The sequence below is a fragment of the Isoptericola sp. Y581 genome (assembly GCF_059445475.1).
In genome coordinates, this window is record NZ_JCAIUK010000004.1 from 103,717 (window position 1) to 213,543 (window position 109,827).

The 109,827-nt window shown below is 72.1% G+C and carries 116 protein-coding genes, 1 tRNA gene and 5 pseudogenes (2 of these 122 cut by a window edge); 32 read left to right on the forward strand and 90 right to left on the reverse strand.

From position 1 onward, the window contains the following. Both AC1C2W_RS09000 and AC1C2W_RS09005 read left to right on the forward strand, forming a co-directional pair. Positions 1–275, forward strand: a pseudogene (locus tag AC1C2W_RS09000) (DUF222 domain-containing protein); its annotated part reaches 610 nt to the left of the window's first position; the annotation flags it as partial. Positions 276–330: 55 nt separating this feature from the next. Then, positions 331–1,068, forward strand: coding sequence for an HNH endonuclease signature motif containing protein (locus tag AC1C2W_RS09005; protein WP_495412922.1), 738 nt, complete (start codon positions 331–333; stop codon positions 1,066–1,068). A 110-nt stretch (positions 1,069–1,178) separates the two neighbouring features. On the opposite strand, the gene AC1C2W_RS09010 is transcribed toward AC1C2W_RS09005, so the two are convergent. Beyond that, a complete protein-coding gene (locus AC1C2W_RS09010; RefSeq protein ID WP_495412923.1) occupies positions 1,179–1,661 on the reverse strand; it encodes a DUF456 domain-containing protein in 483 nt (160 codons plus the stop codon). Between the two features lie 28 nt (positions 1,662–1,689). Continuing rightward, positions 1,690–2,058: a hypothetical protein gene (locus AC1C2W_RS09015; RefSeq protein WP_495388540.1), complete on the reverse strand. Its 369-nt coding sequence runs from the start codon at positions 2,056–2,058 to the stop codon at positions 1,690–1,692. Between the two features lie 402 nt (positions 2,059–2,460). Here AC1C2W_RS09015 and AC1C2W_RS09020 point away from each other — a divergent pair, with 402 nt between their 5' ends. From AC1C2W_RS09020 to AC1C2W_RS09035, 4 genes are read left to right on the forward strand one after another with little or no spacing between them, the layout of a single operon-like run. Next, positions 2,461–4,188 carry a nitrite/sulfite reductase gene (locus AC1C2W_RS09020; protein WP_495412924.1) on the forward strand — a complete coding sequence of 576 codons (1,728 nt, stop codon included), beginning with the start codon at positions 2,461–2,463 and terminating at the stop codon, positions 4,186–4,188. Continuing rightward, the gene (locus AC1C2W_RS09025) at positions 4,185–5,039 is read left to right on the forward strand and encodes a phosphoadenylyl-sulfate reductase (RefSeq protein WP_495412925.1); all 855 of its coding nucleotides are present in this window, start codon (positions 4,185–4,187) and stop codon (positions 5,037–5,039) included. The genes AC1C2W_RS09020 and AC1C2W_RS09025 overlap by 4 nt, the downstream gene beginning before the upstream one ends. Further along, positions 5,036–6,388: a uroporphyrinogen-III C-methyltransferase gene (gene cobA, locus AC1C2W_RS09030; protein WP_495412926.1), complete on the forward strand. Its 1,353-nt coding sequence runs from the start codon at positions 5,036–5,038 to the stop codon at positions 6,386–6,388. Before AC1C2W_RS09025 ends, cobA begins: the two co-directional genes overlap by 4 nt. Positions 6,389–6,444: 56 nt before the next feature. Continuing rightward, positions 6,445–7,218: a sirohydrochlorin chelatase gene (locus AC1C2W_RS09035; RefSeq protein WP_495412927.1), complete on the forward strand. Its 774-nt coding sequence runs from the start codon at positions 6,445–6,447 to the stop codon at positions 7,216–7,218. On the opposite strand, the gene AC1C2W_RS09040 is transcribed toward AC1C2W_RS09035, so the two are convergent. Together AC1C2W_RS09040 and AC1C2W_RS09045 are read right to left on the reverse strand one after the other, a co-directional pair. Then, positions 7,184–7,867: a LuxR C-terminal-related transcriptional regulator gene (locus tag AC1C2W_RS09040; protein ID WP_495412928.1), complete on the reverse strand. Its 684-nt coding sequence runs from the start codon at positions 7,865–7,867 to the stop codon at positions 7,184–7,186. The two genes, AC1C2W_RS09035 and AC1C2W_RS09040, sit on opposite strands and share 35 nt — an antisense overlap. Continuing rightward, positions 7,864–9,180, reverse strand: a complete 1,317-nt coding sequence (locus AC1C2W_RS09045) for an ATP-binding protein (protein WP_495388546.1) — start codon at positions 9,178–9,180, stop codon at positions 7,864–7,866. Before AC1C2W_RS09045 ends, AC1C2W_RS09040 begins: the two co-directional genes overlap by 4 nt. Before the next feature lie 137 nt (positions 9,181–9,317). Here AC1C2W_RS09045 and AC1C2W_RS09050 point away from each other — a divergent pair, with 137 nt between their 5' ends. Both AC1C2W_RS09050 and AC1C2W_RS09055 read left to right on the forward strand, forming a co-directional pair. Beyond that, positions 9,318–10,808, forward strand: a complete 1,491-nt coding sequence (locus AC1C2W_RS09050; RefSeq protein WP_495412929.1) for a PspC domain-containing protein — start codon at positions 9,318–9,320, stop codon at positions 10,806–10,808. Next, positions 10,805–11,332, forward strand: coding sequence for a hypothetical protein (locus AC1C2W_RS09055; RefSeq protein ID WP_495412930.1), 528 nt, complete (start codon positions 10,805–10,807; stop codon positions 11,330–11,332). The genes AC1C2W_RS09050 and AC1C2W_RS09055 overlap by 4 nt, the downstream gene beginning before the upstream one ends. Here the strand turns inward: AC1C2W_RS09055 and AC1C2W_RS09060 are convergent. After that, positions 11,318–12,040, reverse strand: a complete 723-nt coding sequence (locus AC1C2W_RS09060; RefSeq protein ID WP_495412931.1) for a hypothetical protein — start codon at positions 12,038–12,040, stop codon at positions 11,318–11,320. The genes AC1C2W_RS09055 and AC1C2W_RS09060 overlap by 15 nt on opposite strands. 127 nt (positions 12,041–12,167) lie before the next feature. Between AC1C2W_RS09060 and AC1C2W_RS09065 the strand changes: the two genes are divergently transcribed. Both AC1C2W_RS09065 and AC1C2W_RS09070 read left to right on the forward strand, forming a co-directional pair. Next, entirely contained in the window at positions 12,168–13,364 is a 1,197-nt protein-coding gene (locus tag AC1C2W_RS09065) for a glycosyltransferase family 4 protein (protein ID WP_495412932.1), read from the forward strand. A 52-nt stretch (positions 13,365–13,416) separates the two neighbouring features. Beyond that, positions 13,417–13,683, forward strand: coding sequence for a hypothetical protein (locus AC1C2W_RS09070; RefSeq protein WP_495412933.1), 267 nt, complete (start codon positions 13,417–13,419; stop codon positions 13,681–13,683). Between the two features lie 22 nt (positions 13,684–13,705). Here the strand turns inward: AC1C2W_RS09070 and guaA are convergent, their stop codons facing one another. Genes guaA through AC1C2W_RS09085 form a run of 3 tightly spaced genes read right to left on the reverse strand, consistent with a single transcriptional unit; the run spans position 13,706 to position 16,685 of the window. Then, entirely contained in the window at positions 13,706–15,301 is a 1,596-nt protein-coding gene (gene guaA / locus AC1C2W_RS09075) for a glutamine-hydrolyzing GMP synthase (protein WP_495388551.1), read from the reverse strand. Positions 15,302–15,342: 41 nt separating this feature from the next. Continuing rightward, complete coding sequence (locus tag AC1C2W_RS09080; protein ID WP_495388552.1) at positions 15,343–16,008, reverse strand: OmpA family protein; 666 nt, start codon at positions 16,006–16,008, stop codon at positions 15,343–15,345. Then, positions 16,005–16,685, reverse strand: coding sequence for a hypothetical protein (locus tag AC1C2W_RS09085; RefSeq protein ID WP_495388553.1), 681 nt, complete (start codon positions 16,683–16,685; stop codon positions 16,005–16,007). Before AC1C2W_RS09085 ends, AC1C2W_RS09080 begins: the two co-directional genes overlap by 4 nt. Before the next feature lie 91 nt (positions 16,686–16,776). Between AC1C2W_RS09085 and AC1C2W_RS09090 the strand changes: the two are divergent. Then, positions 16,777–17,498 (forward strand): annotated as a pseudogene (locus AC1C2W_RS09090) (thiazole synthase). A 35-nt stretch (positions 17,499–17,533) separates the two neighbouring features. Here AC1C2W_RS09090 and AC1C2W_RS09095 read toward each other — a convergent pair. Together AC1C2W_RS09095 and AC1C2W_RS09100 are read right to left on the reverse strand one after the other, a co-directional pair. Then, the gene (locus AC1C2W_RS09095) at positions 17,534–18,778 is read right to left on the reverse strand and encodes a ThiF family adenylyltransferase (RefSeq protein WP_495412934.1); all 1,245 of its coding nucleotides are present in this window, start codon (positions 18,776–18,778) and stop codon (positions 17,534–17,536) included. Next, positions 18,775–19,170, reverse strand: a complete 396-nt coding sequence (locus tag AC1C2W_RS09100) for a DUF3817 domain-containing protein (RefSeq protein WP_495412935.1) — start codon at positions 19,168–19,170, stop codon at positions 18,775–18,777. Before AC1C2W_RS09100 ends, AC1C2W_RS09095 begins: the two co-directional genes overlap by 4 nt. A 75-nt stretch (positions 19,171–19,245) precedes the next feature. On the opposite strand from AC1C2W_RS09100, the gene AC1C2W_RS09105 reads away from it, so the two are divergent. Together AC1C2W_RS09105 and AC1C2W_RS09110 are read left to right on the forward strand one after the other, a co-directional pair. Next, on the forward strand, positions 19,246–21,009 hold the full coding sequence (locus AC1C2W_RS09105; RefSeq protein ID WP_495412936.1) for an ABC transporter ATP-binding protein: 1,764 nt from the start codon (positions 19,246–19,248) through the stop codon (positions 21,007–21,009). Next, the gene (locus AC1C2W_RS09110; RefSeq protein ID WP_495388557.1) at positions 21,006–22,760 is read left to right on the forward strand and encodes an ABC transporter ATP-binding protein; all 1,755 of its coding nucleotides are present in this window, start codon (positions 21,006–21,008) and stop codon (positions 22,758–22,760) included. The genes AC1C2W_RS09105 and AC1C2W_RS09110 overlap by 4 nt, the downstream gene beginning before the upstream one ends. A 77-nt stretch (positions 22,761–22,837) precedes the next feature. Here the strand turns inward: AC1C2W_RS09110 and AC1C2W_RS09115 are convergent, their stop codons facing one another. Together AC1C2W_RS09115 and AC1C2W_RS09120 are read right to left on the reverse strand one after the other, a co-directional pair. Next, on the reverse strand, positions 22,838–23,452 hold the full coding sequence (locus tag AC1C2W_RS09115; RefSeq protein WP_495388558.1) for a GyrI-like domain-containing protein: 615 nt from the start codon (positions 23,450–23,452) through the stop codon (positions 22,838–22,840). A gap of 55 nt (positions 23,453–23,507) precedes the next feature. Then, entirely contained in the window at positions 23,508–24,404 is an 897-nt protein-coding gene (locus AC1C2W_RS09120) for an SURF1 family protein (protein ID WP_495412937.1), read from the reverse strand. 188 nt (positions 24,405–24,592) lie between these two features. On the opposite strand from AC1C2W_RS09120, the gene AC1C2W_RS09125 reads away from it, so the two are divergent. The 3 genes from AC1C2W_RS09125 to AC1C2W_RS09135 are packed head-to-tail and all read left to right on the forward strand — an operon-like array spanning position 24,593 to position 30,525. Further along, complete coding sequence (locus AC1C2W_RS09125) at positions 24,593–27,085, forward strand: phosphoketolase family protein (protein WP_495412938.1); 2,493 nt, start codon at positions 24,593–24,595, stop codon at positions 27,083–27,085. A 30-nt stretch (positions 27,086–27,115) separates the two neighbouring features. Then, positions 27,116–29,242 carry a phosphate acetyltransferase gene (pta, locus tag AC1C2W_RS09130; RefSeq protein ID WP_495412939.1) on the forward strand — a complete coding sequence of 709 codons (2,127 nt, stop codon included), beginning with the start codon at positions 27,116–27,118 and terminating at the stop codon, positions 29,240–29,242. Then, a complete protein-coding gene (locus AC1C2W_RS09135; protein WP_495388562.1) occupies positions 29,239–30,525 on the forward strand; it encodes an acetate/propionate family kinase in 1,287 nt (428 codons plus the stop codon). The genes pta and AC1C2W_RS09135 overlap by 4 nt, the downstream gene beginning before the upstream one ends. A gap of 94 nt (positions 30,526–30,619) precedes the next feature. Here AC1C2W_RS09135 and AC1C2W_RS09140 read toward each other — a convergent pair whose 3' ends face one another. After that, complete coding sequence (locus tag AC1C2W_RS09140) at positions 30,620–31,192, reverse strand: gluconokinase (RefSeq protein ID WP_495412940.1); 573 nt, start codon at positions 31,190–31,192, stop codon at positions 30,620–30,622. A 144-nt stretch (positions 31,193–31,336) separates the two neighbouring features. Here AC1C2W_RS09140 and AC1C2W_RS09145 point away from each other — a divergent pair, with 144 nt between their 5' ends. From AC1C2W_RS09145 to AC1C2W_RS09155, 3 genes are read left to right on the forward strand one after another with little or no spacing between them, the layout of a single operon-like run. After that, positions 31,337–32,059, forward strand: a complete 723-nt coding sequence (locus tag AC1C2W_RS09145; RefSeq protein ID WP_495412941.1) for a FadR/GntR family transcriptional regulator — start codon at positions 31,337–31,339, stop codon at positions 32,057–32,059. Next, positions 32,056–32,991, forward strand: a complete 936-nt coding sequence (locus AC1C2W_RS09150) for a DUF4031 domain-containing protein (RefSeq protein WP_495412942.1) — start codon at positions 32,056–32,058, stop codon at positions 32,989–32,991. The genes AC1C2W_RS09145 and AC1C2W_RS09150 overlap by 4 nt, the downstream gene beginning before the upstream one ends. Before the next feature lie 19 nt (positions 32,992–33,010). After that, positions 33,011–33,757, forward strand: coding sequence for an enoyl-CoA hydratase (locus tag AC1C2W_RS09155; RefSeq protein WP_495412943.1), 747 nt, complete (start codon positions 33,011–33,013; stop codon positions 33,755–33,757). Here AC1C2W_RS09155 and AC1C2W_RS09160 read toward each other — a convergent pair. From AC1C2W_RS09160 to AC1C2W_RS09170, 3 genes are all read right to left on the reverse strand, one after another. Beyond that, positions 33,754–35,376, reverse strand: coding sequence for a succinic semialdehyde dehydrogenase (locus tag AC1C2W_RS09160; protein WP_495412944.1), 1,623 nt, complete (start codon positions 35,374–35,376; stop codon positions 33,754–33,756). The genes AC1C2W_RS09155 and AC1C2W_RS09160 overlap by 4 nt on opposite strands. Before the next feature lie 121 nt (positions 35,377–35,497). Next, positions 35,498–35,941 (reverse strand): GNAT family acetyltransferase, encoded by a 444-nt coding sequence (locus AC1C2W_RS09165; protein WP_495388568.1) that lies wholly within the window; start codon positions 35,939–35,941, stop codon positions 35,498–35,500. After that, a complete protein-coding gene (locus AC1C2W_RS09170) occupies positions 35,938–37,062 on the reverse strand; it encodes a GuaB3 family IMP dehydrogenase-related protein (RefSeq protein WP_495388569.1) in 1,125 nt (374 codons plus the stop codon). The genes AC1C2W_RS09165 and AC1C2W_RS09170 overlap by 4 nt, the downstream gene beginning before the upstream one ends. Before the next feature lie 129 nt (positions 37,063–37,191). Between AC1C2W_RS09170 and AC1C2W_RS09175 the strand changes: the two genes are divergently transcribed. Continuing rightward, complete coding sequence (locus tag AC1C2W_RS09175; RefSeq protein ID WP_495388570.1) at positions 37,192–37,965, forward strand: exonuclease domain-containing protein; 774 nt, start codon at positions 37,192–37,194, stop codon at positions 37,963–37,965. Here the strand turns inward: AC1C2W_RS09175 and AC1C2W_RS09180 are convergent. From AC1C2W_RS09180 to AC1C2W_RS09190, 3 genes are all read right to left on the reverse strand, one after another. Beyond that, positions 37,940–38,077: a hypothetical protein gene (locus AC1C2W_RS09180; RefSeq protein WP_495388571.1), complete on the reverse strand. Its 138-nt coding sequence runs from the start codon at positions 38,075–38,077 to the stop codon at positions 37,940–37,942. The two genes, AC1C2W_RS09175 and AC1C2W_RS09180, sit on opposite strands and share 26 nt — an antisense overlap. Before the next feature lie 122 nt (positions 38,078–38,199). After that, positions 38,200–39,717 carry an IMP dehydrogenase gene (gene guaB / locus AC1C2W_RS09185; RefSeq protein ID WP_495388572.1) on the reverse strand — a complete coding sequence of 506 codons (1,518 nt, stop codon included), beginning with the start codon at positions 39,715–39,717 and terminating at the stop codon, positions 38,200–38,202. A gap of 72 nt (positions 39,718–39,789) precedes the next feature. After that, on the reverse strand, positions 39,790–40,914 hold the full coding sequence (locus AC1C2W_RS09190) for a MerR family transcriptional regulator (RefSeq protein WP_495388573.1): 1,125 nt from the start codon (positions 40,912–40,914) through the stop codon (positions 39,790–39,792). A 202-nt stretch (positions 40,915–41,116) separates the two neighbouring features. On the opposite strand from AC1C2W_RS09190, the gene AC1C2W_RS09195 reads away from it, so the two are divergent. Beyond that, a complete protein-coding gene (locus AC1C2W_RS09195) occupies positions 41,117–41,407 on the forward strand; it encodes a WhiB family transcriptional regulator (protein ID WP_495388574.1) in 291 nt (96 codons plus the stop codon). Between the two features lie 76 nt (positions 41,408–41,483). Here AC1C2W_RS09195 and groES read toward each other — a convergent pair whose 3' ends face one another. After that, the gene (gene groES, locus AC1C2W_RS09200) at positions 41,484–41,780 is read right to left on the reverse strand and encodes a co-chaperone GroES (protein ID WP_495388575.1); all 297 of its coding nucleotides are present in this window, start codon (positions 41,778–41,780) and stop codon (positions 41,484–41,486) included. A gap of 211 nt (positions 41,781–41,991) precedes the next feature. On the opposite strand from groES, the gene AC1C2W_RS09205 reads away from it, so the two are divergent. Together AC1C2W_RS09205 and AC1C2W_RS09210 are read left to right on the forward strand one after the other, a co-directional pair. Further along, complete coding sequence (locus AC1C2W_RS09205; protein WP_495412945.1) at positions 41,992–43,218, forward strand: class I SAM-dependent methyltransferase; 1,227 nt, start codon at positions 41,992–41,994, stop codon at positions 43,216–43,218. A gap of 200 nt (positions 43,219–43,418) precedes the next feature. Beyond that, positions 43,419–44,570 (forward strand): glutamate--cysteine ligase, encoded by a 1,152-nt coding sequence (locus AC1C2W_RS09210; RefSeq protein WP_495412946.1) that lies wholly within the window; start codon positions 43,419–43,421, stop codon positions 44,568–44,570. A 292-nt stretch (positions 44,571–44,862) separates the two neighbouring features. Here the strand turns inward: AC1C2W_RS09210 and AC1C2W_RS09215 are convergent. The 3 genes and pseudogenes from AC1C2W_RS09215 to tsaD all read right to left on the reverse strand — a co-directional run. Further along, positions 44,863–45,180, reverse strand: a pseudogene (locus AC1C2W_RS09215) (class I SAM-dependent methyltransferase); the annotation flags it as partial. After that, on the reverse strand, positions 45,126–45,431 hold the full coding sequence (locus tag AC1C2W_RS09220) for a hypothetical protein (RefSeq protein ID WP_495388578.1): 306 nt from the start codon (positions 45,429–45,431) through the stop codon (positions 45,126–45,128). The pseudogene AC1C2W_RS09215 and the gene AC1C2W_RS09220, both read right to left, overlap by 55 nt. 45 nt (positions 45,432–45,476) lie before the next feature. After that, positions 45,477–46,538 carry a tRNA (adenosine(37)-N6)-threonylcarbamoyltransferase complex transferase subunit TsaD gene (gene tsaD / locus AC1C2W_RS09225; protein WP_495412947.1) on the reverse strand — a complete coding sequence of 354 codons (1,062 nt, stop codon included), beginning with the start codon at positions 46,536–46,538 and terminating at the stop codon, positions 45,477–45,479. 113 nt (positions 46,539–46,651) lie between these two features. Here tsaD and AC1C2W_RS09230 point away from each other — a divergent pair, with 113 nt between their 5' ends. Beyond that, positions 46,652–47,275, forward strand: coding sequence for a malonic semialdehyde reductase (locus tag AC1C2W_RS09230; RefSeq protein ID WP_495412948.1), 624 nt, complete (start codon positions 46,652–46,654; stop codon positions 47,273–47,275). 13 nt (positions 47,276–47,288) lie between these two features. On the opposite strand, the gene AC1C2W_RS09235 is transcribed toward AC1C2W_RS09230, so the two are convergent. From AC1C2W_RS09235 to AC1C2W_RS09260, 6 genes are all read right to left on the reverse strand, one after another. Further along, on the reverse strand, positions 47,289–48,206 hold the full coding sequence (locus AC1C2W_RS09235) for a sulfurtransferase (RefSeq protein ID WP_495412949.1): 918 nt from the start codon (positions 48,204–48,206) through the stop codon (positions 47,289–47,291). Further along, on the reverse strand, positions 48,203–48,844 hold the full coding sequence (rimI, locus tag AC1C2W_RS09240; RefSeq protein WP_495412950.1) for a ribosomal protein S18-alanine N-acetyltransferase: 642 nt from the start codon (positions 48,842–48,844) through the stop codon (positions 48,203–48,205). Before rimI ends, AC1C2W_RS09235 begins: the two co-directional genes overlap by 4 nt. Further along, the gene (tsaB, locus tag AC1C2W_RS09245) at positions 48,841–49,572 is read right to left on the reverse strand and encodes a tRNA (adenosine(37)-N6)-threonylcarbamoyltransferase complex dimerization subunit type 1 TsaB (RefSeq protein ID WP_495388583.1); all 732 of its coding nucleotides are present in this window, start codon (positions 49,570–49,572) and stop codon (positions 48,841–48,843) included. The genes rimI and tsaB overlap by 4 nt, the downstream gene beginning before the upstream one ends. 73 nt (positions 49,573–49,645) lie before the next feature. Further along, positions 49,646–50,212 (reverse strand): tRNA (adenosine(37)-N6)-threonylcarbamoyltransferase complex ATPase subunit type 1 TsaE, encoded by a 567-nt coding sequence (gene tsaE, locus AC1C2W_RS09250; RefSeq protein WP_495389122.1) that lies wholly within the window; start codon positions 50,210–50,212, stop codon positions 49,646–49,648. Between the two features lie 8 nt (positions 50,213–50,220). After that, positions 50,221–51,504: an alanine racemase gene (alr, locus tag AC1C2W_RS09255; protein WP_495412951.1), complete on the reverse strand. Its 1,284-nt coding sequence runs from the start codon at positions 51,502–51,504 to the stop codon at positions 50,221–50,223. A 14-nt stretch (positions 51,505–51,518) separates the two neighbouring features. Beyond that, positions 51,519–52,511, reverse strand: coding sequence for a pseudouridine synthase (locus tag AC1C2W_RS09260; RefSeq protein ID WP_495412952.1), 993 nt, complete (start codon positions 52,509–52,511; stop codon positions 51,519–51,521). A gap of 46 nt (positions 52,512–52,557) precedes the next feature. Between AC1C2W_RS09260 and AC1C2W_RS09265 the strand changes: the two genes are divergently transcribed. Next, on the forward strand, positions 52,558–53,040 hold the full coding sequence (locus AC1C2W_RS09265; RefSeq protein WP_495388586.1) for a glutathione peroxidase: 483 nt from the start codon (positions 52,558–52,560) through the stop codon (positions 53,038–53,040). Between the two features lie 12 nt (positions 53,041–53,052). On the opposite strand, the gene AC1C2W_RS09270 is transcribed toward AC1C2W_RS09265, so the two are convergent. Both AC1C2W_RS09270 and AC1C2W_RS09275 read right to left on the reverse strand, forming a co-directional pair. Next, positions 53,053–53,841 (reverse strand): class I SAM-dependent methyltransferase, encoded by a 789-nt coding sequence (locus AC1C2W_RS09270; protein WP_495412953.1) that lies wholly within the window; start codon positions 53,839–53,841, stop codon positions 53,053–53,055. A gap of 49 nt (positions 53,842–53,890) precedes the next feature. Continuing rightward, entirely contained in the window at positions 53,891–55,492 is a 1,602-nt protein-coding gene (locus AC1C2W_RS09275; RefSeq protein WP_495412954.1) for a bifunctional ADP-dependent NAD(P)H-hydrate dehydratase/NAD(P)H-hydrate epimerase, read from the reverse strand. A gap of 69 nt (positions 55,493–55,561) precedes the next feature. On the opposite strand from AC1C2W_RS09275, the gene AC1C2W_RS09280 reads away from it, so the two are divergent. After that, entirely contained in the window at positions 55,562–56,617 is a 1,056-nt protein-coding gene (locus AC1C2W_RS09280; RefSeq protein WP_495388590.1) for an LLM class F420-dependent oxidoreductase, read from the forward strand. Here the strand turns inward: AC1C2W_RS09280 and AC1C2W_RS09285 are convergent. Both AC1C2W_RS09285 and AC1C2W_RS09290 read right to left on the reverse strand, forming a co-directional pair. After that, positions 56,595–56,873 (reverse strand): hypothetical protein, encoded by a 279-nt coding sequence (locus AC1C2W_RS09285; protein WP_495412955.1) that lies wholly within the window; start codon positions 56,871–56,873, stop codon positions 56,595–56,597. The two genes, AC1C2W_RS09280 and AC1C2W_RS09285, sit on opposite strands and share 23 nt — an antisense overlap. An 11-nt stretch (positions 56,874–56,884) precedes the next feature. Beyond that, entirely contained in the window at positions 56,885–57,235 is a 351-nt protein-coding gene (locus tag AC1C2W_RS09290) for a holo-ACP synthase (protein WP_495388591.1), read from the reverse strand. Between the two features lie 59 nt (positions 57,236–57,294). Here AC1C2W_RS09290 and AC1C2W_RS09295 point away from each other — a divergent pair, with 59 nt between their 5' ends. After that, on the forward strand, positions 57,295–58,125 hold the full coding sequence (locus tag AC1C2W_RS09295) for an alpha/beta fold hydrolase (protein WP_495388592.1): 831 nt from the start codon (positions 57,295–57,297) through the stop codon (positions 58,123–58,125). Between the two features lie 10 nt (positions 58,126–58,135). On the opposite strand, the gene AC1C2W_RS09300 is transcribed toward AC1C2W_RS09295, so the two are convergent. Next, entirely contained in the window at positions 58,136–58,480 is a 345-nt protein-coding gene (locus tag AC1C2W_RS09300; protein WP_495388593.1) for a pyrophosphatase, read from the reverse strand. Between the two features lie 54 nt (positions 58,481–58,534). After that, positions 58,535–58,771: pseudogene (locus tag AC1C2W_RS09305) on the reverse strand (glutamine--fructose-6-phosphate transaminase (isomerizing)); the annotation flags it as partial. A gap of 59 nt (positions 58,772–58,830) precedes the next feature. Between AC1C2W_RS09305 and coaA the strand changes: the two are divergent. Next, the gene (gene coaA, locus AC1C2W_RS09310; RefSeq protein ID WP_495389123.1) at positions 58,831–59,799 is read left to right on the forward strand and encodes a type I pantothenate kinase; all 969 of its coding nucleotides are present in this window, start codon (positions 58,831–58,833) and stop codon (positions 59,797–59,799) included. 6 nt (positions 59,800–59,805) lie between these two features. On the opposite strand, the gene AC1C2W_RS09315 is transcribed toward coaA, so the two are convergent. The 5 genes from AC1C2W_RS09315 to rplM form a co-directional block, all read right to left on the reverse strand. Then, the gene (locus AC1C2W_RS09315) at positions 59,806–60,555 is read right to left on the reverse strand and encodes a DedA family protein (RefSeq protein WP_495388594.1); all 750 of its coding nucleotides are present in this window, start codon (positions 60,553–60,555) and stop codon (positions 59,806–59,808) included. Between the two features lie 74 nt (positions 60,556–60,629). Beyond that, positions 60,630–61,307, reverse strand: a complete 678-nt coding sequence (locus AC1C2W_RS09320; RefSeq protein ID WP_495412956.1) for a peptide deformylase — start codon at positions 61,305–61,307, stop codon at positions 60,630–60,632. Then, positions 61,304–62,668: a phosphoglucosamine mutase gene (gene glmM / locus AC1C2W_RS09325; RefSeq protein WP_495389124.1), complete on the reverse strand. Its 1,365-nt coding sequence runs from the start codon at positions 62,666–62,668 to the stop codon at positions 61,304–61,306. The genes AC1C2W_RS09320 and glmM overlap by 4 nt, the downstream gene beginning before the upstream one ends. A 172-nt stretch (positions 62,669–62,840) precedes the next feature. Then, positions 62,841–63,329: a 30S ribosomal protein S9 gene (gene rpsI, locus AC1C2W_RS09330; RefSeq protein WP_495388596.1), complete on the reverse strand. Its 489-nt coding sequence runs from the start codon at positions 63,327–63,329 to the stop codon at positions 62,841–62,843. Between the two features lie 32 nt (positions 63,330–63,361). Further along, complete coding sequence (gene rplM / locus AC1C2W_RS09335) at positions 63,362–63,811, reverse strand: 50S ribosomal protein L13 (RefSeq protein ID WP_495388597.1); 450 nt, start codon at positions 63,809–63,811, stop codon at positions 63,362–63,364. A 286-nt stretch (positions 63,812–64,097) separates the two neighbouring features. Here rplM and AC1C2W_RS09340 point away from each other — a divergent pair, with 286 nt between their 5' ends. Further along, the gene (locus tag AC1C2W_RS09340; RefSeq protein WP_495388598.1) at positions 64,098–64,508 is read left to right on the forward strand and encodes a DUF5709 domain-containing protein; all 411 of its coding nucleotides are present in this window, start codon (positions 64,098–64,100) and stop codon (positions 64,506–64,508) included. A 24-nt stretch (positions 64,509–64,532) separates the two neighbouring features. On the opposite strand, the gene truA is transcribed toward AC1C2W_RS09340, so the two are convergent. Beyond that, positions 64,533–65,456, reverse strand: a complete 924-nt coding sequence (gene truA, locus AC1C2W_RS09345; protein WP_495412957.1) for a tRNA pseudouridine(38-40) synthase TruA — start codon at positions 65,454–65,456, stop codon at positions 64,533–64,535. Between the two features lie 30 nt (positions 65,457–65,486). On the opposite strand from truA, the gene AC1C2W_RS09350 reads away from it, so the two are divergent. Next, positions 65,487–66,320 carry an ROK family protein gene (locus AC1C2W_RS09350; protein WP_495388600.1) on the forward strand — a complete coding sequence of 278 codons (834 nt, stop codon included), beginning with the start codon at positions 65,487–65,489 and terminating at the stop codon, positions 66,318–66,320. 126 nt (positions 66,321–66,446) lie between these two features. Here AC1C2W_RS09350 and AC1C2W_RS09355 read toward each other — a convergent pair. The 49 genes and pseudogenes from AC1C2W_RS09355 to AC1C2W_RS09595 form a co-directional block, all read right to left on the reverse strand. Beyond that, positions 66,447–67,121 (reverse strand): annotated as a pseudogene (locus AC1C2W_RS09355) (alpha/beta fold hydrolase); the annotation flags it as partial. 107 nt (positions 67,122–67,228) lie between these two features. Further along, entirely contained in the window at positions 67,229–67,762 is a 534-nt protein-coding gene (gene rplQ, locus AC1C2W_RS09360) for a 50S ribosomal protein L17 (protein WP_495412958.1), read from the reverse strand. Between the two features lie 76 nt (positions 67,763–67,838). Further along, positions 67,839–68,855 (reverse strand): DNA-directed RNA polymerase subunit alpha, encoded by a 1,017-nt coding sequence (locus AC1C2W_RS09365; protein WP_495388602.1) that lies wholly within the window; start codon positions 68,853–68,855, stop codon positions 67,839–67,841. Positions 68,856–69,016: 161 nt separating this feature from the next. Then, complete coding sequence (gene rpsK / locus AC1C2W_RS09370) at positions 69,017–69,424, reverse strand: 30S ribosomal protein S11 (protein WP_495388603.1); 408 nt, start codon at positions 69,422–69,424, stop codon at positions 69,017–69,019. A gap of 82 nt (positions 69,425–69,506) precedes the next feature. Continuing rightward, complete coding sequence (rpsM, locus tag AC1C2W_RS09375) at positions 69,507–69,881, reverse strand: 30S ribosomal protein S13 (protein WP_495388604.1); 375 nt, start codon at positions 69,879–69,881, stop codon at positions 69,507–69,509. A 172-nt stretch (positions 69,882–70,053) separates the two neighbouring features. Continuing rightward, entirely contained in the window at positions 70,054–70,167 is a 114-nt protein-coding gene (gene rpmJ, locus AC1C2W_RS09380) for a 50S ribosomal protein L36 (protein ID WP_009740505.1), read from the reverse strand. A gap of 70 nt (positions 70,168–70,237) precedes the next feature. Next, on the reverse strand, positions 70,238–70,459 hold the full coding sequence (gene infA / locus AC1C2W_RS09385; RefSeq protein ID WP_135973020.1) for a translation initiation factor IF-1: 222 nt from the start codon (positions 70,457–70,459) through the stop codon (positions 70,238–70,240). Positions 70,460–70,683: 224 nt separating this feature from the next. Continuing rightward, entirely contained in the window at positions 70,684–71,568 is an 885-nt protein-coding gene (map, locus tag AC1C2W_RS09390) for a type I methionyl aminopeptidase (protein WP_495388605.1), read from the reverse strand. Between the two features lie 13 nt (positions 71,569–71,581). Continuing rightward, the gene (locus tag AC1C2W_RS09395) at positions 71,582–72,139 is read right to left on the reverse strand and encodes an adenylate kinase (RefSeq protein WP_495413053.1); all 558 of its coding nucleotides are present in this window, start codon (positions 72,137–72,139) and stop codon (positions 71,582–71,584) included. Positions 72,140–72,231: 92 nt separating this feature from the next. Then, positions 72,232–73,530: a preprotein translocase subunit SecY gene (gene secY, locus AC1C2W_RS09400; RefSeq protein WP_495412959.1), complete on the reverse strand. Its 1,299-nt coding sequence runs from the start codon at positions 73,528–73,530 to the stop codon at positions 72,232–72,234. Positions 73,531–73,833: 303 nt separating this feature from the next. Next, positions 73,834–74,301: a 50S ribosomal protein L15 gene (gene rplO, locus AC1C2W_RS09405; protein ID WP_495388607.1), complete on the reverse strand. Its 468-nt coding sequence runs from the start codon at positions 74,299–74,301 to the stop codon at positions 73,834–73,836. Positions 74,302–74,303: 2 nt separating this feature from the next. Beyond that, a complete protein-coding gene (gene rpmD, locus AC1C2W_RS09410) occupies positions 74,304–74,486 on the reverse strand; it encodes a 50S ribosomal protein L30 (RefSeq protein WP_079573239.1) in 183 nt (60 codons plus the stop codon). Next, entirely contained in the window at positions 74,486–75,166 is a 681-nt protein-coding gene (gene rpsE / locus AC1C2W_RS09415) for a 30S ribosomal protein S5 (protein ID WP_495388608.1), read from the reverse strand. Before rpsE ends, rpmD begins: the two co-directional genes overlap by 1 nt. Positions 75,167–75,209: 43 nt before the next feature. Then, positions 75,210–75,581 (reverse strand): 50S ribosomal protein L18, encoded by a 372-nt coding sequence (gene rplR / locus AC1C2W_RS09420; RefSeq protein ID WP_495388609.1) that lies wholly within the window; start codon positions 75,579–75,581, stop codon positions 75,210–75,212. Then, complete coding sequence (gene rplF / locus AC1C2W_RS09425) at positions 75,581–76,117, reverse strand: 50S ribosomal protein L6 (protein WP_495388610.1); 537 nt, start codon at positions 76,115–76,117, stop codon at positions 75,581–75,583. Before rplF ends, rplR begins: the two co-directional genes overlap by 1 nt. A 19-nt stretch (positions 76,118–76,136) precedes the next feature. Further along, on the reverse strand, positions 76,137–76,535 hold the full coding sequence (rpsH, locus tag AC1C2W_RS09430) for a 30S ribosomal protein S8 (RefSeq protein WP_495388611.1): 399 nt from the start codon (positions 76,533–76,535) through the stop codon (positions 76,137–76,139). Between the two features lie 73 nt (positions 76,536–76,608). Next, positions 76,609–76,794 carry a type Z 30S ribosomal protein S14 gene (locus tag AC1C2W_RS09435; protein WP_079572442.1) on the reverse strand — a complete coding sequence of 62 codons (186 nt, stop codon included), beginning with the start codon at positions 76,792–76,794 and terminating at the stop codon, positions 76,609–76,611. A 1-nt stretch (position 76,795) separates the two neighbouring features. Then, a complete protein-coding gene (gene rplE / locus AC1C2W_RS09440; RefSeq protein ID WP_495388612.1) occupies positions 76,796–77,368 on the reverse strand; it encodes a 50S ribosomal protein L5 in 573 nt (190 codons plus the stop codon). Beyond that, positions 77,368–77,709, reverse strand: a complete 342-nt coding sequence (gene rplX / locus AC1C2W_RS09445) for a 50S ribosomal protein L24 (protein ID WP_495388613.1) — start codon at positions 77,707–77,709, stop codon at positions 77,368–77,370. Before rplX ends, rplE begins: the two co-directional genes overlap by 1 nt. Positions 77,710–77,711: 2 nt before the next feature. Beyond that, complete coding sequence (gene rplN / locus AC1C2W_RS09450) at positions 77,712–78,080, reverse strand: 50S ribosomal protein L14 (protein ID WP_495388614.1); 369 nt, start codon at positions 78,078–78,080, stop codon at positions 77,712–77,714. A 145-nt stretch (positions 78,081–78,225) separates the two neighbouring features. Further along, on the reverse strand, positions 78,226–78,516 hold the full coding sequence (gene rpsQ, locus AC1C2W_RS09455) for a 30S ribosomal protein S17 (protein ID WP_495388615.1): 291 nt from the start codon (positions 78,514–78,516) through the stop codon (positions 78,226–78,228). Positions 78,517–78,523: 7 nt separating this feature from the next. Next, positions 78,524–78,763: a 50S ribosomal protein L29 gene (rpmC, locus tag AC1C2W_RS09460; protein ID WP_495388616.1), complete on the reverse strand. Its 240-nt coding sequence runs from the start codon at positions 78,761–78,763 to the stop codon at positions 78,524–78,526. Next, positions 78,763–79,182: a 50S ribosomal protein L16 gene (rplP, locus tag AC1C2W_RS09465; protein WP_495388617.1), complete on the reverse strand. Its 420-nt coding sequence runs from the start codon at positions 79,180–79,182 to the stop codon at positions 78,763–78,765. Before rplP ends, rpmC begins: the two co-directional genes overlap by 1 nt. Before the next feature lie 3 nt (positions 79,183–79,185). Then, entirely contained in the window at positions 79,186–80,049 is an 864-nt protein-coding gene (rpsC, locus tag AC1C2W_RS09470) for a 30S ribosomal protein S3 (protein ID WP_495412960.1), read from the reverse strand. Further along, positions 80,049–80,417 (reverse strand): 50S ribosomal protein L22, encoded by a 369-nt coding sequence (rplV, locus tag AC1C2W_RS09475; protein WP_495388619.1) that lies wholly within the window; start codon positions 80,415–80,417, stop codon positions 80,049–80,051. Before rplV ends, rpsC begins: the two co-directional genes overlap by 1 nt. 55 nt (positions 80,418–80,472) lie before the next feature. After that, a complete protein-coding gene (rpsS, locus tag AC1C2W_RS09480) occupies positions 80,473–80,754 on the reverse strand; it encodes a 30S ribosomal protein S19 (RefSeq protein ID WP_495388620.1) in 282 nt (93 codons plus the stop codon). A 14-nt stretch (positions 80,755–80,768) separates the two neighbouring features. Further along, positions 80,769–81,605: a 50S ribosomal protein L2 gene (gene rplB, locus AC1C2W_RS09485; RefSeq protein ID WP_495388621.1), complete on the reverse strand. Its 837-nt coding sequence runs from the start codon at positions 81,603–81,605 to the stop codon at positions 80,769–80,771. 31 nt (positions 81,606–81,636) lie between these two features. Beyond that, positions 81,637–81,939 carry a 50S ribosomal protein L23 gene (rplW, locus tag AC1C2W_RS09490; protein WP_495388622.1) on the reverse strand — a complete coding sequence of 101 codons (303 nt, stop codon included), beginning with the start codon at positions 81,937–81,939 and terminating at the stop codon, positions 81,637–81,639. Then, positions 81,936–82,643, reverse strand: coding sequence for a 50S ribosomal protein L4 (gene rplD, locus AC1C2W_RS09495; protein WP_495388623.1), 708 nt, complete (start codon positions 82,641–82,643; stop codon positions 81,936–81,938). The genes rplW and rplD overlap by 4 nt, the downstream gene beginning before the upstream one ends. A 5-nt stretch (positions 82,644–82,648) precedes the next feature. Next, on the reverse strand, positions 82,649–83,302 hold the full coding sequence (rplC, locus tag AC1C2W_RS09500; RefSeq protein WP_495388624.1) for a 50S ribosomal protein L3: 654 nt from the start codon (positions 83,300–83,302) through the stop codon (positions 82,649–82,651). A gap of 14 nt (positions 83,303–83,316) precedes the next feature. Next, complete coding sequence (gene rpsJ / locus AC1C2W_RS09505) at positions 83,317–83,625, reverse strand: 30S ribosomal protein S10 (protein WP_013837837.1); 309 nt, start codon at positions 83,623–83,625, stop codon at positions 83,317–83,319. Between the two features lie 477 nt (positions 83,626–84,102). Next, entirely contained in the window at positions 84,103–85,299 is a 1,197-nt protein-coding gene (tuf, locus tag AC1C2W_RS09510) for an elongation factor Tu (protein WP_495388625.1), read from the reverse strand. A 128-nt stretch (positions 85,300–85,427) separates the two neighbouring features. After that, positions 85,428–87,530, reverse strand: a complete 2,103-nt coding sequence (gene fusA / locus AC1C2W_RS09515; protein WP_495388626.1) for an elongation factor G — start codon at positions 87,528–87,530, stop codon at positions 85,428–85,430. A gap of 112 nt (positions 87,531–87,642) precedes the next feature. After that, positions 87,643–88,113, reverse strand: coding sequence for a 30S ribosomal protein S7 (rpsG, locus tag AC1C2W_RS09520; protein WP_495388627.1), 471 nt, complete (start codon positions 88,111–88,113; stop codon positions 87,643–87,645). After that, positions 88,113–88,487: a 30S ribosomal protein S12 gene (rpsL, locus tag AC1C2W_RS09525; RefSeq protein ID WP_495388628.1), complete on the reverse strand. Its 375-nt coding sequence runs from the start codon at positions 88,485–88,487 to the stop codon at positions 88,113–88,115. Before rpsL ends, rpsG begins: the two co-directional genes overlap by 1 nt. 452 nt (positions 88,488–88,939) lie before the next feature. After that, on the reverse strand, positions 88,940–92,821 hold the full coding sequence (locus AC1C2W_RS09530) for a DNA-directed RNA polymerase subunit beta' (protein WP_495412961.1): 3,882 nt from the start codon (positions 92,819–92,821) through the stop codon (positions 88,940–88,942). 56 nt (positions 92,822–92,877) lie between these two features. Further along, a complete protein-coding gene (gene rpoB / locus AC1C2W_RS09535; RefSeq protein WP_495388630.1) occupies positions 92,878–96,390 on the reverse strand; it encodes a DNA-directed RNA polymerase subunit beta in 3,513 nt (1,170 codons plus the stop codon). Positions 96,391–96,920: 530 nt separating this feature from the next. Next, a complete protein-coding gene (gene rplL / locus AC1C2W_RS09540) occupies positions 96,921–97,310 on the reverse strand; it encodes a 50S ribosomal protein L7/L12 (protein ID WP_495388631.1) in 390 nt (129 codons plus the stop codon). 123 nt (positions 97,311–97,433) lie between these two features. Continuing rightward, positions 97,434–97,964, reverse strand: coding sequence for a 50S ribosomal protein L10 (gene rplJ, locus AC1C2W_RS09545; RefSeq protein WP_495388632.1), 531 nt, complete (start codon positions 97,962–97,964; stop codon positions 97,434–97,436). A gap of 525 nt (positions 97,965–98,489) precedes the next feature. After that, the gene (locus tag AC1C2W_RS09550) at positions 98,490–101,033 is read right to left on the reverse strand and encodes a CHAT domain-containing protein (protein ID WP_495412962.1); all 2,544 of its coding nucleotides are present in this window, start codon (positions 101,031–101,033) and stop codon (positions 98,490–98,492) included. A 3-nt stretch (positions 101,034–101,036) separates the two neighbouring features. Further along, positions 101,037–102,896, reverse strand: coding sequence for a S8 family peptidase (locus AC1C2W_RS09555; RefSeq protein WP_495412963.1), 1,860 nt, complete (start codon positions 102,894–102,896; stop codon positions 101,037–101,039). A gap of 71 nt (positions 102,897–102,967) precedes the next feature. Next, complete coding sequence (locus AC1C2W_RS09560) at positions 102,968–103,489, reverse strand: hypothetical protein (RefSeq protein WP_495388635.1); 522 nt, start codon at positions 103,487–103,489, stop codon at positions 102,968–102,970. Beyond that, the gene (locus AC1C2W_RS09565) at positions 103,486–104,118 is read right to left on the reverse strand and encodes an RNA polymerase sigma factor (protein ID WP_495388636.1); all 633 of its coding nucleotides are present in this window, start codon (positions 104,116–104,118) and stop codon (positions 103,486–103,488) included. The genes AC1C2W_RS09560 and AC1C2W_RS09565 overlap by 4 nt, the downstream gene beginning before the upstream one ends. Before the next feature lie 247 nt (positions 104,119–104,365). Beyond that, a complete protein-coding gene (locus AC1C2W_RS09570; RefSeq protein WP_495412964.1) occupies positions 104,366–105,436 on the reverse strand; it encodes a chitinase in 1,071 nt (356 codons plus the stop codon). Positions 105,437–105,667: 231 nt separating this feature from the next. Then, on the reverse strand, positions 105,668–106,378 hold the full coding sequence (rplA, locus tag AC1C2W_RS09575) for a 50S ribosomal protein L1 (RefSeq protein ID WP_495388638.1): 711 nt from the start codon (positions 106,376–106,378) through the stop codon (positions 105,668–105,670). 131 nt (positions 106,379–106,509) lie between these two features. Then, positions 106,510–106,944, reverse strand: a complete 435-nt coding sequence (rplK, locus tag AC1C2W_RS09580) for a 50S ribosomal protein L11 (RefSeq protein WP_495388639.1) — start codon at positions 106,942–106,944, stop codon at positions 106,510–106,512. 116 nt (positions 106,945–107,060) lie between these two features. Further along, positions 107,061–107,981, reverse strand: coding sequence for a transcription termination/antitermination protein NusG (gene nusG / locus AC1C2W_RS09585; RefSeq protein ID WP_495412965.1), 921 nt, complete (start codon positions 107,979–107,981; stop codon positions 107,061–107,063). A 63-nt stretch (positions 107,982–108,044) separates the two neighbouring features. After that, a complete protein-coding gene (gene secE, locus AC1C2W_RS09590; protein ID WP_495388641.1) occupies positions 108,045–108,305 on the reverse strand; it encodes a preprotein translocase subunit SecE in 261 nt (86 codons plus the stop codon). Positions 108,306–108,438: 133 nt separating this feature from the next. Beyond that, positions 108,439–108,514 (reverse strand) — tRNA-Trp (locus AC1C2W_RS09595). Positions 108,515–108,781: 267 nt separating this feature from the next. On the opposite strand from AC1C2W_RS09595, the gene AC1C2W_RS09600 reads away from it, so the two are divergent. Both AC1C2W_RS09600 and AC1C2W_RS09605 read left to right on the forward strand, forming a co-directional pair. Further along, positions 108,782–109,729: an ABC transporter ATP-binding protein gene (locus AC1C2W_RS09600; RefSeq protein ID WP_495412966.1), complete on the forward strand. Its 948-nt coding sequence runs from the start codon at positions 108,782–108,784 to the stop codon at positions 109,727–109,729. Further along, positions 109,726–109,827: the 5' end (the start) of an ABC transporter permease gene (locus tag AC1C2W_RS09605; RefSeq protein WP_495412967.1), read on the forward strand. 822 nt of this gene lie beyond the right edge of the window; only the first 102 of its 924 coding nucleotides appear in the window; it begins with the start codon at positions 109,726–109,728; its stop codon lies beyond the right edge, outside the window. The genes AC1C2W_RS09600 and AC1C2W_RS09605 overlap by 4 nt, the downstream gene beginning before the upstream one ends.

The following is a 109,827-nucleotide window of genomic DNA, read 5'->3' on the forward strand; positions in this document are numbered from 1 at the left end:
CGGCCGAGGCCCGGCACGCCGAGGCCGCCACCCATCGCGCCGTATGGCTCGACGACGGCCAGGACGGCATGGCCTGGCTCACCGCCCACCTGCCCGCACCCCTCGCCCACGCCGCCTACGACCGCCTCACCCGCACCGCCGCACACCTCACGAGCCCCACCACGAACGTGCACGGCACGAGTGGGCATCCGACCGACACGCGCACGCCGAACCAGGCCCGCGCCGACGTCCTCGCCGCCCTCCTCCTGGAGGACGGCACCCTCGACCTCGCCTCGGCCGGCATCCCAGGAGCCGGCGCCCCACGAGCCGGCGCCCCGGACGAAGCATCGCGTGCGTCCGCCGATCACCCGCAGACCCCGCGCCCCGCACCGGACCTCGCGCACGATCAGGTGCAGCAACAGCTGCTCGAGCAAGACCTGGCTCGCGATCCTGGCCCGCTCGATCCGCCCACAGATCCAGGTCACGGTCCCGGTCCTGACGCTCCTCGGCATCACCGACGCCCCCGCCACGATGAACGGGCACGTCCCCATCGCCCCCGACACCGCGCGTCAGCTCGCCGCCCTCGCCCCCTCGTTCCGACGGCTCCTGACACACCCCGAGACCGGCACCGTGCTCTCCGTCGGCCGCACCACCTACACCGTGCCCGCCGACCTCAAAGCCCTCGTCACCGCCCGCGACACCACCTGCCGCTTCCCCGGCTGCACCCGCCCCGCCAGCAGCGCCGACCTCGACCACACCACCGCCTGGGCCCACGGCGGCACCACCTCGGCCGAGAACCTGGCCGTGCTGTGCCGCAAACATCACGTCACCAAACATCAGACGCGATGGGCTGTCCGCCAAGTCCCCGAGCGAAGCGAGCCGCCCACCGGCGGGCGGCTCGGTCCACCAGGCAGCGCCTCGTCAGCAACCCTCGGCTGGGGCGGCATCCTCGAATGGACCTCACCGACCGGCCGCACCTACCGCACCGAACCCGCCCCACCGGAGTCCACGCGTCACCTGACGATGCCGCGCGGCCACGAACCGCCGTCTCGCCACGAGCCACCCGGCGATGCCGCACCCCCGTACTGAAGCGGGACGGTCCGGGTCGGACGGACCTGGTGAGGACAGTAGGGACAGTAGGGACAGACCTGGGCGCGCAAACATCGCGGGTGAGCCCGCGTCGGGTCGGTGTGCCCGCGTCAGGTCACGCCCAGCCCGACGACCCACACCACGGTCGCCACCAGGCCGCCGGAGAGCTGCACGCCGATGGTGATGAGCGTGGCCTTGAGCGCCGCGCGCGTGGCCGCCCAGGCAATGGCCGCGTCGCGCCGTCGGGCCAGCTCGACCAGGAAGATCGCGCCGGCGAAGAAGAGGAAGAGCCCCACCACGGGCACCACGAAGAAGCCCACGATTCCCGCCAGGCCGGCGATCGCGAGCGTGCCCCAGGGCACCTCCGCTCGGCGCATGTGCCGGCCGGCGAGCAGCCACTGCCCGGTCTCGGCGAACACGACGACCACCGCGGCGATCGCGAAGCAGACCCACGCGGCGGTGCCGCCGGTGACCCACGCCCACACGAGGATGCTGCCCAGCACGAGCACGTTGCCGGGCAGCACCTGCACGACGATGCCGACCAGGCCGACGGCGATCGTGAGGCCGACCAGGACCTCCCCCAGCGCGCTCATCCCGGCCGCCCCGAGAAGCCCTGCGGGCTCAGTTCCAGAAGACCGCGACCAGGATGTTGACCAGCGTCAGCGCGCCGATCGAGTGCTTGAGCGCGGGGGTCACGGCACCCGTGCCGTTGTCGCCCTTCGAGCCCTGGCGCTTGGCGACGAACGCAAGGATCGCGATGATCAGCGCGATGACGAGCTTGACCGTGAGCTTCATGCGATCGACATCCGGGCCCGCGGTGCCCGACTCGATCAGTCCCATCATCACGATTCCCGACACCAGCGCCGTCGCCGCGCCGTGGAACACCCCGCGGTACAGGCCGGGGCTCTTCAGGGACGCGACGTAACCGCCGATGACGATCGCCCAGCCAACGAAGTGCAGAGCGACGAAGACGTTATAGAGGAACTCCATGCGGTCAGCCTATCCGCGCGCGGTCAGGGATCTGACACAGGTGTCCGCAACCGGCCGCACATCACATCGCGGCACCGTTCGGCAAGCCGCCCACGGCGCGTCCCAACATGTGGTCCCAGCATGTGGACCCGGTATCGCGCGATGCCACCCCCAGCGGTTACCGTCGTCGCCATGACCACGGCCTCGCACCGCCTCCTCGTGACGACTCGTCACGGGATGCCGGCGTGCGCCGACCGCGGCATGCGCAGCTGTCTGTGCTGCTGTCGCTGATCGCGCCCTACCTCAGCCCCGCCGCGGACTCGCGGCCCTGAGCACCGGCGCGCGCCGTCGGTCCTCAGCCCACCCCAGCTGAGTCGCTCGTCGTCGCGCGTCCCGCCCTCCGAGGACCCGAGGATCCCCCTGATGACGACGCAGGCCACCGCACCCTCAGCCGCCTCCGGCCCCGCCCGCCCGGGCCGCCCCCCGCGCACCTCCCGCCCCCACGGACAGTGGAAGGTGGACGGCACCGCCCCCCTCAACCACAACGAGGAGTTCAAGCTGGAGGCCGCGCCGCTCGGGGTGCGCGAGCGCATCGAGACGATCTACGCCCACGAGGGCTTCGACTCCATCGCCGACGACGACCTGCACGGACGATTCCGCTGGTGGGGCCTGTACACGCAGCGCAAGCCCGGGATCGACGGCGGGCGCACGGCGACGCTCGAGCCGCACGAGCTCGAGGACCAGTACTTCATGCTGCGGGTCCGCTCCGACGGCCTGGCCCTCGACCCGGCCGCCCTGCGGGTGCTGGGCGGCATCTCGGCGGACTTCGGCCGCGGCTCCGCCGACATCACGGACCGGCAGAACATCCAGTACCACTGGATCGAGATCGAGAGCATGCCGGAGATCTGGCGCCGCCTCGACACCGTCGGTCTGGAGACGACCACGGCCTGCGGCGACTCGCCCCGCGGCTTCCTCGGAAGCCCGGTCGCGGGCGTCGCGGCGGACGAGATCATCGACCCCACCCCCGTGATCCTCGAGATCAAGCGCCGCTACATCGGCGACCCGGAGCTGGCGAACCTGCCCCGCAAGTTCAAGACCGCGATCACGGGCCACCCGAGCCTCGACGTGGTGCACGAGATCAACGACATCTCGCTGGTCGGCGTCGTGCACCCGGAGATCGGGCCCGGCTACGACCTCTGGGTGGGCGGCGCACTGTCGACCACGCCGCGCCTCGGCGAGCGGCTCGGGGTGTTTGTCACCGAGGACCAGGCCCCCGACGTGTGGCACGGCGTCATCCGGATCTTCCGCGACTACGGGTACCGGCGCCTGCGCAACAAGGCCCGCCTGAAGTTCCTCCTCGCGGACTGGGGCACCGAGAAGTTCCGCGAGGTGTTGGAGACCGAGTACCTCGGCTACGCGCTGCCGGACGGCCCGCCGCCCGCGCCGGCCACCCGCCCCGGCGACCACGTGGGCGTGCACGAGCAGAAGGACGGTCGGTTCTACGTCGGAGCGGCGCCCGTCGTAGGCCGCGTCGGGGGCGACACGCTCTCCGGGCTGGCCGACCTCATCGAGCAGGTCGGCGCGGACTCCGCCCGGCTCACCGCGCACCAGAAGGTCGTGGTCCTCGGCGTTCCCGGTGACCGCGTCGACGAGCTGCTGGGCGGCCTCGAGCCGCTCGGCCTCACCGCCCGCCCCAGCCTGTTCCGCCGCTCGACGATCGCCTGCACGGGCATCGAGTACTGCAAGCTCGCGATCGTCGACACCAAGGACACGGCCGCGCGGGTGATCGGCGAGCTGGAGGAGCGACTCGGGGACGTCACCTCCCGGATCGACCGCCCAATCGACCTCAACGTCAACGGCTGCCCCAACTCCTGCGCCCGCATCCAGACGGCGGACATCGGGCTCAAGGGCCAGATCATCACCGTGGACGGCGAGCAGATGCCGGGCTTCCAGGTGCACCTGGGCGGCGGCCTCGTCGGCGCGGGGCGCGACGCCGGGGAGCTCGGGCGCACGGTGCGCGGCCTCAAGGTGCCGGCCGCAGACGTCGGCGGATACGTCGAGCGCGTGGTGCGCCGGTACGACGCCGAGCACGAGGGCGACGAGACGTTCGCGCAGTGGGCGCACCGGGCTGACGAGGAGGCGCTGCGATGACGGCCGTCGAGCTGTCCACCCCGCTGACGTTGCAGCCCGCCTCCCTCACCGGCAACGACCGGGTCGCCCAGGTGCGCGCGCGGGCGGCCGCGCGCGAGGAGTCCCGCGCAGCCCGACGGCAGGCCCGCTCCGCCCGGGGTCGCCGTTCCGCCGAGGAGCTGCGCCACGTGGTGGAACGCGGCCAGGCCCAGCTGCACGCCGACGGCGACCGGCCGGAGGCCACGGCCGAGGAGGTCGTGGCGTGGGCGGTCCCCGAGTTCGGCCCGTTCCTCGCGGTCGCGTCGTCGATGCAGGACCTGGTGCTCGCGCACCTGGTCTCCCGGCAGCTCCCGTTCGTGGACGTGCTCTTCGGCGACACCGGCTACCACTTCGCCGAGACGCTCGGCACGCACGGCGCCGTCGAGATCGAGATGGACGTGGACGTCGTGGACGTGCGGCCCGAGCTCACGGTGGCCGAACAGGACGCCGCGCACGGCCCGCGCCTGCACGACCGCGACCCGGAGGCCTGCTGCGCGATGCGGAAGGTCGCGCCCATGCGCAGGACGCTCGAGGGCTACGAGGCGTGGTCCACGGGCGTCCGGCGCAGCGAGACCGTGGCCCGCGCCAACGCGCCGCTGGTGTCCTGGGACGGGCGCAACGGCGTCGTCAAGATCAACCCCCTCGCGGCGTGGACCGACGAGGAGGTCGAGGAGTATGCGCGCCGGCACGGCGTCGTCGTCAACCCCCTGCTCGGCGACGGGTACCCGTCGGTGGGCTGCGAGCCCTGCACGCAGCGCGTCGCGCACGGCGAGGACTCCCGGGCAGGCCGCTGGGCGGGCCGGGACAAGACCGAGTGCGGCCTGCACGGATGAGCGTCCGCAGAGCGTCGGCGGCAGCGCACGACACGTATCCCCTGGGCCTGCGGGTCGCCGGCCGCCTGGTGATCGTGGTGGGCGGGGGCCAGGTCGCACTGCGCCGGGCGCGCAGCCTGCTCGCGGCCGGGGCGCGCGTGCGGATCATCGCGCCCGACGTCGTGCCCGAGCTCGCCGCGCTCGGTTCCGCGGGCACGATCGAGCGCGTCACGCGCGGCTACTGCGACAACGACCTCGACGGCGCCTGGCTGGTGCACACCGCCACCGGCGACGCCCAGGTGGACGCCCGTGTGGCAGCCGACGCCGAGCTGCTGCGCACCTTCTGCATCACCGCCGGAGACGCGGCGCTCGGCACCGCGTGGGTGCCCGCCGTGGCGCGCACCCCCGTCACCGACGCCGCCGGACGACCGGGCGGGCAGGTCACCGTGGCCGTCACCGCCGGCCGCGACCCGCGCCGCGCGGTCCGCGTGCGCGACGCCGTCGCGGCCGGGCTCGACGACGGCAGCCTGCCGCTGCGCGCGGTGCGTCCCGGCCCGGCCCACTCCACCGAGGCGCCCACCGGCGGCGTGGCGCCCCGGCCGGGCCGGGTGGCCCTCGTCGGCGGCGGGCCGGGGGCGGCAGGGCTGATCACCGTGCGGGGCCGCCGCCTGCTCGCCGCAGCGCACGTCGTCGTCGTGGACCACCTCGCCCCCCGGGGCCTGCTGGCCACGCTCGGCGACGACATCGAGGTGGTCGACGTCGGCAAGACGGCCGGCCACCATCCCGTGCCGCAGGAGGAGATCTCGGCGCTGCTGGTGGAGCGCGCGCTCGCCGGGCGGGACGTGGTGCGCCTCAAGGGCGGCGACCCGTACGTCTTCGGGCGCGGCGGCGAGGAGCTCGACGCCTGCCGCGCCCACGGCATCGAGGTCGAGGTCGTCCCGGGGGTGACGTCCGCCGTGTCGGTGCCCGCCGCCGCCGGGATCCCCGTGACCCACCGCGGGCTCGCCCGCGGGTTCAGCGTGCTCACCGGGCACGACGACGTGGGTCATGTGCCGGGCGGTACCGACCACACGCTGGTGCTGCTGATGGGCGTCACCCGCCTGGCGGACACCGCCCGCGCGCTCGTCGAGGCGGGACGGCCGGCTTCCACGCCCGTCGCCGTCGTCGAGGACGGGTTCCGCGCACGGCAGCGCACCACGGTGGGTACGCTCGCGGACATCGCCGAGCGGGCGCGCGCGGTCGGCGTGCGGGCCCCCGCCGTGACCGTGGTGGGCGACGTGGTACGCCGCAGCCCGGCCTGGGCGGGGCCCGCGACCGCTGACGTTGCCGCCGCTCACGCGGTCGTCACACCCTCCGTGAGGTCGTCGTGACGACGGTTCGCACACGCGAAACCGGGCCGGTCGACGCGCGCCCGAGGGTCGCGGGCATGATCTCGCCCGCGCTGCTCGCCATCTCGCACGGCACCGCGTCGGCCACCGGCGCGGGGGCCGTCGCGGCGCTCGTCGACGCCGTCGCGCACCGGCTCGACGGCGAGGCCGCCGTGCACGGCGGCTTCGTCGACGTGCAGCAGCCCGACGTGCCCACCTGCCTGTCCGGTCTCGCCGGCGATCCCGCGGTCGGCACGGTCGTCGTCGTGCCGCTGCTGCTCTCGGCGGGCTACCACGTGCACGTGGACCTGCGCGAGGACGTCGATGCCGCCGTCGCGCGGGGCGAGGACGTGACGCTCGGCGGCGCGCTCGGGCCGGACGAGCGGCTCGTGGACGTGCTCGAGCAGCGCCTCGTCGGGGGCGGGCTCCGGGAGGACGACGTCGTGGTGCTGGCGGCCGCCGGGTCGAGCGACGCCCGTGCCGTCGCCGAATGCGAGGCCACCGCGGCCCGCCTCGCCGGGCGCATCCGGCGCCCGGTGCCCGTCGGGTACATCGCCAACGCCACGCCGCGGGTGCACGAGGTCGTCGACGCCGCGCGCGCGGGGCGCCCCGGGCGACGGGTGGTGGTCGCGTCGTACCTGCTGGCCCCCGGGTCCTTCGCCGACCTGGCGGCGAAGGCCGGCGGTGACGTCACGACGCCGCCACTGCTGGTCGCCCATGACGAGGCGCCTTCGGGGCTGGTCGACGTCGTCGTCGACCGCTACCGCACCGCTGGTTGGGCTTGCACCGGCGAAGTCGTCAGAGCAGCCGGCGCGCCGCCGCCCAGCGCGTGAGCTCGTAGCGGCTGGAGAGCTGCAGCTTCCGCAGCACGGCCGACACGTGGGTCTCCACCGTCTTGATGGAGATGAACAGCTCGCTTGCCACCTCGCGGTAGGAGTAGCCGCGCGCGATCAGCCGCATCACCTCCTGCTCGCGCTTGGACAGGCGATCCAGCTCGTCGTCCGCGACGGCGACGTCGCCCGCCGCGGTGCCGAACGCGTCCAGCACGAAGCCCGCGAGCCGCGGCGAGAAGACCGCGTCTCCCCCGGCCACGCGTACCACGGCGCCGGACAGATCGGACGCGGAGATGTTCTTCGTGACGTACCCCCGCGCGCCCGCGCGGATCACGGCGACCACGTCCTCCGCGGCGTCCGACACGGACAGCGCGAGGAACTTCGTCTCGCCCAACAGGTCCGCGCACCGGCGGACTACCTCGGCCCCGCCGCCGCCGTTGCCGCCGGGCAGGTGCACGTCGAGCAGCACCACGGGCGGGCGGTGCTCGTGCACGACGGCGACGGCCTGGTCGACGTCTGCCGCCTCGCCCACCACGTCCACGCGGCCGTCCAGGCTGGCCCGCACCCCGGTGCGGAACATGTGATGGTCGTCGACGAGGACGACCGGCACCGGCCCGGTGGGCGGCGTCGCGGCGGTGGGAGTGGTCACGTGCGTGCTCCTTCATCGATGTCGGTGTCAGTGCCGGAGGCGGTGGGCTCGACCGGCGGGGTGGGCTCGGTGGCCTCGTCGCCGTCGCGCGGCATGCGCAGCCGCACCTCGGTGCCCCAGCCGGCGCGGCTGGAGACGTCGGCGGTGCCCCCGCGGCGGTGTACCCGCCCCAGGATGGACTCGCGCACGCCGAACCGGTCGGGCGCGATGTCGTCCATCTCGAAGCCGTCGCCGCGGTCGCGGACGAACACCTCGACCGCGGCGTCCGTCACCTCGACGTAGATGGTCACGGGCGGGCGGCCGTGCACGACGGCGTTGACGAGCGCCTCGCGCGCCGCCTGCAGCAGCGCCGACGTCGCCTCGGTGGGGACGCAGTCGCCCACCACGACCGTCTCGACCTCGACGGCGCGCCCGTCCTCGACCTCGCCCACGAGGGTGCGCAGCTCGGCGGCGAGGGACGTGCCCGGCTCGGTGCGATCCGTGTACAGCCACTCGCGCAGCTCGCGCTCCTGGGCACGCGCCATGCGCGCCACCGCCTCGGGGTCGTCGGCGCGCGAGCGGATGAGCGCCAGGGTCTGCAGCACGGAGTCGTGCAGGTGCGCGGCGATGTCGGCCCGCTCGGCCTCGCGCGCGCGGGCGGCGCGCTCGTCGCCGAGCTCGCGCACCAGGCGCAGCCACCAGGGCGCCAGCATGAGCGCCGCCCCGGCGAGCACCGCCAGCGACGCGGCGGCGGCCTGCAGCAGCACCGGCACCGGGGCGTCCTGGCCGATGAGCATGAGGATGCCGGCCATCACGAGGATCACGCCGCCGACCAGGCGCAGCACGAGCGTCGAGCGCCCGGTCCCCGGCGCCCCACCGAGGCGGCCGCGCTGCGCGGCGTCGAGCTGGCTCCAGGCGAGCGCCAGGCCGCCGAGGGCGACGAGGACCGGGAGCACCCACGAGGCACCCACGTCCCAGCCCGCCCGCATGGCCACCAGGATGAACGCGCCCGCGATGAGCGCGGCCCCGATCATGACGTCCCGCACGGGCAGCGCCGCCACCGGCCCGCGCATCCGCAGCCGCGGCGCGAGCCGCTGCAGCGACGTCGGCGTCGTGTCCGCCGCCAGCCGCGGGTCGCCGGACGGCACCGTCACCCACCAGAAGACGTACGCCACCGCGCCCGCCCCGCCCGCGAACGTGAACAGCAGGAAGGCGAGACGCACGACCACCACGGGCAGGCCCAGGTGCGCGGAGAGGCCCGCCGCGACGCCACCGAGCAACCGGCCCTGCGGGGGCCGGCGCAGCGGGAGGCGCGGAGGTCGGTCGGTGGTCACCCTCCCGATCCTGGCACGTCGGGGACACCCCCGGACGCCGTTTCCCGAGGTTTCAGGGTCCCGGGGCGGGGCGATTCAGGGTCCTGTCAGGGCAGCACCCGATGCCGTGGCGCCCGCAGGCTTGCCACGATGGAGCCATGAGCACCGACGACCTCCCCCAGACGCCAGGGCCGCAGCCCGGCGCCGGTGAAGCACCTCCCCGCCGCAACGGCGACGGCTTCTTCGACTCCATCCGCCGCCTGGGCATCAGCCGGTCCGACGACCGCTGGCTCGGCGGCGTGGCGGGCGGCGTGGCCGACCGGTTCGGCCTCGACCCCCTGCTGGTGCGGGGGCTGCTGGTCCTCAGCTTCTTCCTCACCGGCGCCGGCATCGTCATCTACGCGATCGCGTGGGCGCTGCTGCCGGAGCGCAAGGACGGGCGGATCCACCTGCAGCAGGCGTTCCGCGGCGACTTCGACGTCGCCCTCGTCGGGGCGGTCGTCGCCATGGTCGTGGGCTTCGCCTGGGACGACGGCTTCTGGTCGTGGGGCGCCGGCGGCTTCTTCAACTGGGTCGGCGGCGTCGTCTGGGTGGGCGTCTGGGTCGCGATCGTCTGGCTGGTGGTCAAGCTGATCCGCGACCGCAAGCCGCGGTCCGGTGCGCCCGGCGTGCCGCCGACCCCGCCCTATCCCGCCGCGCCCGCTCCCGGCGCCCCCACCGCGACCAGCGGCACGGGACCGGCCGAGCCCTTCGCCCCGGCGCCCCCGCCGCCGTACCTGGCGGCGCCGGCCACGCCCGCCACCGACCCCTCCGCGTCGTCCTCGTACGAGGCCGCCGCGCCCTCCACCGCTCCTTACACCGCTCCCTACACGGCGGCTTCCGCCCCTGTGCCGCCGCCCACTCCCCCGGCAGCGCCCGTGCAGCCGCCGCGTCCCCCGCGTCCCGCCCGCCCGGTACGCCGCGGCCCGGGTGCGGGCGCCATCGGCATCGTGCTCGGGCTCGTGCTGCTCGCCGGTGCGCTGCTCCTCGTCGCCGACCGCGTGGGCGAGCTCCCCTTCCCCCTCGGTCCCACGTGGCTGGGCGCGTCGATCGTCATCCTGGGCGTCGGGCTCGTCGTCACCGGCCTCCGCGGACGCCGCGGCGGAACCCTCACCTTCGTCGCGACCCTCGCCCTGATCGCGGGCATCTTCACCTGGCCGTTCGCCGGCGGCAGGGACTCGTGGGACTTCTGGGACGACAACTCGCCGGGCATGGGCGCCGCCGCCGTCGTCAGCGACGGCACCCTCACGCCCCGGTCGATCACCGAGGCGGAGGACGGCGTGCGGGTGCGCTTCGGCTCCGCCGTGGTGGACCTCACCGAGCTGGACCTCACCTCCGTGACTCCCGGCGACCCCGTCGTCGTGCCGATCTCCATGACCGCGGGCAGCACCCTGGTGGTCATCCCCGCCGACCAGGCCGTGGAGGCCGCGGTCGAGGTGATCGCCGGCAACGCCACCTGGCGTGCCGACGGCGAGAACCGGTCCGTCAACACGTACACCAACGGCCCGGCGCGGTTCACCACCGACGAGGTGAGCGACTCCGACGGCGCACGCCTGCTGCTCGACGTCGACGTGCGCGCCGGCGACCTGACCATCGAGGAGTCCCGATGAGCGACGACAAGCCCACCCCCCAGGTGCCCGACGACCGGCCGGACGAGACCCAGGCGCTGCCCCCGGCGGACGAGACCCAGGCGCTGCCCCCGGCGGACGAGACCCAGGCGCTACCCCCGGCGGACGAGACGCAGGCGCTACCCCCGGCGGACGAGACCCGCGCGTTCCCCGCCGCCCGTCCGGACGACCCGCTGTCCGTCTTCGACCGGCCCGACCTGCCCGCCGAGCCGCTGCCGGAGCCGGTCCTGGCGCCGCTCCCCTCGCCGGACGCCGCCGCGCCGGCACCGGTCCCGACGCCGAGCGTGCCCGAGCAGGAACCGGTCAGCGCCGGGCCGCGCGCGAGCACGATCGTGTGGGGCTTCCTCGTGGCCGCGTTCGGCATCGGCCTGGTGGCCAACGGTGCGGGCGCGCACATCGACGTCGAGCTCGGCGCCATCCTGCTGCTCGCCGCGGCGGGCGCGCTGCTCGTCATCGGCTCGATGGTCAGCGCGGTGCGACGCCGTCGGCGGTCATCGGTCGGCTGACGGCGGGGTTCCTCCCGCCGGCGGCGCCTCGCGGGGCGGCGTCGGCGGGAGCTGCGTCGTCCCACCGTCGGCTCCGCCCCCGCCCTCCGAGGGCGTCGACGGTGGCGCGCTCGGCGGCGGCGCGGTCCGCGTGCTCGGCCGCTCGGGCGGCGGGGCCGGGGTGGTCGGAGACGCCGGACGCACCGGCTCCACCGGCTCCGCGCGGTGCGCGGCGTGCGACAGGTCGCCGGACGACGAGTACGCGGGCGTGTCGACCACGACCTGCGGCCCGCCGGCCAGCTTGCGCAGGGCGCCCCCGATGAGGATGGCGAGGATCCCCAGCCCGATCACCAGCGCGGACACGCCGAACGCGACGACCGAGGTGAACAGCGAGGCCCGCAAGAAGGACGCGTTCATCACGGTGTCGCGGGTCGGGTCGTCCTGGTCGAGCTCGGCGTAGGTCTGCCCGTCCGCCATCGCAGTGGCGTGCATGTCGATGACGTCGGCCTGCGCGTAGGCGGTGAACGGGCCGGAGACGTGCTGACCGGCGAACCTCCCGCCCAGCAGCGTGGAGTCGTCGGACACGGTGATCTGCTCGTCGGAGAGGGTCTGGGACACCACGACCCACACACCGAGCCCGGCCAGGATCATGATGATCCCGGCGATGATGGTGACCAGGCCGATCCCGCGGACGCCCTTGGCCGGATGGACCGTGACCGTGCTCGACATGTCGCACCTCTCTGGAGTCGGCGGCGCTGCGTGCGCTCGGGTGCCGCTTCTCGAACGGTAGCGCCGGGTCTCGGGGTCGGCGCGGTGAACCCGCAGGTCGTCGCGCCGGCGATGGCAGGATGGCCGGGTGCGCATCACCCACGTCTCCGACTCCTACCTGCCCCTGCTCGGGGGCATCGAGACGCAGGTCGCCCGGCTGGCCCGCCGGCAGGCCGCCGCCGGGCACCAGGTCGAGGTCGTCACGACCACCCCGGCCGCTCCCGGCGCCCACGGCATCACGACCACCACCGACACCGACCTCTCCACCCACGGCGACGGCGCCGGCGTCGTCGTGCACCGCATCGCCGCCCGTGTGCCGGGCGGCTACCCGATCCACCCCCGCTCCTCGCGGCACGTCGTCGCCCGGCTGCGCGCGTTGGAGGCCGAGGGACGCCGCCCCGACGTCGTGCACCTGCACATGGGTGTGCTCGCCCCCACCGTCGAGGCCACCCTGCGGCCGGTGACGCGCCTGGGCCTCCCCGCCCTGCTCACCGTGCACAGCGTGTGGGGCGGCTGGGAGCGGGCGTTCGCCGGGCTGGACCGGGTGGCGGGCTGGTCGGCCTGGCCCGTGCAGTGGTCGGCGGTCAGCGAGCTGACGGCGGCCCCGCTGCGTCGCGTCGTGGGTCGCCGCCTCGGACCGCAGGCAGCGGCGGACCGGGTGTCGGTGCTCGGCAACGGCATCGACGTCGGGGCGTGGCGGCTGCCCCGGGTGGAGCGTGGCGAGCGCGCCGAGGGGCGCGAGGTGCACGTCGTGTCCGCCACCAGGTTCGCGCCGCGCAAGCGCGTGCTGCCGATGCTGGACGCGATCGCGGCCGCGGTCGAGCGGGCGCCGGGGCGGATCGTCGCGACGATCGGCGGCGACGGGCCGCAGCTCGACGAGGCCCGGCGATGGGTCCGCGAGCACGGGCTGGCCGACGTCGTCCGCCTGGTCGGGCGGCTGAGCCCCACCGAGCTGAAGCGCCTGTACATGCGCGCCGACGTGTTCGTGGCCCCCGCCGTGCAGGACGCGTTCGGCATCGCCGCCCTCGAGGCGCAGGCCGCGGGGCTCGCCCTCGTCAGCCGGTCGCAGTCCGGTGTGGCGGAGCGGCTCGTCGACGGCCGCGACGCGCTGCTGGTGGACGACGACGCCACGATGGCGGACGCTCTCGTGCGCCTCGCCGACGACCCCGCGCTGCTCGACGCGATCGTCGCGCACAACCGCTCGGCCGAGCCCGCGACCTCCTGGCCGCGGGTGCTCGCCGACGTCGACGCCGCCTACGGCAGGGCAGCCGCGCTCATCGGCTGAGCGTCGCCCCTGGTGACGGCCGGATAGATACCTCGGCGTATCAAGGGCCCGGATGGATGCCTCGTCACACCATGACCGGCGACGAGGGGATCGTGTCTTCAACCCGAAGTACCGCGTCGGCGGCACCGCCGGCACCGCCGGCACCTCGGACAACGAGGGCGGCGCCAACCTGGGCCACGCGAGCGCCATCAGCCCGGTGGAGACCTACAACCACTGCGACGTGCAACCACTGCGACGTGCGCCTCGACAACGGCGACAACTGTCTCTTCTGCAAGACCGGGGCCAGCACGCCCGCGCCAACTCCTACCGGATCTCCTGACCCGCAGAGCAACTTCGGGACGTCACTCCCACTCGATGGTGCCCGGGGGCTTGCTCGTCACGTCGAGCACCACGCGGTTGACCTCGCTCACCTCGTTGGTGATGCGGGTGGAGATCACGGACAGCACGTCGTAGGGCAGGCGCGTCCAGTCGGCCGTCATGGCGTCCTCGGACGACACCGGCCGCAGCACGATCGGGTGGCCGTAGGTGCGGCCGTCGCCCTGCACCCCGACGGAGCGCACGTCGGCCAGCAACACCACGGGGCACTGCCAGATCTCGCCGTCCAGGCCGGCCTTCGTCAGCTCCGCGCGGGCGATGGCGTCCGCCTTGCGCAGCGTCTCCAGCCGCTCGGCCGTGACCTCGCCGACGATGCGGATGCCCAGGCCGGGGCCCGGGAACGGCTGGCGGGAGACGATCTCCTCCGGCACGCCGAGCTCGCGGCCGACCGCGCGGACCTCGTCCTTGAACAGGGTGCGCAGCGGCTCGACCAGCTCGAACGTCAGGTCCTCGGGCAGCCCGCCCACGTTGTGGTGGCTCTTGATGTTCGCCGCGCCCTCGCCGCCGCCGGACTCCACCACGTCGGGGTACAGGGTGCCCTGCACGAGGAAGCGGACGTCCTCGCCGGCCTCCCCCGCTTCCTCGATGATGGCGCGCTGGGCGTCCTCGAAGACGCGGATGAACTCGCGGCCGATGATCTTGCGCTTGGTCTCCGGGTCGCTGACTCCGGCCAGCGCCGTCAGGAAGCGCTCCTTCTCGTCGCGGACGATGAGGCGCACGCCGGTGGAGGCGACGAAGTCGTTCTCGATCTGCTCCACCTCGCCCGCGCGCATCAGCCCGTGGTCCACGTGCACGCAGGTGAGCTGGTCGCCCACGGCCTCCTGGACCAGCGCCGCGGCGACCGCGGAGTCCACACCGCCGGACAGCGCGCAGATGACGCGCGCGTCGCCGACCTGCGCGCGGATCGCGGCGACCTGGTCGGCGATGACGTTGCCCGGCGTCCAGTCGGGCTCGAGGCCGGCGCCCTCGTAGAGGAAGTGCTCCAGCACCGTCTGACCGTGCGCGGAATGCCTCACCTCGGGGTGCCACTGCACGCCGTACAGGCGCCGCCCCTGGTCCTCGAACGCCGCGACCGGGGAGCCGGACGACGTCGCCAGCACCTCGAAGCCCTCGGGGGCCGTGTGCACGGAGTCGCCGTGGCTCATCCATGTGGTCTGGTGGTCGGGCGTGCCCGACAGCAGCACGCCGGCCTCGCACACCTCGACCTCGGTGCCGCCGTACTCGCGGGTCCCGGTCTGCGCCACCGTGCCGCCCAGGGCCTGCGCCATCGCCTGGAACCCGTAGCAGATGCCGAGCACCGGCACGCCGGCGTCGAAGAGCTTCGGGTCCACGAACGGGGCACCCGTGGCGTACACGGACGACGGGCCACCGGACAGGATGATCGCGGCCGGGTCCTTGGCGAGCATCTGCTCCACCGTCGCGGTGTGCGGCACGATCTCGGAGTAGACCTTGGCCTCGCGTACGCGGCGCGCGATGAGCTGCGCGTACTGGGCGCCGAAGTCGACGACGAGGACGGGCCGAGGCGTGGGCGGGGTGGGCTGGGCGGTGGCGGGGGTCGTCACCGGCCCATCCTATCCGCCGGCGGACCCCGCCCCCGGGCGCCTCAGCCGGTGGGGTAGGTCACCTCGACCCGGCGGTTGAGGGCGCGGCCGGCCGGGTTGTCCTCGCCGGACACCTCGTTCTCGGCCACCGGGTCCGACTCGCCGTGACCCTTGACCTTCAGCGTCAGGTCCGGGCGCTCGGTACCCAGCACGTCCGCGACGGCCTTCGCGCGCTGCTCCGAGAGCTTCTGGTTGCGCGCGTCCCCGCCGATCGAGTCCGTGTGCCCGTCCACGCGGACCGTCGCGTCCTGCGGGACGTCGCCTGCCAGGGCCGCCACCGCGTCCTTCGCGGCGGGGGTGAGCGTGGCCTTGCCGAAGTCGAACAGCAGGTCGGAGGTCAGTGTGACGACCGTGTCGTCCTTCTCCTCGCGCTGCTTCTCGAGCACGGTGGTCGAGTCCTCCGGGCGGAGCGGGAACGTCGAGTCGTCGGCCCGCAGGTCGAACGTCGCGTCGGACGCCCTCTCCGCGGACACGTCCGCCGCCTCGATCCGCGTCGCGTCCTCGGCGAGCCCGTCCTCGGACTCCTGCATCAGCTCCGGGTCGGCGGCCGTGGCACCGGACTGAGACGACGTCGGTGTCGGGTCCGTCGCCGCGAGCGCGGGGGTGGTGCCGGCCGCCGCGAGGGCCAGTGCCGCGGCGAGCGGGACGAGGGCCCGTCGAGCGTTCACTCGGCGCCGCCGTCCGCGTACGTCACCGTCGCGCCGGTGAACAGCGGCAGCCCCTCGGCGGCCAGGACGTCGACCGTCGCGGGCTTGCCCTCCGGAGCGGGCAGCACGGCGGACACCTCGATCGTGCCGTGGTTGGGGAACTTGAAGAAGTGCTGGTCGAGCGGGGACACGAGCATCGACTCCCGGCAGCTCCGCTGCTCGTTCGCGGCGTCCGACGCGCTCTCCGTGTCCGCCTGCCACGCGCCCTCGGTGCAGAACGGCCGATAGGCCTTGAGGGCCTCGCGGTCCGTCACGGTGGTCGAGGGTTCGAGGGACATGTCGTACCAGCTCACGCCCGCGTCGGCCGGCGACGCCTCGTCGTCCCAGCGCAGCGCCCAGCGGACCGTCATCGTGCCGTCGGCGACCTCGACCGCGCGCAGCGTCGTGGTCACTTCGCCGCCCGGGGCGGAGTCCGAGCTGTGCGGGGTAGCGATCTTCTGCTCCGCCATCACCTGGTCGGCCACGGTGGCCGTGCCCGGGCCGGCGGCGGCGTTCTCGGCTGCCGCCGCGGACTCGCCGCCGGTGACCTTGTCCGCGGAGGCCTTGTCCGCGTCGCCGTCGCCGCCGCCCGTGCACCCGGACAGGACGAGCAGCACGCCGGCCAGCAGCAGGGTGGACGTACGAGGACGTGCAGACATGGGCATCTCCGGAGCTGGGGGGTGCCCCGGGCGTCGCGAAGGGGGCCGAGCCCACTGTGACACACGACACCCCGGGGCGGTACCGCACCCGATGGGGAGAACACCCCATCCCGGCCCTCCTGATGCCAGGTCAGGTCAGGTCAGGTCAGGCCAGCCGTTCGCGCAGCTCGCGCGCCGCGCGCTCGGGGTCGGGGGCCTGCGTGATCGCCCGCACGACGACCGGCTCGGCATCCGCGCGCTGCCCAACACCGCCGGCTGCTTCTCGGTCAAGGAGGCCGTGCTCACGGCGCGGCTCGCGCGCGAGGCGTGCGGCACCGACTGGGTCAAGCTCGAGGTGATCGCCGACGACGTCCCGCTGCTGCCCGACCCGATCGGGCTCGTCGAGGCGGCCGAGCAGCTCGTGCGCGAGGGCTTCGTCGTGCTGCCGTACACCAACGACGACCCCATCCTCGCCCGCCGCCTGGAGGACGTCGGGTGCGCCGCCGTCATGCCGCTGGGCGCCCCCATCGGCACCGGGCTGGGCGTGCTGAACCCGCGCAACATCGAGGCCATCGCCGCGGCGGCGCGGGTGCCCGTCATCCTCGACGCCGGGGTGGGCACGGCGTCCGACGCGGCGCAGGCGATGGAGTGGGCTGCGACGGCGTGCTGCTGGCCACGGCCGTCACCCGCGCCGCCGACCCGGTGCGCATGGCCCACGCGATGCGCCTCGCCGTGGAGTCAGATCGCCTCGCCGCCGGGGCGGGCCGCATCCCCCGCCGCGAGGGCGCGCTGGCGAGCTCCTGCCCCGACGGGCGTCTGGACCTCGCGCTCTGACGGTGAATCTGACGGTGAATCTGACGGTGAAGCAGTCAGACGGCGAGGAGGAGGGCGGAGGCGCCGCCCTCGACGGAGCGGGCGTCGACGCCGGCCCCGCGCGCGACGTCGGCCACGCGGGCGGAGCGCGCCCCGGCCGCGCAGACCAACAGCACCGGGCGGTCGGTGGGCAGCTCCGCGATCGCCGCGGCGGCGACGTCGTCAGGGCCCAGGAACTCACCGCTCGGCACCAGGCGGGACCCGGCGACCGGCAGCATCTGGGCCTCCCACTCCTCGCGCACGTCGACGAGCGCGACCGGCCCGGCGCCGGCGAGCAGGTCAGCGGCCTCGCGCGCGGTCACGCTGGCGGGGCCGAGCTCGGCGGCCGGCTCCGACCCGGTGCCCGACGGCGTGGGCAGGCCGCAGAACGCGGCGTACGCGGCGTCGTCGGCCAGCAGCGCGGCGACGGGCGCGCGCGTGGGGTCCGGGCGGACGGCGAGCTGGCGCCACGTGAGGTCGAGGGCGTCGTAGACGGCGATGCGGCCCAGCAGCGTGGTGCCAGCGCCGGTGATCAGCTTGACCGCCTCCGTGGCCATCACCGACCCGACGGTGCCGCACAGGGCGCCGAGCACGCCGCCGGTGGCGCAGTCCGGCACGGTGCCGGGTGGCGGGGGCACGGGGAAGACGTCGCGGTAGGTGGCGCCGCGCTCGCGGCCGCCATCGGCCGGGGGCTCGGCGGACCGCGGCGCGCCCCAGAAGACGCTCACCTGGCCGTCGAACTGGTGGATGGCGCCCCAGACGACGGGCACGCCGAGGATCTCGGCCGCGTCGGAGACGAGGTACCGCGTGGGGAAGTTGTCGGCTCCGTCCAGGACGAGGTCGTAGCCGCGCAGGATCTCGAGCGCGTTCTCGGGGCTGAGGCGTACCGGGTGCGGCACGACGCGCACGTCAGGCGCGAGGTCGGCCAGCCGGTCCCGGGCGGACTCCACCTTGGGCCGGCCGAGGTCCGCGGTGCCGTGCACCACCTGGCGCTGCAGGTTGCTGACGTCCACGACGTCGTCGTCGACGACGCCCAGCGTCCCCACCCCGGCGGCGGCGAGGTACTGCAGGGCCGGGCTGCCGAGGCCGCCCGCCCCCACCACGAGCACACGCGCCGCCGTGAGCCGCCGCTGCCCCTCCGGGCCGATCCCCGGCAGGGGCAGGTGCCGGGCGTACCGCGCGAGGCGGGCGGGGTCGAGCTCCGGGCCGGGCGCGACGAGCGGCGCCAGGTCCGGGACGGCGGGTGCGCTCGTGTCGGTCATGCCGCGTACCGCTGTTCCAGGGCCTGGAGCTTGGCGCCGGCGTCGGCGTGCACACGCTTCTCCAGGATGAAGGACATGACGGGCACGACGCCCGCGAAGACCATCGTCGCCAGGCGGCCGAAGCCCCAGCGCATCTTGGACCACAGGTCGAGCACCGTGACGAGGTAGACGACGTAGATCCAGCCGTGCGCGAACGGCACCCAGCCCATGTAGTCGACCACGACGTCGACCGGGACCACGTACTTGAAGAACATCTCCCCGCACAGGATCAGCAGCATCACACCGGTGAGGATCGCCATGAACCGGTAGCGCGACAGTGCTCCGCGCGCCTTGCGGATGGCGGTCTCGGCCTGGGCCTGGCTGGCTGCTGGGGTCTGCTGCGGCGTGCTCACCTCTGCATCGTAGGTGCGGAACCCGTCCGGTTAATCCGTGGCCCGTGTCGGAGGGCGTTCGTAGGCTGGACGATCGTGCGCCCCCTCCCTCTGGCCGACGTCGGCCGGCCTCCCCTCGCGTCCCCCGCCCGGCTCCTGGCCTGGCAGGGGTGGCGCCAGCGCGACGTGCTCGCGAAGTCCCTGGTGGCGGGCGTGGTGGCGATGCTCGCGTCGGCCGCGGCGCCGCTGCTGATCGGCCGTGCCATCGACGAGGGCCTGAGCCGGGGCTTCGGCCCCGAGCTGTTCCTGTGGTGCGGGGCGATGCTCGCGGCGGCCGCGATCATCGTGGTCTCGGGCATCTTCAACCACATCTGGGACGTGGAGAACTGGGTGCGCGCCTCCCTGTCGTTCTCCCAGCTCATCGGCTATCAGGCGTCGCGCAGCGGGCACGCGATCACGCGCAAGCTGCCCACGGGCGAGGTCGTGGCCGCCGTGGCGAACGACGCGCTGCGCGTGGGCGACATGTTCTCCATGGCCGGCCGGTTCACCGGCGGCGTGCTCGCGTACGTCGTCGTGGTGGCGATCATGCTGTCCCAGCACGTGCAGCTCGGGCTCGTCCTGGCGCTCGGCATCCCGGTCGTCGCGCTGGTGCTCGGCCTGCTGGTCAAGCCGCTGCAGTCGCGCCAGACGACGCAGCGCGAGGCGACGGGCAGGCTCACGTCGCTCGGCTCGGACACCGTGTCCGGCCTGCGGATCCTGCGCGGCATCGGCGGCGAGGACGAGTTCGCCGCCCGGTACGCGCGGCAGTCCCAGGAGGTGCGCCGCCAGGGCGTACGCGTGGCCGTGCTGCAGTCGGTCCTCGACGGGCTGCAGGTGCTGTTGCCTGGCCTGCTCGCGGCCCTGGTGCTGTGGCTCGGCGCCCGGGCGGCCGTGCGCGGGGAGATCACGGGCGGCCAGCTCGTCACCTTCTACGGGTATGCGGCGTTCCTCGCCTGGCCCGTGCAGATGGCCACGCAGATGCTGCAGATGGTGATCCGCGCGGTCATCTCGTCGCGCAAGATCCTCGACGTGCTGCGGGTCACGGAGGCGACGCCGTCGTCCACCGACCCCGCCGACGCGCCCCCGGCCGGGTCCGACCTCGTCGACGAGGCGAGCGGGCTCGTGCTGCGCCCGGGCCGCGTGACCGGGCTGGTCAGCGCCGACCCGGACGCCTCGGCGGCCGTCGCGACGCGGCTGGGCCGGCTCGACGACGAGGCCGAGGCGGCCACGCCCGTCCGGCTCGGCGGCGTGCTGCTCGCCGACCTCGACAAGGACGCCCTCCGGCACCGCGTCGTGGTCTCCGAGGCCACGCCGCACCTGTTCTCCGGCGTGCTCGGCGAGGAGATCGACGCCCGTGGCCGCGCCACCGAGGCGGACCTGATGGCGGCCATGATGACTGCGGACGCGCACGACGTGCTCGACAGCGTGCCGGACGGCATCGCCGGCGAGCTGCCGGAGAAGGGCCGCTCGCTCTCGGGCGGTCAGCGCCAGCGCGTCGCCCTGGCGCGGGCGCTGCTCACCGAGCCGGAGGTCCTCGTGCTCGTCGAGCCGACCAGCGCCGTCGACGCGCACACCGAGGCGCGGATCGCCGAGCGCGTTGCCGAGGCCCGCCGCGGCCGCACGACACTGGTGGTCACCGCGAGCCCGCTCGTCCTCGACCACCTCGACGACGTGCTGCTCCTCGACGACGACGGCCGGGTGGCTGCGGGCGGCACGCACGCCGAGCTGCTCGCCCGCCGGGACGCGCACGGCGCCTCCTACCGGGCCGTCGTCGGCCGCAGCATGGCAGAAGATTCCGACCTGGAAGGAGCGGCGCGATGAGCGGCACCGCCAACCCGAACCTGCTCCCGATCGCCGACCGGGCGGAGGTCAACCGCACCGTGGGCCGGCTGTTCCGCCGGCACCGCGGCCAGCTCGGCGGCGTCGGCGTGCTGCACACGCTCGCGGCGCTCGCCGGCCTGGTCGGCCCGTTCGTGCTCGGTCGGATCATCGACCAGATCGCGGACGGCACCACGATCGCCGCGGTGGACGGGCTCGCCCTCGCGCTCCTGATCGCCGTCGTGGCGCAGGCCGTGATCACCCGGTACGCCCAGCGGCTGTCCATGGTGTTCGGCGAGCGGGTCTTCGCGGACCTGCGCGAGGAGTTCATGGACGCCGTGACCCGCCTGCCGCTGTCCGCGGTGGAGAAGGCCGGCACGGGCGACCTCGTCGCGCGCACCACGAACGACGTCAACAAGCTGCAGCACGCCGTGCGCTTCGGCGTCCCGCGCGTGCTCGTGTGCGTCGTGACGATCGCGCTGACGCTCGTGGCGTCGTTCCTCGCCTCGCCGCTCGTCGCGCTGGGGCTGCTGACCGGCGCCCCCCTGATCGCCGTGGCGACACGCTGGTACCTCAAGCGGGCCACGCCCGGGTACCTGCGCGAGTCGGCCGCGTACGCCACGATCAACGGCTCCATCACCGAGGCCGTCGAGGGCGCCCGCACCACCGACGCCCTGCACCTCGGCGCGCGCCTCCGCCGGCGGATCGACCGGGACCTGCGCGAGGCCTTCGACGCCGAGTCGTACACGCTGGGGCTGCGGCTGCGCCTCATCCCGGCGCTCGACGCGGCGGTCGCGATCGCGCCGATCGTCGTCATCCTGTGGGGCGGCTGGCTCGTCTCGCAGGACATGGTGACCATCGGCACCGTGGCGACCATCGCCATGTACGGCCACCAGATGGGCGGCTCGGTGTTCGACCTGGTGTTCTGGCTCGACGAGCTGCAGGTCGCCGCGGTGGCGCTGGCGCGCGTCGTCGGCGTCGGGCTCGTCGGCCCGGACCGCGTCGCGGGCACGGCGGTGCCCACGTCGGAGGACGTGCGGGCCCGCGCGGTGCGGTACGCCTACCGCGAGGGTCACGACGTCCTGCACGGCATCGACCTCGACCTCGGCCCGGGCGAGCGGCTCGCGGTGGTCGGGCCGTCGGGGGCCGGCAAGTCGACCCTGGGTCGCATGCTCGCAGGCATCCACCCGCCCACCGGCGGGTCGGTCACCGTGGGCGACGTGCCGCTCGTCGAGCTGCCCCTGGAGGACCTGCGCCACCACGTCGCGCTGGTCACCCAGGAGCATCACGTCTTCGTGGGCTCGCTCGCCGAGAACCTGCGCCTCGCCGACACGTCGGCGTCGGACGACGCGCTGTGGGAGGCGCTGGGCGCCGTCGACGCCCGCGGCTGGGCGGCGGCGCTGGACGACGGTCTGGAGACCGCGGTCGGATCGGGCGGGTACACGCTCACCCCGGCCCAGGCGCAGCAGATCGCGCTCGCGCGGCTCGTGCTGCTCGACCCGCACACGCTCGTCCTCGACGAGGCCACGTCGCTGCTCGACCCGCGAGCCGCCCGGCACCTGGAGCGGTCGCTCAACGCGGTGCTCACCGGCCGCACCGTGGTCGCCATCGCGCACCGCCTGCACACCGCCCACGACGCCGACCGCGTGGCCGTCGTCGACGGCGGGCGGATCACCGAGATCGGCCCGCACGACGAGCTCGTCGCCGCCGGCGGCGACTACGCCAGGCTCTGGCACAGCTGGCAGCACGAGTGACGCCGAGGTAGTCCCAAAATCGCCGAGGTAGTTCGAACTACCTCGGCGATTTTCGAACTACCTCGGCGATTTTGGGACTACCTCGGCGGGGCGACGGGCTGGCGGATGATCGTGCGCCACTTGTCAGGCGCCGCACGGCGCAGGTCGGACAGGTAGACCTCGTGGTGCAGCCCGCGCAGCCGCAGGCCCTGGGCGTCGATGAACGCGTGCAGCCGTTCGATGGTCTCCGGCTCGGTGGCGAACGGGCCGCGGTGCAGCACCTGCGCGGCGTCGCCCTCGTCGTAGCGCTCGAGGCGGACCCGGTCGGCGGCGGGCAGGTCCTTGTCGCGGCCCACGGCGGCCACGACGGTTGACGCGTCCACCTGGTCGACGGCGTCGGGCAGGCTGATCATCAGGGTCCAGCGCCACTCGTCCTTGGCATCCACGCTGAAGCGGCGTATGTCGTCCGCCCACCACAGCCCCTCGAGCGGCATGACGGTGTAGGCGTCCCCGGTGGTCTGCTTGATCGCCGCGCGCAGCGCGTACGCGAGCGGATACAGCGTCTCGACGGCCTCCCGGTACGCGGGCGCGGTGTTCGGGTCGCCCTCGCCGTCCACCATGAGGAACGGGCGGGGCCGGACGCCCAGCAGCGCCGGCGTCGTCGTCGCGCCGTACTGCTCGCGGAGCTCACGCTTCAGGTCGATGCTCACCATCGCCCCAGGATGGCCGCGGCCACCGACAAGATGCCCCGGGACGGACGGCCGCAGCTCAGCCGGGCAGCCCCGCGATGCCGGTCCCCACGGGATCGTCGTCCGCCTTCTGCCGTCCCCGGTGGGTGCCGGCAGCCTCGTCGCGCACGAGCCGCACCCACAGGAGCACCGCGAAGAGCCCGAAGACCCACCACTGCAGCGCGTAGAACAGGTTCTGCAGGTTGACGCCGTCGCCGCCCTCGAGGATGGGCCGGGGCAGCGGGACGGGCCCGCCGTCGGCCGCCGGGGTCTGCGCGGGTTCCGAGGACGTGAGCACCACGTACCCGGAGTAGATCGGCCCGCCCCAGGAGTTGACGAGCGCACCGGTGGCGATGGAGTCCACGAGCGGCGGGCCGTCGGAGTTCTCCGGCAGCGATCCGCCGCCTTCCTGGACGGATTCGGAGGCCTGCAGCCACCCCGTGACGCGCACCTCGCCGTCCGGCACGTCGAGCGCGGCGTCGCCCGGGTCCGGCGAGTCCACCCAGCCCCGCACCACGGGGACGACAGGCGCCCCGGACAGCGAGGCCCACGACTCGCCCCCGGAGCCGTCGTCCGTGACCCGCAGCGGCGTCAGCACCAGGTACCCGGTGCGGCCCTCCAGCGAGCGTCCGGCCACGAGCATCTGGCCGTCGGTCTCGTAGGTGCCGGTCACCCACGTCTCCTGCCCGACGAGCTCGCCGGGGAACGACGTCTGCGGTGGCAGCAGGTCGCCCAGCGCCTCGGGGCCATGAGCCACCGCCTCCGCGGCCTCCTGCTGCGCGGCGAGCTCCGCCCGCTCGTAGGCACGGTCGAGCTGCCACACGCCCAGCCGCGCGCACACGGCCGCGGCCAGCAGGAAGAGGAGCAGGATCCCGAGCATGCGGGGTCGGACGGCCACCGCCCAGAACGACCTGCGGGCGGGGCGGGGGCTGGACACGGCACCACCGTAATCGGCGCGCGGCCCTGCGACGGAATCGGTGCCGGCGGCACCTGACGGACTGCCAGATCGACGTCACGTCGATGACCCCGCCGGTCGTGCTGCATTCGGGTCCGGTGTGCGATGGAATGAGGGCGCAGACCGGGCAGCACCCCGCCGGCCGTCCCCGAGCTTCGCAGGAGCGTGTGATGAGCATCCCGTCCACGACCGCCAGCCCCACGCCGTGGCGCGCCACCGGCGTCGCCGATCTCCCGCCGGAAGCCATCGATCGGATCGACCAGTGGTGGCGGGCGGCCAACTACCTGTCCGTGGGGCAGATCTACCTGCTCAACAACCCTCTGCTGCGCACCCCGCTGACCCGCGACGACGTGAAGCCGCGCCTGCTGGGCCACTGGGGCACGACGCCCGGGCTCAACTTCCTGTACGCGCACCTCAACCGGGCGATCAAGACGCGCGAGCAGTCCACGATCTACGTCACCGGCCCCGGCCACGGCGGCCCCGGCCTGGTCGCGAACTCCTACCTCGAGGGCACGTACTCCGAGACCTACACGGACATCACCCCCGATGACGAGGGCCTGCGCCGCCTGTTCCGGCAGTTCTCGTTCCCGGGCGGCATCCCGTCGCACGTCGCGCCCGAGACCCCCGGCTCCATTCACGAGGGCGGCGAGCTGGGCTACGCCCTCAGCCACGCGTACGGCGCGGCCTTCGACAACCCGGACCTCCTCGTCGCGGCGGTGGTGGGCGACGGCGAGGCCGAGACCGGCCCGCTCGCCACGAGCTGGCACTCGAACAAGTTCATCAACCCGGTCAACGACGGCGTCGTGCTGCCGATCCTGCACCTCAACGGCTACAAGATCGCCAACCCGACCGTGCTCGGCCGCATCCGCGACGACGAGCTGCGCGACCTGATGATCGGCTACGGGCACACCCCGTACTTCTTCGTCGGCGGGTTCGACGGCGAGGACCACGCCGAGGCGCACCGCCGGTTCGCGGCGCTGCTCGACGAGGTTCTCGACCACGTCGCGCGCATCAAGCGCGAGGCGCACGAGGGCAACGACGAGCGCCCGGCCTGGCCCATGATCGTCTTCCGCACCCCGAAGGGCTGGACCTGCCCGCCCGTCATCGACGGCAAGAAGACCGAGGACTCGTGGCGGGCGCACCAGGTACCGCTCGCGAGCGCCCGGGACACGCCGGAGCACCTCGAGGTGCTGCGCGGCTGGCTCGAGTCGTACCGGGCGAGCGAGCTCTTCGAGGACGACGGCCGCCTGCGGCCCGAGATCGCCGCGCAGGCCCCGGTCGGCGAGCTGCGGATGAGCGGCAACCCGCACACGAACGGCGGGCTGCTCCTCAAGGACCTGCGGCTGCCCGACTTCCGTGACTACGCCGTGGACGTCTCGGCCCCCGGCGGCGGCATCGCGGAGTCGACGCGCGTGCTCGGGCAGTGGCTCACCGACGTCGTGCGCCTCAACCCCGACAACTTCCGCATCTTCGGGCCGGACGAGACGGCATCGAACCGCCTGCAGGCGGTCTACGAGGTCACCGACAAGCAGTGGAACGCGGACTTCTTCGGGCCCGACGTCGACGAACACCTGGCCCGCGCCGGGCGCGTCATGGAGATGCTGAGCGAGCACCAGTGCCAGGGCTGGCTGGAGGGCTACCTGCTCACCGGGCGGCACGGCCTGTTCACCAGCTACGAGGCCTTCATCCACATCGTCGACTCGATGTTCAACCAGCACGCCAAGTGGCTCAAGGTCACCAACGACATCCCGTGGCGGCGGCCGGTCGCGAGCCTCAACTACCTGCTGTCGAGCCACGTATGGCGCCAGGACCACAACGGCTTCAGCCACCAGGACCCGGGCTTCATCGACCACGTGGTCAACAAGAAGGCCGAGATCGTGCGGGTGTACCTGCCGCCGGACGCGAACACGCTGCTCAGCACCTACGACCACGTCCTGCGGTCGCGCCAGTACGTCAACGTGGTGGTGGCGGGCAAGCAGCCCGCCCCGCAGTTCCTGTCGATGGAGCAGGCGATCGCGCACTGCACCCGCGGCCTGGGCATCTGGGAGTGGGCGGGCACGGAGACGCCGGGCGAGGACCCGGACGTCGTGTTCGGCTGCGCCGGCGACGTCCCGACGCTCGAGGTGCTGGCCGCCGTCGACATCCTGCGCAGACGGGTGCCGGAGCTGAAGATCCGCGTGGTCAACGTGGTCGACCTCATGCGCCTGCAGGACGTGCACGAGCACCCGCACGGCCTGTCCGACCAGGACTTCGACACGCTGTTCACGGCCGACCGTCCGGTGATCTTCAACTACCACGGCTACCCGTGGCTGATCCACCGCCTCACCTACCGCCGCACCAACCACGGCAACATCCACGTGCGCGGTTACAAGGAGGAGGGCACCACGACCACGCCCTTCGACATGGCGATGCTCAACGACATCGACCGCTTCCACCTGGTGATCGACGTCATCGACCGGGTGCCGTTCCTGCGGTCGAAGGCCGCCGGGCTGCGCCAGGAGATGGTCGACGCCCGCCTCACGGCCCGCCAGTACACGCGCGAGCACGGCGAGGACCTCCCCGAGGTGCGCGACTGGGTGTGGCCGGACGCCGGCGACACGGCGACCGAGCAGGGTGGGCCGCAGTACGACGCCTCCGCCGCGACGGGCGGCGACAACGAATGACAGGTGACGACGAATGACAGGTGACGCCGCGTGACCGGTACGTCCCGCTCGATCTATATCGCCTCCCCCGAGGGCGAGACCGGCAAGTCCACGGTGGCGCTCGGCGTCCTGGACCTGCTGGTGCGGCAGGTCTCCCGCGTCGGGGTCTTCCGGGCGGTCTCCCGCGTGCCGTCGCGGCCGGCGTCGGACGCGGGCGGCGACGCCCCGCGCGACCACGTCCTGGAGATGCTCCTGGAGCACGACGGCGTGGACCTCGGCTACGAGGAGGCGGTCGGCGTCACGTACGACGACGTGCACGCCGACCCGGAACGGGCGCTGGCGCGCATCGTCGACCGCTACCACGCCGTCGCCGACACCTGCGACGCCGTCGTGGTGGTCGGCACCGACTACACGGACGTGACGGGCGCCACCGAGCTGGCGTTCAACGCCCGGGTGGCGGCCAACCTGGGCGCGCCGGTGCTGCTCGTCGCCTCGGGGCGGGACCGGACGACCGACGAGGTGCGCGCCCTGACGCGGCTCAGCGTCTCCGAGCTGCGCGCCAACCACGCCCAGCCGGTGGGCGTCGTGGTCAACCGCAGCGGCCCGGCGGTGCTCGCCGCGGGCGCGCCGGCGCTCGTCGGCGACCTGGACCTGCCGGTCTGGACCATCCCCGAGGAGCCGTTCCTGCACGCGCCGACGGTCGGCCGCCTCGCCGAGGCGGTCGAGGGCACGCTCATGCTGGGCGACCCGGACCTGATGGGCCGCGAGGCGCTGGAGGTGATCGTCGGGGCGATGTCGTTCGAGCACGTGCTCGACCACCTGTCCGACGGCGCAGTCGTCATCCTGCCGGGCGACCGCTCGGACGTGCTGCTCGGGCTGCTGTCCGCGCACGCGGCCGCCACGTTCCCGTCGCTGGCCGGCATCGTGCTCACCGGCGGCTACGTGCCGCGCGGCGTGATCGCGCAGCTGCTGTCCGCGCTCGGCCCCCGCGTCCCGGTCGTGGCGACCACCCTCGACACGTACCAGGCGGCACGACGCGCGGCCGAGACGCACGGCTACGTCACCGTGGCCTCGACCCGCAAGATCGACGTGGCGCGGGCGCTGTTCGAGCAGCACGTCGACGGCGCGGCGCTGCTGGCCCGTCTCGACCTGCCGCGCACGCCCGTGGTCACGCCCCTGATGTTCGAGTACGGGCTCATCGAGCGCGCCCGCGGCGACCGCCGCCGCGTCGTGCTGCCGGAGGGCGACGACGACCGCGTGCTGCGCGCCGCGTCGACCGTGCTGGCGCGCGGTATCGCGGACCTCGTGATCCTGGGCGACGAGACCCCGATCCGGGCGCGGGCCGCCGAGCTGGGCCTCGACATCGCGGCGGCCACCGTGCTCTCCCCCACCGACCCCGAGCACGTGGAGCAGTTCGCCGCCGAGTACGCGCGGCTCCGCGCCCACAAGGGCATGACGGTGGAGCGAGCGCGCGAGTTCGTCACCGACGTGTCGTACTTCGGCACGATGATGGTGCACCTCGGCCTCGCGGACGGCATGGTCTCGGGCGCCGCGCACACCACGGCGCACACCATCCGGCCGTCGTTCGAGATCGTGAAGACGCAGCCCGGCGTCTCGGTCGTGTCGTCCGTCTTCCTCATGTGCCTGCAGGACCGGGTGCTGGTCTACGGCGACTGCGCCGTCATCCCCGACCCGACTGCGGAGGAGCTAGCGGACATCGCCATCTCGTCGTCGGCCACGGCCGCGCAGTTCGGCGTGGACCCGAAGGTCGCGATGCTCTCGTACTCCACGGGCACCTCGGGGTCCGGCGCGGACGTGGACAAGGTGCGCTCCGCGACCGAGCTGGTCCGCGAGCGCCGTCCCGACCTGTCCGTGGACGGCCCCATCCAGTACGACGCCGCCGTGGACGCGTCCGTCGCGGCGTCGAAGCTGCCGGAGTCCTCCGTGGCGGGCCGGGCGACGGTGTTCGTCTTCCCCGACCTGAACACGGGCAACAACACGTACAAGGCCGTGCAGCGCTCGGCGGGCGCGGTCGCCGTCGGCCCGGTCCTGCAGGGGCTCAACAAACCCGTCAACGACCTGTCGCGCGGCGCGCTCGTCGCCGACATCGTCAACACCGTGGCGATCACGGCGATCCAGGCGCAGACGCCGACCGACCCGCAGGAGGTTCCCGCATGAGCATCGTCCCCGAGGCAGAGCGGTCCAACCCGTACAGCGCGTACGGGGCGCACGGGTCGGTGCTCGTGCTCAACTCGGGCTCGTCGTCGCTGAAGTACCAGCTCGTCAACCCGGTGGGCGGTGAGGCGATCGCGGCGGGCACGGTGGAGCGGATCGGCGAGACCTCGGGCGACTCGAAGGGCATCGTCACGCACACGTTCGCGGGCAACCGCACGCGCCGCGAGCTCGAGGTGCCGGACCACGGGGAGGCTCTGCGCCTCGCGCTGGGCATGTTCGCCGAGATCGGCCCGCACCTCGAGGACGCGGGGATCTACGCCGTCGGCCACCGGGTGGTGCACGGCGGGGCGGAGTTCTCCGGGCCGGTCGTCGTGGACGACGGCGTGGTGGACCGCATCGAGGCGCTGGTGCCGCTCGCCCCCCTGCACAACCCGGCGAACGTGCAGGGCATACGGGTGGCGCGCGAGCTGCTGTCCGACGTCCCGCACGTCGCGGTCTTCGACACCGCGTTCTTCCAGGGCCTGCCCGCCGCGGCCTACACGTACGCGATCGACCGCGAGGTCGCCGCCGCCCACGACGTGCGCCGGTACGGGTTCCACGGCACCAGCCACCAGTACGTGACCGGCAAGGTCGCGCGGGTGCTGGGCCGCCGCGTGCAGGACCTGCACACCATCGTGCTGCACCTGGGCAACGGGGCGTCCGCGTCGGCCGTGCGCGGCGGCGCGCCGATCGACACCTCCATGGGGCTCACGCCGCTGGAGGGGCTGGTCATGGGCACGCGCTCGGGCGACATCGACCCGGCCGTCGTGTTCCACCTCGCCCGCAACGCGGGCATGAGCATCGACGAGCTCGACACGCTGCTGAACAAGCGCTCGGGCATGCTGGGGCTGTCCGGCGTGAACGACTTCCGCGAGCTGCGCCGCCTCATCGACGACGGCGACGAGGCGGCCGCCCTCGCGTTCGACGTGTACATCCACCGGCTGAGGAAGTACGTGGGCGCGTACGCGGCGCTGCTCGGGCGGGTGGACGTCATCGCGTTCACCGCGGGCGTGGGCGAGAACGACCCGGCGGTGCGGGCCGCCGTCTGCGAGGGGCTCGCGGGCATGGGCATCGCCGTCGACCCGGAGCGCAACGAGGCCCGCCGTGGCGGGGAGCGCATCGTCTCCCCCGACTGGACGTCCACGCTGGTCATGGTCATCCCGACCATGGAGGAGCTGGCGATCGCGCGGCAGGCCGTCGAGGCCGTCGACGGGCGGAACCCGTCGTCGGCGGTCACCTCCGGCTGAGTGACGCCGACGCGCGGGCGGCATGTTCGGCGGCGGTGGTGAGCGCGGCCCTTCCGTGAGGGTCTGGGCCCGTCGGTCATGGAGTCATCCGGTCTCAGGAAGCGGAAGCGGTGAGCCACACGACGACGGACTCGACGAGCTCGGCCGGGGATGCGGAGACGTCGAGGGTGATCCCGTCCTCGTCCGGTCGGAGCGGTTCGAGCGTGGCGAGCTGGGACGGCAGCAGCGTCGTCGGCATGAAGTGCCCGGAGCGGTTCGCCATGCGTTCCGCCAGCAGGTCGGGGCTGCCCGTGAGGTGCACGAACCGGACGCGGTCGCGCGCCCGACGCAGCTCGTCGCGGTAGGCGCGCTTGAGCGCCGAGCAGGTGACGACCGCCGCGCGGTCGGCGTCGGACTCGGCGTCGAGCCACTCGCGGATGGCCTCGAGCCAGGGCGCCCGGTCGGTGTCGGTGAGCGGGGTGCCGGCGCTCATCTTCTCGATGTTCGCGGGCGGGTGGAACTCGTCCGCCTCCGCGAGGTCGTGGCCGAGACGGTCGGCCAGGAGGCCGGCGACGGTGGTCTTGCCGGAGCCGGCCACGCCCATGACGACGAGGTGGTCGGTGCCCGGCAGCCGCGACGTGCTGGTCACGCGGGCCTCCTGCGGTGCGTTCGCGACGACGGTGTCCATGTCGACTTCCTTGTCCCTGTGCTCGTGCCTGTGGCCGGGGCAAGCGGCCGTGACGTCGTCAGAGCATGCACCACTGGTAATACCTTTGCCAAGATTGGTGACACCAAACGACACCGGGCGGCGCCGCGTGGATAGGCTCGCCCCATGCCCCGTCCCTCCCTGCACGCCGCGGTGCTCGACTCCCTCGGGCTCGCGATCGCCGGCGGCGAGGCGCCCCCGGGCACGCCGCTGACGCTGGACGGGATCGGCGCGGAGCACGGGGTCTCGCGCACCGTCGCGCGCGAGGTGATGCGACTGCTCGAGGGCCTCGGGATGGTCCGCTCCCGCCGTCGGGTCGGTCTGGTCGTCCTCGGCATCGAGGACTGGAACGTCCTCGACCCTCGCATCATTCGGTGGCGGCTGCAGGGTCCCGGGCGCGACGCCCAGCTGCGCAGCCTCACCGAGCTGCGCCACGCCGTCGAGCCGCTGGCCGCCGCCGGCGCCGCCCGGCACGCCTCGCCGCAGGTGCGCGGCGAGCTGCTGGACCTGGCACGACGCATGCGGCCCACCGGCGAGGCCGGCGACCTCACCGAGTTCCTCGCCCTCGACGTCCGCATGCACGAGCTGCTGCTGCGCTCCAGCGGCAACGAGATGTTCGGCCCCCTGGCGGACGTCGTCGCCGAGGTCCTGGCCGGCCGGACAAACCTGGGGCTGATGCCCCCCTCGCCGGTGCCCGAGGCGCTGGACCAGCACGAGGCCGTCGCCCGCGCCGTCGCGGACGGCGACCCCGCGGCCGCGGAGGCGGCCATGTCCGCGATCGTGGGGGAGGTACGCCGGACCCTCACGCGCCGGGACCAGGAGCGGGACACCGAGCAGGTCCGCGCATGACGCTCCTCATCGACCCGCCCGCCTGGCCCGCGCACGGCACGCTGTGGTCGCACCTGGTCTCCGACACGTCGCTGCACGAGCTGCGCGCGTTCGCCCGTGCGCATGGTCTCGGCGACCGGGCCTTCGACCTCGACCATTACGACGTGCCCGCCGAGCGGCACGACACGCTCGTCGCGGCGGGCGCCGTCGCGCTGGACGGGCGGACGCTCGCGCGGCGCCTCGGCGCGTCGGTGCTGCGCGTCCCGGGCCGGGAGCGGCGGCGCGCCTCGCGCGCGGCGCTCCTCGACCGGTGGGGCCGCCTGTGGGACCCCCGCGCCGGCCCGCGGGTGCACGCCGTCGGCGTCGATCTCGTGGACCGCTGGCGCGAGCCGCACCGCGTGTACCACTCGCGCCTGCACCTGGCCGACTCCCTCGACGCCCTCAGCCAGCTCGTCGCCGACGACGCCTCCGGCTCGGGCTGGCACGCGGCCGTCGCGCTGTGGTTCCACGACGCGGTGCACGACGGCAAGGCCGGCAGCGACGAGAAGCGCTCGGCCGCGCTGGTCGGCACGCTGCTGGGCCCGCTCGTCGGCGGCGCGGGGCCGGCCGGGCGGGCGGCGGCGGTGTCGTCGCAGGACGCCGACGAGGTCGCGCGGCTCGTGCTCGTCACGACCGACCACGCGCCCACGGCCGAAGACCCCACCGGGGCGCTCGTCAGCGACGCCGACCTCGCGATCCTCGGCGCCGAGCCGACGCGCTACGCCCGGTACGCGGCCCAGGTGCGGGCCGAGTACGGCCACGTGCCCGACGACGCGTTCCGCACGGGCCGGGCGGCGGTCCTGGACCAGCTCGCGGGGCTGCCGGCGCTGTTCCGGACCGCCGCCGGCGCGACCCGCTGGGCCGGATCTGCCGGTCGGAACCTGCGTGCCGAGCGCGCCGCGCTTGAGCCCTGACGGCGGATATCGTCTCGGCATGACCGAAGACGTACTCACCAGCGTCGCTGAGGGCGTCGCCACGGTGACCCTGAACCGCCCCTCCAAGAAGAACTCGATCACCACCGCGATGTACGCCGCGCTGGCGGATGCGCTCGACGCCGCGGAGGCGGACACGGACGTCCGGGCCGTGGTGGTGCAGGGCGACGAGACCGTGTTCTGTGCGGGCAACGACATCGGCGACTTCGTCGACCGCCCGCAGGCCGGCCCCGACGACCCAGGGTTCCGCTTCCTGCGCACGATCGCGCGGTTCCCGAAGCCCCTCGTCGCGGCCGTGTGCGGCCCGGCCGTCGGTGTCGGCGCCACGATGCTGCTGCACTGCGACCTCGTGTACGCCGGCGAGGGCGCGACGCTCCTGTTCCCGTTCGTAGACCTCGGCCTGGTCCCCGAGGCGGCGTCCAGCCTCCTGCTGCCGCGGGTCGTCGGCCACCAGCGGGCCGCGGCCGCCCTGATGCTCGGCGAGCCGATCCTCGCCGCCGCGGCGCTCGACGCCGGGCTGGTCAACCGGGTGCTGCCGGACGCCGAGGTGCTCGGCTTCGCCCGCGCGCAGGCGGCCCGGCTGGCCGCCAAGCCCGTCGCGGCGCTCGTGGAGACCAAGCGGCTCCTGCGGGCCGGCACGCAGGCCGCCGTGCTCGACCGGATCGAGGACGAGGGCGCGGTGTTCACCCGCCTGCTGGGCGAGCCCGCGGCGCAGGCTGCCCTGAGCTCTTTCCTGACCCGCCCCTAGGGCAGGCGCAGCCGCCGCATCGCGCCGAGGGCGACGGTGAGCACCCGGCTCGGGGTCTCGCCCCCGAGGGTGTACAGCGTGTCGAGGGAGACGCCGAGCCGCGCGCCGCGCTGGGCGGCGACGGTCTGCACCTCGGTCATCGCCTCGATCGCCTCCCGCCCGTGCCGGCGGCCCAGCCCGGAGGCCTTGAACCCACCCATCGGCGCAGCCGCGGACGCCCACGCGGAGGCGTACCCGTCGTTGATCACGACGGTGCCGGCCTCCACGCGCGCCGCCAGGCGCCGCGCCCGCCCGACGTCCGCGGACCAGATGCTCGCGTTGAGCCCGAACTCGGTGTCGTTCATGACGCGCACGGCCTCGTCGTCGGACGCCACGCGCGTCACCGCGACCACGGGCCCGAAGGTCTCGTCCGTGGCGCACAGCGCGTCCGCGGGGACGTCGTCGAGCACGGTCGGGGCGTAGAAGAACGGCCCGACGTCAGAGCGGTGCACGCCCCCGACGAGGGCGCGCGCGCCCTTGGCGAGCGCGTCGTCCACGTGCTCGATGACGCGGTCGAGCTGCGCCGCGGAGACGAGCGAGCCGACGTCCGCCGTGTAGTCGAGCCCCGTCCCGAGCGTCAGCTCGCGCACCGCGGCCGTGAACCGCTCCAGGAATGCGTCCGCGATCTCCTCGTGCAGCACCAGCCGCTCGATGGACATGCACAGCTGGCCGGCGTTGGAGAAGCAGGCCCGCACCACGCCCGGCACCGCCGAGTCGAGGTCCGCATCGGCCGCCACGTAGAGGGGGTTCTTGCCGCCCAGCTCGAGCGTCGCCCCGATGAGCCGTTCGCCCGCGCGCGCCGCCACCTTGCGACCCGTCGCTGTCGACCCCGTGAACACGACGTGGTCCACGTGCTCCACGAGCGCCGCGCCCACGTCGCCCCCGCCCGTGACCACCAGGAACAGGTCCTCCGGCAGCCCCGCGTCCTCGAGCACCTCTGCCACCCACAGGGCCGAGAGCGAGGTCTGCGGGTCCGGCTTCACGACGACGGCGTTCCCGGCCAGCAGGGCGGGCACCGCCTCGGAGAGCACGAGGGTCAGCGGGTAGTTCCAGGGCGTGATCGCGCCGACCACACCCACGGGACGGCGGTGCACGCGGACGCCGGTGAGGAGAGGCAGCATCCCGGGCTCACGACGGTCGGCCAGGTAGGACGGCCCGCCCACCGTGTAGTGCCGGCAGACCAGCGCGATGTCCGCGACCTCCTCGAAGGCGCCGCGCCGCGACTTGCCGGACTCCATCTGGATCAGGTCGAGGATCTCCGACTGGCGCCGCAGCACGATCGCCCCGAGGCGGTCGAGCACCGCCACGCGCTCCCGCACGGGAGTCCGCGCCCAACGCTCCTGCGCGTCGCGCGCCCGCCGGACGGCGTCCGTCACGTCGTCCGTCGACGACAGCGGGAACGCGGCGAGGGGAGCACCCGTGAAGGGCAGCATCGAGCGGTGCGTCCCTGCAGCGTGCGAGGTCACGATGCGCCGCGTCAGCGGCTCCACGACGTCGGGCTCCAGGACATAGGTGGCGGCTGGCAGCTCGGGGTCGAGGAGATCCTCGAGAGCTCCTTCGCCCTCGTGCGCGGTGGACATGGCCGACACCATACGCGGACCCGGTGTCACCAGGGCAACCGTCGTCCAAGGTTCGCCGGGCCGTTCGCTCTCAGCGCGACCGGGAACGTTTCCGGCCCCCGGGCGCGACGGCGGGCGGCCGCTACAGGTCGCGGCCCAGGACCACGCAGTCGGAGTCGGTGTATCCGAGCGCCTCGTAGAACCCCAGCACGCCCTCGTTCCCGTGCCGCACCATGAGGCGCATCTTGCGCACGCCCCGCCGGCGCAGCCAGTCCTCGGCCGCGCCCATCGCAGCTCGACCCAGTCCCCCGCGCTGCACCCCGGGGCTGACGGCCAGGTAGTAGACCCACCCCCGGTGGCCGTCGTAGCCGACCACGGCGGACGCCACCACCTCGTCCTCCCCCGCGGCGACCAGGACGGTCGACGTCGGGTTGGTCCGGGCATCGGCGATGTCCAGGTGCGGGTCGTTCCACCGCCGGGTCAGCCCGCAGGCCCCCCACAGCGTGACGACCTGCTCGACGTCGCCGTCCTCGATCTCCCGGAACGCGACGTCGAGCGCGTCCCGGGTCGTGGCGCCGGTGGTCATCGCGGCTGGTAGGGGGACACGACGACCTCGACCCGCTGGAACTCCTTGAGGTCCGAGTAGCCGGTCGTGGCCATGGCCCGGCGCAGGGCGCCGACCAGGTTGAGGGTGCCGTCGGCGGTGCCGCTGGGCCCGAACAGGATCTGCTCGAGCGAGCCGGCCGTGCCGACCTCGACCCGCTCGCCGCGCGGCAGCACCGCGTGGTGCGCCTCCGGACCCCAGTGCCAGCCCTGACCCGGCGCCTCCGACGCACGGGCGAGCGCGGCGCCGAGCATGACGGCGTCGGCCCCGCACGCGACGGCCTTGACCACGTCGCCCGAGCGGCCCACGCCGCCGTCGGCGATGACGTGCACGTACCGGCCGCCCGACTCGTCGAGGTAGTCGCGGCGCGCGGCGGCGACGTCGGACACGGCGGTCGCCATGGGGGCGTGGATGCCGAGGCCGACGCGCGTCGTGTGCGCGGCCCCGCCGCCGAAGCCGACGAGCACGCCGGCCGCGCCCGTGCGCATGAGGTGCAGCGCCGCGGTGTAGGTGGACGCGCCGCCGACGACGACGGGCACGTCGAGCTCGTAGATGAACCTCTTGAGGTTGAGCGGCTCGGCGTTGCCCGAGACGTGCTCGGCGGAGACCGTGGTGCCGCGGATGACGAACAGGTCGACGCCGGCGTCGACCACCGTCTGATAGTGCTCCTGCGTGCGCTGCGGGGACAGGGCCCCGGCGACCGTGACGCCCGAGGCGCGGATCTCCTTGAGGCGCTGCGTGATCAGCTCGGGCTTGATCGGCTCGGCGTAGATCTCCTGCATGCGCTGGGTCGCCTGCTCGGCCGACAGGTCGCGGATCTCGGCGAGCAGCGGCTCGGGCGACTCGTAGCGCGTCCACAGGCCCTCGAGGTCGAGGACGCCCAGGCCGCCATGATTCCCCAGCGCCACCGCGGTGTCCGGGCTCATCACGGAGTCCATCGGCGCCGACATGATCGGCAGCTCGAAGTGGTAGGCATCGATCTGCCACTCCACGGAGACGTCCTTCGGGTCGCGCGTGCGCCGCGAGGGCACGATCGCGATGTCGTCGAAGGAGTATGCGCGGCGGCCGCGCTTGCCACGTCCGATCTCGATCTCGTTGCTCACCGGACCAGGGTACCGGCGCGGCCCCGGGACGGTCGGGCCCGTCCGGCACGGCGCGGCTGTCGGTGGCCGGTGGCACAGTCCGTGCCAGGTCGAGGCCGGCAACGAGGCCCCGCCGGGAGGGCAGTGAGCATGACGAGGCACGGAGCGCAGCACACGGGGTGGTCGAGCGACCCCGTGCTCGGGTTCGACACCGAGACCACGGGCCTCGACGTCTGTCACGACCGCATCGTCACCGCGGCCCTCGTGCTCCGGAGCCCCGGGCAGCGCACCGACGTGCGCACCTGGATCCTCGACCCCGGCGTCGAGATCCCCGCGGAGGCCGCCGCCATCCACGGCATCACCACCGCGCACGCCCGGGCGGCCGGGCAGGCGCCCGGCACGGCGCTCGAGCAGATCGCGACCACGCTGGTCGAGCACGTCCGCCGGGGTGCGCCGCTCGTGGCGTACAACGCCTCGTTCGACCTCTCGCTGCTCGACGCCGAGCTGGCCCGGCACGACCTCGCCACCGTGCCCGAGCGGCTCGGCCGCCCCGTCTCCCCCGTGATCGACCCGCTCCAGCTCGACCGCTGGCTCGACGGCTCGCGGGAGGGCAAGCGGCGGCTCGGCGACCTGTGCGCCCTGTACGAGATCGAGGGCGTCGGCAACCTGCACACGGCCGACGTCGACGCGCTCGCCACGCTCGACGTGCTCGACGCGCAGCTCACCCGGCACCCGCACCTGCGGAGCGTCGCGCTCGAGGCCCTGCACGCCGCGCAGGCGGGGGTGCACCACGACTGGGCGGAGCGCGTCAACGCCGAGCGCGCCGCGCTGCACGACGGCCGCCCGCCGACGTCGACGGCCTGGCCGTCCCAGCCGGCGCCGGCGGTCACCGAGTCGATCAGCCCGACCCTGCGCGCCGGCTGACGACAGCGGGCACCGGCTCCTGGCCGCGCCAGGCGGCCGCGCGGTGGTCCACGCCGAGCAGCACGTTCCAGTACGCGTTGTGCGGCCGCACGAGCCCCGGCGGCCCGGGCACGCCGGTGGCGTCCCAGGTGTCCGAACGACCGGAGCGAGCTGTGCACCAGCACGATCGACGGCGGGTTTCACGGGCATTCGAGCCTGTCGAGACCCGGGCCTCGACAGGCTCGACCGGCGTCGTCAGAAGCCGGTGTAGTTCGGCGCCTCGACGGTCATCTGCACGTCGTGGGGGTGGCTCTCCTTGAGGGAGGCGGAGGTGATCCGCACGAACCGGCCCTTGGCCTGCAGCTCCGGCACGGTGCGGGCGCCCACGTAGAACATCGACTGGTGCAGGCCACCCACGAGCTGGTGCGCCACGGCGTTGAGCGTGCCCTTGTACGGCACCTGCGCCTCGATGCCCTCGGGCACGATCTTGTCGTCGCTGGTGACCTCGGCCTGGAAGTACCGGTCCTTGGAGAACGACTTCTTGCCGCGCGAGGACATGGCCCCCATCGAGCCCATCCCGCGGTATGCCTTGTACTGCTTGCCGTTGACAAGGATCGTCTCGCCCGGCGCCTCCTCGGTGCCGGCCAGCATCGAGCCGAGCATGACCGCCTCGGCCCCCGCGACGATCGCCTTGCCGATCTCGCCGGAGTGCCGCATGCCGCCGTCCGCGATCACCGGGATCCCGGCCTCGCGCGCGGCGAGGGACGCCTCGTAGACGGCGGTGATCTGCGGCACGCCGACACCCGTGACGATGCGGGTGGTGCAGATCGAGCCCGGGCCCACGCCGACCTTGATGCCGTCGGCGCCCGCGTCGACGAAGGACTGCGCGCCCTCCTTGGTCGCGACGTTGCCGCCGATCACCTGCACGTGCCGGGTGGCGGGGTCGGTCTTGAGTCGGCGGACCATGTCGACGAGCATCGCCACGTTGCCGTGCGCGGTGTCCGCGACCAGGACGTCGACGCCCGCGTCGACCAGGGTCGTCGCCCGCTCCCACGCGTCGCCGAAGTAGCCGATCGCCGCGCCCACGAGCAGGCGCCCCTGCCCGTCCTTGGAGGCGTTCGGGAACTGCTCGGACTTCACGAAGTCCTTGACGGTGATGAGCCCAGCCAGCCGGCCCTCGTCGTCCACCAGCGGCAGCCGCTCGAGCTTGTGCTTGCGCAGCAGGAGCGTCGCGTCGTCGCGCGCGATCCCCGCCGGTCCGGTGATGAGCGGGGCGGGGGTCATGACCTCGGAGACCTTGGTCGTGGCCCACTCGGCAACGGGGGTGAAGCGCAGGTCGCGGTTGGTGACGATCCCGGTCAGGCGACCGCCCGCGTCGACCACCGGGAACCCGGAGATGCGGTACTCCCCCGCCCGCTTGTCGAGCTCCTCGAGCGTCGCGTCCGGGCCGATCGTCACCGGGTTGGAGATGATGCCGGTCTGCGTGCGCTTCACGAGGTCGACCTGGTACGCCTGGTCCTCGATCGACAGGTTGCGGTGCAGCACGCCGATGCCGCCCTGGCGCGCCATCGCGATCGCCATCCGGGACTCGGTGACGGTGTCCATCGCCGCGGAGACCAGCGGCACCCGCAGGGAGATCTCGCGGGTGAGGCGCGAGGTCGTGTCGATGTCCGTGGGGGCCAGGTCCGAGTAGCCCGGCAGCAGCAGCACGTCGTCGTACGTGAGGCCGAGGAATCCGAACGGGTCGTGCGCGGGCGAGGTCGAGTCCGTCATGTCAGGAGTCTACGTTCCCGAGGTCGCCGATATTCCGGCCCGAGGCGCCGTCGGAGGCCGGGGTGGCGGACCTCACGCCACGACGGCGAGCGCCTCGTGCAGCATCGCGGTGAAGGACCGGACGCGCTGCACCGTCGCGGCCAGGGGAAGCTCGCTCGCCGCGTCGTCACGACGCAGGCTGACGATGATCGGGAGCTCGGAGAAGCCGTCGTGCACCGCGTGCACGAGGTCGAGGTCGGGCCGCCGCTGCGCCGTGGCGAGCACAAGGGCCGCGGGCCGCACCATCGTCACGAGCTCGAGCGAGCGGTGCGTGCTCGCCGGCCCGGTCACGATCCGCGCGGTCGCCCCCTTGGCCGTCAGCGCCGCGGCCAGTGCGTGCGCCGACAGCGGGACCACCTCGTCGGGGGCCGCGAAGATGAGCACGATCTTGCGCATCCGGCTGGGGTGGTTCGCGGGCGGCGCGCCGCCCGCGACCATCGCCCGCTCGAACGCCTCGGTGAAGTCGCGCAGCGCGCGCAGGGCCGCCGTCGCCAGGACCACCTCCGGGACCGCGCCCGGTCCGGCGAGCACCGTCCGCTGCGCCACGCGCTGCCAGGCGGGCTCGGCGACCTCCGTCCACCAGACTGCCGGGTCGCCCTGCGCGGACAGGGCCAGCAGGTCGTCGCAGGACGCCTGGTCGTAGGCCAGGGCGGCGTCGACGACGGCGGACACGAGCCCGGAGGCGCTCCGCCCCGGAGCCGCGCTGGACGTCGCCGGGGAGCGCTCACCACCGCCGGGGAGCGCCCGCAGGTGGGCACGACCTGACCGCGGAGGGTCGCTGTCGGCCGGGCGGGCCGGCCGCTGCTCGTCGTCGGGCTCGCGCGCCGTGTCACCGGCGTCGGAAGCCTTCGCGGCGGCCTGCTCGGTGGCCTCCTCGAGCTCCTCGACGCCGGCCTCGAGCGCCGCGCGGGCGGCGTCCACGGGCGCCACGCCCTCGAGCGTGAGGCGGCGCATCACGAGCAGGCGCGCCACGTCCTCGGGCGTGTAGCGACGGTGCGATCCCGCGGTGCGGGCGGACGGGCCGAGTCCGTAGCGACGGTCCCACGTGCGGAGGGTCGCCGGGGCCACCCCCAGGCGCCTGGCGACCGCCGCGACGGCGAGGCCCGGGCTCGACGCGCGAGACCCGCCCCCGCGAGGGGCGGGCCGGGATGAGGTCATGGCCTCGATTCTGCCGAGAGGACCCGGGGGTCGCCACTGCGCAGCCGGGCGCGCCGCGATCCATCTCACAGACGCACGTCAAAGCCGGTCAATGCCGGCCGAACCGATTCACACCGGGAGGCGGAAGTTGAACACTGAACCATTAACCTCGTCACACAACTGCACCTTGAACAACTTCTGCACAACTTGTAGGTTGTTCGGCATGACGGAGATCTCAAGACTTCCCGGCCCTGTGATGGAGCTGTGGGAGTGGCAGTACCAGGGTTCGTGCCGCGACACGGACGACACACTGTTCTTCCACCCGGAGGGTGAGCGTGGATCGACCCGCCGACGGCGGGCCGAGGCGGCCAAGGCGATCTGCAGTTCCTGCCCCGTCATGCTGGAGTGCCGAGAGCAGTCGCTCCAGGTGCGCGAACCCTACGGCGTGTGGGGCGGGCTCAGCGAGGACGAGCGGTCCGCCATCCTCGCCGGCACCTCCCGCAAGACCGGCTGAGAGCCGCCGGAATCTGTCATGACGCACGAAGGCCCCGCACCGATCTCGATGCGAGGCCTTCCGCGCTGGCTCGTCGTCAGGCGACGACGACCGCGAGGACGTCGCGCGCGGAGAGGACGAGGTAGTCCTCACCGGCGTACTTGATCTCGGTGCCGCCGTACTTGCTGTAGATGACCTTGTCACCGACCTTCACGTCGACGGGGACACGGTTGCCCTTGTCGTCGAAGCGACCCTCGCCCACGGCCAGGACCTCGCCCTCCTGGGGCTTCTCCTTGGCGGTGTCCGGGATGACCAGGCCGGAAGCGGTCGTGGTCTCGGCCTCGATGGCCTTGACGACGATCCGGTCCTCGAGCGGCTTGATGGGGACCGACACGTCGGACCTCCTTGTTTCGCTGTGCATGGATGGACTGAGGTCGCGCCCAGCGGCTGGCCGTCGTCGCGGGTGCCGGTTACAGCCTGCGGTCGCTGACGACAAATCTAGGCAGCCGTTAGCACTCTGACAAGTCGAGTGCCAATAATTCACCGAGAGCGTCGCGCCTGGTGCTCGTCCCCGACCCGGCGGCGACGCCTGAGACGATGGCCCGATGGACGCCGCCTCCGTGAGCAAGCTGCTGAGCCCCGAGGGCTGGGCACTGCTCAACGCCCTGCCGCCGTACGACGAGAAGACGGCGATGGCCCTCGCCACGCGGCTGCGCGCCGACGGCGTCGACCCCGATCTCGCGGCCGCCGCCCTCACGCAGTCCCGCCTGCGGGCCAAGGCCCGTGCCAAGCTGGGCGACTTCGCCGACGGGATGCTCTTCACCCCCGAGGGTGTCGAGCAGGCGACGCGGCTGGTGGTCGCGGCGGTGCACGCCCGGCGCTACCTGGAGGCCGGGGTCACCAAGGTCGCCGACCTCACCAGCGGCGTCGGCGCCGACGCACTCGCGTTCGCCGGCGTCGGGCTCCGGGTGCTTGCGGCCGACGTCGACGAGATGACCGCCGCGATGGCCACCGTCAACCTGCGCCACTTCCCCGAGGCCGAGGTGCGGCACGCCGACGGGCTCGGTCTCGACCTCGCCGCCGAGGGGGTCGACGGGATCTACGCCGACCCCGCCCGCCGCACGCGCGGTGGCAAGCGCGTCTTCGACCCGGCCGCCTACGCTCCCCCGCTCGACGCCGTGTGGGCGCTGCGGTCGCAGGTCCCGGCACTCGGCATCAAGGTCGGGCCCGGCATCCCGCACCAGGGCCTGCCCGCGGACGCCGAGACCCAGTGGGTCTCGGTGGACGGCGACGTCGTGGAGGCCGGCCTGTGGTTCGGGCCGCTCGCCCCCGACGGGCCCGGCCGGTCCGCCCTCGTGCTCTCCTCGGCCGGCGGGACGACCACGTCGCGCACGTTGCGCGCCGACGGCGACCCGGCTGACGTCGTGCCCGCCGTGGGGTCCGTCGGCGCGTACCTGTACGAGCCGGACGGCGCCGTCATCCGGGCAGGGCTCGTGGCGCACGCCGCCGCCGAGCTGGGCGGGCGGCTCGTGGACCGCACCATCGCGTACGTCACCACGGACCAGCCCGCCGCCCCGCCGCCCGCCGGCCGGGCGCCGCTGGCCACCGGCTACCGGGTGCTCGACGTCATGCCGTTCAACCTCAAGCGGCTCAAGGCCTACCTGCGCGAGCGCGGCGTCGGGCGGCTGACGATCAAGAAGCGCGGCACCGCCGTCACGCCCGAGCAGCTGCGCGCACAGCTCTCGCCGAAGGGGGACGCCGAGGCGACGCTCGTCCTCACGCGCGTCGCCGGCGCGCAGCACGTGCTCGTCGTCGAGCGCCTCGCTGGTTGAGCGTGCCAGAACCCGCTGGTCGAGCCTGTCGAAACCCCCTGGTCGAGCCCGTCAGTACTCGCTGGTCGAGCCTGTCGAAACCCCCTGGTCGAGCCTGTCGAAACCCCCTGGTCGAGCCCGTCAGTACTCGCTGGTTGAGCCTGTCGAAACCCGTGGTCTCGACAGGCTCGACCGGTGGACTCCGTGGAAGCATGGCCCGTATGGTGCTGGAATTCGCCGCCTCCGACCGGTCGAGCGTCGGGCTCGAATGGGAGCTCGCTCTGGTCGACGCCGACGCCGGCGACCTCCGACAGGTGGCGCCCGCGGTTCTCGAGGCGGTGGCGGACGACGTGCGGCACCGCTACGTGAAGCCCGAGTTCCTGCGCAACACGGTCGAGGTGATCAGCGACGTGCGGCGCACCGTGCCCGAGGCGATCGCCGACCTCGAGCGCGGCATCGCTGCCATCCACGACGCCACGGGCCCGATGCGGGTGGACCTCATGGGCGCGGGCACCCACCCGTTCGCGCACTGGTCCCAGCAGAAGGTGACGGACACGGAGCGGTACGCGACCGTCGTCGACCGCGCCCAGGTCGTCGGGCGCCAGCAGATCGTCTACGGCGTGCACGCGCACGTGGGGATCGAGGACCGTGCCAAGGTGCTGCCCATCGTCAACTCCCTGCTGGTGTACCTGCCGTACCTGCAGGTGCTGTCTGCGTCGTCGCCGTTCTTCGGGGGCGACGACACGGGCTACGCGTCGATGCGGACCATGATCTTCCAGCAGCTGCCCACGGCCGGGCTGCCGTACCAGTTCGCCGCGTGGAGCGAGCTCGAGCGGTACGTGGACGACATGCTCCACACCGGGGTCATCGACGACTTCACCGAGGTGCGCTGGGACATCCGGCCGGCGCCTCAGTTCGGCACGATCGAGGTGCGCATCTGCGACGGCACGTCGAACGCCTTCGAGCTGGCCGCGCTCGGCGCGCTGGTGCACTGCCTCGTGGAGCACCTGTCGGGCCTGCTCGACGCCGGCCGGCTGCTGCCGACGATGCCGCCGTGGTTCGTGCACGAGAACAAGTGGCGCGCCGCCCGGTACGGGATGGACGCGATCATCATCCTCGACCAGGCCGGCGAGGAGGAGCTCGTCACCGACGCCCTCCCCCGCCTGCTCACGACCCTCGAACCCGTGGCGGGACGCCTCGGCTGCACCGTGGAGCTCGAGGGCGTGCGCGAGATCGTGCGCCGCGGCGCGTCGTACCAGCGTCAGCGGGAGGTGGCCCGGGCCCACGGCGGCGGGCAGGACGCCCTCGAGGCCGTGGTGGCGTCGCTGGTCGCCGAGCTGCGCGCGGGCAGGCCGCTGCCCGCGGCAGGCTAGCTACTCCCGCGCGAAGTCCCACACGATGAGCACGGGCGCACCGGCGTACGCCGCGCGGGTGGCCGCCTCGACCCACGGCATCATCTCCCAGACGTTCGGCGGCCTGGACGGGTCCTCGAACGTCAGGTCGCCCGTGGGGTCGCACCAGCCCCGCGGGCAGCGCCGCCTGCAGGTACTCGCTCGTCTCGTGCCGCCAGTTCGGGATGTACCCGAACTCGCCGTCCGCCCCCTCGACGAGCGGGTAGAACGGCGAGCCGACGAAGTACCCGCGGGTGTCGGAGACGACGAGGCGTCCGCCGGGGCGCAGCACGCGCGCCAGCTCGGCGAACACCGGGCCCAGGTCCCGCACGTGGCAGAGGGAGAGCGTGACGAGCACGAGGTCGGCAGAGGCGTCGGGCACCGGGAGGTCGGACAGGTCGGCCTGCGCGAACCGGGCACCCGGCACCTTGGCGCGGGCGATCGCAAGCATGTCCGGCGAGGTGTCGAACGCCAGCACCTCGTGCCCCTGCTCGACGAGCCACTGGGTGTGCCGGCCCGTGCCGCACGCGGCGTCGATCACCACGCACGGCTCGGCCCGCTCCAGCAGCGGCCGGACGAGCGGCTCCTCCATCCCCAGAACCCGTTCGGGCCGTCGTAGCGGGGCGCCCAGTGCCGGTAACCGTCCTGGGTGGTGATCGGCGGCACGTCGTGGCCGTCGCCGAACCGGTCGCCGGCGTCGAGCAGCGCACGCACGTCGGCGAGCCGCGCCTCGACGAACGCGCGGTCGTGCTCGCCGGCGAACGCACGCATCAGCGCGACCCCCTCGAGCCCGACGAGGTAGGCGAGCGGGTGCTGGTAGATGCTGCGGCCGGCGGAGCTCACGACCGGCACGCTAGCGACGCCCCGGCCAAGCGCCGAGGACTTTTCTCAGACCGTGATCGTCGTCATCGGCATGGAGGAGTCGACAGGGAAGTCGAGGCTCGACGGCGCCACCCCGGCCCGCACGACCGACGAACCGAGCGCGGCGATCATCGCCCCGTTGTCGGTGCAGTAGCGGATCGGCGGGATGCGCAGGTCGATGCCGGCCTCCGCGCACCGCTTCGCGGCGAGGTCGCGCAGCTGGCTGTTGGCGGAGAACCCGCCGCCCACGACGAGCGTGTCGACGTCGTGCCGCCGGCAGGCTGCGATCGTCTTGGCGGTGAGCACGTCGGCCACCGCCGCGGCGAACGACGCGGCGACGTCGGCGGCGGGCACCTCGCGCCCGGAGTCCACGCACGCCTCGATCCAGCGCGCGACGGCCGTCTTGAGCCCGGAGAACGAGAAGTCGTGTGCGTGCTTCGCCTGGTCCTTGGCGGCAGTCAGCCCGCGCGGGAAGCGGATGGCCTCCGGGTCGCCCTCGCGCGCGAGCCGGTCCACGTGCGGGCCGCCCGGGTACGGCACGCCGAGCAGCCGGCCGACCTTGTCGAACGCCTCCCCCGCGGCGTCGTCGAGGGTGGAGCCGAGCTCGGTGACGCTCGTCGCGAGGTCGTCGACGAGCATGAGCGAGCTGTGCCCGCCCGAGACGACCAGCGCCATCGTGCGGCCGACGAACCGTCCGTCCACGAGCTGGTTCACCGCGGCGTGGCCGATCACGTGGTTGACGCCGTAGAGCGGCTTGTTCAGGCCGATCGCGAGCGCCTTCGCGGCCGAGGCACCGATGGTCAGGGGGCCCACCAGGCCGGGGCCGGCGGTGACGGCGACCGCGTCCACCTCGGACAGGTCGACGTCGGCCTCGCCGAGCGCCCGGGTGATCGTCGGCACCATCGCCTCGAGGTGGGCGCGGCTGGCGACCTCGGGGATGATCCCGCCGTAGCGCGCGTGCTCGTCCATCGAGCTCGCGACCGCGTCGACCAGGAGCTCGTCGCCGCGGACGAGGGCGACGCCCGTCTCGTCGCAGGAGGTCTCGATTCCGAGGACGAGGGGGCCGCTACCCCCGTGCGCGCGTGCCATGGCCCCATGATCGCACCACGGCGACCGGCCGTGACGCGGGGGTGGACACCGCTGTGCCTCACGTCACGCCCGAGGCAGGAATCATGATTCTGCATCTATCTGTTGAGGCAACTATGACCGAGACTCTGACGCACCCCGCTGCCTCGCTCGCCGTCGGCGACGACGTGGCGGACCTCCTGTTCCGCTCCGCCCGCACCACCTCGCTGTGGACGGACGCGCCCGTGACCGACGCGCAGCTCGCCGCGGCCTGGGACCTGGCGAAGTTCGGCCCCACCGCGATGAACGCGCTGCCGCTGCGCGTGCTCGTCGTGCACTCCCCCGAGGCCAAGCAGCGCCTCGTGGCCCACATGGGCGACGGCAACAAGCCCAAGGTCGAGGCTGCCCCGGTCTCCCTGGTGCTCGCCGCCGACCCGGCCTTCCACCAGCACATGGACACGCTGTACCCCGCGTACCCGGGGATCAAGGACCAGCTCGACCCCGCCGCGGACGTCCGCGAGCTGATGGCCCGCAACAACGCGCTCATCCAGGCCGGCTACCTCATCGTCGGCCTGCGGGCCGCCGGCCTCGCCGCCGGCCCGATGAACGGCATGGACTTCGACGGCGTGGACGGCGAGTTCTTCGCCGAGTCCGGCTGGAAGTCGTTCCTCGTCATCAACGTCGGCCACGCCGAGGGCGAGGGCTCGCCGTACCCGCGCGGCCCGCGCCTCTCCTTCGACGAGGTCGCCCGCATCGCCTGACGGTTCGCCTTCTCTATCCCGACGGGCTGACCGGCCGCGACGGGTCGTTCGACCACTGCGACCAGGAGCCCGGGTACAGCGCCGCCGGGATGCCCGCGCACGCCAGGGCCGCGACCTCGTGCGACGCCGTCACGCCGGAGCCGCAGTAGACGCCGACGGCCGGCTCCCCCGCCTCCGCCGCCTGCTCGTCCGCCTGCTCCGACCTGGCAGCGCCGAGCCCGAGGTCGGCGAACCGCCCGGCGAGCGCTGCGTCGTCGAGGAACGTCCCGTCGTCGCGGAGGTTCGCCGCGGTCGGCGCCGAGACGGCGCCGGGCACGTGCCCGGCCTGTGGGTCCACCGGTTCCGTCTCGCCGCGGTAGCGCTCGGCCGCGCGGGCGTCCAGCAGCGTGCCGCTCTCGGCCAGCTCGGCCGCGTCGTCCGCGTCCAGCACCGGCAGGTGCCCCGGGTGCACGACCAGGTCCCCCGGCGCGTGCACCACGTCGCCGCCCTCAAGCGCGAACCCGGCGCGCACCCACGCGGGCAGGCCGCCGTCGAGGATCCGCACGTCCGCTACCCCGAAGTACCGCAGCAGCCACCACGCCCGCGCCGCGGACAGGCCGCCCACCGTGTCGTAGACGACGACGCGCGACCCCTCGCGCACGCCCCAGGCGCGGGCGCTGCGCTGGAACGACGACGCGGACGGCAGCGGGTGCCGCCCCTCGGCCGGAGACGGCTCCGCGGCCAGCTCGCTCTCCATGTCGACGTACACGGCACCCGGCAGGTGCCCCTCGAGGTAGCGCTCGCGGCCGTCGGTCATGCCGAGCGCCCAGCGCACGTCCAGCAGCACGGGCACCCCGGCGGCCGGGTCCGGCCCCGTGCCGACCTGCAGGTCCGCGGCGAGCTCGGCGACGTCCACCAGGATCCGGGACCGGGCGGGGCTCACGTCGTTCATGCGGCGTCTCCCACCGGCGTGTCGGGCCCGTCGCCGGGGTCGGTGCCGGGGTCGGTGCCGGGACCGATGCCGGGACCGCCGTCCGCGGCCGCCTGGGCCGGTACATTGCGCGCGGCCGACAGATCCAGGCGCATCGTGAAGGCGTCCTTGTCCTCGGGCTGGTAGTACCGCTTGCGCAGCCCGATCCGCTCGAAGCCGAAACGCTCGTACAGGGCGAGCGCCGGCCCGTTGTCCACCCGCACCTCGAGCAGCACCGCGCCCGCCCTCAGCTTCCGCGACCGGTCGATCAGCGCCTCCAGCAGGGCGCGGCCCACGCCGTGCCGCTGGTAGTGGGGGTCGACGCCGATGGTCATGACCTGCGCGACGTCACCGTCGAACCACAGGCCCGCGTATCCCACGACGGGCTTGCGGCCCGGCCCGTACACGGCCGCGGCGTCGGGGCCGGTCGGCTCCGCGACGACATACCACCGGCCGAGCGCAGCGAGCTCGTCGGCGAGCATGCCGTACGTCCAGGCGCTCGCGCCGAAGAGCACGCGCTCCAGCTGCAGTACCCGGTCGAAGTCCGCGCTCGCCAGCGGGCGCAGCCGGCACGACGGCGCGTACACCTGCTGCACCACGCGGGGCAGGTCGGCGCTCATGCCGGGCTCCCGGTGGCCGGCACCAGCCGCGCGGGCGCGGGCTCCTGCACGTCGGGACGACGCAGGTACAGCGGGTCGGTGGGCAGCTCCGCGCCGGCGGCGCGCCGAGCGAGCGCGAGGCGCGCCAGCACGGCTGCGTCGGGCACGAGCGGGGCGTCCTCGTCGGCCGGCAGGTGCTCGGGGTACAGCGTGGCGCCCTCCCCCACGACGACGAGCCGCCCGTCTGCAGGAGCGTCCTCGAGCCGGGCCGCCAGATCGGCGGCCTTGTCCACGCCGGGGCCCGCCAGGGTCTCGACGACGGGCACCCCGTGCGGCCCCTCGTGGGCGACGACGCGGTAGTGCGCCCAGTAGACCTCCTTGCGGCGGGCGTCGGTCGCGACGAGCACCTCGTCGCCCGGCGCCAGCCCGAGGTCGGCGACCGCCTGCACCGCGACCACGTCGATGCTCGGCACCCCGAGCACCTCGACCCCGAGGCTGAGTGCCAGGGTGCGCGCCGTCACGAGCCCAACGCGCAGGCCGGTGAACGGCGCGGGGCCGGTGCCGACGACCACGGCCGTCAGGGCGGTGCGGTCGAGCCCGGCCTCGTCGAGCGCCTCAGCCACGAGGGGGCCGAGCGACTCGGCGTGCCGACGGCGCTCGTCGGCCGAGCGGGAGGCGAGCCGGGTGCCGGTCTCGTCGACGAGGGCGACGGCGACGGCTGCAGAGGTGTCCAGAGCGAGAACTGCCACGGCCCCAGCCTACGTTTCCCGCGAGATATAGCGCGAACACGCGAGATGGAGAACCCCTCCCCGCGAGGGTTCTCTATCTCGCGACGAGGGCGGCGAGGTCGACGCCGGCCCAGCGCGGCCCGACGCCCCGCAGCGTCGCGTGTCGCGTGCCCGCGCCCGGATCCTCGGCCAGATCCTCGGCCAGGTCTTCGGCACCGTCCTCCGTGGCGTCGGCGGCGCCCGCGGCGCGGCCGCGCGGGCGCTCGAGGTCGATCTCCAGGCGGTCCTCGGTGAGTGCCTCGGCCAGGCCCTGGCCCCACTCGACGACGGTCACCGACTCGTCGAGCGACGAGTCCAGGTCGAGCGCGTCGAGCTCGTCCAGGCCGCCCAGCCGGTAGGCGTCGACGTGCACCAGCGCCGGTCCGCGCGAGCCGTCGACGCGGGGCAGCGGCGGGTGCTCGCGCGCCACGATGAACGTCGGCGACGCCACGTGGCCGCGCACGCCCAGCGCGGCGCCGAGCCCCTGGGTGAGCGTCGTCTTGCCCGCCCCCAGGTCTCCCGTGAGGATCACGAGGTCGCCCGCCCGGAGCACACCCGCCAGCGCCGCCCCCAGCGCCCGTGTCCGCTCCGCGTCCGGCAGCTCGGCCTCCGCCCGCGCCATGACGTCGCTCACCGCTGCACTTCCTTCCCCGTGTCCATCTCTGTGCCGATCTCTGTGCCGGCCCCGACGTGGACGCGCGGCGCGCGCGCCCCGATCCCGGTGACGATCTCGTAGCTGATGGTGTCCGCCGCGCGGGCCCAGTCCTCCGCGTTCGGCACGACCGCGCCGCGTTCGACGCCGTCCGACGCCCCGAAGAGCGTCACGACGTCCCCGGCCCGCTCGGTCGCCCCCGGCCCGAGGTCCAGCACGAACTGGTCCATGCAGACGCGTCCCGCCACACGCAGCACCCGGGCGGAGCCACCGCGCGCGGGGTCTCCCCGCCCGACCCCGACCGGGCCGCCGACGCCGAGCTCCCCGCCCGAGGCGTGCCGCTGGATGCCGTCGGCGTACCCCAACGGCACCACGCCGAGCCGCGTGTCCTGCGTCGTCGTGTACTGGAGCCCGTAGGAGACGCCGTGCCCGGCCGGCATGTCCTTGACGGTGGCGAGCCGCGCCTGCAGCGTCATCGCGCCCCGCAGGCCGTAGTCGCCGGGCACGCCGAGCTGCGGCACGGGCGAGTGTCCGTAGACGGCGATGCCCGGGCGGACCAGGTCGTAGTGCAGGCGCGGGTCGGTGAGCACGGCCGCGGAGTTGGCGAGGTGGCGGACCTCGATGCGCAGGCCGGCGGCCTCGGCGGCGGCGACTGCGTCGTCGAAGGCGCGGGCCTGCAGGGCGATCGACGGGTGCCCGGGGTCGTCCGCGCACGCCAGGTGCGACATGACGCCCACCACCCGCAACACGCCCTCGGCCTCCAGCGCGGCCGCCCGGCGCACGACGTCGGGCAGGTCGGCGGGCATGATCCCGCTGCGCCCGAGCCCGGTGTCCACCTTGAGGTGCACCCGCGCCGGTGCGCCCGCCGCCCGCGCACCGGCGGCGACCTCGTCGAGCGCCCAGGGTGCGGCGACACCGACGTCCACCCGCGCGGTCACCAGGCGCTCGAACGGCGCGCCGGGGGCGCACAGCCAGGTCATCACGCGGGCATCGGCGGCCGCGATCCCGCCGGCGCGGAGCGCGAGCGCCTCGGCCGGCACGGCCGTGCCGAGCCAGGTCGCGCCGCCCGCGAGCGCCGCCCGGGCCACCGGCAACATCCCGTGCCCGTACCCGTCGGCCTTGACCACCGCCATCACCGCGGCGGAGGGCGCCTGGCCGGCCAGCGCGCGCACGTTGTCGCACACGGCCGCCAGGTCGATCACGGCGCGGGCCAGGAGGTCGTCGGGGAAGGGTGGGACCACGGAGCTCAGGTCGGTGCTCACGGTCAAGAATTCTCTCACCGCTCGGCACCGGGCCACTCGCGCAGCCGGCGCCGGGAGCGGAACTCCCGGCGGGTCCCACTGATCGGGTCGGCGAACGCGAGCGAGCGCGCGAGGAGCTGCAGGGGGCGATCGGGGTCGTCCGGTGCGTCCTCGCGCAGCTGGGGCCAGAACGGGTCGTGCAGCAGGGGCAGCCCGAGGGAGGCCATGTGCAGGCGCAGCTGATGCGTCTTGCCGGTGTGCGGCTCGAGCCGGTAGAAGCCCAGGCCGCGGGCGTCGTCGCGCGCGACGAGCGTGATCCGCGACTCGGCGTTCGGCTCCCCCGGCTCCGCCTGCGCCCGCACGACGCCGCGGTGCTTGACGATGCGCGAGCGCACCGTCGTCGCGCCCTCCGCCCCGAGCCGTGCGTCCGCCTCCGTGCCCGCCGCCGGCAGCGGCGCCACCGCCTCGTAGACCTTGCGCACCGCGCGGTCCTGGAACGCCGTCTGGTACGCGCCGCGCACCTCGGGCCGCAGCGTGAGCACGAGGACGCCGGCCGTGGGCCGGTCCAGCCGGTGCGCGGGCACCAGGTCCGGCAGGTCCGGCAGGTCGAGGGTGGCGCGCAGGTGCACCAGCACCGTGCGGGTCACCCACCGCCCGCGCGGCATCGTCGCGACCAGGTGCGGCTTGTCCACCACGAGCAGGTCGTCGTCGCGGTGCAGCACCTCCAGGTCGTCGAGGGCGGGCACCTCGGGCTCGTCGGCGGGCGGGTCGCGGTACAGGTAGAGGAAGCCGCGCGGCTCGTACGGGGTGTCGTGGTCGACGACGGCGCCCGCCCCCGTCACGACCTCGCCCGCGGCGACCTTCTCCGCCAGGCGGCCGGCGTCGTGCGGGAACCGGTCCAGCAGGTACTGGGTCGCGGTGGCGTAGCGGGCCGTGCTCGCCGCGTCGTGGGGCAGCACCAGCCGGGTCGGGTTGAGCCCGTCGCGGACCGGGAGCGGCGGGCGGTGCGGGCGCGGGCGGTCTGACACTCCTCCATTCTCCCGCGCACCTCGCCCCGCGCGGCATGATGAGGGCATGAGCCTCTACGACATCCCGTTCGAGCGCATGGACGGCACCACGGCGTCGCTGGCCGAGCATCGCGACGACGTGGTGCTCGTGGTCAACGTCGCGTCACGCTGCGGGCTGGCACCGCAGTACACAACCCTGGAGGAGCTGCAGAAGACATACGCCGACCGCGGGTTCACGGTGGTGGGATTCCCCAGCAACCAGTTCCTGCAGGAGCTGTCCACCGACGAGAAGGTCGCCGAGTTCTGCTCCACCACCTACGGCGTGACGTTCCCCGTCGTCTCCCGGGTCCGGGTGAACGGCCGGCACACCCACCCGCTGTACGCCGAGCTGAAGAAGGCCGCGGACGACGGCGGTCACTCGGGCCGCGTCCGGTGGAACTTCGAGAAGTTCGTCGTCCTGCCCGGCGGCGAAGTGCACCGGTTCTCCCCGCAGACGGTGCCGGACGACCCCGCCGTCGTCGGGCTGATCGAGAAGTCCCTGCCGCGCTGAGGTGCGGAACCGTCAGCCCGCCGGCCGGCTCACGACCAGCACCAGCGAGCCGTCGAGGTGCGCCTGCGTGCGCAGGTGCCCGAACCGGCGGTCCCACTCGCCCGAGGCGAGGTCCGCGCCGAGTCGCTCCACGAACCGCTCCTGGACCCCGTCCGGCACGAAGCTCCACGCCGAGTTCGCCTGCCGCGCGCCCGGGTCGAGCAGACCCTCCGGGCGGCCGTAGTAGGCCTCGCTGAACCGGTCCACGCACCCGAGCGGGATCGGCAGCCCCACGAGCTCGACGTCCCCTCCGAGCCCGGACGCGATGCGGTCGACGGCAGGGTAGCGACCCGCCTCGGTCTCGATCAGCTCGGGCGCGTAGTCGTGCAGCCAGAACCGGTCGAGGCGCGCCGGGTCGCACGTCATGACCACCACCGGGCCGGTCGCGACCCGGCGCAGCTCGCGCAGGCCGGCGTCGAGGTCGGTCCACTGGTGCACGGAGAACGTCGTCATGGCGGCGTCGAGCGCGTCGTCGGGGAACGGCAGCACCTCGGCCGTGGCGTCGACGGCGACCGGCAGGTGCGCGGGTCGCTGGGCGCGCATCGTGGCCGACGGCTCCACGGCGGTGACGTCGCGGTCGCGCGGCTCGTACGACCCCGCGCCCGCGCCCACGTTCAGCACGGTGCGTGCGTCGCCGAGCGCCGAGGCGATCGTCGCGGCGAACTCTGGCTCGGGCCGCCGGTACTCGGTGTACCCGCCGCCGATGGCGCCGTAGTCGACGTCCCCGGCTGAGCCGTCGGTCCTGCGTGCGGTGGTCGTCATGGGCGAGTCCTCTCGTCCTGCGGTCGGCGCGCCGTCGCGCGCGCGGGTCTCAGCGGTCGCGGAGCAGCGCGGCGACCTCGCGGGGCACGGCGTCGGCCACGTCGAGGGCGGCCACCGGTCCGCCCGGGTTCGCCCGGTGCCCGGCGAGCCCGTGCACGAGCGCCGCGGCGGCGGCCACCTCGGCCGCGAGCGCCGGCCGCTCGACGACCTCCACCGCACGGGCCGCCAGCATCGTGCCCAGCACGCCGGCCAGGACGTCGCCGGAGCCCGCCGTCGCGAGCCAGCCCGGCCCGTCGGCCTGAGCGTACGCGACCCCCGGCCCGACGACGACGGTTACCCCGCCCTTCAGCAGCACGGTCGCGCCCGTGAGCTCGTGCGCCCGCCGCGCCCAGCGCAGCGGCTCGGCCTCGACGTCCACGCGGCGCACGTCCTCGCCGCGCGAGCGCAGCAGTGTCGTCAGCTCGCCGGCGTGCGGGGTGAGCACGAACCACGCCGGGCTGACGTCGTCGAGCAGCCCCAGCCCGCCCGCGTCGACGACGGCGGGCACGGGCGCGCCGGCGGTGCCCGCGAGGCGACCCGCGGCAGCGGCCAGCGCCGCCCGTCCGCGCTCGTGCTGCCCGTCGTCGAGCCCCTCGTCCTCGCCCTCGTGCGCCGCCTCCGGCCCCCCGGGGACGCCGGGGCCCACCACCCACGACTGCACCCTCCCCGGGGCGGTGACGACCTCCGGGCGCGCGACGAGGACCGCCCGCCCGACGCTCTCCGAGCCGCGGTAGCGCACCATCCCGGCGCCGGCGCGCACGGCGGCGGTGGTCGTGAGCACCGCCGCGCCCGGGAACGTGGCGGTGCCGGCCACGATCCCGACCACCCCGCGCGTGTACTTCTGGTCCGCGCCGCCGGGCACCGGCCACGACCGGCCGACGTCCGCGGGCGCCAGGCGCAGCACCGCGGGATCGCCCTCGACCCCCAGGCCGATGTCGACCACGCTCAGCTCCCCCACCAGCCCGGCGGCCGGCGGCAGCAGCAGGCCGGGCTTGGCCGCGCTGAAGGTCACCGTGCGGTCCGCGGCCAGCACCGGCCCGGCCACCGCGCCGTCGTCCACCCCGATGCCGGACGGCACGTCCACCGCCACCACCCACGGCCACCCCTGTCCAGGTGCTCTGAGCGCGCTGTTGGCCCCGTATCGGGGCACCGACCGGGCCAACAGCGCGCTCACGAGATCGCCCGGGAGGCCGCGCAGGGGGCCGCGAGCGCCGATGCCGACCAGGCCGTCGAGCACGACGTCGGCCCGCGCGGCGTCGTCGGCCACCGCCCGCAGGCGCTCGGGGGCGGCGAACAGCTCGACCACGCGGCCGCCTGCCCGCTCCAGCACGGCGCGCCCTCCGGCGTGGAACCGCTCGGAGGTCAGCACGGCCGTGACCGCTAGCCCCCGGCGCGCGAGCACCGCGCCGGCGTGCAGGGCGTCGCCCCCGTTGTTGCCCGCGCCCACCAGCAGCACGACACGGGTGTCCCGGACCGCGCGCCGGACCCCCGCCACGTCGCGCAGCACCAGCGTCGCGAGGGCGAACGACGCGCGCTCCATCAGCGGCACGCCGGCAGCGAGCAGCGGCTCCTCGGCCGCGCGGACATCGGTTGCGGACCAGGCGGAGATCATGGGACGCATCCTGCCGCGCGCCGACGCGTCCCGCAGCGTCTCCGCAGGCCGGGGCATAGGCTTCCGGGCATGCGATTCGGACTCTTCATCCCGCAGGGCTGGCGCCACTCGCTCACCGACATCCCGCCGGAGCAGCATTGGGAGACGATGCTGTCCCTGCTCCACTACGCCGACAATGCCGCGGCCGGGGAGCCGATCCCCGGCGGCCCGTGGGCCTGGGACTCCGTGTGGGTCTTCGATCACTTCCACACCGTCCCCGTGCCGAGCACCGAGGCCACGCACGAGGCATGGACGCTGATGGCGGCGTTCGCGGCGACGTCGCAGCGCGTGAAGCTGGGCCAGATGTGCACGTGCATGTCGTACCGGAACCCGGCGTACCTGGCGAAGGTCGCCTCGACGGTCGACGCGATCTCCGGCGGCCGTGCGCAGCTGGGCATCGGGGCCGGCTGGTACGAGCACGAGTGGCGCGCGTACGGCTACGGCTTCCCGCGCGCGGGCGAGCGCCTGCGAGCGCTCGACGAGGGCCTGCAGATCATCACGCAGATGTGGCGCACCGGGAGCTCCGGGAAGTTCGACGGCGAGCGCTACCAGGTGGACGGCGCCCTGTGCTACCCGCAGCCCCTGCAGCGGCTGCCCGTCGGCGACGGCGGCGCCGAGGTGCCGAGCATCCCGCTGTGGGTCGCGGGCGGCGGCGAGAAGAAGACGCTGCGCATCGCCGCGCGGTTCGCGCAGTACACCAACTTCGACGGCTCCCCCGAGGGCTTCTCGCGCAAGTCGACGATCCTCGAGCAGCACTGCCGCGACGTGGGTCGTGACTTCGGCGAGATCACCCGCTCGTCCGACTACAACGTCGTCATCGGGGAGAACCAGGCGGAGGTGGACGACCGCTTCGCGTGGATCGAGTCGCACTTCCGCAAGCACGCCCCCGGCGAGAAGGGCGAGCAGGAGATCGCGAACTGGCGCAACAGCCCGCTCGTCGGCACGCCCGAACAGGTCGTCGAGGCACTGACCGACCTGCAGTCGCGCGGCATGACCTACGCCATCAACTACTTCCCCAACGCCGCGGCCGACCGGGACCAGATCGAGCTGTTCCAGCGCCAGGTCATCCCCGCCCTGCAGGACTGACCGGGCTCACGGGGCGGAGCAGCTCGGCGAAACGGCCGGTCGCGAACTGCACCGGCTCGCCGCGGCGTCGAAGAGACGGCAGACCGCCCGGCCCACGTGACCGACGACGTCGTCCCCCCGCCTCGAACTCCGCGCCCACGATGGGGAACAGGGTGTCGAGGTCGTCGGTCACATCGGTGGTCTCGACCCAGACCCGTTCGCTCGCGACCATCGCCGGGAACCGGCGCAGCTTCCGGCGACGGGCGCGGAGCTGCACGACGGGAGACGTCAGCCCTCGGCGACCACCATGGCGGACGCGATGCCCGCGTCGTGGGAGATGGACAGGTGCCAGGCCTTCACGCCGAGCTCGTCGGCGCGCGCCTGTACCGTGCCGCGCAGCTCGACCTCCGGCGGGCCGCCGACCACCCGGTGCACGGTGGCGTCGTGCCAGTGCATGTTCCCCGGGGCCCCCAGCGCCTTCGCGATGGCCTCCTTCGCGGCGAACCGGGCGGCCAACGACGAGGCCGGCAGGTCGCGCTCGGCCTCGGTGAAGAGCTTCTCCCGCAGGCGCGGCACCCGCTCGACGGTCGCCATGAACCGGGCGACGTCCACCACGTCGATGCCCACGCCGATGATCATGCGGCTCAGCCTAGGTGCCCCCAGGGCCGGTGTCGGTGCCCGGCCGTAGGGTCCCGCCCATGTTCGTCGACGCCGCAGGGTCCCGGGTCCACTACGTCGAGCGGGGCGCACCGGCGGGGCAGGACGTGCCCACGCTCGTGCTGCTGCACGGGTTCCCCGTGGACCACCGGCTCATGCTCACTGCGTTCGAGGGTGTGCTCGCGTCCCGCCCTGGCTGGCGGCGCGTCTACCTCGACCTGCCGGGGATGGGCGCCAGCCGGCCGTCCGGGGTGGGGAGCACCGACGACGTGCTCGCGGTCGTCCGGTCCGCGATCGACCAGCTGGCGCCGGGCCCGTACGTCGTCGTCGGCGAGTCGTACGGCGGGTACCTCGCGCGCGGGCTGGTGGCCGCCGACCCGGAACGGGTCCGGGGCATCGCGCTGCTGTGCCCCGTGATCGTGCCCGAGCACGCGCAGCGCGACGTTCCGCAGCACCGGGTGCTGGTCCGTGACCCGGAGCTGCTGCGCGAGGTCGGCGCCGACGCCCTTGACGCGGACGACGTCGGCGTGGTGCAGACGCACGAGACGTGGCGGCGCACCGAGGCCGAGGTGGCGCCCGGTCTCGCCGCGGCCGACCCGGACACGGTCCGGCGGGTCGGGTCGCACTACGCCGGGACGTTCCCGCTCGAGCCTCGCCCCTTCGGGAGCCCCACGCTCTTCCTGCTCGGCCGCCAGGACTCCTCGACCGGCTATCGCGACGCCTGGCGCGTCCTCGAGCACTACCCGCACGCCACGTTCGCCGTCCTCGACCGGGCGGGGCACAACCTACAGATCGAGCAGCCGGCGCTGTTCGACGCCCTCGTGGGCGAGTGGCTAGACCGCGTCGAGGAGGCAGCCGGTCAGGCGGCTTAGCGGCGGGTGCTCAGCGCGGCGCCCGCACTCCGGCCTCGTCCTGCGGCTCCACCAGGTGCCGGTACCGGAACCACTTGCGATCCACCTCGGCCTCGAGGTCGACGTCGAACCGGCGCGCCACGAGCAGCAGCTGCGCCAGCACGTCGGCGAGCTCGGCCCGGAACGCCCCGTCGACCTCACGCCCGTCCCCGCGGTCGCGCGACCGCCCCGATCGGGCGAGGTACGCCTGCGTCAGCTCGCCGACCTCCTCGTGCAGCTTGAGCACCAGCCAGTCGTCGGTGCGCTCGATGCCGAAGCGCCGCTCGTACACCCGCGAGATGATCTCGACCTCGTCGCTCAGCTCCGCCAGGTCCATGCGCCGATCATGCCCCTTCGACGGTCGGCCAGGTGGTCGGCGCCCGGGGGCGGGTCACTCGACGGTGACGGACTTCGCCGGGTTGCGGGGCTGGTCGACGTCGAGCCCCTCGGCACCGGCGAGCGCCATGGCGAAGATCTGCAGGAGCACGACGGCGAGCAGCGGCTGCAGCAGCGTCGGGGCCTTCGGGATCCAGAAGATCCCCGCCGCGGACCGGCTCACCTGGTCGTCGCCGTCCTCCGCGATGACGAGGGTGCGAGCACCCCTGACCCGCCCGAGTTGCAGGAGCGACCGGTGGCTCGGGCAGAATCGTGCGGGTGGCACCGCAGTCCTCCGACACCGCTCCCGGCATCCCGCCCCTGGGCGAGCATCTGACCCGGCTCGCGCCGGCCTCGCCGTACGTCGACCTCGACCGTGCGGCGTGGAGCCGGCTGTCCTCGTCGACCCCGCTCCCGCTCACCGACGCCGACGTCGTACGCCTCCGCGGGCTGGGCGACCCGATCGACCTGGCCGAGGTGGACGCCGTCTTCCGGCCCCTGTCCCGGCTGCTCAACCTGTACGTCGCGGCGAGCTCCGGCCTGCACCGCGCCACCTCGACGTTCCTGCACGAGGACCCCCCGCGCACCCCGTACGTCATCGGCGTCGCCGGGTCGGTCGCCGTGGGCAAGTCGACGACGGCGCGCGTGCTGCGCGAGATGATGGCCCGCTGGCCGGACACGCCGCACGTCGAGCTGGTCACCACCGACGGGTTCCTCTACCCCAACGCCGAGCTGCAGCGCCGCGGGATCATGGACCGCAAGGGCTTCCCGGAGTCCTACGACCGCCGGGCCCTCATCCGCTTCCTGTCGCGCATCAAGGCCGGGCAGGCGGAGGTGCGGGCCCCCGTCTACTCGCACGTCACGTACGACATCGTGCCGGGCGAGGAGGTCGTGGTCCGCAAGCCCGACGTGTTGATCGTCGAGGGTCTGAACGTGCTCCAGCCCGCGCGTCCCTCGGCGGTGGACGAGTCGACGGTCGCGGTGAGCGACTTCTTCGACTTCTCCATCTACGTCGACGCCCGTACCCGCAACATCCGGCAGTGGTACGTGGAACGCTTCCTGCAGCTGCGCAAGACGGCGTTCAGCAAGCCCGAGTCGTACTTCCGGCGCTACGCCGACCTGTCCGACGCCGAGGCGACGGAGCGGGCGCTGTCCATCTGGGAGTCGATCAATGCACCCAACCTCGAGCACAACGTGCTGCCCACGCGCGGCCGCGCCACGCTGGTGCTCACGAAGGGCCCGGACCACTCCGTGCAGCGGGTGCGGCTGCGCAAGCTGTGAGGGCGCTCAGGCAGCCCGGCGCGTGGACTCGTCGTCCGCCTGGTCGTGCTGGTCGGCAGGCACCGCCCGGACCTTCGCCGGCCCGGTGACGCGCTGCACCACCTGGTCCACGAGGACGCCGATCAGCACGCCCGCTCCCACCCCGACGGCCATCGCGAGCAGCGTGTTGTGGCCGAGCCACGACGCGGCGGCCAGGCCGATCAGCATCGAGTAGATGCCCCACGTGACGGCGGCGATCGCGGAGTAGACCATGAAGCGGCGCCGGGGGTAACCCACAGCCCCGGCGGTCATGTTGACCGCCACCCGGCCGATCGGGACGTAGCGGGCCGCCAGGATGAACGACGCCCCCCGGTGGTCGAGCGCGTGCCGCGCCCAGGCGACGGACTTGCGCCCGCGCGGGCTGCGCAGGATGCGGATCCGGTCGGTGCCGACGACGCGCCCGATCTGATAGGCGATCTGGTCGCCCGTCCAGGCGCCGGCGATGGCGAGAGCCAGCACACCGGGCAGCCAGGGCATGCCCGTGGAGTGCGAGAGCACGGTCAGCGTGATGATGACGGACTCGCTGGGGATCGGCGGGAAGAAGCCGTCGACGGTCGCGGAGACGTACATCGCCGGGTAGATCCACACGGACGCGCCCAGGTCGAGGATCCAGCTCTCCAGCTGACCCAGCATCGTCGACAGAGTCTCCAGCACGGTCCCTCGGTTCGTCGGCCGGGAGGATGCCTCCGGCGGTCGCACGACGCCGAACGGCGTCACGACTCCAGCCTAGGCAGAGTCGCCGCACAGGCTGCATGGGGATTTCCCCCGGTTCCACCCTGAACGCCGAATGTTCACCTCAGTTCCACGAACCCCTGTTCCACGACCGGGCCGTAGCGCACGAGGTTCTCGTTCGAGGTCAGCGTGCGCACCCGCGCGTGGTCGAGGTAGAGCTCGCCGGCCAGGTGGTCGGTCTCGTGCTGCGCGATGCGGGCGGGCCAGCCGGTGAGCACCTCGTCGATCGGCGCGCCGGTCTCGTCGCGGCCGGTCAGCCGCACCCGGCGGTGCCGCGCCACGACGGCCTGCCACCCACTGACGGACAGGCAGCCCTCGTGGAACGCGACCCGCTCGGGCTCGCCGTCCGGGCCGGGCACCGGCTCGTACCGCGGGTCGATCAGCACCCGGAACGGCAGCGGCGTCCGCTCGCGCGGGTCGTCGACGTCCGTTCCGGCGTCCTCGACCACGGCGATCGCGAGCCCGATGCCGACCTGGGGCGCGGCGAGGCCGACGCCGGAGGCGGCGTGCATCGTGCGCCGCATCGCGTCGATCAGCCGCGGCAGCACGTCGCCGAGCCCGCCCGCGTACGGCGCGGCCGGGGTGCGCAGCACCGGCGCGCCGGCCTGCACGATCGGCAGGATGCCCGTGCCGGGCCCGTCGGCCGCGGCGTCGGCGCGGTCGAGCAGGTCGACGACGGCGGCGCGCAGGGCGGCGTCACCCGAGGCCTCGTCCGCGGCCGGCAGGCCGTCGGTCACAGGGCCAGCCGGTCGCGGACGACGGCGGCGAGCCGGTCCGCCACGCTGTCGGCCTGGGCTTGCGTCGCGGCCTCGACCATGACGCGGACGAGCGGCTCGGTGCCGGACGGACGCAGCAGCACCCGGCCGGTCTCGCCGAGGTGCGTCTCCGCCTTCTGGATCGCGGCGCGCACGCCCTCGTCGTCGCCCGCCCGGTCCTTGTCCACGCCCTTGACGTTGACGAGCGTCTGGGGCAGCCGCGGGACCTCGACGGCGAGGTCGGCCAGACGGCGGCCGGTCGCTTTGACGCGGGCCGCCAGGTGCAGCGCCGTGAGCACGCCGTCGCCGGTCGTGGCGTGGTCGGCCAGGATGATGTGGCCCGACTGCTCACCGCCCAGCCCGTACCCGTGCGCGCGCATCTCCTCGAGCACGTGTCGGTCGCCCACGCCCGTCTGCACCGTCGCGATGCCGGCGTCGCGCATGGCGAGCAGCAGGCCCAGGTTGCTCATCACCGTCACGACCAGCGTGTCGGACGGGAGCCGCCCCTCGTCCTTGAGCCCGCGCGCGAGGATTCCGAGGATCTGGTCGCCGTCCACGAGCACGCCACCGTGGTCGACGGCGAGGCAGCGGTCCGCGTCGCCGTCGAAGGCGACCCCGAAGTCCGCCTCGGCCGCCACGACCACGGCCTGCAGCTGCTCGGGGTGGGTCGAGCCGGCCTTCTCGTTGATGTTGCGCCCGTCCGGGCTGGCGTTGATCACGACGACGTCCGCGCCGGCCTCCCGCAGCGCGTCGGGACCTACCTGGCTCGCCGCGCCGTTGGCCGCGTCGACGGCGATGCGCAGGCCGTCCAGGGGCCGGAAGTCCGGCGTCGTGCCGACGCTGGCCACGAGGTGCTCCACGTACTGCTGGGCGGCCACGCCCGCGTCGGAGCGCATGCGCCCGACGTCCGCGCCGACGGGGCGCTCCCAGTCCTGGCCCAGGCGCGCCTCGATCTCGTCCTCGGCGGTGTCGGCGAGCTTGTGGCCCCCGCGGGCGAAGAACTTGATCCCGTTGTCCGGCATCGCGTTGTGGGAGGCGGAGATCATCACGCCGAGGTCCATGTCCATCGCCCCGACGAGGTGGGCGAGCGCCGGCGTCGGGATCACGCCGAGGTTGACGACGTCGACGCCGGAGCTGGCCAGCCCCGCACCGACGGCGGCGGAGAGGAACTCGCCGGACGCCCGCGGGTCACGCCCGACGACCGCGCGGGGCCGGTGGCCGGTGAACTCGCCGGAGCTGCCCAGGACGTGCGCCGCAGCGCTGCCGAGCCCGAGGGCCAGCTCCGCCGTGACGTCCCGGTTGGCCAGTCCACGGACCCCGTCCGTGCCGAACAGTCGCACGATGTCTCCTCCTCCGAGCACGCGGCACCCTTCGGCCTGCGCGCCACCACGGCCACCCCGGACGGGCGCCGCACCGATCGTAGCCGGACGTGCGGACGGCCCCGCCGGAGTGTTCCGACGGGGCCGTCCGTGCGCTGCACGCTCCTGTCGATGCTTGTCGATCAGGAGCGCTCGATCAGCGCTTCGAGTACTGCGGGGCCTTGCGGGCCTTCTTGAGACCGGCCTTCTTGCTCTCGACCGCACGCGGGTCACGCGTGAGGTAGCCGGCCTTCTTCAGCGCGGGGCGGTTCGCCTCGGTGTCGATCGCGATGAGCGCGCGGGCAATGCCCAGGCGCACCGCACCGGCCTGGCCCGAGGGGCCACCGCCGGTGAGGCGGACGATGACGTCGAAGCGGCCCTCGACCTCGACCAGCTTCAGCGGCGAGTTCACGAGCTGCTGGTGCACCTTGTTCGGGAAGTAGTCCTCGAGGGTGCGCCCATTGATCTTCCACTGCCCGGTGCCGGGGACGAGGCGCACACGCGCCACGGCCTCCTTGCGGCGGCCGACGGCCTGGCCGGGAGCGGTGATGGACTGGCCGCCGTCCGCGACGGGCGCGGCGGTCTCGGTGGTGTAGGAGCTGGGCGTGTTCTCGTCCAGCTCGGTGTCGACGGTGGTCTCGGCCACTGGGATTCCTTCGCTTTGCATCCGGCAGCGGCTCAGGCCTGCTGCGAAACCTGAATGATCTCGAACGGCTTGGGCTGCTGGGCCGCGTGCGGGTGCTCCGCGCCACGGTAGACCTTCAGCTTGCCGAGCTGCTGCGTCCCGAGGGAGGTCTTCGGGAGCATGCCGCGCACGGCCTTCTCCACGGCCCGCTCGGGGTTCTTCTCGAGGAACTCCCCGTAGTTGACCGAGCGGAGACCGCCCGGGTAACCGGAGTGGCGGTAGGCCAGCTTGGTCTCCCGCTTGTTGCCGCTCAGGGCGACCTTGTCCGCGTTGATGACGATGACGAAGTCACCACCGTCGACGTGCGGGGCGAAGGTCGGCTTGTGCTTCCCGCGCAGAAGGGTGGCGACCTGGCTCGCCAGGCGGCCGAGGACGACGTCGGTCGCGTCGACCACGTACCAGTCACGCTGGACGTCGCCGGGCTTGGGGGTGTAAGTACGCACGGTTGCGTCACCTTTTCGTGTTCGGTGTCGTCGGGCGAGAAGCGGCGCCCGATGAGTCAGGATGTTGTGCGCGGGGCTCCATGCTGGTGTCCCTGGCCGAGGCGTCGTCGGGGGCGAGTGGGCGCGCTGACGACGCAGGACACCGGAGGCAAAGCACAACGACTGGTCAGTTTAGCGACCGAGTGCCCCCGCGGTCAAAATGGCGCCTGTCACCCTCCTGCGGCGGCCAGCTCCGCGGCCCTCGGGCGGGGATGCGGGAGCCTGCCCACGGAGGCACCGTAGGACCATGACCGACACCCCAGGCACCTCCCCCGACCCCCTCACCGGCGCCGAGGGCGACGCGGACCAGCTGCCCAACGAGGACACCCTGGCCGACCCCGACCTCGACGACCTCCTCGACGAGGGCTACTCCCCGCTGGAGCGCTCGCGGTCCAACCACTGGGGCGAGACCGCCTGGGAGGAGTCCGCCGGCGAGCCCCTCGACCGCCGGCTCCGCGAGGAGCAGCCGGACGTCTGGGAGCGGGACCCCCTCGAACGGCCCGACACCACCCGCGCCGGACGACTTGCCGAGGACCCGGAGGCGGACCCCGGCGAGGACGGCGACCGCCACAACGACATCTACGGCGAGGACGCGGGCATCGACGGCGCCGGCGCCAGCGCCGAGGAGGCCGCCGTCCACTGGGTCGACGAGCCCTAGCGTTCCGATGGTCGAGCCTGCGGCTCAACCACCGACCTCGCCCGGGTCACGCCTGGCGCGGATGCGCTCGGCCCGGGCGGCGAGGTCGTCGTCGTCCGGGTACTCGACGTGCTCCAGGACGAGCCCGCGCGCGGCGACCACGCCGGCGGCGGCCGACCGGACACGCTCGGCCAGGACGGCGGCCGGCGCGTCCTCGTCCCGGCGGCCCTCCCCCACGGCGAGCGACATCCCGACGAGCGACCGCACCATCGAGTGGCAGAACGCGTCCGCCTGCACGGTGGCGACGGCGAGCCCAGCGTCCTGTCCCGCGGCGGGCCGTTCCCAAACCAGGTGGGTGAGCTCGCGGATCGTCGTGGCACCCTCGCGGGGCCTGCAGAACGCGGCGAAGTCGTGCAGGCCGATCAGCGGCTGCATCGCCCGGTGCATCGCCTCCACGTCGAGCGTACGGCGGTGCCACAACATCCAGTCGCGGCGCAACGGGTCGCGCAGCGCCGGGGCGTCGGCCACCCGGTACGCGTATCGGCGGTGCAGCGCGGAGAACCGCGCGTCGAAGCCGGCAGGCGCCTCGGAGGCGCGGTGCACCACCACGTCGGGCGGCAGCAGGCCCGTGAGCCGGTCCGTCAGCGCCGCACCGGGGGCGCGGTCGGACCGCCCCGGCAGCGCCTCCCAGCGCTCGCGCGAGACGTCGACGTGCGCGACCTGCCCTCGGGCGTGCACCCCCGCATCCGTGCGCCCGGCGACGGTGAGGCGCGGCCGAGGCAGCCCCAGCGGGCCGGCGCGCACCACCGTCGCGAGCGCGTCCTCGAGCACGCCCTGCACGGTGCGCAGCCGGGGTTGCGTGGCCCATCCGGCGAAGCGCGTGCCGTTGTAGGCGAGGTCGAGGCGCACCCGGAGGGTGTCTGCGGTCGGGCCGGGGCTGAAGGCGTCGGGGGGTGTCGGCGTGCTCACGGCACCATTGTGGCCGGATGATGTCCCCTGATGACCGACGCAGGCGCCTCCGCGCGCACCCCAGAAACCCGCCCCGGGACGACGACGGGCCCCCGGCCCCCCGCCCCCTCGGACGTGCTGACCCTCGCCGTCGACTGCGGTGGCGGCGGCATCAAGGCCGCCGTCCTCGACTCGGCGGGCACCGCGCACGCCACCCCCGTCCGGGTGCCGACGCCCTACCCGCTGCCCCCGAGGCTGCTCCTGGACACCGTGGCCGACATCGCGGCCCGCCTCCCGGCCGCGCACCGAGTGACCCTCGGGATGCCGGGCATGATCCGCCACGGCGTCGTGGTGCACACGCCGCACTACATCACCCGCTCGGGCCCACGCTCCCGCGTGCTGCCCGAGCTCGTGGCGGCCTGGGAGAGCTTCGACGTCCGTGGCGCGCTCGCCCGCCGGCTCGGCGTGCCGGCGATGGTGCTCAACGACGCGGAGGTGCACGGCGCCGGCGTGGTGGCGGGTTCCGGGGTCGAGCTGGTGCTCACGCTCGGCACCGGGCTGGGCTCGGCCCTCTTCGACGGCGGCCGGCTCGCGCCGCACCTCGAGTGGTCGCACGCCCCGCTGCGTCGCGGCGCGACGTACGACCAGTACATCGGGGAGCCCGAGCGGCGCCGGCTCGGGGACGGGCTGTGGTCACGACGCGTGGTCGCCATGGTCGACGGCCTGCGACCGGTGTTCCGCTGGGACCGCCTCTACCTGGGCGGCGGCAACTCCCGCAGGATCACCCCGACCGCGCTCGACCGCCTGGGCGACGACGTCGTCGTCGTCCCGAACTCCGCCGCGCTCGTGGGCGGTGCCCGGGCCTGGGACCTGCCGCTCGGCTGACCGCGCTCCGCCCGGTCGCGGCGCGGCCGGCCCCAGCTCGGCCGAGGCCTCCAGCAGCACCCGCGTGAACGCGACGGGCGCGTCCAGGCTGACGAGGTGCCGGGCGTGCGGCACCACGACGAGCCGCGCGGGCGCCCCGCCCGACCGGGCCGCCGCGACGAGCGCGCGCTCCTGGGCGCGGAAATGGTCGTACCGCCCGTTGACGACCCACACCGGGCTGCGCCCCGCGGCCAACGCCCCGAGGGTGTCGGTGGGCTCCAGCTCGCGCAGCATCTGGCTCATCACCCGGAGCGCGAAGCCGCCGGCACTCAGGTCGCGGGCGCTCTCGGCGTCGAGCACCGCCCGGACGAAGGCACCGTTCAGCCACGCGCCCTGGTCCGGCCAGCCCTCGATCCAGCGGGCGATCCGCAACCAGGCGGGGCGCAACCCGGACGACGTGGGCGTGCTGCACGAGGCCGCGACGAGACCCAGGCTCTGCTCGGGGTGCCGCGCACGATGCTCGATGGCGAGGTACCCGCCCAGGGAGAGCCCTGCCACGAGCCCCCGGCCGCCGACCTCGTCGACGCCCTCCCGGATCGTCGCGACCGCCCCGTCCAGGGTGAACGGCTCGGCGGTGCGCCCGCCGTGGCCCGGCAGGTCCACGGCGACCACCCGGACCCCCGCGGCGCCCAGTGCCGCCAGCTGACGGCGCCACATCGTGGCCGACGTCCTCGACCCGTGGACGAGCACGACGGGCGCGATAGGCGCGATAGGCACGCCAGGCGCGTCAGATACGGCGGGCGGTACGGTGCGAGCGACCATGCTCCCACCATGCCCCCCGCCGTGCCACGTGCCCACCGCGGGGACGACACAGCCCCGCACCACCTCGGGTGGCACGGGGCTGCGTCGTGAGCCGGAGCTGCGGGAGGTCAGGCCTCCTTGGTCTCCTCGGCGGCGGTGGCCTTCTCCTCGGCGGCCTCGGCCGGAGCCTCGGGCGCCTCGGTGGTCTCCGGAGCCTCGTCCTTGACGGGCTTCTCGTCGGCCGGCTTGGCAGCCTTCTCGGCGGCCTTCGTGGCCTCCTTGACGACGGCCTGCTTGGGGCTCACCGGCTCGGTGACGAGCTCGATGACCGCCATCGGCGCGTTGTCGCCCTTGCGGTTGCCGACCTTGGTGATACGCGTGTAGCCACCGTTGCGCTCGGCCATGGCCGGGGCGATCTCGGTGAACAGCGTGTGCACCACGGACGTGTCGCGCACGACGGTCAGGACGCGACGACGGGCGTGCAGGTCACCACGCTTGGCGAAGGTGATGAGGCGCTCCGCCAGGGGGCGCAGTCGCTTCGCCTTGGTCTCGGTGGTGGTGATGCGGCCGTGCTCGAAGAGCGCCGTCGACAGGTTCGCGAGGATCAGGCGCTCGTGAGCCGGGCCGCCTCCGAGCCGCGGACCCTTGGTGGGGGTAGGCATTTCTGGTTCTCCTTGAGGGTGGTTCCACGCCGCGCGGCCCGGTCAGGTCGAGCGGGCCGCTGCGGGCGCGGAGACGTCAGTACGACTGCTCGTCGGTGTACGTGGCCTCGTCGTCCCCACCGCTGAAGTACGCGGCACTGGACGGGTCGAAGTCGAGCGGCGAGTCCTTGAGGGACAGGCCCAGCTCGGCGAGCTTCTCCTTGACCTCGTTGATCGACTTCGCACCGAAGTTGCGGATGTCGAGCAGGTCGGCCTCGCTGCGCGCGACCAGCTCACCCACCTGGTGGATGCCCTCGCGCTTGAGGCAGTTGTACGACCGGATCGTGAGGTTGAGCTCCTCGATCGGCAGCGCCAGGTCCGCAGCCAGCGCGGAGTCCGTCGGCGACGGGCCGATCTCGATGCCCTCGGCCTCGACGTTCAGCTCGCGGGCGAGGCCGAACAGCTCGACGAGCGTCTTGCCGGCCGAAGCGAGCGCGTCGCGCGGCGCCATGGCCGACTTCGACTCGACGTCGACGATCAGCTTGTCGAAGTCCGTACGCTGCTCGACTCGGGTGGCCTCGACATTGTAGGTGACCTTGAGGACCGGCGAGTAGATCGAGTCGATGGGGATACGGCCGATCTCGGCCTCGTCGGACTTGTTCTGCGCGGCCGACACGTAGCCACGACCACGCTCGACGGTCAGCTCGATCTCGAGCTTGCCCTTGTCGTTGAGCGTGGCGACGTGCAGGTCGGGGTTGTGCACCTCGACACCCGCCGGCGGCACGATGTCCGCGGCGGTGACCACGCCTGCGCCGGTCTTGCGCAGGTACATCACGACCGGCTCGTCGTTCTCCGAGGAGACGACGAGGTTCTTGATGTTGAGGATGATCTCGGTGACGTCTTCCTTGACACCCGGCACGGTGGAGAACTCATGGAGCACACCGTCGATACGGATGGAGGTGACGGCTGCGCCCGGGATGGACGACAGCAGGGTCCGGCGCAGCGAGTTGCCGAGCGTGTAGCCGAAGCCAGGCTCGAGCGGCTCGATGGAGAAGCGCGAACGGTACTCCGAGATGACCTCTTCGGTCAGGGAGGGGCGCTGTGCGATCAGCACGATCTGGTCCTTTCAGTGTGCGTCCGCCATATGACGCATCACGGATCCGCGAACTCTCGCGGTCCTGGGCGGGACTCTGTCCACCCGCCCGGGCAGGCTGCGGCGTCGTACCGGGCTGGGTGCCGATCCCTCGGCACCCGGGCCCGACGACGTCGGGAGGGTCAGACGCGGCGACGCTTCGGGGGGCGGCAGCCGTTGTGCGCCTGGGGCGTCACGTCCTGGATCGAGCCGACCTCGAGGCCGGTCGCCTGGAGGGAGCGGATCGCGGTCTCACGACCGGAACCCGGGCCCTTGACGAAGACGTCGACCTTCTTGACACCGTGCTCCTGGGCGCGGCGCGCCGCCGACTCGGCAGCGAGCTGCGCGGCGTACGGCGTGGACTTGCGGGAGCCCTTGAAGCCGACGTGGCCGGCGGACGCCCACGAGATCACGGCGCCCGAGGGGTCGGTGATCGAGACGATCGTGTTGTTGAAGGTGCTCTTGATGTGCGCCTGGCCGAGCGGGACGTTCTTCTTGTCCTTGCGGCGCGGCTTCCGCCCAGCGGCGGTGGCGCGAGTCTTGGGAGGCATGTGTGCTCGTTCTCTCCTGGTCTGAGGTCGTCGGACCGGTGCGGGCGTCAGCGATGTGCGCCCGCATGCCGGACTGCTGGCGTCAGCGGGTCTTCTTCTTGCCCGCCACGGTGCGCTTCGGGCCCTTGCGGGTGCGCGCGTTGGTCTTGGTGCGCTGACCGCGCACCGGCAGGCCGCGGCGGTGACGCAGGCCCTGGTAGGTGCCGATCTCGACCTTGCGGCGGATATCGGCAGCGACCTCGCGACGCAGGTCGCCCTCGAGCTGGTACGTGCCCTCGAGGTGGTCACGGAGCGCGACGAGCTCGGCGTCGCCGAGGTCCTTGACGCGCAGGTCCGGGCTGATCCCGGTGGCGGCCAGCGTCTGCTGGGCGCGGGTACGGCCGACGCCGTAGATGTAGGTGAGCGCAACCTCGAGCCGCTTGTCGCGGGGGAGGTCGACGCCGACAAGACGTGCCATGTGTCGTCCGGCTCCTGTACTTCTTCCAGAGGTCTGCCGCACCGCCCTCCCGCGAAGACCGCGGGCCCCGGCCCCTGGGCCGAGGGTTCCCCCGCCGCCCCTCGCGGGACGTCGGGTTCGTGGTGGTGCGCTTGTGCGTGACGGCGAACTCGCCGTCAGCAGGTGGCTGCGATCAGCCCTGGCGCTGCTTGTGGCGCAGGTTCTCGCAGATCACCATGACGCGACCGTGCCGGCGGATCACCTTGCACTTGTCGCAGATCTTCTTGACGCTCGGCTTGACCTTCATCAGTGTTCCTCCGCCGCCGTACGCACGCCGGCAGGTGCCGGCGCCCCGACGGCGCTCGATGGGGTGGTGGTTACTTGTAGCGGTAGACGATCCGACCGCGGGACAGGTCGTACGGGCTGAGCTCGACCACGACACGGTCCTCCGGGAGGATCCGGATGTAGTGCTGACGCATCTTGCCCGAGATGTGCGCGAGGACCCTGTGGCCGTTCGCGAGCTCCACACGGAACATCGCGTTCGGCAGGGCCTCGATCACGCTGCCCTCGATCTCGATGACGCCGTCCTTCTTTGCCATGTCCTCCGCTAACTGTCGTCTGGCCCCGGGCGCCCGTCAGCAACTGACGAATGCCCGAATGTCGTGCGTGCCGCCTGCTCACCCTCGGCCCGGCCGACCCGCGATCGAGCCAGGTCGTGCTGGTCTGCAGCGCCACCATCTCGCGACTGCATCGAGGAACTGCCGAACGGACTACACCCGACAGAACATCGTACCCCTTCGCACCATCAGCTGCGAACGGGTGCTCAGGTGGTGATCATCACCGGCTCGATCTCGAACGGAGCGAGGCCGGCCCGCCCGCCGTCGACCGCGGTGAGCACGCTGATGCCGTCCTCCAGGACGGCCACCGTGTGCTCCCAGTGTGCCGCCCGTGACCCGTCCTCCGTCACGACCGTCCAGTCGTCGTCGAGCACGCGGGTGGCGCCGCTCCCCCGCGTGACCATCGGCTCGACGGCCAGGCACATGCCCGGCCGCAGCCGCGGTCCGCGATCGGAGGTACGGAAGTTCACGACGTCGGGCGGCTGGTGCATCGCGGTGCCGATGCCGTGCCCGACGTAGTCCTCGACGATGCCGTACTCGACCCCTGTCGCCCCGCCCGCCAGCTCCACGGCGGCCTCGACGGCAGCGCCGACGTCGTTCAGGCGCCGGCCGCCGGCCAGCGCCGCGATCCCCGCCCACATCGCCGTCCGCGTCGCGCGCACTAGCGCGAGGTCGGCGGGGTCCACCGCGGGTTCCGCGCCCGGCACGTCGACGTCCAGGGCGCCCCCCGGGCCGAGCACGAGGCTCGTCGCCGAGTCGCCGTGCCAGCCGTCGACGATCGCGCCGCAGTCGATCGAGACGACGTCCCCGACCTCGAGGACGCGGCCACCCGGGATCCCGTGGATCACCTCGTCACCCACGGACACGCAGACCGTCGCCGGGTACCCCAGGTAGCCCAGGAACGAGGGCGTGGCGCCCGCGTCGGCGATCGTCCGTGCGGCGACCTCGTCGAGGTCGGACGTCGTCATGCCCGGCGCCGCGGCCGCGCGCACGGCGTCCAGCGCGGACGCGACGACGAGGCCGGCGCGGCGCATGACGCGCACCTGCTCGACCGTCTTGAGCTCGACGCGCTCACGCGTTCCGAAGATCATGTCGGCCGAGCCCTCAGCCCAGCTCGGCGGCCAGCGCCTGCACGATGCGCTCCGTGACCTCGTCGACCTCACCGATGCCGTCGACCTTGGCCAGCAGGCCGCGTTCGGCGTACGCCTCGGTCAGGGGGGCCGTCTGCTCGTCGTAGATGTCGAGGCGACGGGCGATCGCGTCGGGGGTGTCGTCCTCGCGGCCCTCGGTCTCTGCCCGCTTGGCGATCCGGGCCAGCAGCTCGTCGCGCGCGGCGGTCAGCTCGATGACGCCGTCCAGCTCCCAGCCGAGGTCGCCCAGGATGTCGTCCAGCGCCTCGACCTGGTGCGCGTTGCGCGGGTAGCCGTCGAGCAGGAAGCCGGTCTTCACGTCGTCCTCGCCGAGGCGCGCGCGCACCATCTGGTCCGTGACCTCGTCGGGCACGAGCTCGCCCTTGGCGCTGTACTCCTGCGCGAGCCTGCCCAGCTCCGTACCGCCCTTGATGTTGGCGCGGAAGATGTCGCCCGTCGAGATCGCGGGGATGTCGAACAGCTCGGCGAGCCGGGCGGCCTGCGTGCCCTTGCCCGCGCCCTGCGGACCCATGATCACCAGGCGCGTGACTCGCGCCTCCGCGCTGCGCGTGCCGTGGAGCTCGCGACGGGTGGTCGGGGCGGCGCTGCCGCCGTTCGTCTCGGTCAACGGAGGAACCCTTCGTAATGACGCTGCTGGAGCTGGGAGTCGATCTGCTTCACGGTCTCGAGACCGACTCCGACGATGATGAGGATCGACGTGCCGCCGAACGGGATGTTCGTGGAGACGCCCAGCACGACGAGCACGATCGTCGGGATGAGCGCGACGACCGCCAGGTACACCGAGCCCGCGGCTGTGATCCGCGTGATCACGTAGTCCAGATACTCGGCGGTGGGCCGCCCGGCACGGATACCCGGCACGAAGCCGCCGTACTTCTTCATGTTGTCCGCGACCTCGTCCGGGTTGAACGTGATCGAGGTGTAGAAGAACGCGAAGAAGATGACCATCAGCACGTACAGCACGATGTACAGCGGGTCGGACTGCTGGACGAGGTTCTTGGAGATCCAGACCACCCAGTCCGCGGACTGGTCGCCGAACTGGGCGAGCAGGCCGGGGATCGCCAGGATCGACGCCGCGAAGATGACCGGGATGACGCCGGCCATGTTGATCTTGATCGGGATGTAGGTGCTGGTGCCGCCGTACATGCGGCGGCCCACCATCCGCTTCGCGTACTGCACGGGGATGCGCCGTTGCGACTGCTCGACGAAGACGACCAGCCCGACGACGAGCACGATGACCGCGATCATCACGATGAAGTTGAGCGGACCGTTGGCGCCGCCGGCGATCGACCACAGTGCGGACGGGAAGCTGGCCGCGATCGACGTGAAGATGAGCAGCGACATGCCGTTGCCGACACCGCGCTCGGTGATCATCTCGCCGAGCCACATGACCAGGCCGGTGCCCGCGGTCATCGTGATGACCATCAGGGCCGCCGTCGCGAAGCTGTCGTCGGCGATGACGTCGACGCCGCAGCCCGGGAACAGCATCCCGGTGCGTGCCGTCGTGATGATCGTCGTCGACTGCAGGATCGCCAGGGCGATCGTCAGGTAGCGCGTGTACTGCGTGAGCTTGGTCTGCCCCGACTGCCCCTCCTTGTGGAGGGCCTCGAAGCGAGGGATGACCACACGCAGCAGCTGCACGATGATGCTCGCGGTGATGTACGGCATGATGCCGAGCGCGAAGATCGACAGCTGCAGGAGCGCGCCACCGCTGAACACGTTGACGAGCCCGAGCAACGAGGTGCTGCCCTCGAGGGCTGCCACGCACTGCTGCACGTTGCCGTAGTCGACGCCGGGCGTTGGCACGAGCGACCCCACCCGGAAGAGGGCCATGATCGCGATCGTGAACAGCAGCTTGCGCCGCAGGTCCGGTGTCCGGAAAGCCCGGCCGAATGCGCTGAGCACCTATCCTCCTGACCCGCCGCGGCGGGTTGTCGTGTCGCCGGGGGCCGGCGAGGTGTGGCGCGAGCTCCCGGAGCCGCGGCCCGTGGGCCCCGTCGCCGTCGCGCCGACTGGGTCGTCGGTCCGGCCGGTTGCCCCGGGCTCGCCGCTCACCCGGATCGGGTGCGCGGCGCGGACCGTGACGGATTCTACGTGCCTGCGACGCGTGATCCAGACCACACGCCGCCGGGGCGGTCGTCGCCCGAGGCACGCCGGGAGCACACAGGGCCGGCAGCGCATGGTGCGCCGCCGGCCCTGATGCGGATGTCAGTCCTCGGAGACCGTGCCGCCGGCCGCCAGGATCTTGTCCTTGGCGGAGCCGGAGACGCGGTCGACCGTGACGTCCAGCTTGACGGTGATCTCGCCCGTCCCGAGCACCTTCACCGGCTGGCCCTTGCGGACCGCGCCGTTGGCGACGAGACCCTCGACGGTGACGGAGCCACCCTCGGGGTACAGCGCGGCGAGCTTGTCCAGGTTGACGACCTGGTACTCGACGCGGAACGGGTTCGTGAACCCGCGCAGCTTCGGGAGGCGCATGTGCAGAGGCATCTGCCCACCCTCGAAGCCGGCGGGCACCTGGTAGCGAGCCTTCGAGCCCTTGGTGCCGCGACCCGCCGTCTTGCCCTTCGACGCCTCGCCACGACCCACGCGGGTCTTGGCGGTCTTGGCGCCGGGGGCCGGACGCAGGTGGTGGACCTTCAGCGGCTGGGCCGCCTTCTCAGCCTTGTCGGCCATGTTCACTCGACCTCCTCGACGGTGACGAGGTGCGCCACCGTGGTGACCATGCCACGGATCTCCGGGCGGTCCTCCTTCACGGCGGTGTCGCCGATCCGCTTGAGGCCGAGGGTCCGCAGCGTGTCACGCTGGTTCTGCTTGCCGCCGATGGCGGACTTGACCTGTGTGACCTTCAGTCGAGGCATCACGCACCCACCTTCGCGCCGGACTTCTCCGCCTTGTCGGCGCGCCCGGCGGCCTGCGCACGCAGGAGCGCGGCCGGGGCCACGTCCTCCAGCGGCAGACCACGGCGGGCGGCCACGGCGGCCGGCTCCTCGAGGCCCTTGAGGGCCGCGACGGTGGCGTGCACGATGTTGATCGAGTTCGACGAGCCGAGCGACTTGCTCAGCACGTCGTGGATGCCTGCGCACTCCAGCACGGCGCGGACCGGACCACCAGCGATCACACCGGTACCCGGCGAGGCCGGGCGCAGGAACACGACGCCGGCGGCCTCCTCACCCGTGATCGGGTGCGGGATGGTGCCCTGGATGCGAGGGACGCGGAAGAAGTTCTTCTTCGCCTCCTCGACACCCTTGGCGATCGCCGCGGGCACCTCCTTGGCCTTGCCGTAGCCGACCCCGACCGTGCCGTCGCCGTCGCCCACCACGACCAGCGCGGTGAAGCTGAAGCGGCGGCCACCCTTGACGACCTTCGAGACGCGGTTGATCGTCACCACGCGCTCGACGAAGGCGTTCTTGTCGGCCTGGTCGCGGCCACCGCCGCGGCGGTCGTCGCGACGACCGCCGCCGCTGCCACCGCGGCGCCCGTCAGTCTTGTTGGACTCGTTGGCGCCCTGGGGGGCGCCGGTGCGCTGCCCTGCAGCCATCAGAGGATCCTCATCTTCCGTGCGAACTCGCGGACGTCGGCCATCACAGCTCCAGCCCTGCTTCCCGTGCGCCGTCGGCGACCGCAGCCACGCGACCGTGGTACTTGTTGCCACCGCGGTCGAAGACCACGGACTCGATGCCGGCGGCCTTGGCACGCGCGGCGACGAGCTCGCCGATCTTGTGCGCCTTCGCCGTCTTGTCGGCGTCGAGAGCACGCAGGTCCGCCTCGAGGGTCGAGGCGGAGGCGACGGTCTTGCCGACCGTGTCGTCCACGACCTGCGCCACCATGTGGCGCGAGGAGCGGGTCACGACGAGGCGCGGGCGCACCGCGGTGCCCCGGATCTTCTTGCGCAGGCGCAGGTGACGGCGCTGGCGAGCAACGGCCTTGCCCTTGCCCAGAATCTTGAGAGCCATCACTTACCAGCCTTTCCGACCTTGCGGCGGACGACCTCGCCGGCGTAACGCACGCCCTTGCCCTTGTAGGGCTCGGGCTTACGGATCTTGCGGATGTTCGCGGCGACCTCACCGACCTGCTGCTTGTCGATGCCGGCAACCGAGAACTTGGTGGGGCTCTCCACCGCGAAGGCGATGCCCTCCGGCGCCGAGACGACGACCGGGTGCGAGAAGCCGAGGGCGAACTCCAGGATCTGACCCTTGGCAGCGACGCGGTAACCCGTGCCGACGATCTCGAGCTTCTTCTCGTAGCCCTGGGTCACACCGGTGACGATGTTGGCCAGGAGGGTGCGGGTGAGGCCGTGCAGCGCACGGGACTCACGCTCGTCGTCCGGGCGCGACACCACGAGGGTGCCGTCGTTCTGGGCGACGGTGATGGGTGCGGGCACCGTGTGCTCCAGGGTCCCCTTCGGGCCCTTGACGGTCACGAGCGCACCACTGATGGTGACGTCCACGCCGGCCGGGACCGGAACGGGGAGCTTGCCGATTCGAGACATGGCGATTCTCCTTTCCGGATTACCAGACGAAGGCGAGGACTTCCCCGCCGACACCCTTGGCCTGGGCCTGACGGTCGGTCAGCAGGCCGGAGGACGTGGACAGGATCGCCACGCCCAGGCCGCCGAGGACCTGAGGCAGATTGGTGGACTTCGCGTAGACGCGGAGGCCGGGCTTCGAGACGCGCCGCACGCCGGTCAGGGCGCGCTCACGGGTCGGGCCGTACTTGAGGGACAGCGTGAGGGACTTGCCCACCGTCGCGTCCTCGACGTTCCAGCCGGTGATGTAACCCTGCGCCTGCAGGATCTCCGCGATGTGCGACTTCAGCTTCGAGTGCGGCATGGTCACCGTCTCGTGGTGTGCCGAGTTCGCGTTCCGCAGACGCGTCAGCATGTCTGCGATCGGGTCTGTCATGGTCATTGGGCTCCAGCCCTTCCTCGCCGAGGTATCCAGGCGGCACGTGCGTGCCTCGCGGACCTACGACGTAGTGGTTTTACCAGCTGCTCTTGGTGACACCGGGAAGCTCGCCCCGGTGGGCCATCTCCCGCACGCAGATCCGGCACAGGCCGAACTTGCGATAGACCGAGTGCGGACGGCCGCAGCGCTGGCACCGGGTGTAGGCGCGGACGGCGAACTTCGGCTTGGCGTTCGCCTTGTTGATCAGGGCCTTCTTCGCCATGTCAGTTCTCCTTGAAGGGGAAGCCGAGACGGCGCAGCAGAGAGCGGCCCTCGTCATCGGTCGTCGCCGTGGTCACGACCGTGATGTCCATACCGCGGACGCGGTCGATCTTGTCCTGGTCGATCTCGTGGAACATCGACTGCTCCGTGAGGCCGAAGGTGTAGTTGCCGTGCCCGTCGAACTGCTTCGGGCTCAGGCCGCGGAAGTCGCGGATGCGCGGCAGCGCGGTCGCGAGCAGGCGGTCCAGGAACTCCCACATGCGGTCGCCGCGCAGTGTGACGTGCGCGCCGATCGGCATGCCCTCGCGCAGCTTGAACTGCGCGATGGACTTCTTGGCCCGGTTCACCTGGGGCTTCTGCCCGGTGATCGCGGTGAGGTCGCGGATCGCGCCCTCGATGAGCTTGGAGTCCTTGGCAGCGTCACCGACACCCATGTTCACGACGATCTTGGTCAGACCGGCAACCTGCTGGGTGTTCTGGTGGCCGAACTCCTCGAGCAGGGCCGCGATGATCTCCTCGCGGTACTTCTGCTTGAGGCGCGGCAGGGCCGGGGCCTCGAGAGTGGTCTCGGTCATCAGATGTCCTTCCCGGAACGCTTGGCGACGCGCACGCGAACGGTGCGGGTACGGCCGTCGCGCTCGACCTGCTCGGTGCGGAACCCGACGCGCGTGCCCTTCTTGGTCTCCGGGTCGACGAGCATCACGTTCGAGACGTGGATGGACGCCTCGACCGTCTCGATGCCACCCGTACGGGTGCCACGCGCCGTCTGGCCGGCCTTGACGTGCTTGGTGACGCGCTGCACGCCCTCGACCACGAGGCGGTCGGTCTCGGTCAGCACCTCGAGCACGCGACCGGTCTTGCCCTTGTCACGACCGGCGACCACGATCACCTGGTCGCCCTTCTTGATCTTCGCCATGGTCAGAGCACCTCCGGCGCGAGCGAGACGATCTTCATGAACCGCTTGTCACGCAGCTCGCGGCCCACCGGGCCGAAGATGCGGGTGCCACGGGGCTCGCCGTCGCTCTTGAGGATCACGGCGGCGTTCTCGTCGAACTTGATGTAGGAACCGTCGGGACGACGGCGCTCCTTGGCGGTCCGGACGATGACGGCCTTGACCACGTCGCCCTTCTTCACGTTGCCGCCGGGGATCGCGTCCTTGACGGTGGCGACGATCGTGTCGCCGATACCGGCGTAGCGACGGCCGGATCCACCGAGAACACGGATGCAGAGAATCTCCTTGGCACCCGTGTTGTCGGCGACCCGCAGTCGCGACTCCTGCTGGATCATCGATTGATCTCCTGTCGTCGAGCTGGTTCTCGTCCCGGGATGTCCCGGGCGAGCCTTGCCGAACGGATAGTTGCTGAGGTGGCCAGGGAGGGCCGCATACGTGTGTCACGGCCCGCCCCGGCCGAAGGTCAGACGACCTTCTGGATCACTTGGCCTTATCGAGGATCTCCACCAGTCGCCACCGCTTGGACGCGGACAGCGGGCGGGTCTCCATGATTTCGACCAGGTCGCCGATACCGGCGGAGTTCTGCTCGTCGTGCGCCTTCGCCTTGGTGGTGGTGCGCAGGACCTTCCCGTACAGGGGGTGCTTCTTGCGGTCCTCGACCTCGACGACGATGGTCTTATCCATCTTGTCGCTGACGACGTAGCCGCGGCGGACCTTGCGCGTGGCGCGCGCGGTCTCCTCGGCGGTCACCGCGTTGGTGTTCTCGCTCATCGATGCCTCACTCACTCACGCTCGGGGCCGTGCGGATACCGAGCTCACGCTCGTGCAGGACCGTGTAGATCCGCGCGATGTCGCGCTTGACGGCCTTGATCCGACCGTGGGACTCCAGCTGGCCGGTGGCCGACTGGAAGCGGAGGTTGAAGAGCTCCGCCTTGGCCTTCTTCGCCTCGGCGACGAGCTTCTCGTCGTCGAAGCCGTCCAGGTCAGCGGGGGACATGCCCTTGGTTCCGACTGCCATCAGTTCGCACCACCCTCGCGCGCCACGAAACGGCACTTCATCGGGAGCTTGTGGATCGCACGGCGCATGGCCTCGCGAGCCAGCTCCTCCTCGACACCGGCCAGCTCGAAGATGATCCGACCGGGCTTGACGTTGGCGACCCACCACTCGGGTGAGCCCTTACCGGAGCCCATGCGGGTCTCGGCGGGCTTCTTGGTCAGGGGACGGTCCGGGTAGATGTTGATCCAGACCTTGCCGCCACGCTTGATGTGGCGGGTCAACGCGATACGAGCAGCCTCGATCTGACGGTTGGTGACGTAGGCGGGCTCGAGAGCCTGGATGCCGTAGTCGCCGAACGCGATCGTGGTGCCACCCTTCGCCGCGCCGGAGCGCGACGGGTGGTGCTGCTTGCGGTGCTTGAGCCTGCGGGGGATCAGCATGACTCAGGCCTCCGTTCCGGACTCGGGGGCCGCAGCCTGCTCGGCCGGCGCCGGAGCCGCGTCGGGCGCGGGGGCGCTCTCACCGGCCGGCTGCGCCGGACGCTCGGGGCGACGACCGCCACCACGGCGGTCCCCACCACGCTCGCCGCCACGCTCGCCGCCACGCTCGCCGCCACGACCGCGACCCTGACGGGGCCCGGCAGTGGCCTGCTGCGCGGCGAACTCCTTCTCGGACATGTCGCCCTTGTAGATCCACACCTTCACGCCGATGCGGCCGAAGGTGGTGCGGGCCTCATAGAAGCCGTAGTCGATGTACGCGCGCAGCGTGTGCAGCGGCACACGACCCTCGCGGTAGAACTCCGAACGGCTCATCTCCGCGCCGCCGAGGCGGCCGGAGACCTGCACGCGGATCCCCTTCGCGCCGGCACGCTGCGCGGACTGAATGCCCTTGCGCATGGCACGGCGGAACGAGACGCGGCTCGCGAGCTGCTCGGCGATACCCTGCGCGACGAGCTGCGAGTCGATCTCCGCGTTCTTGACCTCGAGGATGTTGAGCTGGACCTGCTTGCCCGTGAGCTTCTCGAGCTCGCCGCGGATGCGGTCGGCCTCGGCTCCCCGGCGACCGATGACGATGCCCGGACGCGCCGTGTGGATGTCCACGCGGACGCGGTCGCGAGTGCGCTCGACCTCGACCTTGGAGATGCCGGCCCGCTCGAGACCGGTGCTCATGAGCTTGCGGATCGCCACGTCCTCGCGGACGTAGTCGCGGTACCGCTGACCGGGCTTGGTGCTGTCGGCGAACCAACGCGACCGGTGGTCGGTGGTGATGCCGAGGCGGTACCCGTGCGGGTGAACCTTCTGCCCCACTATCGGGCCCCTTCCTTCTGATCACGCGGTGCGACGACCACGGTGATGTGGCTGGTGCGCTTGAGAACTTGGCTCGCACGCCCCTGAGCCCGCGGGCGGAACCGCTTGAGGGTCGGACCCTCGTCCACGAACGCCGCCGAGACGAAAAGCTCCGTCTCGTCGAAGCGCTCGCTGGCGCGGTCCGCCTTCACCCGGGCGTTGGCGACGGCGCTCTCCACAACCTTGCGGATGGGCTCGCTCGCCGCCTGCGGCGCAAACTTCAGCACCGCGACGGCCTCAGCGGCCTGCTTGCCACGGATGAGATCCACGACGCGCCGGGCCTTCTGGGGCGTGACACGGACGAACCGCGCCTGCGCCTTGGCTTCCATTGCTGTCCTGCTTCCTTTTCTCAGACCGTCGGGGTCTCCACCTGGCTGACCGAGGTCAGCGGCGGCGACCCTTCTTGTCATCCTTCACGTGGCCGCGGAAGGTTCGCGTGGGAGCGAACTCGCCGAGCTTGTGGCCGACCATCGACTCGGTGACGAAGACCGGGGTGTGCTTCCGGCCGTCGTGCACGGCGAGGGTGTGACCGAGGAAATCGGGCGTGATGACCGACCGACGGGACCAGGTCTTGATGACGTTCTTGGTCCCCTTCTCGTTCTGAGCGTCCACCTTTTTCTGCAGGTGGTCGTCGACGAAGGGGCCCTTCTTCAGGCTACGAGGCATCTGTCAGGCTCCTATCAGCGCTTCTTGCCGGTACGGCGACGGCGGACGATCAGCTTGTCGCTCGGCTTGTTCGGGCGGCGGGTCCGGCCCTCGGGCTGGCCCCACGGGCTGACCGGGTGACGACCACCGGACGTCTTGCCCTCGCCACCACCGTGCGGGTGGTCGACCGGGTTCATGACCACGCCACGGACGGTCGGGCGAACGCCCAGCCACCGCTTACGGCCGGCCTTGCCCCAGTTGATGTTGGACTGCTCGGCGTTACCCACCTCGCCGACCGTCGCGCGGCAGCGCAGGTCGACGTTGCGGATCTCGCCGGACGGCATGCGCAGCTGCGCGTACGGCCCGTCCTTCGCGACGAGCTGCACCGACGCACCCGCCGAACGCGCGATCTTCGCACCGCCGCCGGGCCGGAGCTCGACAGCGTGGATGACCGTACCGGTCGGGATGTTGCGCATCGGCAGGTTGTTGCCGGGCTTGATGTCGGCACCGGCACCGGCCTCGACGACGTCACCCTGCGACAGCTTGTTCGGCGCGAGGATGTAGCGCTTCGCGCCGTCCGCGTAGTGCAGCAGCGCGATCCGAGCCGTGCGGTTCGGGTCGTACTCGATGTGCGCGACCTTGGCGGGCACGCCGTCCTTGTCGTGTCGACGGAAGTCGATCACACGGTAGGCACGCTTGTGCCCGCCGCCCTTGTGACGGGTAGTGATTCGACCCGAGTTGTTGCGCCCACCCGTCTTGGACAGCGGCCGGACCAGAGACTTCTCCGGCTGCGAGCGCGTGATCTCGACGAAGTCGGCGACGCTGGCGCCACGGCGTCCGGGCGTTGTCGGCTTGTACTTACGGATTCCCATGGAAGATGTCCTCGATCTGCTCTCGTCCGGCTCAGCCGACCGGACCACCGAAGATGTCGATCGTGCCCTCGCGGAGGGTGACGATCGCACGCTTCGTGTCCTTGCGCTTGCCCAGGCCGAAGCGCGTGCGACGCGCCTTGCCCTTCCGGTTGATCGTGTTCACCGAGTCGACCTTGACGCCGAAGACCTGCTCGACCGCGATCTTGATCTCGGTCTTGTTGGCCCGCGGGTCCACGACGAAGGTGTACTTACCCTCGTCGAGGAGGTTGTAGGACTTCTCGGAGACGACCGGCGCGATCAGGATGTCGCGCGGGTCCTTCGTCACGGCGGTCACTTCGTGGCCTCCTCGGTGGTCTCGGCCTCGGCCGCCTCCGACTCGGTGGCGACAGCCTTCACCGACTTGCCCGTGGGCGGGCCGGCGAGGAACGCAGCGAGTGCGGCCTCGGTGAAGACGACGTCGTCAGAGACGAGCACGTCGTAGGTGTTGAGCTGGTCCGCGGTGATCATGTGGACCCGCTCCACGTTGCGGAGCGACATGAGCGTCAGCTCGTCCGAACGCTCGGTGACCACGAGGACGTGCGTGCGCTCGGTGAGCGACTCGAGCGTCTTCACCGCGGTCCGGGTCGACGGCGCGCCGGCCAGGCCGAAGCCCGCCACGACGTGCACGCGACCGGCGCGGGCGCGGTCGGAGAGGGCACCGCGCAGGGCGGCGGCCTTCATCTTCTTCGGCGTGCGCTGGTCGTACGAGCGCGGCTGCGGGCCGTGGACGACGCCACCACCGGCGAACTGCGGGGCGCGCGTCGAACCCTGGCGGGCGCGGCCGGTGCCCTTCTGCTTGTACGGCTTGCGGCCACCGCCGCGGACCTCGCCGCGGGTCTTGGTGGACGCCGTGCCCTGCCGGGCGGCGGCGCGCTGGGCGACGACCACCTGGTGGATCAGCGGGACGTTCGTGGCGACGTCGAACACCTCGGCGGGGAGCTCGGCGGTGCCGGTCTTCTTGCCCTGGGCATCCAGGACATCGACGGTCAGAGCGGCCATCGTGTTCACGCTCCCTTCGCGGCGGTACGCACGACGACGACGCCACCCTTGGGCCCGGGGACCGCGCCCTTGACGAGCAGCAGACCCTTCTCGGCGTCGACCGCGTGCACGGTCAGGTTCTGGACGGTTTGGCGCTCGTGGCCCATGCGACCGGCCATACGCATGCCCTTGAAGACGCGCGACGGCGTCGAGGCGCCGCCGATCGAGCCGGGCTTGCGGTGGTTGCGGTGGGCACCGTGCGAGGCACCGACGCCGGAGAAGCCGTGACGCTTCATCACACCGGCGGTGCCCTTGCCCTTGGTGGTGCCGACGACGTCGACCACGGTGCCGGCCTCGAAGGCGGCCGCGGTGATCTCTTGGCCGAGAGTGAACTCGGCGGCGTCCTCGGTGCGCACCTCGGCGAGGTGCCGGCGCGGGGTCACGCCGGCCTTCTCGAAGTGGCCCTTGAGCGGCTTGGTGACCTTGCGCGGGTCGATCTGCCCGGCGGCGAGCTGCACGGCGGCGTAGCCGTCGGCGTCCGCGGCGCGGACCTGCGTCACGACGTTCGTGGGCACAGCCACGACCGTGACGGGGACCAGACGACCGGCGTCGTCCCACAGCTGGGTCATGCCGAGCTTGGTGCCGAGCACCGCGGTCACGTTCTTCTGCTGGTTGGTCATGATCTCCCCCAGCCTCAGAGCTTGATCTCGATGTTCACGTCCGCCGGCAGGTCGATACGCATGAGCGAGTCGACGGCCTTCGGCGTGGGGTCGATGATGTCGATGAGCCGCTTGTGCGTACGCATCTCGAAGTGCTCGCGGCTGTCCTTGTACTTGTGAGGCGACCGGATGACGGTGAAGACGTTCTTCTCCGTCGGCAGCGGCACCGGACCCACGACCGTCGCACCAGCGCGCGTCACCGTGTCGACGATCTTGCGCGCCGAGCTGTCGATGACCTCGTGGTCGTAGGACTTGAGCCGGATGCGGATCTTCTGTCCCGCCATGGCGTCGTCTGACTCTCTCTCTCGAACCGCTACTGTCCGACCCCCGCGCTCGGGCGTGTCGCCGTTGTTGGCACAACCAGCGACAAACTCGGGCACACACCTGATCGGCGTGGGGCCGTTGGATGTGGTCCGCAGCGCGGACCACGACGTTTGTCGAGCCTGTCGAAACATGTGTCTCACGGGGCGCTCATGCGCGTCGACAGCCGGCAACCCCGCGAACCCCTCTCTACGGAGGGGGACCGCTCCAGGCGACACAGGCCGGGCCTCCGAAGAAACTTCGGAGCCGACGCGTGCACCGTGGTGCTACACACTGTTCGACACGAGAAAGAACGCGCCCTTGACAGGCAACCTGAACATCTTGCCACACGGAACCCCGGGAATCCAAGCCGAAGCCTGCCCGATCCGTGTGACGCCGGACGCATCGGAGGCTCGGGCCCGTGCGGGGCCCGAGCCTCCGGTGCTGCTCAGCCGGTCAGATCACTTGACGATCTTGGTGACACGGCCGGAACCGACCGTGCGGCCACCCTCACGGATGGCGAAGCCGAGGCCCTCTTCCATGGCGATCGGCTGGATCAGCTCGACCGACATCTCGGTGTTGTCGCCCGGCATGACCATCTCGGTGCCCTCGGGCAGCGTGATGACGCCGGTGACGTCCGTGGTACGGAAGTAGAACTGCGGACGGTAGTTCGAGTAGAACGGGTTGTGACGCCCACCCTCGTCCTTGCCCAGGATGTAGACCTGGGCCTCGAAGTCGGTGTGCGGCGTGATCGAACCCGGCTTCACGACGACCTGACCGCGCTCGACGTCCTCGCGCTTGATGCCGCGCAGGAGCAGACCGGTGTTGTCGCCGGCCTGGGCCTGGTCCATCTGCTTGTGGAACGTCTCGATACCGGTGACCGTGGTCTTCTGCGGCTGGCGGATACCGACGATCTCGACCTCGGAGTTGACGTCGAGCGTGCCACGCTCCACCTTGCCTGTCACGACGGTGCCGCGGCCGGTGATGGTGAAGACGTCCTCGATCGGCATGAGGAACGGCTTGTCGAGCTCGCGGACGGGGTCGGGGACGTTCTCGTCCACGGCCTCCATGAGCTCGAGGACCTTCTTGGTCCACTCCGGGTCGCCCTCGAGAGCCTTGAGCCCCGAGACGCGGACGACCGGGGCGTTGTCGCCGTCGAACTCCTGCGACGACAGCAGCTCACGGACCTCCATCTCGACGAGCTCGAGGATCTCCTCGTCGTCGACCATGTCGGCCTTGTTCAGCGCGACGAGCAGGTAGGGCACGCCCACCTGACGGGCCAGGAGCACGTGCTCGCGCGTCTGAGCCATCGGACCGTCGGTCGCCGCGACCACCAGGATCGCGCCGTCCATCTGGGCGGCACCGGTGATCATGTTCTTGATGTAGTCGGCGTGACCCGGAGCATCGACGTGCGCGTAGTGACGCTTGGGCGTCTCGTACTCGATGTGCGCGATGTTGATCGTGATGCCGCGCTGCTTCTCCTCCGGCGCGGCGTCGATCTCGTCGAAGTTGCGCTGCGTGTTCGCCGGAAGGTCGGGGTACGTGTCCGCAAGCGTCTTCGAGATCGCAGCCGTCAGCGTCGTCTTACCGTGGTCGACGTGCCCGATCGTGCCGATGTTGACGTGCGGCTTGGTCCGCTCGAACTTGGCCTTAGCCACTGGGGTCCTCCTGGGACTTGGGTAGATGTTCCCGAACGTTGCGAGACTCGGCCAAGAAGCCTACATCCCGCGGGGCGACGGGGTTTCCTACAGGTTGATGGTTCTGCTGGTCGTCGACCTGTGGGGACTCACTCGCCCCGGGTCTTCTTGATGATCTCGTCAGCAACGTTCCGAGGAACCTCGGCGTAGCTGTCGAACTGCATCGAGTACACCGCGCGGCCCTGCGTCTTGGAACGCAGGTCACCGATGTACCCGAACATCTCGCTCAACGGTACCTGGGCGCGCACGACCTTGACGCCGGTCGCGTCCTCCATGGACTGGATCATCCCACGACGCGAGTTGATGTCGCCGATCACGTCGCCCATGTACTCCTCGGGCGTCCGGACCTCGACGGCCATGACGGGCTCGAGGATGACCGGGTCGGCCCGCTTGATGCCCTCCTTGAAGACCATCGAGCCGGCGATCTTGAACGCCATCTCCGAGGAGTCGACGTCGTGGTAGGCGCCGTCGAGCAGCGTGGCCTTGACCCCGACCACGGGGAACCCTGCCAGCACGCCCTGCTGCATCGCCGACTGGATGCCGGCGTCGACGGACGGGATGTACTCGCGCGGGATGCGTCCACCGGTGACGGCGTTGACGAACTCGTAGAGCTCGCCCTCGGTCGTCTCGAGCGGCTCGAAGGTCACCTGGACCTTGGCGAACTGACCCGAACCACCGGTCTGCTTCTTGTGCGTGTAGTCGACCTTCTCCGCGGCGCGGCGGATCGTCTCGCGGTACGCCACCTGCGGCTTGCCGACGTTGGCCTCGACGCGGAACTCGCGACGCATGCGGTCGACGAGGATGTCGAGGTGGAGCTCGCCCATGCCGCCGATGACGGTCTGACCGGTCTCCTCGTCGAGCCTGACGCGGAAGGTGGGGTCCTCCTGCGCGAGCTTCTGGATCGCCGTCGAGAGCTTCTCCTGGTCGGCCTTCGTCTTCGGCTCGATGGCCACGTCGATGACCGGCTCCGGGAAGGTCATCGACTCGAGGATGACCGGGTTCGCCGGGTCGCACAGGGTGTCACCGGTGGTGACGTCCTTGAGCCCGATGAACGCGTAGATGTGCCCGGCGTGAGCCTCTTCGACCGGGTTCTCCTTGTTGGAGTGCATCTGGAAGAGCTTCCCGATGCGCTCCTTCTTCCCCTTGGTCGAGTTCTGGACCTGCGCGCCCTGCGCCACCTTGCCCGAGTAGACGCGGACGTAGGTGAGCTTGCCGAAGAACGGGTGCGTGGCGACCTTGAACGCGAGGCCCGAGAACGGCTCCGCCTCGTCAGGACGACGCTCGACGATCTTCTCCGCGTCCTTGACGTCGTGACCCTGGACGGCCGGGACGTCGAGCGGGGTCGGCAGGTAGTCGATGACGGCGTCGAGCATGGGCTGCACGCCCTTGTTCTTGAACGCCGAACCGCACAGCACCGGGAAGGCCTGCGAGGTGATGACGAGCTTGCGGATACCGGACTTGATCTCGGCGACCGTGAGCTCCTCGCCGCTCAGGAACTTCTCGAGCAGGTCGTCGTCAGCCTCCGCGACGGCCTCGACGAGCTCGGCCCGGTACTGCTCGGCCTTCTCGACGAGGTCGGCGGGGATCTCCTCGACCTCGTACTCCTCGCCCATCTTGGTGTCGCCGCGCCACGTGAGCGCCTTCATCTCGAGAAGGTCCACGACGCCCGCGAAGTCGTTCTCAGCACCGATCGGCAGCTGGATGACGAGCGGCTTCGCCTTGAGGCGGTTGATGATGGTGTCGACCGTGAAGTAGAAGTCGGCGCCGAGCTTGTCCATCTTGTTGACGAAGCAGATGCGCGGGACGTCGTACTTGTCCGCCTGGCGCCACACGGTCTCCGACTGGGGCTCTACGCCCTCCTTGCCGTCGAACACCGCGACCGCGCCGTCGAGCACGCGCAGGGAACGCTCCACCTCGACGGTGAAGTCCACGTGACCGGGGGTGTCGATGATGTTGATCTGGTTGTTCTTCCAGTAGCAGGTCGTCGCGGCGGACGTGATCGTGATGCCGCGCTCCTGCTCCTGCTCCATCCAGTCCATCGTCGACGCACCGTCGTGCGTCTCACCGATCTTGTAGTTCACACCCGTGTAGAACAGGATGCGCTCGGTGGTGGTGGTCTTGCCGGCATCGATGTGGGCCATGATGCCGATGTTGCGGACCTTGTTCAGGTCGGTCAGCACGTCGAGTGCCACGGTGCGTTACCCCTTGTCGGTGGAAGGTCGGAAGCCGGGCCGGAGGGCCGGCTGCCGGCCGGTTCCGGATCCGCGGACGGCCCCGGGGGTCGCCCGGGGCCGTCCGTGCGCATCACCAGCGGTAGTGCGCGAAGGCCTTGTTCGAGTCGGCCATCTTGTGCATGTCCTCGCGGCGCTTGACCGCGGCACCGAGGCCGTTCGAGGCGTCGAGGATCTCGTTCATCAGACGCTCCGTCATCGACTTCTCACGACGGGCGCGCGAGAAGTCGGTGAGCCAGCGCAGCGCGAGCGTCGTCGAGCGCACCGGGCGCACCTCGACGGGCACCTGGTAGGTGGCGCCACCGACACGGCGGGAGCGAACCTCGAGCGCGGGGCGGACGTTCTCCAGCGCGCGCTTGAGCACGACGACCGGGTCCTGATCCGTCTTGGCACGGACGCCCTCGAGGGCGCCGTAGACGATTGCCTCGGCGGTGGACTTCTTGCCGTCGAGCAGGACCTTGTTGATCAGCTGCGTCACGACGGGCGACCCGTAGACGGGGTCGACGATGAGCGGCCGCTTGGGGGCCGGACCCTTGCGAGGCATCAGGCCTTCTCCTTCTTCGCGCCGTACTTGCTGCGACCCTGCTTGCGGTTCTTGACACCCTGGGTGTCGAGCGCGCCGCGCACGATCTTGTACCGCACGCCCGGGAGGTCCTTCACACGGCCGCCGCGCACGAGCACGATCGAGTGCTCCTGCAGGTTGTGGCCGACACCGGGGATGTACGCCGTGACCTCGGTACCGGAGGAGAGCTTCACGCGCGCGACCTTACGGAGCGCCGAGTTCGGCTTCTTGGGGGTGGTGGTGTACACACGGGTGCACACGCCGCGCCGCTGGGGGGATGCGCGGAGGGCCGGCGTCTTGGACGCCGTGACCTTCGTGCTCCGGCCCTTGCGGACGAGCTGCTGGATCGTAGGCACTACGTCTCCGTCGTCTTCTCGAGCTCACGAGGGCCGGCTGGCCCTCGACGGTGGTCTGTCTGGCTTGTGTGCCGATCGCATGCGGCACAGGCGGCCCTTGCGGACCGCAACGCCACTTACCACCGGCTCGATGGCCCGGTTCCGCTCCCCCGCCCTGACGGGCAGTCCGAACGGTCTTCCGGGGTACTCGTACGCTCAGATCGGCGACGCGTCCGGCAGCCGTTCCGAACCGGGAGGCTCGGGCTGACAGCGGGACGCGCGCGCGACGGCACGGGCACGGCTCCCAAGATTACCCGCGGAAGCAAGCGGGGTCAAAGGAATGGGAGGGGCGCACGCTGTGACGTGCGCCCCTCCCGTCCTACCTTGCATCTACCTCGCGACGACGTCGAGGCCGGATCAGCGGAGCTAGGGTCCCCGCGGGTCCCCGCAGCGAAGCGAGGAACCCGTGGGGTCTAGCGGAAGTCGCCGAAGTCCAGGTCCTCCAGCGGGATCGCCTCGCCCGAGCCCATGCCGAGCGTCGGGAAGTCGATCTCGTCGTAGCCGAAGCTCGGGTAGAGCTCGGCCTTGGCCTGCTCGGTCGGCTCGACCTTGATGTTGCCGTACCGGGGCAGGCCCGTTCCGGCGGGGATGAGCTTACCGAGGATGACGTTCTCCTTGAGGCCCAGCAGCGGGTCACGACGACCGCTCATCGACGCCTCCGTGAGCACGCGGGTCGTCTCCTGGAAGGAGGCGGCCGAGAGCCACGAGTCGGTGGCGAGCGACGCCTTCGTGATGCCCATGAGCTCCGGACGGCCGGAGGCCGGCTGGCCACCCTCCGCCACGGCACGGCGGTTCGCGTCCTCGAAGCGGGTGCGCTCCGCGAGCTCACCCGGCAGCAGGTGCGAGTCACCCGAGTCGAGCACGGTCACGCGCCGCAGCATCTGCCGCACGATGACCTCGATGTGCTTGTCGTGGATGTCCACACCCTGCGAACGGTAGGTCTCCTGGACCTCGTCCACCAGGTGCTTCTGCGTCGCGCGGGGCCCGAGGATGCGCAGCACCTTCTTCGGGTCGACGGCGCCCACGACGAGCTGCATGCCCACCGTGACCTGGTCGCCGTCCGACACCAGCAGACGCGCGCGCTTGGTGACGGGGTAGCGAATCTCCTCGCCACCGTCGGCCGGCGTGAGGACCAGGTGCCGCGTGCGGTCCGAGTCCTCGATGGCCACCGTGCCGGTGTACTCCGCGATCGGCGCCTCACCCTTGGGGGTGCGGGCCTCGAAGAGCTCCGTGACGCGCGGCAGACCCTGCGTGATGTCCTCCGCGGAGGCGACACCACCGGTGTGGAAGGTACGCATGGTCAGCTGGGTACCAGGCTCACCGATGGACTGCGCCGCGATGATGCCGACGGCCTCGCCGATGTCCACCAGCTTGCCGGTGGCCAGGGAGCGGCCGTAGCACTTGGCGCAGGTCCCGACGCGCGACTCGCAGGTCAGCACCGAGCGCACCTTGACGCTCTCGATCCCGGCGGCGATCACCTTGTCGATGATCACGTCGCCGGCGTCCGAGCCCGCCTCGGCCACGACGTTGCCGTCCGCGTCCACGACGTCCATCGCGAACGTGCGCGAGTAGATACTCGTCTCGACGCGCGGGTGCGGCACCAGCACGTCGCCGATGCGCTCGGCGACGGGCAGCGCGAGCCCGCGCTCGGTACCGCAGTCCTCCTCGCGGATGATGACGTCCTGCGACACGTCGACGAGGCGACGGGTCAGGTAGCCGGAGTCCGCGGTACGCAGCGCCGTGTCGGCCAGACCCTTGCGGGCACCGTGCGAGGCGATGAAGTACTCGAGGACGGACAGGCCCTCGCGGTAGTTGGACTTGATCGGGCGCGGGATGATCTCGCCCTTCGGGTTCGCCACGAGGCCGCGCATACCGGCGATCTGGCGGACCTGCATCCAGTTACCACGAGCACCCGAGGACACCATGCGGTACAGGGTGTTCCGCGCGTCGCTCTCGAGGTTCTCGCGCATGACCGACGCGATCTTGTCGGTGGCCTGGGTCCAGATCTCGATGAGCTCCTGACGGCGCTCGTCGTCGGTGATCAGGCCCTTGTCGAACTGGTCCTGGACCTTGAGCGCACGCTGCTCGTGCTCGTCCAGGATCTTGTTCTTGACGTCCGGCATCGCGACGTCGGAGATCGCGATCGTGACGCCCGAACGCGTGGCCCACTTGTAGCCGGCGTCCTTCAGCGCGTCGAGCGACGTCGCGACGTCGACCTTCGGGTAGCGCTCCGCCAGGTCGTTGACGATCGTCGAGAGCTCCTTCTTGCCGACGACACCGTTCTGGAACGGGTAGTCGACCGGAAGGGCCTCGTTGAAGATCGTGCGCCCCAGCGTCGTCTCGAACAGGAGCGTCTGACCGGGCTCCCAGCCCTCGGGGGCCTCGAAACCGCTGGTCGGCGGCACGAGGTCGTCCATCCGCAGCCGGATCTTCGCGTTGAGGTCGAGCGACCCGCGGTCGAGGGCCATGATCGCCTCGGCCTGCGACGAGAACACGCGGCCCTCGCCGTCGGCCTCCGGGCGGTCGGACGTGAGGTGGTGCAGACCGATGATCATGTCCTGCGAGGGCATGGTGACCGGACGGCCGTCCGACGGCTTGAGGATGTTGTTGCTCGAGAGCATGAGGATGCGGGCCTCGGCCTGCGCCTCCGCGCTCAGGGGCAGGTGGACCGCCATCTGGTCGCCGTCGAAGTCCGCGTTGAACGCGGCGCACACGAGCGGGTGCAGGTGGATGGCCTTGCCCTCGACGAGCTGCGGCTCGAACGCCTGGATGCCGAGACGGTGCAGCGTGGGGGCACGGTTCAGCAGCACGGGGTGCTCCTGGATGACCTCCTCCAGCACGTCCCACACCTCGCCGCGGGTGCGCTCCACCATGCGCTTCGCGCTCTTGATGTTCTGCGCGTGGTTGAGCTCCACGAGCCGCTTCATGACGAACGGCTTGAACAGCTCGAGCGCCATCTGCTTGGGCAGGCCGCACTGGTGCAGCTTGAGCTGCGGGCCGACCACGATGACCGAACGGCCCGAGTAGTCGACGCGCTTGCCGAGCAGGTTCTGGCGGAACCGCCCCTGCTTGCCCTTGAGCATGTCGGAGATCGACTTCAGCGGGCGGTTGCCCGGCCCGGTGACCGGACGGCCGCGGCGGCCGTTGTCGAACAGCGAGTCGACGGCCTCCTGGAGCATCCGCTTCTCGTTGTTGACGATGATCTCCGGCGCGCCCAGGTCGAGCAGGCGCTTGAGCCGGTTGTTGCGGTTGATCACGCGGCGGTACAGGTCGTTCAGGTCGCTCGTGGCGAAGCGGCCACCGTCGAGCTGCACCATGGGGCGCAGGTCCGGCGGGATGACCGGCACGGCGTTGAGCACCATCGCCGTGGGCGAGTTGGTCGTCGTGAGGAACGCGTTGACGACCTTCAGGCGCTTGAGCGCGCGCGTCTTGCGCTGACCCTTGCCGGAGCGGATGGTCTCGCGCAGCGACGCGGACTCGGCCACCAGGTCGAAGCTCTCGAGGCGCTTCTGGATCGCCGCGGCGCCCATCGAGCCCTCGAAGTACGTGCCGTAGCGGTCGACGAGCGTGCGGTACAGCATCTCGTCGCCCTCGAGGTCGGCGACCTTCAGGTTCTTGAACCGGTCCCAGACCCGCTCGAGGCGGTCCAGCTCGGCGTCCGCGCGCTTGCGCAGCTGAGCCATCTCACGCTCGGCGGAGTCGCGGACCTTGCGGCGCGCGTCCGCCTTGGCACCCTCGGCCTCGAGCTCAGCCAGGTCGCCCTCGAGCTTCGTGGCACGGATGTTGATGTCGTTGTCGCGGCGGTCCCCGATCTCCTTCTTCTCCAGGTCGATCTCGTTCTGAAGGTTCGGGAGGTCCTCGTGCCGCGCCTCGTCGTCGACCCACGTGATCATGTAGGCCGCGAAGTAGATGACCTTCTCGAGGTCCTTCGGCGCCAGGTCGAGCAGGTAGCCGAGGCGGGAAGGCACACCCTTGAAGAACCAGATGTGCGTGACCGGGGCGGCGAGCTCGATGTGGCCCATGCGCTCACGGCGCACCTTCGAGCGCGTCACCTCGACGCCGCAGCGCTCGCAGATGATGCCCTTGAAGCGCACGCGCTTGTACTTGCCGCAGTAGCACTCCCAGTCCCGGGTGGGGCCGAAGATCTTCTCGCAGAAGAGCCCGTCCTTCTCCGGCTTCAGGGTGCGGTAGTTGATTGTCTCGGGCTTCTTGACCTCACCGTGCGACCAGGCACGGATGTCGTCGGCCGTGGCCAGGCCGATACGCAGCTCGTCGAAGACATTGACGTCGAGCAAGATGTCCTACTTCCTCAAAACTTGTGGAATGTCCGCTAGTTCAGCTGGTCGCTGGATCAGATCTCGTCGACCGTGGCGGCAGAGTTGGGGCGGCGGGACAGATCGATGCCCAGCTCCTCCGCGGCGCGGTACACCTCGTCGTCGGACTCCTTCATCTCGATGGAGGTCCCGTCGCTCGAGAGCACCTCGACGTTCAGGCACAGCGACTGCATCTCCTTGAGGAGCACCTTGAACGACTCCGGGATGCCCGAGTCGGGGATGTTCTCGCCCTTGACGATCGCCTCGTAGACCTTGACGCGGCCCGGGACGTCGTCCGACTTGATGGTGAGCAGCTCCTGCAGCGTGTAGGCCGCGCCGTACGCCTCGAGAGCCCACACCTCCATCTCGCCGAAACGCTGACCGCCGAACTGCGCCTTACCACCCAGCGGCTGCTGCGTGATCATCGAGTACGGACCGGTCGAACGCGCGTGGATCTTGTCGTCGACCAGGTGGTGGAGCTTGAGGATGTACATGTAGCCCACGGCCACCGGGTCGCCGAACGGCTCGCCGGAGCGGCCGTCGAACATCCGCGCCTTGCCGTCCATGGCGACCATGCGGTCACCGTCGCGGTTCGGCAGGGTCGTGCCGAGCAGACCGCGCAGAGCGACCTCCTCCAGGCCGTCGAACACCGGCGTCGCCACCGGCGTCCCCGGCTCCGACTTGGACGCGACCTCGGGCAGGGTCTCCTTCCAGGAGAGGTCCTTGCCCTCCGCCAGGTCGATGTCCCATCCACGGCTGGCGACCCAGCCCAGGTGGGTCTCGAGCACCTGACCGACGTTCATACGGCCGGGCACGCCCAGCGGGTTCAGGATGACGTCGACCGGCGTGCCGTCGGGCAGGAACGGCATGTCCTCCTGCGGCAGGATCTTCGAGATGACGCCCTTGTTGCCGTGGCGACCCGCGAGCTTGTCGCCCACGGTGATCTTGCGGCGCTGGGCGATGTAGACGCGCACCAGCTGGTTCACGCCGGCGGGCAGCTCGTCGCCGTCCTCCCGGTTGAACTCGCGCACGCCGATGACCGTGCCGGACTCACCGTGGGGCACCTTGAGCGAGGTGTCGCGCACCTCGCGCGCCTTCTCGCCGAAGATCGCGCGCAGCAGGCGCTCCTCCGGGGTCAGCTCGGTCTCGCCCTTCGGGGTGACCTTGCCGACCAGCACGTCGCCGGCGCCGACCTCGGCGCCGATGCGGATCACGCCGCGCTCGTCGAGGTCCGCCAGGACGTCCTCGGAGACGTTCGGGATGTCCCGCGTGATCTCCTCGGGCCCGAGCTTCGTGTCGCGGGCGTCGACCTCGTGCTCCTCGATGTGGATCGAGGACAGCACGTCGTCCTCCACGAGGCGCTGCGACAGGATGATCGCGTCCTCGTAGTTGTGGCCCTCCCACGACATGAATGCCACGAGCAGGTTGCGGCCGAGCGCGAGGTCACCCTCGTCGGTCGCCGGGCCGTCGGCCAGCACGGAGCCGACCTCGACCCGCTGGCCCTCGTCCACGAGCACGCGCTGGTTGTAGCTGGTGCCCTGGTTCGAGCGGCGGAACTTCGCAGCGCGGTACGAGCCCGTGGTGCCGTCGTCGTTCGCGACCAGGACCAGGTCCGCGGAGACCTCGGTGACGACACCGGGCTTGGTGGCCATGATGACGTCGCCCGCGTCCACGGCCGCGCGACGCTCCATGCCGGTGCCGACCAGCGGCGCCTCGGAGCGCACCAGCGGCACGGCCTGGCGCTGCATGTTGGCGCCCATGAGCGCGCGGTTGGCGTCGTCGTGCTCGAGGAACGGGATCAGGGCCGTCGCGACCGACACCATCTGGCGCGGCGAGACGTCCATGTAGTCGATCTCGGCCGGCGGCAGGTCGTCGGTCTCGCCGCCCTTGGTGCGCACCAGCACGCGCTCGCGCTGGAACGTGCCGTCGGCGGAGAGCTCCGTGTTCGCCTGCGCGATGATGTGGCGGTCCTCGTCGTCAGCCGTGAGGTAGACGATCTCGTCGGTGACCTTGCCGTTCACGACCTTGCGGTACGGCGTCTCGATGAAGCCGAACGGGTTGATCCGACCGAACGACGCGAGCGAGCCGATGAGGCCGATGTTCGGGCCCTCAGGGGTCTCGATCGGGCACATGCGGCCGTAGTGCGACGGGTGGACGTCACGGACCTCCATGCCGGCGCGGTCGCGGGACAGACCACCCGGGCCGAGGGCGTTGAGGCGACGCTTGTGCGTCAGGCCCGCCAGCGGGTTGTTCTGGTCCATGAACTGCGACAGCTGCGAGGTGCCGAAGAACTCGCGGATCGACGCCACCACGGGGCGGATGTTGATCAGCGTCTGCGGGGTGATCGCCTCGACGTCCTGCGTCGTCATGCGCTCGCGCACGACGCGCTCCATCCGGGACAGGCCCGTGCGCACCTGGTTCTGGATGAGTTCGCCGACCGCACGGATGCGGCGGTTGCCGAAGTGGTCGATGTCGTCCGTCTCGACGCGGACCTCGATCGCCTTGCCGTCCTTCGTGCCGGGCATGGCGGCGTGGTCGGCGTGCAGCGCGGCGAGGTACTTGATCGTCGCGACGACGTCGGTCACGGACAGCGTGGAGTCCGCCAGCGGCGCGTCGACGCCGAGCTTCTTGCTGATCTTGTAGCGGCCGACCTTCGCGAGGTCGTAGCGCTTGGAGTTGAAGTAGAAGTTCTCGAGCAGCGCGCGACCGGCCTCGACCGTGGGCGGCTCGCCCGGACGGATCTTGCGGTACAGGTCGACGAGGGCCTCGTCCTGGGTGTGGACGTGGTCCTTCTCGAGGGTGTCGAGGATCGACGGGTAGTTCGCGAACTCCTCGCGGATCTCCGCCTCAGTGAGGCCAAGGGCCTTCAGCAGGACCGTGACGGGCTGCTTGCGCTTGCGGTCGACGCGCACGCCGACGGCGTCGCGCTTGTCGATCTCGAACTCGAGCCACGCGCCGCGCGACGGGATGACCTTCGCCGAGAAGACGTCCTTGTCGCTCGTCTTGTCCGGCGTGCGCTCGAAGTAGACGCCCGGGGAACGGACCAGCTGGGAGACGACGACGCGCTCGGTGCCGTTGATGATGAACGTGCCGCGCGCGGTCATGAGCGGGAAGTCGCCCATGAAGACCGTCTGGCTCTTGATCTCACCGGTCGTGTAGTTGACGAACTCGGCCGTCACGAACAACGGGGCGGCGAAGGTGAAGTCCTTCTCCTTGCACTCCTCCGCCGTGTACTTCGGCGGCTCGAACCGGTGGTTCGAGAAGGAGAGGGACATCGACTGTCCGAAGTCCTCGATCGGGGAGATCTCCTCGAAGATCTCCTCGAGGCCCGACGTCGCCGGGACGTCGGCCCGGCCGGCCGTGGTGGCGGCCTCGACCCGGGCCTGCCAGGCCGGGCTGCCGAGCAGCCAGTCGAAGCTCTCGGTCTGCAGCCCGAGGAGGTCGGGGACCTCGAGCGGCTCGTAGATCTTGGCGAAGGAGACGCGGCGGGAAGCGGTGCGATTCGCGATGGCGTCGGCGGACGGAACAGAAGGGGTGCGCGAGGCAGCCAAGAGGGGTCCTTCCCTGCAGTTCGATGGCACGCTGTACGCTCAGCGAGGCTGCAGGCGCCGGACCGCGGAGAAGGACCGTCCGAGGGGTCACGAAGGGGTGACCGCAGGGGCGGGGCTTCGTCGGCGGGGGAGGCGTCGGGGCACAAGCGAGCGCAAAGCGCTAGCATAGCCAGAACTTCGACGTTTGTCCACTCGCGCGGGCACACGAGCAGACGCCCTCGGTTCTGGCTCTTTGAGGACGTTCTCTCGGTGGCCGCCATATGCCGCCCAAGAAACGGTTGTCGTACCACCCTAACCCGTGCTAGCAAGCCCAGGCCAGGTGCCGGCGCGCGACGTCCGTCACGACACCACACCTCCACATCCGCGTGACGCCATGCCCATCGATGCGGCAGTTCGGGGACGGTGCGGCAGTTCGAACTGCCGCACCGTCCCGAAACTGCCGCATCGGCTTCCGCGCGCGGACGCAGCGAGGCCCGCACCCCTGGGGATGCGGGCCTCGCAAGAAGCGATGCGCGGCTAGGCCGCGACGATCACTTGAGGGTGACGGTGGCGCCGGCGCCCTCGAGAGCGGCCTTGGCCTTCTCGGCGGCGTCCTTGTCGGCAGCCTCGAGAACCGGCTTCGGTGCGCCGTCGACCAGGTCCTTGGCCTCCTTGAGACCGAGGGACGTGAGCGTGCGCACCTCCTTGATGACCTGGATCTTCTTGTCGCCGGCGGCCTCGAGGATGACGTCGAACTCCGTCTTCTCCTCGGCGGCGTCGGCGTCGCCGGCACCGCCGGCGGGGGCGGCCACGGCCACGGCGGCCGGGGCGGCGGCGGTGACGTCGAACTTCTCCTCGAAGGCCTTCACGAACTCGTTGAGCTCGATGAGGGTGAGCTCCTCGAAGGCGGACAGGAGCTCGTCGGTGCTGAGCTTCGCCATGATGGCGTTCCTTTCAATCAGTGGCCCGTGGTGCCTGTTGGCCGTCCACGCGATCCGTCTGGTGCGTCCTGGGGCCCGAGGGCCCGGCAGAAGCAGAGGGGGGTGGTGCTCGCCGCGCCGCCGTCAGGCGGCAGCGGCCTCCGATTCCTGCTTCTGACGCAGGGCATCGATGACGCGAGCGGCCTGGGCCGGCTTCGCGCTGAAGGCGTAGGCAGCCTGGTAGAGCTTGGCCTTCATCGCGCCGACCGTCTTGGCCAGCAGGACCTCGCGGGACTCGAGGTCCGCGAGCTTGGTGATCTCTGCAGCGGTCAGCGGGTTCCCGTCGAGGACACCGCCCTTGATGACCAGAGCAGGGTTCGCCTTGGCGAAGTCACGCAGGCCCTTGGCGGCCTCGACCGGGTCCCCGGTCACGAACGCGATCGCGGAAGGACCCTTGAGGTCGGCCTCGAACGAGTCGATGCCGGCCTCCTTGGCCGCGATGGACGTCAGCGTGTTCTTCACCACGGCGTAGGTTGCGTTGCCGCTGAGCGACCGACGCAGCTCCTTGAGCTGCGCGACGGTGAGCCCGCGGTACTCGGTCAGCACGGCCGCGTTCGACTCGCGGAACTTGCCCGCGACCTCTGCGACTGCGGCTGCCTTGTCCGGCCTCGCCATGGCAATCCTTCCGGTGGTGGTGCCACCGGTACCCGCAAACGAGAAAGAGCCCCGACGCAGGTGCGCACAGGGCTCGGAGCTCACAGTCAAGCTGTGTGATCGTCATCGTGTTCGCCTGCGCAGGCCCCCGTACGTTCACGGGACTTCGGTCTTCGGCTTCCTGGGCGAGCCCGGGCAGCGTCTGACGACCGGCGGTCTTGGGTTACCCGAGAAGCGTACACGACGGCGGGTGGTGGGTCGGCACGCTCCTGGTGACGACCCACCACCCGCCCCGACCTGTCACGGCATGGCGTCGGCCGTCACTGCGACGTGAACGGGCGGTCGGGCCCTGGGGGGGCACGGCCGAGGCCGTGGCCGCAGCACCGACCACGGCCGTAGTGGCGAGCAGCAGACCAGCGATGATGCGGGTGGTACGTGTCTTCATCGAACGCCCTTTCCGTCGGATGTCGCCCGTGAACCGTGGGCCGCCGAGACGGCTCGCTCATCACACCGACGTCACCCCTCGGACGCAAGGGGTGGTCCACATCACAGGACGAGCGGCCCGAAGCAGACGAGCGGGACCGGCTCAGGCTCGTCCGCGACGGCGCGGGCAAGCGCCTCCCCCGGTCGCAGGCCGTCGCGCAAGCCCTCGTGCAGCGCAGGCATGACACGCACCGCGATGTCGTCTCGCAAGGGTGCGACGCTCGCGATCACGGCGCGCGCCCCCATGCGAAGCAGGACGCTCGTCAGGCCGAGCGGTTCGCCGCCGCGACGGATGCTCGCCGACCCGACGTCACAGGCCGAGAGGACGACCACCGAGCGCGAGAGATCTCTGCCGTCGAGCTCGTGGGCGAACAGTGGCCCGTCGGCGAGCAGGACGCTGGAGAAGACCGGGTTGTCCGGCTCGTGGGTGCCGTGGGCCGCCAGGTGCACGACAGGGGCTTGCTCGATGGCGTCGGACACCGCCGCGCACGTCGCGTCGTTCCCCACCAGAGCGCTCGCGCCACTCCCCCAGACCCGTGCCACCTCGGCTGCCTCGGCGCTCGCATGCCTCAGTCCGGGGCCAGCCACGGCCAGCCCTGGGCCCGCGGCCCATCCCGCGTCCCCACGGGTCACCCACGAGTTGACGACCGTCGAGACCCCTCGACGGGAGGGCAGAAGCGACCAGGGGACCGACACCAACCGGTCTCTGGCGGCGACATAGGCGGGCCCCTCGACCCCGGCACCCCGGACCAGAGCGTCGTCCAGCCACGTGAGCCCGCGGGCAAGAGACTGGGACGCCGACACTCGCAGCGACGCCGGGAGCAGTGGGTTGGAGAGCACCTGGAGGTCCGCACGCACGCGCCGCACCTGCTCCAACGTCGGCTCGAGCGGCGCGAGGTCGAGAAAGCGCGTGGTGTGGCGGTCAATGCGTACTGCACACACGCGATCCCTGATCATCATGAGTTCCAGGACCGTGCGGTCCGACTCCTCGGCCCGGAGAACCGCACGGAGCTCGCGAGCCGAGGTCGGCCGCGGGACGCTGGCGTGGCCGTCGGCATGCCACGACCGCTCGCGGGCCTGACTCTGCAGCCGGCGCGCGTTCCTCCGGAGCCGCCCCTGCTCGACCGCAGAGTCCGGGTCGCCCTCGAGCTGCCGGGCCCGCTCGGCGAGCCGCCGGGCAGCTCCGACCATCGCGGCCATCTCGGGGTCTTCCGGCGGTCGAACGCGTCCCGAACCCGCAAACGTGGCACGCCCCCGCTCGACCGCGTCGAAGACCGCGTCCGCACGACCCGAACGAAGCGCCGCGTCCAGGTCGACGGCCTGCAGGCGGATGCCGTGCGCGGAGGCCGCCGTGACCGCCTCGACGGCTCCCAGTCGCTGCCGCTGCCGGGCGAGCAGCCGGTGGCCCTTGCGCACGGCGGCGAGCCCGGCGCGGCGGTCCCCGTCCTCGTAGGCACACAGGGCGCGAACCACCTGGGCACGCAACTGCGTGCCCAGGGACAGGCCGGGCGCGGGAGGGAGATGGTCAAGACGTTCGACCGCATCGCCACGATCACCGCTACGGACCGCTGCTTCGGCAGTGACCAGCTCGAGGTCGACCGCCAACCGATCCGCGCCGGGCAACGCCCGCGCACGCTCCCCGAGCTGTGCCGCGTCCTGAGCGAGGCGGAGGAACGCACTGGGTGAGGCGCCGCCGTCCACGAGGAGACCATGCCGAGCATCGACGGTGATCAGTCCGGCCCGCAGGTCGAGGAGGTCGTGGCCGGCCCGGCGCGCTCGGCCCTGTACCCGTCGGGAGATGGTCATCGCCTCGTCGTAGCGTCCCAAGCCCACCAAGCACCGGGCCTGCCCGACCTGGGCATCGATCAGGTCGCGCCAGCCGTGCGTCTCCGCGAGGAGCGTCGCCGCCATGCCGAGAGCGTCCTCGGCCTCCGTGAGAAGACCGGCCTCATAGAGAACGGCCGACTTGTCCATCAGGCCGATGCCGGCATGCTCGGGCGGCGCGTCCTTCGCTGCCGCGTCCATTGATCGGAGCGCCAGGGGCAGGTCCCCACCAAGGAACCATGCATATCCCAGGTTGTGCTCGGCCATGAGCCGAACTGCCGTCTCGCCGACTGCCTGGGCGAGGTCGCGCCCCCGTGTCAGATCCCCCACTGCGACCTCGAGCTCGCCGGTCTCGAGGCACAACCAGCCCCTATTGATCAGCACCGGGATCAGGTCACGGTCGTCGGCCACGCCTTCGAGGGCCGCGTCGAGCTCGCGCCGCGCGCCCCGGAGATCGCCCATCCGCATCAGCTGAAGCCCCCGGTGGCCGCGCACGACCGCGAGCATCGAATCGTCGTGCGCGGTCAGCGTGAGCGCTTCAGCGGTATCGAGGAGGTCTGTGACGGTGTCACGCGTAGCCCCACGCTCGTATTCGCAGGTTGCGATCCCGACGAGGATGCGGGCGCGGACGCGGACGATCTCCGGGTTCTCCGCGGAGCCCAGGCGATCGAGTCGACGTAGCGCAGCTCGGTAGGTACGAAGCGCAATTCCGAAGCGTCGGTGCGTTCGTGCGCTCGCCCGAGCCCGTTCGACCTGGTCCAGCACGGCATCGAGCCCGTCCACGCCTCACCTCATGTCGTCGCCCTGGATGCCCGGCTCACCTCCGACCGACAGTCCACCGGTCGCGTCGGTGATCGCCGACCAGATCTGCTGCACCCTCGTCGTCACGAGGGTATCGGCGTCGGTCTCGTCACCCAACGCGCGGGAGTCCTGGCGCAAGGCCAGAAGCTCACGAGCGATCTCTCCGGCCAAGACAGGTGCGGCGAACGAGGTGCCGCTCCAGGTTGCGAACCCACCCTGGAAGCCCTCGGGATCGATGGTCGACCGGTACTGGTCCGAGTGCCGCTCCTTCAGGCGCAGCGAGGGCGTGATGGGGCCGTCGAGCGTCGTCGGTACGGTGCTCACAACACCGGCCCCCGGCCGCAAACACGTCACCCACGGTCCGTCGTTGCTGAAGAGCGCAGTCGTCCCGTCGGGGTTCAGCGCACCCACCGTCAGGATCGGCGGGCGCTCGGGTGATGTGTCACCCGCGTCGGTGATCGTCGGGGGTGCGGATCGTCGATCGACCTCGGGAGCGAAGGCCGCGGGGAACTCCGGTCGTGTCTCGCCGTCGTTGCCTGCTGCGACCACAACGGCGACGCCGGAGTCCCGCAGCCGGGCGAGCACCGATCGGAGCGGGTGATCCCACCGCATGTCCTCAGGACGCTCGTGGTAGTAGCCCATGGAAAGCACCACCACGTCCACCGCCACGTAGCCGTCGGCTCCTGCCAACCCACGGTCGTGGAAACGCGCGAGACGACGAAGCGACTCTATGACGTCGGACTCGGCAGCGACACCGGACCCACCGACCGTTCGCACGGGGAGGATCAAGGCATCCGGGCAGATCTGGTGCACGATGCCCGCGATGAACGTCCCGTGACCCGCGACCGGATCGAGCGGACCGGTCAACGGGGAAGTGCTCGCCCCGCCGATCTCTGCGTCTTCCTCCGGGAACCGGGGGGCTGGATAGGTGCCAATCGGCTCGCCCCCGAGCAGGGCGTCGCGGATGACGATGTCGTTACCGTCAGATGAGCCGTCCGCGCTGTAGGTACCGAACCAGTCGTGAGTGCCGATGCCCGTGTCAAGAACCGCCACGACCGGACGCCGGGCACCGTCCGGGACGCGCCACACATCACCGTCGTCGCGTACCCGCCGGACCGGTGGCCCCCCGAGCCAACGGACCGGCGTCCGGCCTCCCGATCCCGCCACCCCGTACTCGGCGAGTCCTTCGGACGTGTGCGTCGAGAACGGATGGGTCGAGAACGGATGCGTCGAGAACGGATGCGTCGAGAACGGATGCGTCGAGAACGGATGCGTCGAGAAGGGGTGCGTCGAGAAGGGGTGCGTCGAGAAGGGGTGCGTTGAGAAGGGGTGCGTCGAGAACGGCAACGCCGACATCACATGGTCCAGGCTGAGCGACCATGCCGTCGACTCGTCGTCACCGTCGGCCTCGAGCGCCTCCCACGCGTCCGGCTGCGCGTCCTGGCGCTCGGGGAGCAGCCGGAGGACGAATCCGTGCTCCTCGTCCACGGCCCCGAACAGGTCGTCCTCGGATGCCTGGGCGTCAGGCTGGTACCTCACCTGAAGGCCGAGCCGGCAGCCCTGGCGACGTGCCTCCCGCTCGACACGTGTCGCCGCGGCATCGTCGTCCGGGTACTGCACGTCGAGGAGCCGTGGCCGGGGATCCTCGCTCCCCGGACGTCGAACACGCTCGCGCAGGCCGCTCGGCAGTTCCCCGTGCACGATCACGCGATCGGCGACGTACCAGGTGGGGTCGACCGCCCGGCGACCCGGTCGCGCACGCAGCGCGTTCGGGTCGAGGTAGCGCATCGGTGGGTCGACGGGTCGCTGCGACGGCCGGTTTGGGCCGCTGGGCGTCTCGGTCACGTGTCCTCCTTGTCACGGGCGCGCCGCAACGGCGCGTCATCAGTGGAGAGCGCCCCGAGGCGCTCGCGAGATCAGAGCTCGATGACCGGGGTGGCGACGGTGACGTCGTCACCGTCGGCGAGGCGCACGAGCAGGCTGGTGGGGCCGCGGTCGACGGCGGTGAAGGCGAAGCGGCCGTCGGCGTCGGTGGTCGTGGTGCGCTCGCCGTCGGGCTGGCGCAGCTCGACGACCAGCGTGTCCGCGGGCGCCACCCAGCCGTCCACGCGCACGTGGGCGCCGTCGTCGTCCAGCGAGAGGGCGACCATCACGGTCAGCCGCTCGTGCGTGAACGTGATGGTGCGCGCCTCGAGAGGCGTGGTGTCGCCGCGCACGGAGCCGACGGGGGCTTCGATCTCCTGCAGCTCCATCACCTCGGCCTCGAGCCGCGCGAGGGTCATCGCGAACATCGACCGCTCCACGAGGCCGTCGGGCACCGGGTCCACCGCCCGGACGACGCGACCCAGGCGGTCCAGGACGGCGACGTCGCGCTCGTCCATCGGCTCGTCCTCGCCGGGCACGGGCGCACCCCACGCGTTCTCGTGCTTCCTGCTCATGTCCACGAGGCCTCCCCCTGCTCGGTGAGGACGGCGCGCAGCTTCGCCAGGCACCGTCCCCGTGTGGCACCGATGCTTCCCACCGGCATGCCGATCGACGCCGAGATCGCCTTGTAGTCCGGGCGGTCGGCGAGCGAGACGAGTCGCAGCAGCTCCTGGCAGCGCGCCGGGAGCCGACGGAGCGACGACCAGAGGATCCGATCGCGCTCGTCGTTCAGCACCTCGGCCTCCGGCCCCGGGCCGGCGTCCGGCAGGGCCGCGGCCCCCTCCGTCACGTCGTCCGGCAGCTCGGTGCGTCGGCGCAGGTCGGCGCGCCCCTTACGCACCGTCTCCCACGCCGCCCGCCGGGCCGTCACCAGCAACCACTTGAGCACGGCCTTCGGCTCGGCGATCGTGTCGGCGTGCCGCACGAGGGCCGCCCACGTGGACTGCACCACGTCGTCGGCCACGTCGCGGTCGACGCCTTGAGCGCGGACCGTGTGCCACAGCAGCGGTGTGGCCTCACGGACCAGGTCCGTGAGCGCGTCAGCGCGGCCGTCGCGATACTCCAGCAGCGCCCGGGCCGCCCGGTCACCCAGGCTCTCTTCGGCGTCGGTCCCACCGAGAGGGTCCTCCGTGGCTCGTGTCATGGCAGATCGCACCTCGTGAGGGCTCGTCGAGTGTCCGGGGCCGCTGCGCCCCGGAACCTCCGAGCCTACGGCCTGCGCCCTCGGCGCAATACGACCGGGTTGCATCGCCATGCAAGTCCCTCCTCCGCGCGCGTGCCGGTGCGGCGTACTCGTCATCGCCCGGGAGAGAGGGCGGCCCGGGCCGCGTGATACACGCGGCCCGGGTCGATGGTCCACTGGTTTCTTTTAGCTTCGGGCGGGTCAGAACTCACCCTCCGGTCGCCAGCCGCCCGCCGATGACGTCCGCGACCTCGTAGCCGTTCGTCGCGTCCCAGTTGATCGACCAGGTCATGACGCCGCCAATCGGGCCGTAGGGCTCGTCCGGGCTGAAGGCGCCGCAGCCGGTGCCGGCCTCCAGGCAGTCCAGGGCGCTGACGACGTTCGCGAGCGGCTGGTAGCCGCCCCCGGCCGCGCTCGGGACGGCGGGGACGCCGATGCCGACCTGATCCGGCCGCAGCCCCATCTCCAGCTGGATACAGGACAGGGCGGTGAGGAAGTCGACCGTGCCCTGCTGGTAGACCTGCTGGTCGCACCCGAGCATCGACCCCGAGTTGTAGTACTGCGTGTTGACGATCGTGAGGATGTCCTTGATCGCCAGGGTCAGCTGGTAGTACCCGGAGCTCGTCGACTGGTAGTCGATCGTCTGGGGCGCCATCGTCAGGACGAGGTCGTCGCCGGCCTTCGCCGACAGCTGGTGCAGGGCGTCCCCCATGTGCTCGGCGTCGATCCCGTGCTCGAGGTCGATGTCCACGCCGTCGAAGCCGTACTCCTGCATCAGCGCGTACGCGGAGTCGGCGAAGGCCGCCGCCTCCGCCGGGCTCGAGACGACCACGTTGCCCTCCTCTCCCCCGACCGACAGCACCACCTTGCGGCCCTGGGCGTGCATCGCCGCGATGTCGTCCTTGAACTGGGCCTCGGTGTACCCGCCGAGCTCCGCGCTCGCGAGCTCGAACGTGATGCCGCCGGGGGTGTCGGCCAGGTTCTCCGCAAAGGCGATCGCCACGAGGTTGTACGCCTCCGGCACCTCGGAGAGCGGCAGCGTCGCCGACCCGTTGTCGAAGTTCTGCCAGTAGCCGGTGAGCCAAGGCCCGCCGGCAGCCGCGGCGGCGGCCGCGTCCCCCTCGTCCGCTGGCGCGCTCGACGCCGCCGCCACCACGGCGCCGGTCAGCGCGATCGCGACCGCGCTCGCCGCGGCGACCAGCCCACCGAGCAGCTGGCGGCTGCGCGCGCCGCCCGCTCGGTCGACCGGCCGCACGGCAGATCTCGAAACAGGTCTCACGATGTGCTCCCTCGTCGAGTGGTCCGGATCACTCGACGCTAGGACCGCGAGGGGCGCGGCGGCATGAGGGATACCACGTGACCTGCGCGCCGCGGGGTCAGGGAGATCGCGTATGCCCCCGGGCAGCTGTGCCCTGGGAGGACGACGACGGCCCGGCACCCTCGCGGGTGCCGGGCCGTCGTCGGAGGTTCAGCGGGTCCCTGCCGGGATCACGCCTCGATCAGGCGTGGATCACGCGTCCTCGAGGAGCCGCGTGGTACGCGACTGGTCGAGCGGGATGCCCGGGCCCATCGTCGTCGCCATCGTGGCCTTGGTGATGTACCGGCCCTTCGAGGACGTCGGCTTGAGACGCAGGACCTCGTCGAGCGCGGCGGCGTAGTTCTCCACCAGCGCCTTCTCGTCGAACGACGCCTTGCCGATGATGAAGTGCAGGTTCGAGTGCTTGTCCACCCGGAACTCGATCTTGCCGCCCTTGATGTCGGTCACGGCCTTGGCCACGTCCATCGTCACGGTGCCGGTCTTCGGGTTCGGCATGAGACCGCGGGGGCCCAGCACCTTGCCCAGTCGACCGACCTTGCCCATGAGGTCCGGCGTCGCGACGGCGGCGTCGAAGTCGGTGTATCCGGCGGCCACCTTCGCGATGAGCTCGTCGCCACCGACCTCGTCGGCGCCGGCCGCGATGGCCTCCTCGGCCTTGGCCGCGTTGGCGAAGACGAGCACGCGGGCCGTCTTGCCGGTGCCGTGGGGCAGGTTGACCGTGCCGCGGACCATCTGGTCGGCCTTGCGGGGGTCGACGCCCAGGCGGAACGCGACCTCGATGGTCGCGTCGTACTTGACCGTCGCGGTCTCCTTGGCGAGGCGGATCGCCTCGAGGGGGGCGTACAGGGCGTCGCGGTCGATCTTCTCCGCCGCGGCGCGGTATGCCTTGCTGCGCGTTGCCATCTGCTTCTCCTTCTGCAGTCGTGGTGAGCGGGCCCGCGCGGGCCCTGCCACGTGCCCGACGCCGATCGCCGGGACTTGCACGCACCGCCCGGACTGCGATCAGGTCACAGCCCGGGCGGCGCGTCCTCGGATCACTCCGAGACGGTGATGCCCATCGAACGAGCGGTGCCAGTGACGATCTTCATCGCGGCGTCGACGTCGTTCGCGTTGAGGTCCTGGAGCTTCGTCTGGGCGATCTCACGGACCTGGTCCTGGGTGAGCTGCGCGACCTTGACCGTGTGCGGCGTCGCGGAACCCTTGGCCACACCGGCGGCCTTCTTGATGAGCTCGGCGGCCGGCGGCGTCTTCGTGATGAAGGTGAAGGAGCGGTCCTCGTAGACCGTGATCTCCACTGGCACGACGTTGCCGCGCTGCGACTCGGTGGCCGCGTTGTAGGCCTTGCAGAACTCCATGATGTTCACGCCGTGCTGGCCGAGCGCGGGGCCGATCGGCGGGGCGGGGGTGGCCGCACCGGCGTTGATCTGGAGCTTGATGAGGCCCGAGACCTTCTTGGACTTGGGAGGCATGTTGCGTTCCTTGCTTTCTGTTCGTGGGCCGACGCCGTGGGCGATGACCCGGTTGCAGTGCCGTCGTGCCTTGCGGAGGCCTGCGAGGTTTCCACAGGCTCAACCGGCGAAGACGATCAGATCTTGGCGACCTGGTTGAACGACAGCTCGACCGGGGTCTCCCGGCCGAAGATGGAGACGAGGACCTGGAGCTTCTGGGCCTCGGCGTTGATCTCGGAGATCGTGGCAGGCAGCGTGTCGAACGGGCCGTCGGTGACGGTCACGGACTCGCCCACCTCGAAGTCGACCTCGACCGGGGTCTTGGCCGTCGCGCCACCGGCACCGGCACCCGACTTGCCCGACTCGGGGGTCGCCTCGACGAACACCGGCGCCAACATCGAGTAGACCTCGTCGAGCGTGAGCGGCACGGGCTGGTGCGTGTGGCCGACGAAGCCGGTGACGCCCGGCGTGTGACGCACCGCGCCCCACGACTCGTCGGTGAGGTCCATGCGCACGAGGACGTAACCGGGGATGCGCACGCGGCGGACGGTCTTCTTTTGCGCGTTCTTGATCTCGGTCACCTCTTCCATGGGGACCTCGATCTGGAAGATGTAGTCCTCCATGTTCAGGCTCTGGATGCGGTTCTCCAGGTTGGCCTTCACGCGGTTCTCGTACCCGGCGTACGAGTGGATGACGTACCAGTCGCCGAGCTGTGTGCGCAGGGTGCGGCGGAACTCCTCGGCCGGGTCCTCGACGACGTCGCCATCGGCGTCCGAGGGACGCTCCTCGTCGGCAGCGGCCTCGGGGGCCTCGGCCTCGTCGGCAGCGGCCTCGTCGGCGACGTCCTCTACGACCTCGGGCTCGTCGGCGACGTCCTCTGCGACCTCGGGCTCGTTGGCAGCAGCTTCCTCGGCGACCTCGGCGTCGCCCTCAGGCTCGACGTCCGTCGCCGGGTCCGTGGCGGTGTCCGCGGGCACGTCGAGGTCCGCCGCGACGCCGTCGGCGTCGGGCTGGGTGGGGTCGACGTTCTCCGTCTGGTCCAGCGGATCCTGGGACACGAAAGAACCTGCTTTCTGGAATCTTCTTGCTTCGGTGGTCGGACGTCCGGCGGTCGGCCCAGGTCAGTCGCCGAAGATGGCGAGCACGCCCAGTCCGATGACGTAGTCGAGCGCCGTCACGAACAGCATGACCACAACGACGAACACCAGGACGACGATCGTGTAGTTGACCAGCTCCGAGCGGGTCGGGGTGACGACCTTCCGCAGCTCCGCCACGACCTGCCGCACGAACTGCACGATGCGCGCGAACAGGTGCGGGCGCTTGCCGGTGTCCGGCTTGGCGCCGCCGGGCGTACCCACGGCCTCGGCCGGTGACTCGCTCACTCGCTCTACCCCGTTTCGCGTTCCCACCGCGGCCACGCCACCTGCCGGCGACGCACCCACGGCACTGACTCCTGGCGTTCCGAGGTCACGCGGACGTTGGCCCCGCTGCGCGCGGCCCCACGGGGGATCACGCTGGCAGGGTAGACAGGACTCGAACCTGCAACCTGCGGTTTTGGAGACCGCTGCGCTACCAATTGCGCCACTACCCTACGTGCCCGACGCCCGCTTCGTCCGTACTCGAACCGCCCGGAAGGGCGCGTTCCAGCATGGCGGGCATCAACCACCGAGGGACAACTGTACGCGACGAGCAAGCGTGGGTCGAACCACCTCAGACATCGTACGGAGACGACCCCGACGGGCGGCCGGCGACGGCCCGACGGCACTCGCCATCCGCCGAGCCGTCCACCGAACGGTGGACCCCAGGTCCCGCCGACCGGGGCTCCCGCGGGCGCCCACGCCGGGGCGAGGCTCGGTGCATGACCCCGACGACGAACCCCTCCCCACCGTCCGCGCCCGCGGCGGCCCGCGCCGGCGACGCACGGACCGGCACGACGACCAGGACAGCGGGCGCCGCCGCCGTCCGCGTGCGCGGACTGACCAAGCGGTACGGCCCCAAGCAGGCGGTCGACGGGCTCGACCTCGACCTCGCCACGGGCGAGATCGTCGCCGTCCTCGGCCCGAACGGCGCGGGCAAGACCACGACCGTCGAGATCCTCGAGGGGTTCCGCGACCGCGACGGCGGCGAGGTGAGCGTGCTCGGCGAGGACCCGGCGCGTGGCGGGCGCGCCTTGCGGTCGCGCATCGGCGTCGTCGCGCAGGACTCGCGCGACCAGGCCGAGCTCACGGTCGCGGAGTCCGTGCGCTCCACCGCGCGCTACTACCCCGCCCCGCGCGACCCGGACGAGGTCGTCGCCGCGGTGGACCTGACCGCCAAGGCCGGGGCCCGGGTGCGCTCGCTGTCCGGCGGCCAGCGGCGCCGGCTCGACGTCGCCCTCGGCGTCGTCGGCGACCCCGAGCTGCTCTTCCTCGACGAGCCCACCACGGGCTTCGACCCGCAGGCACGGCGCATCTTCTGGGACCTGATCCTCGGCCTACGCGACGCGGGCACGACCATCCTGCTCACCACGCACGACCTCGCCGAGGCGGCCCACCTGGCCGACCGGGCCGTCGTCGTGCGCGACGGGCTGGTGGTGGCCGAGGGCTCGCCCGAGACGCTCGGCGGGACCCAGGCGCGCACGCCGCTGGTGAGCTGGACGGCGGACGGCGTCGGGCACGCCGAGCACACCGACGCCCCGACCGTGCTCGCGGCCCACCTCATGGCGACGGCCTCCGGGCCCGACGGCGAGGTCGCCGACCTGACCATCACACGCCCGAGCCTCGAGGACGTCTATCTCGGGCTCGTCAGGACGGGGGCCGACGCATGAGCACCACCGGCGCAACCACGGCGGGACAGGTTTCGACAGGCTCGACCGGCGGGGCGGGCTCGACCGGCGGGGCGGGCTCGACCGGCGCACGGACGAGC

What these genes read in the sequence shown, in the direction of transcription:
- AC1C2W_RS09010 (WP_495412923.1), bottom strand. Translation starts at nt 1,661, where the DNA reads ATGAGCGCGCTGGGGGAGGTCCTGGTCGGCCTCACGATCGCCGTCGGC.
- AC1C2W_RS09015 (WP_495388540.1), bottom strand. Translation starts at nt 2,058, where the DNA reads ATGGAGTTCCTCTATAACGTCTTCGTCGCTCTGCACTTCGTTGGCTGG.
- AC1C2W_RS09020 (WP_495412924.1), top strand. Translation starts at nt 2,461, where the DNA reads ATGACGACGCAGGCCACCGCACCCTCAGCCGCCTCCGGCCCCGCCCGC.
- AC1C2W_RS09025 (WP_495412925.1), top strand. Translation starts at nt 4,185, where the DNA reads ATGACGGCCGTCGAGCTGTCCACCCCGCTGACGTTGCAGCCCGCCTCC.
- cobA (WP_495412926.1), top strand. Translation starts at nt 5,036, where the DNA reads ATGAGCGTCCGCAGAGCGTCGGCGGCAGCGCACGACACGTATCCCCTG.
- AC1C2W_RS09035 (WP_495412927.1), top strand. Translation starts at nt 6,445, where the DNA reads ATGATCTCGCCCGCGCTGCTCGCCATCTCGCACGGCACCGCGTCGGCC.
- AC1C2W_RS09050 (WP_495412929.1), top strand. Translation starts at nt 9,318, where the DNA reads ATGAGCACCGACGACCTCCCCCAGACGCCAGGGCCGCAGCCCGGCGCC.
- AC1C2W_RS09055 (WP_495412930.1), top strand. Translation starts at nt 10,805, where the DNA reads ATGAGCGACGACAAGCCCACCCCCCAGGTGCCCGACGACCGGCCGGAC.
- AC1C2W_RS09060 (WP_495412931.1), bottom strand. Translation starts at nt 12,040, where the DNA reads ATGTCGAGCACGGTCACGGTCCATCCGGCCAAGGGCGTCCGCGGGATC.
- AC1C2W_RS09070 (WP_495412933.1), top strand. Translation starts at nt 13,417, where the DNA reads ATGGATGCCTCGTCACACCATGACCGGCGACGAGGGGATCGTGTCTTC.
- AC1C2W_RS09085 (WP_495388553.1), bottom strand. Translation starts at nt 16,685, where the DNA reads ATGTCTGCACGTCCTCGTACGTCCACCCTGCTGCTGGCCGGCGTGCTG.
- AC1C2W_RS09095 (WP_495412934.1), bottom strand. Translation starts at nt 18,778, where the DNA reads ATGACCGACACGAGCGCACCCGCCGTCCCGGACCTGGCGCCGCTCGTC.
- AC1C2W_RS09110 (WP_495388557.1), top strand. Translation starts at nt 21,006, where the DNA reads ATGAGCGGCACCGCCAACCCGAACCTGCTCCCGATCGCCGACCGGGCG.
- AC1C2W_RS09115 (WP_495388558.1), bottom strand. Translation starts at nt 23,452, where the DNA reads ATGGTGAGCATCGACCTGAAGCGTGAGCTCCGCGAGCAGTACGGCGCG.
- AC1C2W_RS09125 (WP_495412938.1), top strand. Translation starts at nt 24,593, where the DNA reads ATGAGCATCCCGTCCACGACCGCCAGCCCCACGCCGTGGCGCGCCACC.
- AC1C2W_RS09135 (WP_495388562.1), top strand. Translation starts at nt 29,239, where the DNA reads ATGAGCATCGTCCCCGAGGCAGAGCGGTCCAACCCGTACAGCGCGTAC.
- AC1C2W_RS09140 (WP_495412940.1), bottom strand. Translation starts at nt 31,192, where the DNA reads ATGGACACCGTCGTCGCGAACGCACCGCAGGAGGCCCGCGTGACCAGC.
- AC1C2W_RS09145 (WP_495412941.1), top strand. Translation starts at nt 31,337, where the DNA reads ATGCCCCGTCCCTCCCTGCACGCCGCGGTGCTCGACTCCCTCGGGCTC.
- AC1C2W_RS09150 (WP_495412942.1), top strand. Translation starts at nt 32,056, where the DNA reads ATGACGCTCCTCATCGACCCGCCCGCCTGGCCCGCGCACGGCACGCTG.
- AC1C2W_RS09155 (WP_495412943.1), top strand. Translation starts at nt 33,011, where the DNA reads ATGACCGAAGACGTACTCACCAGCGTCGCTGAGGGCGTCGCCACGGTG.
- AC1C2W_RS09160 (WP_495412944.1), bottom strand. Translation starts at nt 35,376, where the DNA reads ATGTCCACCGCGCACGAGGGCGAAGGAGCTCTCGAGGATCTCCTCGAC.
- AC1C2W_RS09165 (WP_495388568.1), bottom strand. Translation starts at nt 35,941, where the DNA reads ATGACCACCGGCGCCACGACCCGGGACGCGCTCGACGTCGCGTTCCGG.
- AC1C2W_RS09175 (WP_495388570.1), top strand. Translation starts at nt 37,192, where the DNA reads ATGACGAGGCACGGAGCGCAGCACACGGGGTGGTCGAGCGACCCCGTG.
- guaB (WP_495388572.1), bottom strand. Translation starts at nt 39,717, where the DNA reads ATGACGGACTCGACCTCGCCCGCGCACGACCCGTTCGGATTCCTCGGC.
- AC1C2W_RS09190 (WP_495388573.1), bottom strand. Translation starts at nt 40,914, where the DNA reads ATGACCTCATCCCGGCCCGCCCCTCGCGGGGGCGGGTCTCGCGCGTCG.
- AC1C2W_RS09195 (WP_495388574.1), top strand. Translation starts at nt 41,117, where the DNA reads ATGACGGAGATCTCAAGACTTCCCGGCCCTGTGATGGAGCTGTGGGAG.
- AC1C2W_RS09205 (WP_495412945.1), top strand. Translation starts at nt 41,992, where the DNA reads ATGGACGCCGCCTCCGTGAGCAAGCTGCTGAGCCCCGAGGGCTGGGCA.
- AC1C2W_RS09210 (WP_495412946.1), top strand. Translation starts at nt 43,419, where the DNA reads ATGGTGCTGGAATTCGCCGCCTCCGACCGGTCGAGCGTCGGGCTCGAA.
- tsaD (WP_495412947.1), bottom strand. Translation starts at nt 46,538, where the DNA reads ATGGCACGCGCGCACGGGGGTAGCGGCCCCCTCGTCCTCGGAATCGAG.
- AC1C2W_RS09230 (WP_495412948.1), top strand. Translation starts at nt 46,652, where the DNA reads ATGACCGAGACTCTGACGCACCCCGCTGCCTCGCTCGCCGTCGGCGAC.
- AC1C2W_RS09235 (WP_495412949.1), bottom strand. Translation starts at nt 48,206, where the DNA reads ATGAACGACGTGAGCCCCGCCCGGTCCCGGATCCTGGTGGACGTCGCC.
- rimI (WP_495412950.1), bottom strand. Translation starts at nt 48,844, where the DNA reads ATGAGCGCCGACCTGCCCCGCGTGGTGCAGCAGGTGTACGCGCCGTCG.
- tsaE (WP_495389122.1), bottom strand. Translation starts at nt 50,212, where the DNA reads ATGGCGCGGGCGGAGGCCGAGCTGCCGGACGCGGAGCGGACACGGGCG.
- AC1C2W_RS09265 (WP_495388586.1), top strand. Translation starts at nt 52,558, where the DNA reads ATGAGCCTCTACGACATCCCGTTCGAGCGCATGGACGGCACCACGGCG.
- AC1C2W_RS09270 (WP_495412953.1), bottom strand. Translation starts at nt 53,841, where the DNA reads ATGACGACCACCGCACGCAGGACCGACGGCTCAGCCGGGGACGTCGAC.
- AC1C2W_RS09275 (WP_495412954.1), bottom strand. Translation starts at nt 55,492, where the DNA reads ATGATCTCCGCCTGGTCCGCAACCGATGTCCGCGCGGCCGAGGAGCCG.
- AC1C2W_RS09280 (WP_495388590.1), top strand. Translation starts at nt 55,562, where the DNA reads ATGCGATTCGGACTCTTCATCCCGCAGGGCTGGCGCCACTCGCTCACC.
- AC1C2W_RS09290 (WP_495388591.1), bottom strand. Translation starts at nt 57,235, where the DNA reads ATGATCATCGGCGTGGGCATCGACGTGGTGGACGTCGCCCGGTTCATG.
- AC1C2W_RS09295 (WP_495388592.1), top strand. Translation starts at nt 57,295, where the DNA reads ATGTTCGTCGACGCCGCAGGGTCCCGGGTCCACTACGTCGAGCGGGGC.
- AC1C2W_RS09300 (WP_495388593.1), bottom strand. Translation starts at nt 58,480, where the DNA reads ATGGACCTGGCGGAGCTGAGCGACGAGGTCGAGATCATCTCGCGGGTG.
- AC1C2W_RS09340 (WP_495388598.1), top strand. Translation starts at nt 64,098, where the DNA reads ATGACCGACACCCCAGGCACCTCCCCCGACCCCCTCACCGGCGCCGAG.
- AC1C2W_RS09350 (WP_495388600.1), top strand. Translation starts at nt 65,487, where the DNA reads ATGACCGACGCAGGCGCCTCCGCGCGCACCCCAGAAACCCGCCCCGGG.
- rplQ (WP_495412958.1), bottom strand. Translation starts at nt 67,762, where the DNA reads ATGCCTACCCCCACCAAGGGTCCGCGGCTCGGAGGCGGCCCGGCTCAC.
- rpsK (WP_495388603.1), bottom strand. Translation starts at nt 69,424, where the DNA reads ATGCCTCCCAAGACTCGCGCCACCGCCGCTGGGCGGAAGCCGCGCCGC.
- rpsM (WP_495388604.1), bottom strand. Translation starts at nt 69,881, where the DNA reads ATGGCACGTCTTGTCGGCGTCGACCTCCCCCGCGACAAGCGGCTCGAG.
- rpmJ (WP_009740505.1), bottom strand. Translation starts at nt 70,167, where the DNA reads ATGAAGGTCAAGCCGAGCGTCAAGAAGATCTGCGACAAGTGCAAGGTG.
- infA (WP_135973020.1), bottom strand. Translation starts at nt 70,459, where the DNA reads ATGGCAAAGAAGGACGGCGTCATCGAGATCGAGGGCAGCGTGATCGAG.
- map (WP_495388605.1), bottom strand. Translation starts at nt 71,568, where the DNA reads ATGATCTTCGGAACGCGTGAGCGCGTCGAGCTCAAGACGGTCGAGCAG.
- AC1C2W_RS09395 (WP_495413053.1), bottom strand. Translation starts at nt 72,139, where the DNA reads ATGGGTCCGCAGGGCGCGGGCAAGGGCACGCAGGCCGCCCGGCTCGCC.
- rplO (WP_495388607.1), bottom strand. Translation starts at nt 74,301, where the DNA reads ATGGCCGACAAGGCTGAGAAGGCGGCCCAGCCGCTGAAGGTCCACCAC.
- rpmD (WP_079573239.1), bottom strand. Translation starts at nt 74,486, where the DNA reads ATGCCTCGACTGAAGGTCACACAGGTCAAGTCCGCCATCGGCGGCAAG.
- rpsE (WP_495388608.1), bottom strand. Translation starts at nt 75,166, where the DNA reads ATGGCTGCAGGGCAGCGCACCGGCGCCCCCCAGGGCGCCAACGAGTCC.
- rplR (WP_495388609.1), bottom strand. Translation starts at nt 75,581, where the DNA reads ATGGCTCTCAAGATTCTGGGCAAGGGCAAGGCCGTTGCTCGCCAGCGC.
- rplF (WP_495388610.1), bottom strand. Translation starts at nt 76,117, where the DNA reads ATGTCTCGAATCGGCAAGCTCCCCGTTCCGGTCCCGGCCGGCGTGGAC.
- rpsH (WP_495388611.1), bottom strand. Translation starts at nt 76,535, where the DNA reads ATGACCATGACAGACCCGATCGCAGACATGCTGACGCGTCTGCGGAAC.
- AC1C2W_RS09435 (WP_079572442.1), bottom strand. Translation starts at nt 76,794, where the DNA reads ATGGCGAAGAAGGCCCTGATCAACAAGGCGAACGCCAAGCCGAAGTTC.
- rplE (WP_495388612.1), bottom strand. Translation starts at nt 77,368, where the DNA reads ATGACCGAGACCACTCTCGAGGCCCCGGCCCTGCCGCGCCTCAAGCAG.
- rplX (WP_495388613.1), bottom strand. Translation starts at nt 77,709, where the DNA reads ATGGCGAAGATCAAGAAGGGCGACCAGGTGATCGTGGTCGCCGGTCGT.
- rplN (WP_495388614.1), bottom strand. Translation starts at nt 78,080, where the DNA reads ATGATCCAGCAGGAGTCGCGACTGCGGGTCGCCGACAACACGGGTGCC.
- rpsQ (WP_495388615.1), bottom strand. Translation starts at nt 78,516, where the DNA reads ATGAGCGAGAACACCAACGCGGTGACCGCCGAGGAGACCGCGCGCGCC.
- rpmC (WP_495388616.1), bottom strand. Translation starts at nt 78,763, where the DNA reads ATGGCAGTCGGAACCAAGGGCATGTCCCCCGCTGACCTGGACGGCTTC.
- rplP (WP_495388617.1), bottom strand. Translation starts at nt 79,182, where the DNA reads ATGCTGATCCCCCGCAGGCTCAAGCACCGCAAGCAGCACCACCCGTCG.
- rplV (WP_495388619.1), bottom strand. Translation starts at nt 80,417, where the DNA reads ATGGAAGCCAAGGCGCAGGCGCGGTTCGTCCGTGTCACGCCCCAGAAG.
- rpsS (WP_495388620.1), bottom strand. Translation starts at nt 80,754, where the DNA reads ATGCCTCGTAGCCTGAAGAAGGGCCCCTTCGTCGACGACCACCTGCAG.
- rplB (WP_495388621.1), bottom strand. Translation starts at nt 81,605, where the DNA reads ATGGGAATCCGTAAGTACAAGCCGACAACGCCCGGACGCCGTGGCGCC.
- rplD (WP_495388623.1), bottom strand. Translation starts at nt 82,643, where the DNA reads ATGGCCGCTCTGACCGTCGATGTCCTGGATGCCCAGGGCAAGAAGACC.
- rplC (WP_495388624.1), bottom strand. Translation starts at nt 83,302, where the DNA reads ATGACCAACCAGCAGAAGAACGTGACCGCGGTGCTCGGCACCAAGCTC.
- rpsJ (WP_013837837.1), bottom strand. Translation starts at nt 83,625, where the DNA reads ATGGCGGGACAGAAGATCCGCATCCGGCTCAAGTCCTACGACCACGAG.
- rpsG (WP_495388627.1), bottom strand. Translation starts at nt 88,113, where the DNA reads ATGCCTCGCAAGGGTCCGGCCCCCAAGCGGCCGCTCATCGTCGACCCC.
- rplL (WP_495388631.1), bottom strand. Translation starts at nt 97,310, where the DNA reads ATGGCGAAGCTCAGCACCGACGAGCTCCTGTCCGCCTTCGAGGAGCTC.
- rplJ (WP_495388632.1), bottom strand. Translation starts at nt 97,964, where the DNA reads ATGGCGAGGCCGGACAAGGCAGCCGCAGTCGCAGAGGTCGCGGGCAAG.
- AC1C2W_RS09560 (WP_495388635.1), bottom strand. Translation starts at nt 103,489, where the DNA reads ATGAGCAGGAAGCACGAGAACGCGTGGGGTGCGCCCGTGCCCGGCGAG.
- AC1C2W_RS09565 (WP_495388636.1), bottom strand. Translation starts at nt 104,118, where the DNA reads ATGACACGAGCCACGGAGGACCCTCTCGGTGGGACCGACGCCGAAGAG.
- rplA (WP_495388638.1), bottom strand. Translation starts at nt 106,378, where the DNA reads ATGGCAACGCGCAGCAAGGCATACCGCGCCGCGGCGGAGAAGATCGAC.
- rplK (WP_495388639.1), bottom strand. Translation starts at nt 106,944, where the DNA reads ATGCCTCCCAAGTCCAAGAAGGTCTCGGGCCTCATCAAGCTCCAGATC.
- AC1C2W_RS09600 (WP_495412966.1), top strand. Translation starts at nt 108,782, where the DNA reads ATGACCCCGACGACGAACCCCTCCCCACCGTCCGCGCCCGCGGCGGCC.